The organism is Niveispirillum sp. (assembly GCF_052437035.1).
Taxonomy (GTDB): Bacteria; Pseudomonadota; Alphaproteobacteria; order Azospirillales; family Azospirillaceae; genus Niveispirillum.
Genome location: NZ_JBQVOH010000008.1, coordinates 1 through 115,343 on the forward strand (window position 1 = coordinate 1; position 115,343 = coordinate 115,343).

Sequence of the window (115,343 nt, forward strand, 5' to 3'; positions counted from 1 at the left end):
TCCACGAACCGGATGTCATGGCCCTGGCCCAGAAAGGCGGCCAGACCCTGCACCATGTAGTTATTGGTGGGGAAGTTGCTGCCTTCCATGACAATCACGCGGCGGTGGGGACGTAGGGCACAGGCGGCGGCCACGGCCTTGAACTGGTTCAGGCCCGTGGCATCGGTCACCACCATTTCCCCGGCATCAGCGCCCAGCAATTGGGCCAGCCGGTCACCCAGCTTATAGGGCGCGGCGAACCAGCCGGCGGTATTCCAGGAGCGGATCAGGCCGATGCCCCATTCCTGGGTCGCTGCCTCCGCTGCGCGCATTGCGGCCTGCGTCGGCATGGGACCCAGGGAATTGCCGTTCAGATAGATCACACCCGGTGGCAGGGTAAATTCGGCGCGGAACCCGGCCAGCGGGTCGTTACGGTCCAGGGCCTTGATCTCGGCGCGCGTCGGCATGGTCGTTCCCCCCCTCAAAGCCCCAGCTTGCGCAGCAGCCCGGCCTCTGCATCGCCATCCAGCGACATCAGCGGGGCGCGCAGACGCGACCATTCCGGATCATTATGCAGATGCGCCAGCACGGCCTTGACCGCTGGCACCAAAGGGACGCCAGTAAAGGCATTACGGAATTCCGCCACGCGGTCCAGCCGATCCTGCTGCGCAGGGGTACCGATGGCATCGACCAGGGCGCGGATGGAGCGGGCATGCAGGTTGGCGGTGGCGCTGATGCAGCCGGCCCCGCCGCGTGTGATCAGATCGACCATCCGCGCCTCGGTCCCGGCGAAAATCTCCAGGCCTGGCAGGACTTCCAGCACAGCTTGGGTGTTGGTCCAGTCGCCGGAACTGTCCTTATAGCCCCGGATGGTGGAACCATGCGCCCGCACCAGATCCTGGGCCAGCGTCGGGGTGATGGGCACGCCCGATGTCTGCGGGAAATGGTAGAGGTAGATCGCCAGGCGCGGATCATTCACGCCCTCAATCAGGTCGCGAAAATAGCGGCGGACGCCGGCATCCGGTACGCCTTTGAAGAAGAAGGGCGGTACCACCAGTACACCGGCGCAGCCGCTGTCGGTGGCATGCGACGACAGCAGCACCGTGTCAGCCAGCGCGCAGCAGCCGGTGCCGACCAGCAGACGGGCCGGCTCGATACCCTGGCCGATCAGGCTGTCCACCACCATCATGCGCTCGGCATTGGTCAGGGACGCGGACTCGCCCGTGGAGCCGAATAGCAGCAGCCCGTCCGCGCCTTCGGCCAGAAGCCAGCGGCAATGGGCCGCCATCCGGCCCAGATCGATCTTGCCGTCAGCGAAAAAGGGGGTGGCGACCGCCGGCACGATGCGGGCGAACGGTTGGGTGGCCATGATATGGCTCCGGAATATGGATTGTAGGGGGAAAGTGGCAGGGCGTCAGCCCGCTTTGGGCTTGTAGCTGGAGGTACCCACCCAGCCGCGTTCGGAAATGTCGATCATGACGCTGGCGGGGCCAGTCATCTTGTATTCGGCATTGTCCTTGTCCGGATTCTTGCCCAGGCCCTGCGCGATGTTGATGTCGTGGCGCGGGGGGAAGCCCTGGTCTTCCATATATTCTGCCGTCGCTTCCACATCCTCGCACTGGAAGCCCAGATGATGCAGGCCGTTATAGCCCTCGGGGAATTCCAGGCCGGCGGCGGGCCGGTTCTTGAAGCGCAGCAGGGCGATATTGATGGTGCCGTCGGTCACGTAATAGCCCTGGGCATTGCGGCTGTCGACGCGGCCGGCAACGGTCCAGCCCATGACATTGGCGAAGAAATCGCGCGATGCCTCCGGGTCCTGGGTGGAAATGGCGACATGCTTCAAGGGGATGACCATGATGGTTTTCCTCAAGGATTGGGGGTCAGGAGCCGACGCGGAAGGCCGAGGTCAGGCCCCGCACGGCAGCGACAAGGGAAAGGGCCGTGATGCGGCCCGTGCCGGGGTTTTCCACCGTCGGCACATTTTCAATCTCAAGCGTCAGGCGGGCGCTGTCGGCGTCCACCACGATGCGGTGGCAATTGCGGGTCACGGACGGGTCGGCCCAAATCTGCAACTGCGTGCGATCCGGCCCGATGCCGGCCAGGCCCAGGGCGGCAGCGACATTGACATTGGCCGGGAACCGGGCCGCACCCTCCCGCGCCGATCCCTCGAACAGTTGCAAGGGTTCGGTCAGGGACAGCAGGTCCAGCCCGCGTTCCACCACTTCCTTGGCCTTGGTCAGCGATGTCGGGGGCTTGCGCGTCACCATGGTGACGGAATGGATGGTCCCTTCCGCTGCCGCCCGTACCGCGTCAAAGCCCAACAGGGCACCGGTGGCCAGGATGATGCGCCCGCCATGGGCACCCGCCGCATCGATAATGTCCGGGCGTTGCAGCAGGGCGGCCCCGCTGACCGTCACCAAGGTCCGACCACGCGCCAGGGCCGGCAGGGCGATGTCGGCAAAGGCCGCCGTGGGCGCGCATTCAACGATGACGTCGCACAGTTCGGCCAGGGTCCCGGCATCGACAACGGGCACCTGGGCCTTCAGGCCTGCCATCCGGGTCCGCGCCTTGGCGGCATCGCCGCTGGTGACCGCCGTCAGGGTCAGCCCCTCCATCCCGACATCCAGCGCCCGGCCCACAGCCGCCCCGATGGTGCCGTATCCGGCGATCCCGACCCGCAAAACCATGATGCGCTTTCCCGCTTGGCTGAATTGATCCCAGGCTAGACCCGTCCGCTATGCCAGGAAAATACCGATTTCACCGCGTGATATGGGGGAAGCGATATAGCGGGGCGGGGTTCCCTCACCCTCTCAAGCCTCCCGGCTTGGGCCCCTCCCTCTCCCGCAAGCGGGCGAGGGGCGAAAACTTCTTCCCTCGCCCACGAAGGTGGGAGAGGGAGGGGCCCGTTGGCGTCAGCCAATGGGAGGGTGAGGGAACCACAGCCCGATATGCCAAAACCGCCATATCATTCAGCCGCCTTGGTCTTTGATCGTCATAGCGGGATTGCCGATGGTGGGGAAAATCCCCCTGCCTGATGGAGCCACCATGCCCCCCTGGATCGAAATCGCCGAACTTTCCGCCCTGATGCTGCTGACCGGGTTGGCTGGCGGGGTGCTGGCGGGGCTGCTGGGGGTGGGTGGCGGCATTATCATTGTGCCGGTGCTGGATATCGTGCTGGGGCTGGTTGGCGTCGATCCGGCGGTGCGGTTACATGTGGCGGTGGCGACGTCGCTGGCCACCATCATCCCGACGGCCATTTCATCCAGCCGCAGCCATCACCGCAAGGGAGCGGTCGACCTGGACCTGACCCGGTCCTGGGGGCCGGCGGTGTTTATCGGGGCCGCCATCGGCACCGCCATCGCCGGATATGCCAAAGGCGGAGTTCTGGCCGCCATCTTCGGCACCATCGCCCTGGTGGTGGCGTTGAAGATGCTGCTGCCTGCCGGTGCTTTCACCCTGAACCGTCCGCTGCCCAAGGGGCCGGCGGCGCAGGCCATGCCGGCGGCCATCGGCGCCTTTTCCAGCATGATGGGCATTGGCGGCGGCACCCTTACGGTGCCTGTGCTGACCCTGTTCAACTATCCGATCCACCGCGCGGTGGGCACGGCCAGCCTGTTCGGGCTGGTCATCGGCATTCCGGGCACCATCGGCTATGTCCTGACCGGTTGGGGCCGGGCGGATCTGCCGGCGGGCAGCCTTGGCTATGTCAACCTGATCGGCCTGGCCCTGATCGCGCCCGCCACCATGCTGGCCGCCCCCTGGGGGGCGAAGCTGGCGCACAGCCTGAGCAAGCGGCAATTGTCCGTCGCGTTTGGCTGTTTCCTGCTGATCGTGGGCGCGCGGATGCTTTACCGTGCCGCCACGGTTTTGTTTTAACCCCAAGGAACCGGAACTGAACTCCATGTCCTACGCCATCACCCCGCCCGCCCTCGTGACCCTGCCCGTTGCGGGCAGCGATGCCTTGTTCCCCGTGGGCCGCCTTTTCTGCGTCGGGCGCAATTATGCCGCGCATGCACGCGAGATGGGCGCCAGCGACCGCGAGCCGCCGTTTTTCTTCATGAAGCCGGCCAGCGCCGTGCTGCCCGGTGGCGGTACAATGCCCTATCCGCCGCAGACCAGCGATCTTCATCATGAGATTGAGCTGGTGGTGGCCCTGGGTGACGGCGGGTCCGTGTACGGCTATGGCGTCGGGCTGGACCTGACGCGCCGTGACCTGCAGGGGGAGGCCAAGAAGGCCGGCAAGCCCTGGGACATGGGCAAGGTCTTCGACCATGCCGCCCCCGTCTCCGCCCTGGTGCCCGCCGCTGCGGTGCCCAGTGTGGATGCGGGCCGCATCGCCCTGTCGGTGAATGGGGAACTGCGGCAGGAAGGCGACCTAGCGGAGATGATCTGGACCGTGCCGGAGATCATTGCTGAACTGTCGCGCTTCATCACGCTGCTGCCGGGCGATCTGATCTTCACCGGCACGCCCGCCGGCGTGGGGCCGATCCAGCGCGGTGACCGGCTGGATGGCGTGGTGGCGGGGATTGGCACCCTGTCGGTGACGGTGGCCTGATCACACGGTCCTGACCGCCCGCCAGCAGAACAGCAGCGCCAGTGTCAGGACCGCCAACCACAGAGCGGCGCCTGACGGCTGTGCTAGGACCCAGCCACCGGCCAAGGCGCTGACCACGGCGCCGCCACGTCCCAGCGTGGCGGCCCAGCCGATGCCGGCGGCCCGACAGCTTGTCGGGTATCGCGCGGCGGCCAGACCATACAGTCCCACCTGCACCCCCAGAATGGCGCCACCGGACAGTAGGACCGGCACCATGGCGGCCATCGCGCCAGTAACAGGACCGAGCGCCAGGATGGCGGCGGCAAGGGCCAGGATGCCGGCTCCCATCAGGCACAAGGCGGAGAGGCAACGCGCGGCCCCAAACCGCCCGCCGGCCCAGGCGCCCATCACCGCGCCGGCCACGCCGCCCAGATTGAACCACATCGACCCGCGCACCGCCTGATCCATGGGCAGTCCCAGACCGGACAGCAGCACCGGCAACCAGTTCAGGCAGCCATAAAGCGCCAGCATGGCGGCAAAGAAGCCGGCCCAGAGATGCCAGGTGGTGACGCGCAGCGGAGCGGATAGCAGCTCTGCCACCCCACCTTTTCCAGCGGCGGGGACGGATGTACGGAATATCATTCCATTGTCAAAACGATTGCCTCGGGCCAGCCTGTTCATCAGCTGCCGAAGATGGTCTGCGCGACCATCGCGTGAGGCGAAAAACTGGGGTGATTCCGGTAGCGTTATGATCATGATCAGGCCTAGCAGCGCCGGGGCGGCCCCACCCAGGATGAAGCAGGCGCGCCAGCCAAAGACCGGGATCATCCAGGCGCAAAGGGCGGCCCCCAGCATCCCGCCGATGGGCACCGCCACGATCACCAGCATGACGGCATAGGACCGCCAGCGTCTTGGCATCCATTCCGCCACCAGCGCGGTGGCATTGGGGACTGCGGCGCCTAAGCCCAAACCGGTTGCCAGCCGCAGCAACCCGAGGGTTACAGGACCATTGGCCAAGGCGGATAGAGCGGTCATGGTCGCGAAGAACAGCACCGCGCCGATCAAGGCAGGCCGGCGGCCCACCCTGTCGCCGATGCTGCCGCCCAGTGCCGTTCCTGCCGCCATGCCGGCCAGCGATGCCGCCAGCACCGGCCCGAACGCTGCCCGGTCCAGACCCCATTCGGCCAACATGGCCGGCGCTGCCAGGGCAGCCAGTTGGATATCGAATCCGTCCAGGACGATGATGGATGTGACCAGCACCAGAACCAGCGTCCGCAAACGGCCAAAGGGCAGCGTCTCCAGCGCCTCATCGAGATCGCGGATCATGGGGGCTCTTTTAAATCGGGGGTGGTTCCCTCACCCTCCCAAGACCTGGCGGTCTGGGGTCCATCGCGTCAAGCGATGGGAGGGTGAGGGCACAAGGGCTGAGAGATCAATCCCGCGGCGGCCAGGGCGTGGCCGGCACGCCGGATTTCACCGGCCCCAGCAGCGGGCTGGAGAGGGCATAGAAGCCGTGATTGGTGAACATCCAGATGATGTTGCGGTCATATTCGATATAGGTACCGAAGGCCAGATTGCCCTTCACGCTTTCAAAGATCTCATCATCCTTTGGGAATCGGGGCACGTAATAGCCGGCGATGGCAGGCTTGGCCGGGTCCTTCACGTCGAAAATCTGAATGCCGGCATTATAGAAGGCGTAGATGGCCAGCCCCTCGCGCCCCTGGCCCGGCTGGGTATGGTAACCCGGACGCTTGGGTCCGAAACTGCCGCGACGCTGACAGAAGTCAGTAAAGGCCGCCTCCTTGGGCGGGGTCGGGCGCGGGAAGGTAGAGATGATTCTGGGGTGTTTCAGGTCGCGGACATCAATGGCGTAAATGTCCTTGTACGGCTCAAAACACTCATCATTCATGGGATAGCCGTTGAGGAAGATGACGCCCGTCTTTTCATACTGGCTGAGGTTGACATTGTCGGCTTCCGTCCCGGCAAAGCTGGGCGGTAGATCCAGATGGCCGATAATCTTCATATTGGCCGGGTCGGAGATGTCCAGTGTGTAAAGGCCCAGCCCCGCCATGGCGGCAAAGGCGACTTTGCCACCCTTTTCCACCGGCTTGGGGATGAACAGCGGCATGCGCGCGCCCATCCAGGAGGTGCGGTTGCCGGCGCGCGGGTTCTTCAGATAGGCCGCCTCATGCGCGGCATCGCCGATGATCTGACCTGGGGCGGCGAAGTTGGACAGCCATTTCGGATTGGCCGGGTTCGACATGTCCCAGGCCTGATAACCGGGGCTGTAGAGATAATCCTTATATTCGGCAAGGGCATAGGTATCGTCGGGTGCCGTCGCCAGGAACATGTATTTGCCACCATACCAGGCCGGCACATCCAGCGATCCTGATCCTTGCTGCTGCCCGATGGGAGCGGCGGGGTGGGCGACATCGGTGGTGCGGGTGGCGATCAGTTCCCACTGATCGGGCAGCGGGCCGTTCATGGCATAGACCTTGAACCCTTTCAGATGGTTGGCATGCCGGATGGCATTCACCTTATCGGGCTGGCTGCGCTTATCCTCCAGGATGCCAATGCGCGACACCTCGAACGACTGCACCATCACATATTTGTTAAGGGCGGCGTTCCACTGGATCGATGCGGCACCGATGCCGTCACCGGCGGGGAACGGGTCCTTTTCAGGTGTCGGCCCGTCCTTGCCCCAGTCCGACCCCTTGGTGGCCAGCAGTTTGGCATCACGCGGATCGGTGATGTCGAACACCTTCAGATGCCGGCGGTTATAGACATACATGATCCGGCGGTCGCCGAAATCGACGATATTCTGCCACTCATGATAGGGGGAGGCGGAGAGCGGGTAGAACGCCTCCACCTTCATGTTCAGCGCGTAATCTTTCTGGTCCCAGTACTTCAACTGCCCGTCAAAGCTGGGCGCGCCATGCACGGCCTCCGTCGCCTTGGGATGCACAAACTTACCCGTTGCCTTGTCCATGCCCCAGGTGCCGGGGGCCGGCATGGGCGGCATCTTGTCGGGCGTGATGTCGTACCAGCGCTGAATGATCGGATCGCGGATATCGATCTTGGCCGGTTCATCACTGGCCAGCGCCGCACCAGTCATCAGGGCCAGGGCCGCGCACAGGGTGGACAGGCGGAAGGCGGATTTCATGACGCACTCTCCTTGTCGGTCTCCATCCGGCGGCGCGCGGCCACCACGAAGAACCAGGGCATGATGATCATCAGAAGACCATAGGCCAGTGGCAGCCGCGCCACCGTGGGGTCTCCCAACAGGGTGAAGGCAGCCAGAAGGGCCACCGCAATGTTGTGCACGCCGACCTCGATCGTGATGGTCAGCCGCTGTTGAACCCCCAACCGCCAGAACCGGGCATAGAGTGCCGCCCCCACCATGGCGGTCAGCATCAGGGCCGCCGCCGCCCCCACATTCTCCATCACCACGGTCAGGTCGGTGAAGTGATGCAGGTTGTAGAATGTCGTTGTCAGGCACATGAACAGGATCAGGCCCACCGCCACCATGCGGAACCGGGCCAGCACGGCCAGGGCCAGGGCGGGCCAGAAGCGCCGCACCGCCATGCCGATCATCACCGGCAGGACGGTGGCCAGCGCCAGGGACAGGCCGGCCTCCAGCGGAGACAGACGCATGCGCCCGTCGCGCGCCAGGAACAGGTCCAGCGCCAGACCCGACCAGAATGGCAGGGTGATGCAGACCAGCAGGCTGGACAGGGCCGTCAGGGCCACGGCCAGCGCCACATCGGCGCGCGCCGCCAGCGTGATGGCGTTCGATGTCACCCCACCGGGTGCCGCCGCCATCAGCACCAACCCCGCCTTTACCAGCGGATCGACGGGCAGCAGGCTGGCCAGCGCCAGGGCCAACAGAGGCAGCAGGATCAACTGCGCCGACAGACCCACCAGCACCGCCCTGGGCGCACGGCCCAGCAGGCGGAAATCCGCCCCCGTCAGGGCCAGCCCCATCCCCACCATGATGATGAACACCGTGGCCGGAAAGGCGATGCCCGTAAAGAAGCCGAACGGGATCATCACACGAACTCCATCGCCTGTTTGGGGCGCAGGGCCAGTTCGACGGACCGGCAGAGGGAGGCGAACATCTCGCTGCCCGAAACGCCCGCCACCGGCTGCTGCCGTTCGATGAACAGGCGCGACCCGTCACTGCCGATGGCTTCCAGTTGCAGCATCAGCTGCGTGGCCGCCGGGTCGGAGATCATGCGCCCACGGCAGCGGTCCAGGCCCACGGTGGCCAGGGCGCAGGTGACCATAGCGTTGACATTGCGGGGAAAGCGTCGGGCAATCTCCCGCACCGGCCCGTCGAACAGGATCTGCTCCCCGCCCGCCGCCACCGCACCCGCCACAGGTTCGATGCTGGCCGGCGGCTTGCGGAAGGTGATGGTGACATCGCGCCATTGCCGGCGCCATTCGAACAGGCTGTCGACACCGACCATGGCCCCATGCGGGATCAGCAGCCGGTGACCATAGGCCGAGGCAACGGCCAGCAGCCTTGCCCGCAACTCATCATCGGCCAGGGCCGACACCGACAGGGGCATGTAATCCGACCGCGACAGAAGGCCGGCGCCGAACTGGGCTGTGATGGCGGGATGTGCCGCCTCCACCACCAGATCGGCGGGCGGGGCGGCGGACAGGTCCGTCAGCCGCAGTTCCGCGGGCACATCGCCCAGCCTGTCCGGGTCGCGGGCATGGACGAAGGCCACCTGATACCGGTCGGGCTGTCCGGTCAGCCAGCGGTAAAGCCCGCCACCTACATATCCGAACCCGATGATCCCGACCCGTGCCATGTGGCCTCCGTTGGCTTAGAACTTCACTTTCAACGTAACGCCATAGGTGCGCGGCGGGGCGTAGGAGGCCAGAACGGAGCCGATCACGTCGGTCTTGCCCGCCGTGTACAGCTTGTCCGTCAGGTTCTTGCCCCACAGCATCAGTTCCCACGTCCCATCATCGGCCACGACGCCGACACCGGCATCGATCAGGCCATAGGAGGGGTTCCAGGTGCGGTCGCTGTTCTCGTTCTCGAAGTAGTAACCGTCGGTCCAGCTGTAATCCGCGCGGATCAGGCCATTGACCTTTTCATTCACCGGGAACTCATACTGCGCACCCGCCGACAGGGAATGTTTGGGCGTGCGGCGCAGCTTGTTACCCTTCAGGTTGGTGGGCACCGGCTTGGAGCAGAAGCAGGACGGATCATAGCGCAGCGCCGTGCTGATCAGATCGCCGGTGATCTTGCCATCCATCAGGGCATAGGAACCCGACAGGGTCAGCCCCTCCACCGGGACCGCCAACAATTCCAGTTCCAGACCCTTCACCCGTGCCTTGCCGGCATTAGCGATGACATTGTCGGGCGGCAGGGAGCTGCTGAAGATCACATATTGCTGCGTCTGCAGGTCCTTATAATCGGCGATAAAGCCGGTCACGTTCAGCCGCAGCCGGTTATCCAACCATTGCGACTTGATGCCCGTTTCATAGTTCCAGGCGAATTCGGGATCATAGGGAACGGCGGCTTCGGTCGGGTTATTGGCATTTTCGCCGTTCCAACCGCCGCTCTTGAAGCCCTTGGCAACGGTGGCATAGAGCATGACATCGTCGCTGGTCTTCCATTGCAGGGTGGCGCTGGGTGTCCAGGCCGACCAAGTGTGCTCGTCGCCCGCCGTGAAGGCACGGGTGGGCCGACCTTGCGCATCCTCGAAATCCTGACCCAGGAAATCGCCGAAGGCGGCGCGAGCCACCGTGAACTTCTTGATATCCTTGGTATAACGCACGCCACCGATGGCGGTGACACTGTCGGTTACGTCCCAGGTGCCTTCGACGAAGGCTGACCAGGTGTCGCCCTTGGCGGTGGTGCGGGCCGTCTCGCGCCCTTGGGCGAAGTAATCGACGAAGATGTAATCGGCATCTTCATTACGGTCGATATCCTCGCCCATATAGAAGACACCGGCCATGACATTGAACGGACCGTCAAAATCAGAGCTGTAGCGGAACTCCTGGCTGAAGGTCTTCACATCCTCGGTCTTGGCGTTCACATAGAAATCATCATTGAACTTCGACCGGTCGATCTGCCCGAACTGGATGCGGCCATTGGCGTCGCGCAGCAGCTTGTCCATGTCCAGGTAGGAGCCGGCATCGTTGTTCTTGTCCTCGAACGCCGCGTCGCGATAGCCGGTCAGCGAGGTCACGGAGCCTTTTTCCAGGCTCCAGACCGCCTTGACGCTGGCGCCACCCACGTCGGAATGCTGACGCCCGTCTGTATTGTTGGGGCCTTTGCGCGGATCGGGGTTCTTGAAGGGCACATTGTGAGCCGACGGGATCACCATGTCGATCCAGCGCCCATCGCTGCGCCGGCGGGAGAAATCGGCCGATGCCGTCACTTCCAGCTTTTCCGACGCAACCAGACGCAGCGCGCCCTTTACGCCCATGGAGGACAGGTCCTCCACATCGTTCTTGGTGAAGGTATTGTAGGCAAAGCCGTCGCGGCCCCGCGCGGAGAAGGCGATGCGGCCATAGAGATTGTCGGCGAGCGCACCGCCGGTGGCGCCCCGGAACTGCAGGAAGCTGTAATTGCCGACGGAAACCTCGGCGACCGTATCCTGATCCTCGGTCGGCTGCGTGGTGATGAAGTTGACGGCGCCGCCCACGACATTCTTGCCATAGAGCGTGCCCTGCGGCCCGCGCACCACCTCGATCCGTTCGAAATCGAACAGTTCCAGATTGGTGCCCTGGGCGCGGGACAGATACACATCGTCCAGGAAGAAGCCGACGGCGGGGCTGCTGGCGGCACTTTCGATATCGGTGCCGATACCGCGCATGAAGATGTTCGGTTCGGTCGCGTTGTCGGCATTCATGGTGAAGCCAGGCACGCGGTTCACCACCTCCAATACATCGCCGATGCCGGCGCGCTGCAGCCCTTCGGCGGTGAAGGCGCTGACGGAGACGGCGGCATCCTGCAGGCTTTCCGCCCGCTTGCGCGCCGTCACCACGATCTCTTCCAGCATCAGTTCTTGCGACAGCGCCGGCATGGCGGTGGCAAGGGCGGCACCGGCCAGCAGCACGGCGCGCAGCGTCAGTTGAGACTTGGTCATGTTCGAGACCCCCTGTTCCATTCGGTTTTTATCCGCATGGAGGGCCGGCCCGGTGGGACCGAAGGACCGCGTACCCCGCCTCACCCGTTGGGCGGGGATCAGGTGCAGGTAAGATCGGTCCGGCCCGAGGGACAGTCCCTGGAGGCGGTCTCGAATGTTGTGCATCATGCCGTTCCCGGCGGGCAGTGTTCTCAACTGCGCACCATGGTGTGCTTGCTGTCGGTAAACCTTACGGTACCGGCCCTTCCGCCCAGGGATCGACGAATTTTCTTCACGTCGCGGTCTGCTCCTCCATGTGCGCCCATCATAGGAAGGGGGAGCATAACAGTAATATACTGAAGGGGCCGCGCGTTATGCCGGGATTGTTATAACAGAAGGAGACTGCATCGCGAGCGGCACCGTCCGCTGCTAAGGTCGCCGACTTCTATCCCCCCTCCATCGCTTTGATCCTGCCTTCGTCGGGATTTGATACCGGTGGGGTCAGGGGGGACACACTTCAGGGTGTGTTGAGATTAAGCGGGGTTGGGAGGTCCGCCTCCCCAGTGGGGCCGGGGAGGTGGATGGAGGGGTTCTGAAAAGTCGACAGCCCCTAGAGGGCGATATAGTGGGCGGGGAAGTAGCCGAGCTGCGTGTCCAGGTTGGGGACCAGGAACTGGGTCGAGGTCGGGCCGGACAGGCGGGAGAGACGGTCGCCGGTGGGGTAATACCAAGTGCTGCCGATCAAAACGGCGTTGGTGGGGGTGGCGCCGACCGAACCCGATGCGGTGGTCGGGGCCAGGGTTTCAACCACGGCCAGGGTCGTGAGATTGACGCGTGCGGTGGCGCGCGACAGTCCAGGCAGATTGCTATCGACACGCACATGCAGGAAATCACCGACCTGAATAGCGTTGTACCAAGTTTGCGGGCCGGTGATACCAGAGCTTGCAATCCACAAGGTCGTTGCCGTCATCGTGCCGAGATCGAGGACACGATAGTAGGATTGGCCATAAGAAAGACGCACAAACACGCGGTTGCCCAGCACGTAGAGCAGTTCCGAACTTGTGGCGTTCTGATTTTCCGTAAATTGAGGGGCGGCGGTGAAGCCGGTCGGGGTTACGGCGGTGCTGATATAGACCTGCGACGAACCGTTGGGCAGGAGAAGCCATTTTCCTGCGATGTAGGTAAGGATGCCCGCATAGGAACCAGGCTGAACCGCATTGGACCAAGTGCCGGATGGTGTTGCCTCTGCAATCCAGTAGATGCGGCTGTTGTTGCTGTTCGCTGTGACGGCGTGGATATGGAAATAGCCATTGTCGCAGCCCAGCGTGCCCTGGGTCACCTCGTAGGTGCCGGTGTTGCCCAGGAGGGAGCGTGTCCAAGTGCTGCCGCCATTGGTGGATGACCAGATCACGGTTTGAGTGTCGTACACACCGGAGGTGCCCCAGGTCGTGCCGACCAGCATGATTTTCTGCCCGTCAGCGGAGACCGCACCCCGGCTGGAGTAGGAACTGTCAATATACCCAATGGGCGCGCGCAGCAGTGTCCAGGTCTCGCCATTATCGCTGGACACTCGCACCGTCCAGCCTGACTGGAACAGGTATAGTTTGCCGGCGGCGCGGACAATGTTGGTTGTGCCGCCATAGCCGACAAAGGCCGGCGTAGCCGCATAGGATGCGTCCAGCGACGAGATCATGTTGGCGGTGTAATCCAGCCGCAAACCATTGACGATAAGCAACCGGCCGCGCTGATACCCGTAACTGTTGGCCGGGCGGGTCACGACAGTCATGGCCGTGCTGATGGGGAAGCTGGCGGACCAGCAGATCTTGGTATCGTCATTGCCGGCGACAAAGGCGAACCGGCCCGACAGGCTGTCCCACAGGATGGCGTTATAGGGGGCAAGGTTGTTGTTGCTGCTGGTGGCCAGGTTCGTGACGCTGCGCGAGCCGGTGAATTGATTGGCGACGGAGATGATGCCTGAGGAACTGCCCATGACCCAGCTATTGCCGGATGCATCATCGCCCTTGGCCGCCACGCTGCTGACGGCGTAAGGCAGGTCGGAATGGGATGTCCAGTTTTCCCCACCATCGGCGGAGACCAGATAGGTGGCGCTGTTCTGCACCATCACCATGCGCCCGGCATGCCACACAACCTGTTCACAATAGTTGTAGTTGGACGGTACCGACATAAAGGTCCAGGTACGGCCATCGGCACTTCTGCCCCATCCGGCGGCAGCAATGTTGCCAAAGGCATAGAAGCGCGACTGCGTGGGTGACCAGACGATACGGTGCATTGTGCCGGAACTGGCCCAGGCAAAGGGGCTGGTGGTGGTTTCGGTCAGGACGCCATTGTCGAGGCAGGCCACCTGATTGTTGCCCAGGATCATGACAAACAGGCCGGCGCCATTATGAGCGACGTCCTGCATCTGCTGTGTCACCCGCGCAAAGGGGGCCAGGGTGGACAGGCTTGTGCCGCGCCAGATGACTGATTGGGCAAAGAGATAATAGAAGCCCCCCTGGAAGAAGACGGGACCGCCATTGGGCAGGGCGGTAATGGTGTTGCCCAGAAACGGGCCAACGGCCACCGGCGACAAGGTACCCGCATACCGGTCCCCGATCAGGTCATAAAGCGCCGGGGCGTCGGTCTTTTCCACAGCACGGCCATCGGCGCGGACATGGGTGCCGTCGGCGGACAGGTCGGCCAGGGAGCGGTTGACATGGCCGGTGCTGAACGGGCTGGGGGCCACGCAGCGCACCGACCATTGCGTGACGGTACCGGTGCCCCAGCTGCGCTTCACGGTCAGGCTGGCCGCACCCGTGGTGGGGTTATAGGCGGTCAGCGTGCCCTGGATACGCTGGCCGGACAGCGGGGCGCTGCCGGGCAGCAATTCGACCTGATGGCCGGGAACCCAGGCCTTGCCCGTGGACAGGCCCGTCAGCGACAGGACCGCGCCCGCCGTCAGCGGCAAGGTCAGGGATTGCGACAGGCTGCCGGCGATGCTTGTGCCGACCAGGCTGGTGGCGCGGTCGGCCTGCATGCGGGCGCGGTCGGCCTCGGCGGCGGCAAGGCCCACCTGCGCCTGCGCATCGATGGTCGCCGCCGCCGCCTCGTCCAGCACGGCGACCAGGTCGTTGACCATCACCGGATAGGCCCCGGTTTGCGGCGGTTTGGGGGGGATCAGGGCGTAGCGGTGGCCGTCGCCGCCCATGCCGCCCGGATTGGTGGTGGCGTTCCAGTCGGCGGTGTTGTAATGGCCGCCGCGCAGGCGGCCCATGGCGGGTGTGTCAGCCATCAGAAAGTCTCCCTGAACAGACGCGCGCCGGCGGCGCGCCAGAATTCGCTGAAAGTCACGCCCTCGGGCTGTACCTGACGGCACAGCATGGCGCGGTCATAGGTGGTCATGGCCCCCTGCCCCAGCGGGTCGATATCCAGCCACAGTTCCCCCGTCTCGCCTGCTTCACGCTGGATGCGGTTCATGCGGACGCCGTCGGCTTCGGGCAGGTTGGTGAAGGACAGGCGGGTTTCGCGCACGGGCGCGCCTTCCACGCCCAGTTCCACATCGCCTTCCGTCACCTCCAGCTCCGACACGGTGCGCGGGCTGATGGCGATGGGCCAGTCGGGCGCCACCGACGGCTGCCAGACCTGCAAGACGCCGATAAAGCCGATGGACAGAAGATCGGCATTGGTCTGATCGTCGAATTCCACCTCGATCCGGTCGGCACCGATGGTGGCGGGCAGATATTCGAAGACCTGGCTGGGATAGCGGGCATAGAATTCGTCGCCCGGCTTGCCCGTGAACAGGCCATATTCGTACCAGGACAGGTCCGCCGTGCTGGCCACCGGCGATTTCAGGTCGCGCCAGGCGCCGGCATGGCGCAGGGTCGATCCTTCAAAGGCGGACCAGCGCATCATGCCGTTGCGGCTGCCATTATGGCCGGCCACCACCAGCATCTGCATCGGCTGCGGCCGGGTCCATGTCAGGGTCAGTTTGGTACTGGACAGGGTGTTGGACGTGGCGATCAGGCGCGTGCCGGTGGGCCGCGTCTTCACCAGATCGCGGCTGCCGGTCCAGCTTCCGCCCGTGATCGTGGCGGACGGCACCCGGTTGGAATGGCCGATCAGAATAAGCGGCGTGATGGTCATGGCGACACCCACAGGCGGTAATCGGCCGCGCCGCCGCGCGGTCGGGGCACGACCGACAGGACACGGGCCAGTTTCGGGCTGCGCAGGCCGGGATAATCCAGCGTGACGCGGACGATGGACCCGCGCGGCACGACATCGCCCAGCGCGCGCAGATCGACGAACAGGATGGGGCCGAAGGCGGCCCGGCGCGCGGCCTCGGTGGCCGCGGGACCGGCGGCGCGCAGCGGCGTTTCCATCAGCAGCGGCTGTGCCGCCGGCCGCGCGCCCACCGGAAAGGACAGGGAGGCCGGGGTCTGGCGCCATTCCTGGCCGGCATAGGCGCGGCGGGTGGCATCGGCGCCCCCCTGCACCTCCTGCGCGCTGTGCACGCGCGGGCAGCGACCCCAGGCCAGATCGATGCGCGACGGGGCCAGCCCGCCCTGGCTGGGCCAGCCGCTGGACAGGCGGGCCGACCCGCGCACGATGGTCTGCCGGTCAAAGGTCGTCACGGCAACGGCCCCCGCCGGCACCGACAGCGAGCCCATATCGACCTGCCCCGCCGCATCCTCCAGCCACCAGACCAGGGCGCGGGTGGTGATGTCGGTCAGGGCCTGACGGATGGTCACGTCGCCCGACCAGCACCAGCCGATATCGGCGGGCAGCAAGGCCGCCAGGGCCGCCACCGACCCGGACCGGATCACGGTATCGGGGGCACGCTGCACCAGTTTCTGAATGGCGTGCGCGATGGTGCGCGACCCCGCCGCGTCATAATCCACGTCCCAGCTATAGGGGAAACCGGCCAGGGCCGCCCCGCCCACCTGCACCAGACCGGTGGCATTATCCACCTTGAACTGGCCCGTGGCGGGCGTGCCGGTGACCTTGGTCAGGGCCGATCCGCCCACCCAGCCGGCGCGCACATCGGACAGGGACGGGGCCAGACGCCAGCTGTGCAGCCCGCCCACCAGCCCCAGATAATCCCCCTCCACCCCATCCACGGTCCCCACGCCGAACGGCAGGGGCCGACCCGCGCGGTCGGATGGGCCTTCCGCCCCGCCCGTGCCGGCATAGGCGGGGGACAAGGGCCGGTCATACCGGGCCTCGCGCCCGCTGATCCGCGCCACCAGCCGGGTTTTCAGGGGCTGCACCTCGTTGCACAGGCCATTGACGACAATGGCCATGGCGGCGGGCGCGGTGCCCGACAGGCCGCGCCGCACCAGGACGGGATGGCCTTCGAAACTGTAATCATCGGGGAAGCGGGCATTGCCGCCGCCACGCGGCAGGCTGCCGGTCAGCACCGACAGGTCGCCCAGTTCCAATGTGGCGGGGCTGCCGATCGTATCCCCGCACAGATGCTGGCCCAGGATGGGACCGGCCACCAGATTGGGCAGCCATTGCGTGGCCCCCTGCCGGTACCCGTCGCGCGCCTCTGTAAACCGCCAGATCTCGATGGCGGCGGTCAGGTTGTTCCAGACGGTCCAATCGACCAGATGGATGATGCTCATCGTGCAACCCTCCGGCGGTCGGCGGCCTGATCCTGGCCCTGGGACAGCAGGCCTTCCAGGCGGTTGACCAGCGCCTCATAGCCACGGGCATTCAGGTCGGCCATGCTCCGGCCCGTGCTGGCGGTCTGGGTCAGCAGGTCTTGCAGCAGCCTTTCCAGGCGGCTGGTATCGGCCACACCGGACAGGATGGGCGGCGGACGCCCGCTATCATTGATGGCGCGCAGGAAAGGCAGGGTTTCCGCCGTGACGGCGGCGGCGCGGGTGACGAACTCACCCCCGGCCAGACCGATCAGGCCGCCATCCTGATAACGGGCCAGGACGCTGTCGACGCCCCGGAGGCCATTGCCCACGACGCCACCCTGCTGATACCCGGCCAGACCCAGTTGCCGTGCCATTTCCGCCAGATATTCCACGGGCCTGGTTTGCAGGTCGCTGGCCAGCAGGCTGATGCTGTTGCCATTGGGGCCGGTGAAACGGGCGATGGCCGTGCCGTCCAGATCATGGGTGCTGAAGGGCGTGGACAGAAGATCGCCGCGCACCCGGTCCAGCGTCAGGGCCGGCTGGTTGCTGTTGGCCGGCACGCCCGCCGGAGAGGCCGGGGACGGGGCCACAGTCTGGGCCGCCGCGCGGGCCGCCGCCACCTGGGCCTGGGCCGCCTGATAATCGGCCAGCGCCTGGGCCACGGTCAGCACCGACTGATTGACCACGCCCAGCGCCGTCAACTGCTGCTGCGCCAGATCCACCTGTTGCTGGGCGATATCCACCTCACGGCTTGCCGACAGGGCCACACCGTCCAGAAGCTGTGCCGACAGGTCCAGCGCCTGACCCCAGCGTTCGGTGCCCTCATAAAGCGGGCGCACGGCGTCCAGGAAGGCGCGGCGGGCCGCCGGCAGGGCCTGGGCCGCCGCCAGCCGTTCGTCGGCAGGCAGGCTGCTGTCCCCGGCACGCGCCGCCAGATCGCGCAGTTCCCGTTCGGCCAACGACGCGCGCTGATCGGCATTCAGGTTGGTGTACGGGTCCGACAGGCTGTCGGCCTTCAGGGCCGCGCGGATGCCGTCACCCGCCTCCCGCCAGGAACTGGCCAGCGCGCGGGCGGCATCGGCCTCCCGCTCATAGGCCTGGACCAGCCGGTCGCGCGCCGCATCGGCGGCGGCCTGGGCCGTTTCGATGGCCTTGTCGTTGAAATCCCGGATGATGCGGGCGCGTTCGGCCCCCAGCGCCTGTTCCAGCAGCGCCAGATCGGCGCCGGAGGTGCGGGCCGCGTCCAGCCGTTCACGCGCTGCCTGCCGGTCGAACGCCGCCAGCGCACCCGACAGGGTGTCGGCATCGTTGGTGGCGGCAAATAACCGGTCGGCAAAGCCGCGGTTCAGGGCCGCCGCCTGTTCGGCGAACTGCCGCTGAATGGAAAGCCGTTCCGCCGCAATGGCCTTGTCAAAGCTGACCAGATCGGCGCCGGCGGTCTTCACGATTTCCGCCCGTTCCTGCGCCGTCTTGCGGTCAAAGGCCGCCAGCGCGCCCGACAGGGTGGCGGTATCGTTGGTCGCGGCGAACAGCCGGTCCTGGATGGACCGGTTGGTGGCGGCCAGACGCTCGGCAAAATCCTTCTCGATCCGCAGTCGTTCCGCAGCAATGGCCAGGTCGAAACTGACCAGATCGGCCCCGGCGGTCTTCGCGATCTCCGCCCGTTCCTGCGCCGTCTTGCGGTCAAACGCGGCCAGGGCGCCCGACAGGGTGGCGGTATCGTTGCTGGCCGCGAACAGCCGGTCCTGGATGGACAGGTTGGTGGCGTTGGTCCGGTCGGCGAAATCCTGCTGGATGCGCAGCCGTTCGATGGCGACGGCCCGGTCAAAGCCGACCAGATCGGCCCCGGCCACCCTGGCCAGATCCGCCCGTTCCTTGGCGGTCTGCCGGTCAAACGCAGCCAGGGCACCCGTCTGGGTGGCCGTATCATTGGTGGCCGCGAACAGGCGGTCGGCGATGGTCTGGTTGGCGGCGTTGGTCCGCTCGGCAAAATCCTGCTGGATGCGCAGGCGTTCGGCGGCCACCGCCGCATCGAACGCAACCATGTCGGCCCCGGCCACCCTGGCCAGTTCCACCCGTTCCTTGGCGGTCTGCCGGTCAAACGCCGCCAGGGCGCCCGTCTGGGTGGCCGTATCGTTGGTGGCCGCGAACAGACGGTCCTGGATGGTCTGGTTGGCGGCGTTGGTCCGCTCTGCGAAATCCTGCTGGATACGCAGCCGTTCGGCGGCCACCGCCGCATCGAACGCGACCAGATCGGCCCCCGCCAGCTTTTCCAGCTCCAGCCGCTCCTGCGCCGCCTTGCGGTTCAGCGTGGCCAGGGCGCCGGCCTGGGTGGCCGTGTCGGTGGTGGCCGCGAACAGCCGGTCCTGGATGGACAGGTTGGTGGCGGCCAGACGGTCGTTGAAATCCTTCTCGATCCGCAGCCGCTCGGCGGCCACGGCCCGGTCATAGGCGGCCAGATCGGCACCGGCCTTGCGGGCGATCTCCAGCCGTTCCGCCGCCGCCTGCCGGTCAAACGCCGCCAGGGCGCCCGCCTTTGTGCCAGTGTCGGTGGTGGCCGTGAATTGCCGGTCGGCAAAGCCCTGGTTCAGGCGGGCAATCTCGCCGCTGCGGTCGATCAGGCCCTGCATGGCCTGCTGTGCCACGGCGGCGGCTTCGGGGAAATCGGTCCCGAACTGGCTGATCACACCCTGAAGCTGGCTGACATCCAGATTGCCATTGCCCAGCAGCGCCTCAAGCTGTGCCGTCACCGACTGGCGCACCAGGCCGGCATCGCCGCCGACCGCCGCCGCATCGCGCAGACCGCTATCCAGCCCCTTCTTCAGGTCATCCACCTGATTGAGGTAGCCCTGGCCCGTCGCCTCGCGCAGGGTGCGGGTCTGGGTGCCGTTGAACTCGTCCTTCAGCTTGTCCTTGGCCTTTTGCAGGCCGTTGGCGATGGCCGCCTGTGCCTGTTCTGCGGTATAGCCCACCTCCTCCAGAAGCGGCTTATAGGCCTCGAACCGGGCCTGAAGCGCCATCAGGGCCGTCTCGACCTGGCTCATGGGTTCGGCGGCGTCGGTGATGCCGACCAATTCCTCGACATAGGCGCGCATGGCCGTGGCCGCGCGATCGACATCGTCGGGGAACAGGCGGGCGGTCTTTTCCTTGAAATCCTTCAGGGACCGGATCTGTTCATCGACCTCGGCCTTGGCCTCGCGGGTCACCTGATTGACCACGCCCATCCCCTCGCCCAGCGCGGTGATGCTGTCCTCGAAACTGCGGATGAATTCCAGGTCACCCAGGGCCTTTTCCATTTCCTTGAAATCGACCCGGCCCAGGGCGGCGGACATGGCGGGCGACAGCTGATCGCGGATGGCGGTCACGAACTGGCCTGTGACATAGGCCAGAAGCTGTTCGGCCCCCGCCTTGTCATCCTTGAAACTGGTGCGCGCGCTGCTGTTCAGGGCGGTGGCGAACAGGCCGTCACGGTCGCCCGCGCCGACGGCCAGGGTGCCCGTGATCCGCGCGCCGAAACCCTTTTCCAGCGCGTCCTTGATCTTCAGCACCTCGCCCGCGATGCCCGATGCCTGATCGCGGTTTTCCTGGCTGAATTTCTTGCCCGTGAAGCCGCCGACGGCGACATTGCCGCTGTTCAGGTCGATGGTGGCGCTGCCTTCCTTGTTGGACGGCTTGCCCCCGAACAGCGACCCGATGGCCCCGCCCAGCAGGCTGCCCACGGTGGTGCCCAGGGGGCCGAAAATGCTGCCCGCCGCGCCACCAATGGCGCCGCCGATGGCCCCGCCCTTGGTATTGCCCTTGCCAAGCCCCAAGGCCCCCAGCAGGCCGGCAGCGGTGGCGCCCAGGCCGGCGCCCGCAAAGGCACCGGAGACGCCATTGGCCAGACCCGTGGACCCGAAAAGCTGCCCGCCCGACCCGAACAGGCCGCTGGTGCCGGCGGCCCCATTGGCGCCCGCCGCCCCGAACAGCTTTGCCCCCAGGTCGGTGATGCCCTTTTCAAACCCGTCCAGGATGCCGGAAAGGCCCGACAGGATGCCGCCACCGGGGGCGGGTGCAGCCCCCGGCGTGGCCGGGGCCGCTGCGGCACCCAGCAGTCCGCCGCCCAACGCACCCATGGCCCCGCCCATCACGCCCGTGACGATGGGCAGGGCGATCTTGTTCTTCAGGGCGTCGGTGGCGATCTGCTTGAACAGGCCCTTGAACCAGTTCTTGATGCTGCCGCCCTTGCCCGTGATCTGGTTGAACATGGCCTCGGCCCAGCCGCCGGCGATCTGGTCGGCGGCCTTGTTCACCTCCTCGGCCTGGGCCTTGGCGGCTGCGGCTGCGGCGTCCGTCTTGGCCTTGGCGGCCTTGTCCAATTCCGCCTGACCGATCAGGCTTTTCTGGAAATCGGCCTGAAGCTGTGTGTCGAAATCCGCCATGGAGGCGGCCATGGATCGGGTAGAGGTTGCCAGTGCATCCGCCATCAGGGCGGCCCCCTGCGCCTGCAATCCGGCTGCCGCCATGCCCTCTCTTGCCGCCTCTGCCGCCGCCCGCGTCTGCTGTGCCAGCTCCTGCTGGCAGGAGGCCAGGGTGACAGAGGCCTCACCGGCATCGCGCAGGGCCGCAGCCTGACCGTTCTGCGGTGACACGGCTGCAACCACCTCGCCGCGCACGACGCGCATCTGCTGGCCCAGAAGGTCCAGCTTCTCGCGGGTTTCGACGCTGGCGCTGGCAAGGGCCAGCAATGAACGCGGCCCGTCATCGGTCTCCACGACCGTGGCGAACAGTTCCCTGGCCTTGCCGCCGGCCTCTGACAGCCGGGCTGTCAGTTCCTCCAGATCGCCCGATTTCAGGAATTCGCGATAGGCGGCCAGACCGGCATCATCCACCAGCTTTTCCCCGCGCGACCCACGGCCACGCACGGCGGCGACACCGTAAACCTCTTCAAACAGCTCCTTGACCGTGTCGGCCTGCTGTTTCAGCTCCGCCTGCCCGGCCTTCATGCTTTCGACCAGGCCGAGTTCCATCAGCTTGCGCCGCGAGGCCGACGCCTTGTCGACACGGGCTGCGAAATCGTCCAGACCCTGGCCAGCCGTGCCCAGGATGGGGGATAGCGCGCGCAAGGCGCTGTCCATATCCTTGAAGGCTACAGCGCTGTCGCTGCTGTTTTTCCACAGCTCGTACAGCCCCACGCCAAGCGTGGCCACCGCGCCCGCAACGGCGAGCAGCGGCAGGGAATTCATGACGACGCGCAGCCCATTCGTGGCCGCCGTAGCGGTCGTCGCAGCGGCAGCCTGCCCCACGAACGGGGCGGCAAGGCCGGACAGCGAGTTCGTCAGATCGCCCAGCAGCGAATTCGCATCGGCCAGAACGGGGATCGTGGCCGAAAGCTGGCCCAGCATCGTCTGGAACGGGCTTTCGGCCTGCGAAATCGCCTGGAACTGTCCGGCTGCTGCGCGGGCGGCTTCGCCAAGCTGGTTGATCGCCTCTGCCGTGCCCGCAATGGCCGTCAGGGCGCCGCTATTATCCACCTGGATGGTAATCGTGTCGGGACCGCTCATCGGTTCAGCTCCTCCTTGGCCGCCGCCTCCATGACGCGCAGGCCCCACCAGAGATCAGGCGTGGCGGGGATTTCCATCCCCGCCAGCCCAGCGGCCACGCCCGCGTAATCCAGGCCCAGCCACACGACACCGCCCCCCATTCCACCCAGGGCGGCGACGCGCCATTGTGTGGCGACCACGCGCCACGCCATGACGATGTCCCAGCAATCGGGGCGGACCGGGCAGGTGTCCGCGCCTGTGCCTTGGGCCGCCCGGATGTCGGAGGCGAACTGTTCTGCCGCTTGCTTCGGCATGCCCGACCGTTCAAGGTCGGCCAGCAGTTCCGCATCCGCCTGGGGTGCGGCGACGCCGTGGCGCCGCCGGCCCCAGAACCGGGCAGCCTCTCTCAGTTTTTTTCGCGGCGCGCCTGTACCGCAACGCCGTCCAGCCCGCGCTGATAAGCGACCAGAAGGGCATTGGTGATGGCCGGATCATCCAGCGCCACCTTGCGCGCCTGATCCCACGGCACGGGCTTGCCGTCGGGCGTCTGGAACCCCTGCACATCCAGGGTGGCGTCGCCCGCCAGATCGCGGCTGGACACCGATGCCGACAGGCCCAGCTCCTTGAACGTGCCCATCAGGCGATGGGTGACGGTGCGGCCCGGACGGGCCGGATCGGGCAGCTCCACCTCGATCGGGAACTTGAAACTATTCGACTGATCAAGGACATAGCCTTCCTTGACGGATGCCGGCTTACCCGGCTCCACACCCGCGACCGACGCCATATAGGCCTTGTCCAGGGCTGCCACCAGACGGGCATCGTCCAGCACCTGTTCCATCACGTCGTCATCAAGGGCGATCTCCTCGCCATCGCGGTCGGTCAGGCCGGCAAGACCCTTCAGGGTCAGGCGCAGCCGCTCGCGCCGCTGGTCGCGCTGCCGGCCCGCACGGGCCAGACCCGTCAGCAGCTCCTCCTCCTCCGAATTGGGCAGCGGCTGGAACCGCGCCACCAGACGGCGGGTTTCGAACTGTCCGGGAATGCCGGGATTGGGAACCGGCACATGCACCGGCCATTCGTAATGACGGGGGGCAAGGATCAGGCCCATGGGAAAACCTCTCGGAATGGAATGGATGGGTGGGTGGGTGTGCTTTGGGGGGCTTGGTCCCCTCACCCTCCCAAACGCTTGCGCGTTCGGGCCCCTCCCTCTCCCGCAAGGCGGGCGAGGGACAAAATTTCATCCCTCGCCCACGAAGGTGGGAGAGGGAGGGGCCCAGGCCTTCGAAGGCCTGGGAGGGTGAGGGAACAAGGCCGGGCCGTAAGACCGCCCGGCGTCTGAGGGAAAACGATTACGTCGGCGCCGTACCCGACCACAGCTTGAAGGCATTGCCGCCGGCGGCGGGGCGGGTGAAGCGGACGGGGACGGAGAAGCCGACATTGCCGTTCAGGTCGACGGTGCTGACGCGGCCGATCTGCACGCCGTCGGCGGTGAAGCCCACCTGGGTACCGGCGGCCGTGTAATGGACCAGCTGCAGGCTGGTCTTGGTGTCCAGCATGGCCTCGATATTCAAGGTGCCCAGGGGCGGGGCCATGAAGACCAGGGTGCCGGTGGGGTTGAAGCTGTTGACCTCGGCCCCGGAATAGTTGGGGCGGTTCACGAACACCGCATCATTGCCCAGATTGATCTCCAGGCTTTCCAGGGCGATATCGATCCCGCCCAGCTTTACCGTCGGCGTGTTCTCGTCCGACAGGACGGCGGGCTGGCGGTAGGTGGCATAGGTCGGGGCCACGGGCGGGGCGCTGGCCGCCGACGGGGCGGCATAGATGCCCTTGGCCTGGCTGGTCAGGATCGGCACCTGGCCATTGGTCAGGCGGATGGACCCGCCGCCCATCAGACCGGCCAGCACGCGCAGCTCCCCATCGCGATAGAAGCGGCAGGTGAAGCTCTCCTGGCCCGTGATGACCGGGGCATATTCCACGCGGGTCGTGGCGACGATGGTTTCCTTCAGGCTCAGCAGGCGCGCAGCCGGGCCCCAGTGCGGGGCGGTGGCGGCGGCCGTGGGCGGGCACAGCGGCACCTCGAACGACACGCTCTGATGCAGGTTGGTCGTATAGGCCTCACGCGCGGCGGCCTGCCGGCCATCCAGCGCCAGCTCGACCTCGCCACCATCCATCGGCGTGATCGCGCCGTTCATGGTGATCAGCGCATCGCCGGCGGCGACGGCGACGGGTGTGCCCTTGGTAACCTCGGGCGTCAGGAACACGACCTTGGTGTCCCATTTGAACGGAGCGGGCATGGATCAACTCTCCTTGGACGCGCCGGCGGGGCCGGTATCCGGTCCTGTTGATGTTCGGGGTGGGCGCCGGCCTTGTCGTCCGGTGCCGCCAAACCTGCCAGGACCCGCCCCCAACCGCCCCCCGGACGGGCGCGGGCGGATAATAGGCATTAATTCCTTCCGGCGAGGGATCAAAGCGGTGGGGGATTGGGTCGACTCTGACGCGCATATCCAGTAAAAGTATCATCCTATTGGTTTAGCCTTTGCCCCTGCGCGTCACGTTCGCACGCTGAATGCCGGAAACCACATGCGGCCTGTCCAGATGGCAATATCCTGCTCAGTTCACGACCAAGCAGCTCTGGCAGGCACCGGCAGCACAGCGCGGAGGCGTTGACTTTAATGGCAACGCCCGCCATGTTAGCAAAGCAAGGGGTGCTGCACCGGTACGAGCCGGCGCTGGAACCCGGCCATATGCCGGAACGGATGCTGTACTGTACCAACGGTTTTCTGGACTGGTTTTCAACGGTGCTGCCAACCCTGAAAAAGGACAAAGGCTCCCTGACGCCGGAGGAACAGGTTGATCGGGTTTTGTGGGAATTCGTGACCGGCAAACCCCTGGTCTACAACCAGGGTGCCAAGAACCTGGACCCGATGATCGACGGTGTATGGGAGCTGAAGACCACGGATGTGCGGATTTTCGGATGGTTCGCGGCCAGAAACACCTTCATCGCGACCAACGGTGCCCTGCGATCCGCATTGGTCCCCTGGGCGAAATATGCGCCGTATATCGAGGAGGCGAAGCATGTCAGGAACAGCCTGCACCTTGATGAACCCAAGTTCCTCCCCGGTGGAGCCCTGAAAGATGTCCTTTAAGTCCCGTATCGACAAACGTCGCCAGACCTATATCCGGCTGTTGAGCGAGATCGCACACGCCCTCAATCAGGCACTGGATGAGGAACATGTGCGCCGTGGCCTGACCCAGGCCGACATCGCCCGCACCTTGGGCAAGGAAAAATCCTTCGTCTCCCGCAAACTATCCGGCGACACCAACATGACGTTGGAGACATTGGCCGACCTGGCCTATGCCCTGGACCGTCCCGTGCATGTCTCGCTGCCGTCGCGCGAGCCTGTGGCTGGAACGAACTATTTTCAGCGTTACCGCATCGGCGGGGAGGAAAGTAAGGCGGTGTCGGCGGAGCCTGTCCGGCCATTGGCAGCGGACGCCACGGAAACAGCTTTTAGCTACAGAACCATCTGGACTGGCCGTCAAACAAAGGTTCCCGAACATGCATGACGGGGTCTCCGTTCACGCGGTCTTCTGCGATGACGTGCGTACCGAATTAGATGGAAAAATCACGCTGGTAGGAATGCATATGCGGGGCGTGACGGTGAACGGCACCGCCCCAGCGGCCTTACCGCAGCTTTGGCTGGCACTTTGGGTCACTTACTCTGCATCGTTGATCCCAGATACCATCCGGATCGTGGCAAAGGGAGATTGCCTGGACAGCCAGCCATTTGACGCCACACTTAACCCGCGATCAGACGCCGAAACAGAGATCGCCTCTGCAGACCTTAACGAGTATACGGTAACCGAGTTCATCGTGCACCGTTGGTCACCGATCTTCTTCAAGGATGATGGCTCTTTGACAGTGGATGTCATTGCGAATGGTGTTGAAATATTTGCCGGCAGTTTTCCGGTAACCATCGCCCTTGCGCCCAATTCGCAAATACCCCCTGCTCTTCACCTCCCCCCTACCCGCCCCAGCTGAACAGCGGCAGCGGCGCCGGTTTCCCCGCCTTCCCTCGCCGCTGCACACCGGCGCCCCTTACCCCCACCGCCCGCACCCCCTTCACATAGCGTTCGATGGTCTTGGGGTCGCGGTAAAGCCGCCGCGCGATGTCGCGCACGGTCCAGCCCTTCTGGCGCAGGGCGCGGGCATCGACCAGGGCCAGGTAATCGGACGCCGCCGGCCAATGCAGGTCCAGCGCGCCATACTCGGCCCGCATCGCAGCCACCACGCGCCGTCCCAGCAGGCGGACCATGGGATGGTCGGGGCCGGGGCGGGCGGGAAAGCGCGCCTCGCCCCCGCCATAATGCCGGATGAAGGCCAGGGTGCTGCGCAGGCCCGCGGCGCGCAGCAACGGCTCGTAACTGTCGGGCAGGACCGGCAGGCTGTCGCGGCGGCGCAGCCGGTCCTGCTCGCGCGCGCTCAAACCCTCCACCATCCCTCACCGCCCCGGCCGCGCGGCGCGGCCCCCGGTCAGGGGCACGGCGCGCGCCATGGCGGCGGTGACCAGCGGATCGCCCCCCTGCCGGCGGCCGATGGCCTCGATGGTGGCGATGGCGTCCAGGATCTCGCGCAGGTGCCCGCCCGTCTGGGCCAGCACTACCTCCGCCACCCCGTCCTCCACCGCCACCTCGCACAGGTCGGACAGGATCGCGGCCACGAAATCGCGCCCCTGCGCTTTGGTCCGCACCACCTGGCTGATGCGGCTATAGACCTGGGGAAAGCGTTTCAGGCGGCGTTCGGCCTCCTCCATCCCGACAATCACGATGCTGGCACCCGTCACATCCGACAGGTCGCGCAGGCATTCCAGCGTCTGGCGACGGTCCAGCACATGGTCGACCTCATCCACCACCAGGGGGCGGGGACGGGCGGTCAGGGCGCGGGCGGCCAGGTCGAAATTGGCGGCATTGCGCCCCTCCGGCACCTGGCCCAGCCCCGCCGCCAGCTCGGCCAGAAAGGCGGCCTGCGTCCAATGCGCCTTGGCGCGCAGGTAAAGCCCGCCCTCCTCGCCGGCATAATGCCGGGCCAGCGCCGTCTTGCCATGCCCCGCCGCCCCACAGAGCAGCAGCCACGACGCCTCCCGCGCGCCCCGCCCGGCCAGCGCGCACACGGCCTCGTCAAAGGCGATGGAATTGGATGTGGTGGCAAAAACACGCTTCATGCTGTTTGCTCCTGATCGGATTTGAAATCGACATGTCGCCGGCCCGGCGCCCGGTACGGCGCGATGCGCCCTCACCCTCCCAAGCCCTGACGGTCTTGGGCCCCTCCCTCTCCCACCTCCGTGGGCGAGGGGCAAAACAAGGGAAGCCCTGATTTCCGTCCCTCGCCCGCTTTGCGGGAGAGGGAGGGGCCCGCCGCGCAGCGGTGGGAGGGTGAGGGAGCGACGCCCCCCCCCTCAGCCCGCCTGAAGCCGCCCCGACAGGCCGGTGCCATGGCGCCGGTCATGGTCGGCAACGGCGCGGGCCAGCCTTGGGTCGGCCATGGCGGCGGCCAGATAGGCGCGGTCATGCGCCGTCACCGCCGCCTCGTTTGCCGCGCACCAGCCATACATGGCCAGATCGCTGGCAAAGAAGGCCGGACGCTCCCCGTCTGTCGGCCCGGCCAAGGCCACCGACACCGGCACCGCCTCCCCCTCGATCACCGGCGGCCCATCCGCCCCGTCCAGCTCGGCCAGGATTTCCGCCCGTTTCGCCTCCACGGGCCGCAGGCGACGGCGGGCGCGCTGTACCCGCACCGTGTCGAAATAGGGCCGGCTGTTGCCCCCGGCCTCGGCCACGGCGATCAGGGCGCCCGACAGGGACCGCACCCAGACGCGGGTGGGGTCGTGGATATCGAACCCGACCTGCACCGCCTCGCCATGATGCGGCTCCAGGTCGGGGTGGAAATAGGCATTGTTGAACAGGGCCACCTCGGCCCGGCGCACGCGGCGGATCAAATGCGGGCGGAACAGGTCTTCCGCCTCGGCATCGGACAGGCGGACAGGCGCCCAGCCGCGCGCCATATGCGCCTGCCAGGCCTCATCCGGGCTCATATGCCGGCGCTTGCCCGTCGCGGCCTCGGTCATGCGGGGCAGGCCCGAATGCGGGGCGGCATTATAGGCGGCCACGCAATCGGCGGCCCAGCGCAGGAATTCCGCCCAGCTTTGCAGAAGGTCGGACCGCCCCTGTTCGCTGATGTCGCGCTCCACCTGCTTCACGATGCGCCGCCGCGCCTCGGGGTCCATGCCGGTACCGCGAAAGGCTGGCAGCGCCTTGGCGGGGCGGATGAACAACCGGTCCCAGCCCTTTTCGATCTGGCCGCGCGCCTGGGGATTGCCGGGCCGGCCCAGCGCGTGGGTGGCCCCCAGCCGCCCCTGCAACCCCGCCAGATCGCCGGTATTCAGCTTTGACCGGAAACCGGCGCCATTGTCGGTATAGGCGATGGCCCACAGCCCGGCCTTGCGCGCCGCATCGGCATAGGCATCCATGACGGTCCAGGTGCTCTCCGACAGACCCGCCGACCAGCCGATGACCCGCCGCGTGGCCACACAGCGCACGACGGTCAGTTCCGGGGCAAAGGGCCGGCCATGGATGGGGTGGGCCACATCCTGCTTGGCCGTGAACCCGTCGGCGATGACCACGTCCAGCGGCTCCAGATCGCTGGTGTCGCGCCGCACGAAGGGCCGGATGGCCTTCAGCGCCGCCGGCCCCATGCGGCCCTTGTTGCGCTCCACCGCCGACAGGCTGGACAGGAACCGCCGCGCCTGCCCCTCGCTGGGCCGCACCGCCCCGTCCATGCGGGCAATGGCATCGGGCACCGACGGTTTGGACGGCAGGCGATAGGCCGCCAGGAAGGCGGGCGCCCAGACGGGCAGGGACGGCCCCGCCCGCACATCGGCGGGCGCCAGGACCAGCGCGTCACACCCCGCCCGCTGCCAGATACCCCACCAGCGTTTCAGGGTCGGCACCGACAGGCTGCGCGCCCCGCTGTTGCCGGCCCGCGCATTGGCCACGGGCACCAGTTGGGCCAGGGCCGACGGCAACGTGCCCGCCCGCGCCTGCCCCGCCACCACGCGCAATGCGGCGTTCAGCCCGCCATCGGCGGCCAGCGCCCGGATATGCACCAGAAGTGCGGCCCGCGCCTCCATACAGCGCCGCTGCCACCCGTCCAGCGTGCCCGGCACGGGCGGCACCGCCCGCCCCGGACACGCGCCCTTCCCTCCGTTCCCCCCCTTCTCCCCTGCCACCGCCACCGCCCTGGCCGGCGGGGCAGCCGTCCCGGCGGCGGGAGCAGCGGGAGCGGTGGATGCAGCGGGCGGAATGGACAGGAAATGCGCCAGAACCGCCTCGCGGATGGCAATGGGCAGACGCGACAGGGGAAAGACCTTGGCCCGCCCGCCGCGCACGGGACGGGTGGTGCTGGGCCATCTGCCGCTGGCCGCGCGCAACCGCACGGCCCGCTCCGTCACGCCCAGCACCTGGGCCAGCAGCCTTGTATCCACCAGATGCACCGGCTTATCCGGCGCGGCGGGTACAACGGGCAAGGCATCATCCACCGCCCTCATGGCACACCCGCCTTGCCGCGCACGGCATGCAGCCTGGTGCCGTCGGCATGATAGCGCTCCTGGAACAGGATGCGCGCCTCCAGGTTCAGATGGCGGGCAATGGCCTGTTCGACACGATGATTGGGCGCATACATGGCCTGCCCCACGGCGCGGCTGGAAATACCCAGCTCACGGGCGATGGCCGCAAAACTGCTGGCCCGCAGCCGCAACCGCCCCTGCACCCAGATAGACCGCGCCCGCACATCCCCCGGCACCCCCAGATCAAAACTTCGCATAGGAACTCACCCCCGACTGCCGATAGGAATATAAATCCCATCTCACCCCATCGTAGTCAAGGATGAAAAACCTATTCCGACTTTATTCCCATAGCTAGAATCCCCTCACACCCCCCAACCCCTCGGGCCTCCTGAGCATTCCTTCACCCTCCGGAATCCCCCACCCCACCTCCCCCACCCTTCCCCCTTCCCCCTCAATGAGCCAGAATTCCTAACCCCCCTCCCCTCCCCCCACCGCCCAACACCACCCGCACCCCATTGTCCAAACGGGTCAAATGAGGTGGGGGGGTATAGTCATGCCCCGGGCCGACCGCTACCCTGTCGCGGCGGCCGAGGCGACGCGGGCGCTGCTGATGATCCGTCTGGGCCTGCACCTGGGCGTGAGGCAGAAGAACCTGCGCCAGCTGCTCTGGAAGCCCAGGGGTGCCATGCCCTCGACGGTGCGGCACCTCAGCGACCTCCGCCGCGGCGAGCTGCGCTGGAACAGCCGCGACGGCGGCTGGGAGGTCTACATCCCGGTCGAGGCCTTCAAGAACGCCGGATCGTCCTATTTCCGCGGCCAGGCCTTCCACCTGCGGCTGCCCGACCTGCATGGGCTGTACGACCTGATCTCCGGCTACCTGGACCGGCACCGACCGCTGCTGTTGGGCACTGCCGCCGATCCGGGAACGTTCTTCTTGAAGACGGCGAAGCGGACGTCGACCGACGCCGAATACGGCCAGACGACCTTCTATGAAGCCTGGCGCCTGATCATCCAGCGATACGGAATCTACAATCCCTTCACCAAGCGCGGTGCCATCCAAGGCCTGCTGCCCCACGGGCCGCACAACGTCCGCGACGTGCTGGCCACCCACATCCTGAAGAAGACGGGCTCGTATGAGCAGGCCAGCTACGCCATCCAGGATTCGCCAGAGACGGTCCAGGAGCATTACGGGCGCTTCCTACCCGGGGACAAGGCAGCACTGGCGGCCAAGGTGCTGAACGAGGTTTGGGAGGCGGCATAGGGGGTGTCGACGTCAGCGCTTGCGGCGAATAGGGCGATATTCGCCGCAAATGATGCGACGAATGAGAGGCCCTATCCAAAGGAAGCCGACACGTCAGAGAGCGGCGACGATGTCGCTGACAAACACCTGTGGGACGGCCGCGTCACACATGTTCCGGTCAAGAAGTGCGCTTTTCCAAAGGTATTTGTCGAACATCGAGCGGAATGGCGATGGGTTTCCAGCCAGGCCCAGGCGCTGAAAAAGCTATACAGATTCGTTTTATGGTTTGCAGTCGGCTATCATATGATTCACTGAGTGCGCTAATTGGTTGCCGTCACAGCGCAATGAAATCAAATTGGTGCCTGCTACCGGACTCGAACCGGTACGCCCCGGAGGACAACAGATTTTAAGTCTGTGGCGTCTACCATTCCGCCAAGCAGGCCCTTATAGGGATGGGGAACCTAGCCGAAGGTGGGGCGGGATGGCAAGCGTGTGGTTGTCCGTCAGATGACGATCACACGCTATTCCAGGTATGCCCCACCCCCGAACCCGTCATGGCGGCAGAAACCGCCCCTTGTTGAAGGACGCACCGCATGCAGATCCGCGACGCCGTTGATGCCGATGCCCCGGCTATCGCTGCCATCTATAATGACGCGGTGGTCAACACAACGGCCATCTGGAACGAAGTGCAGGTGGATGTGGCCAACCGGGTGGGCTGGATGGCGGACCGGCGGCGGCTGGGTTATCCCGTGCTGGTGGCGGTGGATGGTGACGGCACTGTCCTGGGTTACGCATCGTTCGGGGACTGGCGGGCGTTCGATGGCTACCGGCACACGGTGGAACATTCCGTCTATGTCCGGACGGACCGGCGCGGCGGCGGGATCGGCAAGGCGCTGATGCAGGCCCTGATCACGCGTGCACGAGATATCGGCAAACATGTGATGGTGGCCGCCATTGAGGCGGGAAACCGGGGCTCCATCGCGCTGCATGAAGCCTTGGGCTTCCAGCGTACCGGCCTGATGCCGCAGGTGGGGATGAAGTTCGGGCGCTGGCTGGATCTGGCATTCCTGCAACTGATCCTGGACGACCGCCCCACCCCCGATGCCTGATCAGGCCGCCGCCTTCGCGGCGCTGGTGCTGCCCTGCCCCAGGTCGGGTTGACCGGGAGCATTGCCGCCGCTGCTTTCGCGATGGTCGCGATCTTTCTTTTCGGCGGCTTCGGCATCCTCGGCGGCAGCGACGACACCCGTGCGGCGGGTGCGGTCGGTCAGGCGCATCATTTCGCGCCACATCTTTTCCTCGTCCGACACCTGCGTCGGTTCCGGTGGCATCAGTTCCTTGCCCATGCCGGCGCATTCAAGGGACAGTTTGCCATCGGCATCCAGCGTGAAACCCGTGGCCCCACTGATCTTCTGGCCTGCCGCCACCAGACGCTTGGATGCGGCCTCCGCGTCGGCACCGGCATTGACCTGGCTGTAATAGCCATCCACAGCGTCGGCATGTTCCATCATCTGCGCGTCACCGACCAGCTTGCGCAAGCGGTTCTGCAGCTCCGGTTCCCGCGACAGGACCTTGTTCACCTCTGCTGCGCGTGGGTCGTCGCCATCGACCTTTACAGTGCCGGATGTATCAACGCGGAAGGCCAGTGGCGGCTCGCTCTTGATGCCGGCCACAGCCAGCACCATGCGCAGCTCGTCCCCCACCTTCTGCGTATCCGCGGCTACACTTTCACGGCTGGGCAGCTCCAGCGCGGGCAGCCCCTCCACCATGGAATGGTTGGTGGCCGTCAGGCCGCCCACCTGCATGGTCTCACCCGTGGGTGCGCCGTGGAAGCCCACCTTCTCCCCGGCATCGACCGATCCGGCCTTGCTGCCCGACACGCCGGACGTGCCCGCTGCACCGGCGGCTGGTTGCCAGCGGACACGGTTGCTACTGCTTGATCCCTGGATATCCATGGAACGATCCTTCCCATCACCAGGCAAAATTTGCCCATGCCCCTGGGCAGGCTTTGCCGGCACCCAGGCAGCGGAAAGAAGCGGTTACCCTTGGCGTCCGGCGGTTTTTCCCGCATGCCTTTGTCCCGGACACCCCGCCCGCGCGGGGAAGGGTACGTGTTAAAAAGCAAGCGACGTGCCAGCCCTTGCGGCGGCGATGGGCGCGGCCCATATCGACAGAATGACAGAGAACCAGATCCTGGCCCTTATCTCCTCCGTCCTGGTATTGATCCTGCTGCTGCGCGGCGTGCGCTTGCCGCGCCAGGGCTTGTTGCCCCAGATCGTGGTCTGGCTGCTGATTTTTGCCCTGGTCGGGCTGTCCTACAAATTCTTCGGGCCAGTGTAGGCTGGGTTTTGTCGCATGCAGGCTTCGCCCTTATGCGACCTACGATGGTGCACTGTTTCGTAGGTCGCATACGCGGAGCACATGCGACAAAACACTATCCCTTATACCGGCGGTGGCAGGCCCGGCTTCACCGGACGGCGCTTATGCTTGCGCCAGCGTGACAGCAACTCGTCAAACGGCTTCAGCAGCCGTTCCTGCAGGCCCGGATCGCCTTCCAGCTTGCCATAGACGAAGGCACCCGCTTCCAGCGTGGAGACGCTTTCCTTGCGCGGTTCCTTGCGGACATTGCCATAGGCGGAGCGGAAATCGGGGTGGATGACGATGCGACGCAGCTTCAGCATCCAGGCATTGCGCCACCACAGGGTCTTGGCCTGTGCCCAGGTACCGTCGATCAGGACGATGCCTTCCAGGTCGGACAGGATCAGGTCGCTGTCAGGCGCCACGTCCTTGCGCCCGAACACGGCGATTCCACCGCGCGGTACCTTGGCCACTTCCTCTTTGCTGCCCATGAACAGCACGCCCCAGCGCTTGGCATCCACCTGCCGGCCCAATGCCTTGGACAGGGACGGCCAGGACAGACCGATCTTCAGCACGCTGTTTTCAATCTGCCCGGTCAGGAGGCGGGCGGTGCCCAGCTCCACATCCTGTTCCTGCGGATGCATCAGCACCAGCAATTGCAGGCGCGTGCGTTCCGGCACCAGCGCGGCGCACAGGCACAAATCTTCGGGCTTGCCGCAGGTGGCGCAAGGGGGCGGGGGTGCCGGCGGCGGCGGAAGGATCAGATCGTCTTCATTCATGGTGGAAGCGACCATAGCGCATCACGCGCCAACATGGCAGGGGGCGGGTACGCAATGCCGCCATGGCAAGGCGTGAAGCGCCCCCGATCCATGCTTGATGCAGGTCCCAGGCATTGGGACGCCGGATTTGCGGCCTGGGCACCGGTTCGTGTAAGGTGCCCGGCTGAACCGTGAATTCCGTATCCTGAAAGTACCGATACCGATGACCCAGGCCGAACTCGCCGACGAATACGAAGACAAGCGCTCCATCAAGCTGCACAAGCCCGAGGATTTCGAAGGTATGCGCAAGGCTGGCCGTCTGGCCGCCGCCACGCTTGATTACATCACGCCCTTCGTCGTTCCCGGTGCCGTTACGGAAGAACTGGACGACAAAATCCTGGCCTTTGTGGAGGCCAATGGCGGCACCTCGGCTACCGTCGGCTACAAGGGCTATACCAAGGCGTCCTGCATCTCCATCAACCATGTCGTCTGCCACGGTATTCCGGGGCCAAAGCGTCTGGTCAATGGCGATATCGCCAATATCGACGTCACTGTCATCGTCGATGGTTGGTTCGGCGATACATCGCGTATGTATATGGTGGGCGATGTCGGCGTGAAGGCGAAGCGTCTGGTCGATGTAACCTATGAGGCGCTGATGCGCGGCATTTCGGTGGTTAAGCCGGGGGCGACCCTGGGCGATATCGGCCACGCCATCCAGTCCTATGCCGAAAGCTTCCGTTTCTCGGTGGTCCGCGATTTCTGCGGCCATGGCCTGGGCCGCGTGTTCCATGATGCGCCGTCGGTGCTGCATTACGGCCAGAAGGGCCGGGGTGCCGTGCTGGAGGAAGGCATGTTCTTTACCATTGAGCCGATGATCAATGCCGGTCGGTATGAGGTGAAGGTCCTGTCCGATGGCTGGACCGCTGTGACGCGGGACAAGAGCCTGTCGGCACAGTTCGAACACTCGATCGGCGTCACCAAGGACGGGTTCGAGATTTTCACCCTGTCGCCTGCCGGTTATACCAAGCCGCCCTACGCGTAATTCCCCACCCTCTTCCCGTCTGGCATCCCATCATCACCGCTGTTACACTTGTAGGAAAGTGAGCGGTGATGGTCTTACACATCATGGGTGTGGTGGGATGGCGGTGAAGCGGACGGCGAAGGCGACACGGATGGATGAGGCGGCGGTAAAATCGCCGCCACCCGACGATGACCTGCTGGCCGCCTTGCTGGCCGGGAAACCCGCCCCTGTGAAGCCAGCTGCGGTGGCCAAACCGGAACCGGTGGAAGAAACGCCGCATTATCATGGCCACCGCGACCGTCTGCGTCAGCGTTTCATCGCATCGGGCCCCGACGCGCTGCAGGATTACGAACTGCTGGAACTGCTGCTGTTCCAGGCCATTCCCAGGCGGGATGTGAAGCCGCTGGCCAAGGAACTGATGACGGCATTCGGCAGCTTGTGGGCCGTCACCCAGGCATCGGCGGAGGCACTGCGCAACCGGTTCAACTTCTCCGACGCCACCATCGCCCATATCCGCGTAGTCGGCGCCATCGGCCTGCGTATGGCGCGCCAGCAGGTGATGGGGCAGCCCATCCTGTCATCCTGGCAGAAGCTGCTGGATTACTGCGCCGGGGCCATGGCGCATGAACCGGTGGAACAGTTCCGCCTGCTGTTCCTGGACCGCAAGAACACCCTGATCGCGGACGAGGTGCAGCAGCGTGGCACCATCGACCATACGCCGGTCTATCCGCGTGAGGTGGTGCGCCGCGCCCTGGAACTGGGTGCCAGTGCCGTCATCCTGGTCCATAACCATCCCAGCGGCGACCCAACGCCCAGCCGGGCCGATATCGACATGACCAAACAGATCGTCACCGCCGCAACGGCGCTGGGCGTGGTGATCCATGACCATGTCATCATCGGCAAGGGTGGGCGCTATGTCAGCTTCAAGAGTGCGGGGTTAATGTAGCCACCAATCATCTCAATAATCATATTATATGATGATCCTACCCTTAAATTCGGGTAGGATGCGCCCCCGTTGGAAAAATCAGAAACATGCGGGGGAGGAAATACGCATGAAGGGTTTGCATCGCAGCCTGGCCCTGTGTCTGGGCCTGCTGACCGCCGTTCCGGCCTTTGGCCAGGATGCCAAAGTCACCGTCAATGGCGCACAGCCCGGCCCCGTCCTGGCGCCGGAAATCCAGGGTCAGTTCGCCGAACATCTGGGCCGGCTGATCTATGAAGGCATCTGGGTCGGAGAAAAATCATCCATTCCCAACGTCCGGGGTTATCGCAAGGATGTGCTGGAGGCTTTGAAGGCCATCCGCGTGCCGCTGATCCGCTGGCCCGGCGGCTGTTTTGCCGATGAATATCACTGGCGCGACGGTATCGGCCCCCGCGCCAAACGGCCCGTGGGCGTCAACACCAACTGGGGTGGTGTCGCCGAAACCAATGAGTTCGGCACCCATGAATTCATGGATTTCTCCGAACTGGTCGGGGCCAAGACCTATGTGAATGGCAATATCGGCACCGGGTCGGCGCGCGAAATGGCGGACTGGGTCGAATATATGACCAACCCGTCCAAATCCACCCTGGCCCAGACGCGCCGGGCCAATGGCCGTGACAAGCCCTGGACACTGGACTGGTTCGCCATCGGGAACGAGACCTGGGGCTGCGGCGGCAATATGCGGCCGGAATTCTATACCGACCAGTTGCGCCAGATCCGCACCTTCATCAAGCCCGCCCCCGGACAGCCGACCAAGATCATCGCCAGCGGCGGCAATTCAGACGATTTGAAATGGACAGATGTGGTGATGGCCGGGTCGGCCAACATGATCGACGCCATCAGCCTGCATCACTACGCCCTGCCCTCCTTCGGTCGGCCCACACGCGGCACCTGGAAGGAAAAGGGATCGGCCACGGAATTCGGGGAAAGCGACTGGTTTGCGCTGATGGTGACGGCCACGCAGATGGATGATCTGCTGACCAAGCACAGCGCGGTCATGGACAAGTATGACCCAAAGAAGAAAGTGGCCCTCGTCGTCGATGAATGGGGCAACTGGTTCGACCCCACGCCCGGCACCAATCCTGGCTTCCTGGAGCAGCAGAACACGCTGCGCGATGCCGTGACGGCGGCGATCAACCTGAACATCTTCCACAAGCATGGCGAACGTGTGCGCATGGCCAACATCGCGCAGATGGTCAATGTGCTGCAGGCCCTGATCCTGACCGACGGGCCGAAGATGCTCCTGACCCCCACCTATCATGTCTTTGACATGTATAAGGATTTCCAGGGTGCAACGCAGTTCCCGGTGACCGTGGCGGGACCCAAATACAGCTACGCTGAACGCAGCCTGCCCTCGATCAGCGCCTCTGCCGCCCGTGCCAAGGATGGCAGCGTGCTGGTGGCCCTGACCAACATCAACCCGAATGAGGCGGTGCCGGTCACGGTCAGCCTGGATGGCGTGACGGCGGCGGGCGTATCAGGCCGCATCCTGACGGCCCCGGCCATGAACGCCCATAACAGCTTTGCCCAGCCGGACGCCGTGAAGCCGGCTTCGTTCAACGGGGCAACGCTGACCGGATCTACCCTGTCGGTGACACTGCCGGCCAAGTCGGTCGTGGTGCTGGTGGTGAAGTAACCACATGGCCGTCGCATGCGGCCCTTCGGACCTTATGCGACCTACGACGATATGCCGTTTCGTAGGTCGCATAAGGGCAGTGGCCCGCATGCGACGCGCCACCCTCACAACCCCTTCACCACCACCGGCACCTCTGTCGCCTGGGCCAGACGGTTGCGCAGCGGCAGGCCGAAGGGGGCGGCCTCCACCTCGAACACATCGCCGGGCTGGGTGGTGAAACCGTCGCTGAAGGACAGGGTGGCGGTACCGAAATAATGCACATGCGCGTCGCCGGGCCGGCGGAACCCATCATATTTGAAATGATGATATTCCAGGTTCGACAGGCTGTGGGACATGTTGGCCTCCCCGGACAAGAACGGCTTTTCCCAAACGGTCTTGCCGTCGCGCACGATGCGCGTCGTGCCACGGATATCGGCGGGCAAATCACCCAGTAGCAGTTCCGGGCCGATAGCGCAGACGCGCAGCTTGGAATGCGCCAGATAGAGATAGTTCTGACGTTCCGTCACATGGTCCGAAAACTCGTTGCCCAGGGCGTAGCCCAGGCAGAAGACGCTGCCATCCGGCCCCACGATATAAAGGCCTGCAATCTCCGGCTCCTCCCCGCCATCCAGGGCGAAGAACGGGGAGAGAAGGTCGCCATCGGGACGCGCCAGGATGGAGCCATCGCCCTTGTAGAACCATTCCGGCTGCACGCCGACCTGTCCGGGTGCCGGCTTGCCACCATCCAGGCCCATGCGGAACATGCGCATGCTGTCGGTCTGCTTGGCAGGATCGGCCAGATCGCGATGCATCTTGTCCCGCCCCTCGGCGGAACCCAGATGCGTCAGGCCCGTCCCGGCCACCAGCAGGTGGGCCGCATCCGGGTGGTCCAGCGGCGGTAGAACCCGGCCATCGGCCAGGGCGGCGGCCAGATCAACTGGGTCCCCCGTCGCCTGGGCCTGGGCCAGCGACAGCAGGGAAAGACCCGCCGCGATGGCCTGCTGCGCCAGTTCATAGGTGGTGGCGGCACCGGTCAGGCGACGGGCCGGCGCATCATCCTGGCGCAGGGCCACGGCCCGCTTGCCCTGCTTGTCCACAAACTGCGTCAGACGCCACGCCATCGCGCTCACTCCTTGGGATTTGGTATATTCTGTCTCAGGTCATGCACCACGCCGCCAGGATATGGCATTTGGCGCTGGACTAAATGATATAATAATACTAATCATTTTTTCCTAGCATGAAATGGCAGGGCAGCCCCGGCAAGAAGGCGGTGCCCGGTCCGGGGATGGAAACGACAGAGGGTTGCGATGAAGGCTTTCGCGAAATATGGGGCCGTGGCGTTGATGCTGGCCGCCATGACGGGCTGCGGCGACAAGGGCGGGGCGGACAAGGCGGCGGATGCCGGCAAGGCCGGCGGCGCCCTGACCATCGGCTTCTCGCAGATCGGGTCGGAATCCGGCTGGCGTGCCGCAGAAACCAAGCTGGCCAAGTTGGAAGCGGAAAAACGCGGCATCACCCTGAAAGTGTCCGACGCGCAGCAGCAGCAGGCCAACCAGATCAAGGCCATCCGGTCCTTCATCGCCCAGGGCGTAGATGCCATCCTGCTGGCCCCCGTCATCTCGTCCGGCTGGGATGAGGTGCTGGGCGAGGCCAAGGCTGCCAATATCCCTGTCGTGTTGCTGGACCGGCAGATCGACACCGCAGATGCCAGCCTGTACTTGTCCGCTGTCACCTCTGACACGGTGGAGGAAGGGCGTGTGGCGGGCCGCTGGTTGGTTTCGACGTTGGCGGGTCGGGACTGCCGCGTCGTGGAAATCCAGGGCACCATCGGTGCATCGCTGGTCGCCAACCGCAAGAAGGGGTTCGAGGAAGGCATCTCCACCGCCGCCAATGTGCAGATCGTCCGCACCCAGTCCGGCGAATTCACCCGCGCCAAAGGCAAGGAGGTGATGGAAGGCTTCATCAAGGCCGAAGCGCCGGGCAGCATCTGCGCCGTCTATGCCCATAATGACGATATGATGATCGGCGCCATCCAGGCCATGAAGGAAGCGGGTCTGAAGCCGGGCAGCGACATCCTGGCCGTGTCCATCGACGCCGTGCCCGACATCTTCAAGGCCATGGCCGATGGCGATGCCAACGCCACCGTCGAACTGACGCCTGACATGGCCAGCCGCGCCTATGACCTGCTGGCCGCGTACAAGAAGGACGGGACGCAGCCGCCGAAATGGGTGCAGACGCCGTCCACCCTGTACCTGCCCGACACGGCAGCAGCGGAGTATGAGCGCCGCAAGGACCTGTACTGATGACCGAAACGGCGGCGACGCTGCTGTCGGCACGTGGGCTGACGCGCACCTATCCGGGTGTGCGGGCCTTGGACGGGGTGGATCTGACCCTGCGCGCCGGGGAAATCCATGCGCTACTGGGTGAAAACGGGGCCGGCAAATCCACCCTGATCAACCTGCTGACGGGCGCGCAACCTATCGAAGCCGGGTCCATCCATCTGGATGGGCGGGAGGTGCGACCCAGAAGCCCCGCCGATGCGGCTGCCAGTGGCATAGTCGCCGTCTATCAGGAGATCACCCTGCTGCCCAACCTATCGGTGGCGGAGAATATCTATCTGGGGCGGGAGCCGACGCGGTTCGGTCTGGTGGACCGGGCGCGGATGCGACGCGAGGCGGCGATATTGCTATCCCGCTTTGGTCTGTCGATCGATCCAGCACAGCCGCTGTCGGCCTTTTCCACCGCGGTCCAGCAATTGATTGCCATTGCGCGTGCCGTCGATATGTCGGCGCGGGTCCTGATCCTGGATGAACCGACGGCCAGCCTGGACAGCGCGGAAGTGGCAGTTTTATTCCGCCTGATGCGTGAACTGGCGGCGTCGGGCATGGCGGTGCTGTTCGTCACCCATTTCCTGGATCAGGTCTATGAAGTCACCCACCGCATCACCGTTCTGCGCGGCGGAAAGCTGGTGGGCGAACGGAAGACGGCGGCGCTGCCGCGTCTGGACCTTGTCGCCATGATGCTGGGCAAGTTGCCCAGCGGCGACAACCATCTGCAGCGCCATGCCGCCCGCGAACCGGGTGCGCCGTTTGTGACCGTAAAGGACCTGGGCAAACGGCATCTGGTGGCGCCGTTCAGCGCGGAGATACGGCGGGGCGAGGTGCTGGGCGTGGCCGGCCTGCTGGGGTCTGGCCGGACGGAGACGGCGCTGTTGCTGTTCGGGGCAGAACGGGCCGATGCGGGCGAGATCATTGTGGATGGGGCGGCGGTCACGCTGCGCGGCCCGCGCGATGCCATCCGCTTAGGGTTCGGCTTCTGCCCAGAGGATCGAAAGCTGGACGGTATCGTGCCCGACCTGTCGATCCGGGAAAACATCGTGCTGGCCCTGCAGGCCCGCCTGGGTTGGGTCCGGCGGCTGCCCCTGGCGTGGCAGCGGGAACTGGCCGACACCTATATCAAGCTGCTGAATATCCGCACGCCGGACGCGGAGAAACCCATCCAGCTTCTGTCGGGCGGCAATCAGCAAAAGGCGCTTCTGGCCCGCTGGCTGGCGACCAAGCCGCGTCTGCTGATTCTGGACGAACCGACGCGCGGCATCGATGTCGGCGCGCATGCGGAGATCATCCTGTTGCTTGAAAAACTGCGGGATGAGGGCATGGCGCTTTACGTCATCTCCTCAGAGGTGGAAGAGGTCGCCGCCTATGCCGACCGGGTCATGGTGATGCGTGAACGCCGTCAGGCCGGCATGCTGACCGGGGAGGAGGTCACGCCATCAGCGATCATCGACGCCATCGTGACGCCGGTGGATGTCCCGACCCCGGAGCAAGCGGCATGAGCGGATGGTTCATGGAAGCCCGGTCGCGGCTCGCCCTTCTGGCACTGGTCCTGCTGGCCAATGTCCTGGTAGCGCCGGGCTTTCTGGAATTGCGGCTGGTTGATGGGCGGCTGTTCGGCGGGATCATAGATATCCTGAACCGGGGTGCGCCTGTCATGCTGCTGGCCGTCGGCATGGCGCCCGTCATTGCCACGCGCGGCATCGACCTGTCGGTGGGGGCCGTGATGGCCATCGCAGGGGCCGTCGCCGCCGCAACGGTGAATGCAGGCCATGCCTGGCCCGTCGCGGTAATGGCGGCCCTGGGAACCGGTTTGGCCTGCGGCCTGTGGAATGGCGTCCTGGTCACGATTTTCCGCATGCAGCCCATTGTCGCCACCCTGATCCTGATGGTGGCGGGGCGTGGCATCGCACAGATGATTACAGAAGGCCGCGTCCTGACCTTCACCGATGACGGTCTGGCGGGTGTCAGTTCGGCCAGCCTGCTGGGCCTGCCCCTGCCGGTCCTGATCGCGCTGGCCGCCGCCATCATCACGGGCCTGCTGGTGCGTGCAACGGCCCTGGGATTGTTCATTGAGGCGGTGGGGACCAGTCCGCGTGCGTCGCGGCTGGCTGGTGTGCCGGCGCCTGGTATCCTGATCGGCGTCTATGTCTGGTCGGGGCTGATGGCGGCCCTGGCGGGGCTGATCGCCACCGCCGATATCCGGGGTGCGGATGCCAATAATGCCGGCCTGTGGCTGGAACTCGATGCTATCCTGGCCGTCGTCATCGGCGGGACCAGCCTTTATGGCGGGCGGTTCAGCATCGGTCTGTCGGTGCTGGGCGCCATCATTCTGCAGGGCATGCGGACATGCATCCTGCGTTCCGGCCTGCCCCCGGAACTGAACCTGCTGCTGATGGCGCTGGTGATCGCCCTGGTCCTGGTGGTGCAGTCGCCCGCGTGCCAGCCGGCCATCGCAAGCCTGACAGCCCGTCTAACACGAAAGGGAACGGCATGATGCGCATCAATGCCCGCACCCTTCCCTTCCTAGCCACGCTGGGCGTCTTCATTCTGCTCTATGCCGCCTGCGCCATCCAGTATCCGTCGATGCTAAGCACCCGTGTCATCGGCAATCTGTTGACCGACAATGCCTTTCTGGGCGTGCTGGCGGTTGGCATGACGTTCGTCATCCTGTCGGGCGGCATCGACCTGTCGGTGGGGGCCGTGATGGGCTTCACGACCGTGGCGCTGGCGGTGATGATCGAGGGGGCGGGCCTGCACCCGCTGGCCTCCTTCACCATCGTGCTGGTGGGGGGTGCTGCGTTCGGGTGCGGCGTGGGGGCGGCCATCCACTGGCTGAAGGCCCCACCTTTCATCGTTACCCTGACGGCCATGTTCCTGGCGCGCGGGGCGGCGCTGTTGCTGTCCACCGACAGCATTCCCGTGCGCCATGAGTTCTATCAGACCTTGTCGGGCCTCTCCCTTTCCCTGCCCGGTGGCGGGCGGCTGGGGCTGATCGCCATGCTGATGCTGCTGGCCTTTGTGGTGGGCGGGGTGCTGCTGCATTTCACACGGGCGGGGCTGCGTGTCTATGCGCTGGGTGGCAATGCCCGCTTTGCCGGCCTGATGGGCATTGATACCGCGCGGACCACCATCCTGGTCTATGGCGTATCCAGCACCATGGCTGCCCTGGCTGGCATTATCTTCTCCCTCTACACCCGTTCCGGCTATGCCCTGACCGGGGTCGGGGTGGAGCTGGATGCCATCGCGGCGGTCGTGATCGGCGGGACCCTGCTGTCGGGTGGGGTGGGCGGCATGGCGGGATCGCTGATCGGCGTGCTGATCCAGGGGTTGATCCTGACCTGGATTACTTTCGATGGCAGCCTGTCATCCTGGTGGACGAAGATTGCCATCGGCATGCTTTTGTTCATATTCATCGGGCTGCAACGCCTGATACTACAATTCTCCGCTCCCACCGGGCGTACGGGGTAGAACATGTCCATTGCCCGCTGGGCCGCCGACCGTCCGCTGTCCAACCATGAACAGATTGTCCGTACCCTGGGCCTGGAGATTCTGACCGGGGTGCATGCGCCCGGCGCGAACCTGCCGCCGGAACCGGTGTTGCTGTCAAGGTTCGGCATCTCCCGTACGGCCCTGCGCGAAGTTTTGAAGACCTTGTCGGCCAAGGGGCTGCTGATTTCCAAGACGCGGGTGGGCACCAAGGTGCAGGACCCGATCCATTGGAACTATTTCGATGCTGATGTTCTGGCCTGGCTGGTCAGCCAGGGCCTGGACGAGACATTGCGCAAGCATCTGCTGGAGGTTCGGACGGCGCTGGAACCACAGGCGGCTGCGTTGGCCGCAAAACGGCGGACAGCGGATGATCTTGGCGAATTGCGCCGCTGTATCACCGCGATGGCCGACCCTCACCATGACCAGCACAGCTTTGCCCAGGCCGACCTGGATTTCCATGTGGCGGTGGGCAGCGCGTCAGGTAACCCGATGATGCGGTCCTTCGCAGCGGTGATTGAGGTGGCGCTGCTCGCCTCCTTCTCCCTCACCTCCCCCGTTGATCGTCCGGATTTGCATACAGAGGTTGTGGCCGCCCATGCCGCCATCGTCGACGCCATCGAGGCGAGCGACGCGGCGGCAGCGGCAGCGGCGATGCGTGCGGTCATCCAGTCGGGATTTGACCGGGTGTAACGACTACCATACATCGAAAGCGATGCATGGTAGTGCTCGTTCCCTCAAGTGCCGGGGCGCCGCCGTGCCAACGGTCAAAAGCTGACCGTTGGCTTACTCCACAAAATCCTCCACCCGCACCCAACGGCCCGTCATATAGGCGTCAGCCACGATGCGCAGCGGAGCCAGATCGGCATCGATGCGGCGTTCGGCCACCAGACGCGCGAACAGGGCGTAGAGATTGGCGTATTCCTGTTCCTTCTGCTCAATCTGGGCCACGCCATCGATGCTCATCACCGCGCCGCCGCGCGACAGGGTCAGGGTGCCCTGGTCGGTTTCGATGATGATGTCCCAGGTCTGCGGTCCCGTCTGACGCCAGTCAAACTCCGCCGTCACGGGCAGGCCCTGATGGTCGTGCATTTCCAGCGTGGCAGCGATCGGCGCCTGCCGGTTGGCCGGAACCTCCAGCGTCGCCTTGTCCACGATCAAGGCATTGGGAAGCAGATGGGTGATGATCGACAGGGCATTGATGCCCGGATCAAAAACGCCCAGCCCCCCTGGTGCCCAGATCCATTCCTGTCCCGGATGCCAGTGGCGCACATCCTCCTTCCACGAAACATGCACGCGCAGCAGCTTCTTGCCCGCCAGCCAAGCCTTGGCTGGTTCTACTGCCGGGGCATAGCGCGAATGCCAGGTGGCCAGCAGGGCCAGTCCCTTTTCACGGGCCAGATCGATCAGGTCATACACTTCCGTCAGGGTGGCACCCGGAGGCTTTTCCAGCATCACATGCTTACCCGCCAGCAGCGCCTGACGGGCTAGGGCGTGACGGGCCTGCGGCGGGGTGCATAGACTGATGGCGTCAACATCGCCGGCGCCGTTCAGCAGGGCGGTCAGATCAGGGAAGTTGGGAACATCCTCCACACGCCCATGCCGGCTGGCCACCGCCGCCAATGCATAATCCGGATTGGCAGCGATGACGGGCAGGTGCTGATCACGGGCGATTTTGCCGATGCCAACCAGACCGATCCGGATAGGGGACATGGACGCTTCCTTGAGTAAGGCCGAAACAGGTGCATCTGGATACATCATTTTATATGATAATTCCAGCAAAGAGCACCGGCTTCAGCTTGAATAGTCGTACTATTCAGCCTAGAAAGACGGCGGTAACGTCGCGAAGGTTCCGCCATGCCCACCCCAGAGAACGTCCCCACCCTTCCCGGTCGTGGCCTGTTCGGCACCATGCCGGATGGCACCCCGGTGGAATGGGTGACACTGGTCAACCGCCATGGCTGGGCCGCGCGGATCATCGGGCTGGGGGCCAGTTTGCAGGCGCTCTGGGTGCCGGATCGCCATGGCGTGCTGGACGACATCGTGCTGGGGCATGATGATCTGCAATCCTATCTGGACAACCGCACCTTCCTTGGCGCCATCGCCGGACGCTATGCCAACCGCATCGCGGGTGGGCGCTTCACGCTGGACGGGCAGGAGTTTCAGGTCGCGCTCAATGACGGACCAAACTGTCTGCATGGTGGGAAGCAGGGTGTGGATCTGCTGCCCTGGACCCTGGCGGAACATGGACCGACGCACGCCGTCTTTACCCTGCACAGCCCGGATGGGGCGGAGGGGTTCCCCGGCGCCGTCGATATCCGCGCTGAATATACGCTGACCGATGACAGTCTGCTGATCGTGCTGACGGCCACGACGGACGCGGTCACCATCATCAACCTGACCAACCATGCCTATTTCAACCTGGGCGGGGCCATGTCAGGCGGCGATATATTGGGTCATGAACTGACGCTGGCCGCCGATCATTACACGCCTGTCGATGCCAACCTGATCCCCACCGGGGACTTGCGGCCCGTGGCCGGTAGCGTTTTTGATTTCAGCAGCCCGCACACCATCGGCACCCGCCTGCGCGATGGTACGGAGGCGCAACTGGCGTTGGCTCGTGGCTATGACCATAATTTCGTGCTGCGGTCGGGCGGCGGGGCGGAACCGTCCTTCGCCGCGCGCCTGTCCGATCCGGTGACAGGCCGGGTGATGGAATTGTCCACGACGGAACCGGGCCTGCAATTCTATTCCGGCAATTTCCTGCCCGGCAGTCTGATCGGCAAGGGCGGGCGGCTCTACCGCCAATCCGACGCCCTGTGCCTGGAACCGCAGAAATTCCCAGACAGCCCCAATAGACCGTCCTTCCCCAGCGCACGGCTGGAACCCGGACAGACCTACCGGCATGTGTCGCGGTATTGGTTTAAAGGAACGGCTTAACGCCGCCCCGTCCCGCCGCTCCAGCCCATACCCTTGCTGATGGCGCGGGCAGTGTCCTTCACTGTGGCGATCAGTTCCTGCATGCGCTCATCATTCATATATTGAGCGGCGCTGGACAGGCTGATGGCGGCAATGATCTTGCCGCTGGCACCGCGGATGGGGGCCGCGACGCAACGGATGCGGTCCTCATTCTCTTCCAGGTCGAAGGCATAGCCGCCATTGGCATAATTGCGCATGCGCTGATGCCAGACGGGCCAGTCGGTCTCACTGAAATGCTTGTCGTGGAAGCTGCGCCAGCGCGCCTCGCTCTCATCCAGGATCAAGGCTTTACCCAGACCGGTGGAGGCGATGGGATGGCGTTCACCGACGCGCGAACCGATCTCGATACGGCGGCGGCCCGGTATCTTGTCCAGATAGAGCGCTTCGTCCCCATCCAGCACACCCAGATGCACCGTATCCTCGGTGGCGGCGGCCAGATCCTCGATATGCGGGCGGGCGACGCGGGGGATGTCCATCTGCTGCTGCGCCAGATAGCCCAGTTCCAGCAGCTTCGGTCCCAGCTGATACCCTTCGCGCGGGGTCAGGATCAGGAAGTCGCGTTCCACCAGGGCAGCGGCCAGCCGATGCGTCGTGCTGCGCGTCAGATCCAGGCGCTGCGCCAGTTTCGCAAGGCTGATCGGACCATCGGCCACAGCCTCCAGCACATCCAGCCCGCGCAGCAGCGTCTGGCTGCCGCTGGGGGGGGCCTTGGGGGCATCTTCATCATGCTCGGCGGTGGCGCTGCTCATCTGCTCGTATCACTCTCTCAATTTGCGGAACAGCATCCCATAATCACACCAAAACAGCAAGGTCGGGGACGGGGTGCGCATGGGTGAAAATTGTGGAAAACCAAGGGGCTGCGCCCGTCAGGGCTTTGCCACCTCTACCGCATAGACATGCACGTCACCATGCATGTTGGCGCGGAAGATGATCCATTTCCCATCTGGCGTGAAGGTGATGTTGGGTTCCAGCCGGTAATCATGATCCTTCATGTTAACCAGTTTCTCTGCCCGCAGCACGCCGGGGCGGATCAGGTCATCGGCATTGGGGGCGTGGATACCGGCGACATCGGGAATGCCTTCGGGCCGGAACAGGTAAATCCATTTGCCATCCTTGGCCTTGGCCACCATCTCCGCATCGCCGCCATCGCCCGCGAACAGGGTGCCATCGCGCGAGACGTTGAAATGTACCGACCATTCATCGCGGGTCAGGTGGTACCAGGTGCGCTTACCCGTGGCGATTTCATATCCGGCCAGCCAGAAATCCTCCCCGCGCGGGGTTTGCAGGTCGTACCAGATGGTCTTGCCATCGGCGCTGAAGAACTCATGCCCGGCGATTTCCATATTCATGGTGCGGGTATGGATCTTGGTCAGGCCGGTGCCATCGGTACGGATGGTCCAGATACGGTCCACCCGGTGCCACGGCCCCTCATGACAGAACATGATCAGCGTGGGATCGATGGGGGAGAATTGCAGATGGTTCAGCCAGTCCGTGGCCTTGTGGACCGTGCGCTGCGCACCCGTCTTCAGGTCGATGGTGAATATCTCCATCGGCACCCGCGCCTCCAGCCGCTGGTAAAGCCGCACCTCCTTGGCATCGGCATAGACCATGGGCTTGCCGTCCGGCCCGACATATTCATAGTGATTGTCGAAGCGGGTATTCTTCGGGTCGGGCGCACCGGGCTGCAGCTCGAACTTGCGCTCGGCCAGCACACCCAGCAGCAGGGTTTCATCGGCATTGATGGACCCGATCTGCCCCTTTTTCACATGCGCGACCTTCGCCACCTTGCCCGTCGCGGGGTCGGCGGCGAAGACCTCCACCCCCTCCCCCTCAGCCAGTTGCGGTTTGCGGGTGAAGAAGACACGGCCGGTTTTCGGCCCCGTGAACAGCAGGTTCAGGTCGGCACCGGCCACCAGCCGCTTCTGCACGCGGGTCGCGAGGTTGATCGTGTCGATGCCGCCCGGATTGGTGACGATCAGGGTCTTGCCGTCGGGCGTGTAGCCATTCTGATGGAAATACAGGCTGCGGGTCCCCGGCTCCGTCGACAGGCGGATGACACGGTGGCCCGTATCCTTGTCCACCCATTCACGCGGCACCTCATCCGCCGATACCGACAGGCCGGCCAGCAGGGCCAGGGCCGCCAAACCCAAGCGCTTTAACATCATGGCATCATCTCCCCCGTCAGGCCGCGCACATCCCGGCAGACCAGGGGCGGGGTCGCAACGTCGTTATTCAGATTGACCTGTTCAAAATGCACAGCTTCCACATCGTCGAGCCATAGGGCCGGGCGGCCATCGGGCTGGGTCGTGGAAAGGCTGGCGCCCTGTACCCGCACGTCCGCCGCGTGACGGACGAAAAGGCCCCAGGCCGGCAGCGGGCCGAACATGCTGGGTTCGGGATAGGCGTCGGGCTTTTCCGGCACGGGCGCGTCCAGGGCGGACAGGCCACCACGATAGGTGATGTCGATATCCGATAGCACCACATCGCGCACCGGATTTCCCGCCTGCCCCGCGATGATGCTGGCAAAGCGCGGATCGACATCGGTTGCCCGCACCCGTTCGATCCGGACACCCCGGATGCCACCGGGCGGCGTGCCCTCCGGTGCGCGCATCCGCGCCCCGGCATAGATGAACAGGGCCGCCGTCGTGATCTCCCGCATGGTGATGTCGCTGACCCGCACATCGGTCAGCATGCCCCCATCCACCGTTTCCAGCGCCAACCCGCGTGAGCGTTCAAAGGTGCAGCGGCTGATTTCGATATCGTGAAAGCCGCCATTGCTTTCGGTGCCCAGCTTGATACGCCCCGTCATCCCATCCTGATCGGGGGCCTTGTCTTGGGTACGGCGGAAGGTGCCGTCCAGCATGGAACCGGGATCAAAGCCGCTGACGTGGCAATCATGGATGCGCACATGCGCCGTGGGTCGTACTATCCCCAGCGCAAGGGAGGATTTCAGGACGATGGCATCATCATTGGGCGTGTTGATGCGGCAATGGCTGACGGTGCAGTGGCGCACACAATCCAGGTCAAGCCCGTCACGGTCGGTATCGATGCGCAGGCGGCTGATGGTCAGGTGATCGACACCTGTGGCCAGCACCGCGAAATGTCCGCCCTTGGCGATGGTGAAATCGCTGAGCATGACACGGGTGCAATGTTTAAGGGCGATGGCCTTGTTGCCCTGGCCCTGCATCGCCGCCTCTTCCGGGTCCTCGGCGGCAAGTTCGGCGGCACTCATCCCCGCCATGCTTTCGGGGAAATACCCTTTACGCTTGGCCCATTTCGCCCCCGGCCCCTTGGAGGTGAGGCCGTGCCCGTCGATCAGGCCGGGGCCGGTGATGGCGATATCGGTCAGCCCCTGGCCCCAGATCAGGCTGTTGTGCCAATGGGAATGGCCGAAATCCTGATAGAGGTCGTGCGGATTGGCTTCCGGCAGGTCATAGGTACCCAAAACGCCTGGCACCGCGGCGCAGATCACCGCCCCTGCGTCCAGATGAAGCCGGACATGCGCCGCCAACCGGATGGAGAAGCACAGCCACACACCCGCCGGCACGCGCACCGCCCCGCCCCCTGCGGCGGCAGCGGCCTGGATGGCGCGGTTGATGGCGGGGCTGTCGATGGCCACTCCATCGCCCACGGCGCCATGGTCACGGATATCAATCCATTTTGTCATGGCGGCAGCAGCCTTACATCTACCGGTGCTTCGCGGTCGGCGGTCAACCAGCCATCCTGGAAGCGCAGTTCGGCGACCTGGATCACCGACCGGCGCTGCCATGTCGGGTCATTGGCCGCCTCCGGCTCTCCACCCTGCTGCACGAAATAGAACAGGAAGGCGCGGCCTCCACTGACCACCATATCGGGATGCCCGCCCTTGGCCCGATCAGTCAGGGCGCTGCCCGGCTGTTTCAGCAAATTATCGGGCTGATGTTGCCAGTTGGTCAGGTCCTTGGAGCGATAGACGCCCAGCCCATCCCAGGCATCCATGATCAGCCAGTACCAGCCCTGCCATTCAATGATCTGCGGCCCCTCCCCGCGCGTCTTCACGGCGACGCCGCCATGGGTCCAGGTCTTCAAATCTTTGCTGTCGGCATAATGGGTGGCGGACCCATCGCGCTCATCCTTGTACCAGAGGCGCCAGCCGCCGCCCGGCAGCGGGTGCACGGCCGCGTCGATCACCCGGTCCGACCCCAGATCGACCTTGCCGGCAAAATCCCAGACCTTCAGATCGCGGCTGATCAGATGCACGATCTCCCGGCTGGCATTCCAATCCTTGAACACGCCCGGCACGATGGTCAGGAACATGTGCCATTGCCCGCCGATATATTCGACATTGGGCGCCCAATAGGTGATGTCCTCACCGCTGCCATAACGGATGTCGGCGGTGCCGTCATAGGTCCAGCTATTGCCGCCGTCCTTGGACACGGCCCGCCCGATACGCGTGCCATGCACCCATTCCACTCCCTGCGCCCCCGCCAGTGTGGCGCGGCGGTTGGTGTAGAACATCACCCATTGCCGCCCGCCAGGGTCATAGACCAGCGACGCATCCGCCGCCCCGTCAAACACGGGATCGCGGAACAGGGGTTTGGGCGCGTCGGCAAAGCTGGGGGTGGTGAGGGTGGCCAGCAGAAATGCCGGGGCCAACAACTTACGCAAAGCCATGCGTCCGGCTCCAATCCAGGAACAGTTGCGGCCAAGCGGCCACCGGGGCGGCCTTTTCCGCACGCAGACCGAACCCATGCCCACCCGCCTCAAACAGATGCATGGCGACCTTGGCCTTCTGCGCCCGCAGGGCCGCATACATCAGAAGCGCGTTTTCCACCGGCACCGCGCCATCATCGGCGGCATGGGTGATGAAGGTGGGGGGCGCGTCTGCGGGCACGCCCTTGTCAGCGGAAAATTCCTTTATCTTCGCGGCACTGGGGTTGTCGCCCAACATCTGCTTGGCCGACCCGCCATGGGTGATACCGGGCAGCATGGAAATGACGGGATAGCCCAGCGCCGCGATATCGGGCCGGGCAGACAGCGCATCCGCCGCATCCACGGGCGCATAGGTCTGCTTCCCATAACGTGTGGCCGCCATGGCCGCCAGATGCCCGCCGGCGGAAAAGCCCATGACACCGATGCGGTTGGGATCGAACCCATAGGTCCCGGCCTGTGACCGCATCACACGAATGGCCCGTTGTGCATCCTGCAACGGCGCGTCCGGACCTGCGGTCCAGCCATCGGCGGGCAGACGGTAGAGCAGGACATAGACGGTGATCCCCGCCCCGACCAGCCATTGCGCGATATCATACCCTTCCTTGCCCACCACCACCCGCTGATACCCGCCGCCGGGAATGATCAGCATGGCGGCCCCGTTGGGCTTGGCCGGACGGAACAGGGTCAGGTTGGGCTGCGTGACATTCAGGATGGCCACATCCTTGAACCGCGGGTCGTCCGACCGCGCAATCTCTGACTGCGTGACCGTGACCTTCTCCCCGCCCGGCGGCTTACCAGGCCATAGCGGCAACACCGTTCCCGGCGCGTCGGCAGCATTGGCGGTTGCGGCCACCCCCGTCACCAGGGCGGTCGCGGCAGCGGCGGAAAGAAGCTGGCGGCGGTTCATGGTCACATCCTTCGCAAGGCTCAGGCGATCAATTGCCCCGTGGCGTCAAATCCGACCGGATCGGGCTTTCCGGCAGGATCAGCGTGTCAGGTCCCGGCGGGTGCCTGGGGTCGAATGGCGGCAGGTCGGGGCGGATATGGGATTTCAGGGGCAGGTCGCTGGCCGCGATCCCCGCCACCACGGCACGGGCCAGCAGCCAGGCGCCGTAATTATTGTGGTGCGTGAGGTCCTTGCCGCCATTGCTGAAGGCACGCGGGGCGATGTCCGGCCCCAATGCCTCATAGATTTCCTTGGACATCGCGTTCAGGTCGATCACGGCCACGCCTTCTTCCCGACCCACCCGGCGCACGGCGTCGGGATAATCGCCATGGCTGTTGGTGATGCGGCCCGCAGCATCAAAAGTGCGGCGATGGGGAGAGGTGACCAGCACCGGCACCGCCCCCCGCCGCCTCGCCTCCGCGATGAAGACGCGCAAATAGGCGGGATATGTCGAGGCAGCATCGACATAGGTCTGCGGCCATGCGGCCTTGCTGTCATTATGCCCGAACTGGATGAGCAACGTGTCGCCAGACTTGATACTGGACAATATCTTGTCCAGGCGCAGACCAGTGATAAAGCTCTTCATCGTTTCGCCGGACTCGGCATGGTTGGCGACCGCGATGTCGGGCGTCAGCATGCTGGTCAGCATCTGGCCCCAACTGGCGCCCGGTTCGGCGGGCTGATCCGTCACGGTGCTGTCGCCGGCCAGGTAAACAGTTGGAACGTCAACCTTCTCCACCCGCACGGCGGCGACACGCGGCGCCGTGTCGGCAAATTCAAGGGTCAGTTTGTCATCCCAATGCAGCTTCCCCACCTCCCGCTCATTGATGCGCACGGCGGTACCACCGGGGGCGTTCTGCGGCGGGGGCGGCAGTGAGGTGGTACGGACATTGACGATGAAGGAGCGGGTATCGAACCGGCCCTTGCCCGTCTCCACCCCCCACAGCATCAGACGGCGGCTTTCCGCCTTCACGCTGGTTCGCGCCTTGGCCCTGGCGTTGCCAAGAGTCACCGTGACCCGGTAATTGCCCTCTGGCACCTTGACGGAGAACAGGAACGGCTTGTCCCTATCGGGCGCAAAGCCAGGTTCAAACCCATAACCCTTGGCAGGGTCATAGGTTTCTGCCGCCGACACGGGCGTGCCATCGCCCTTGCCGGTGAAGCGGAATTCCCAGCGGTCGGGTTCGGCGAGGGCGGGCATGGCGATCCCGAGGCTTAGAAAGACCAGACAAGTCCTAACCGCCTTCCCAACTTTCTCCGAGATGACGATGGGAGAGGTCCCATGCATCACCTGCCCCCATATTTCCGCGACAGGCCGCGATAGAGGGTCAGGAACTGGTTCGCGTCATACCGGCCACCCTCACCATGGCGCGGCGGACCGGCGGGGGGTGGCGGGGGCGGGGTTGTGCCGGGCTGAACGGCCCCTGGCGCCTCGGCGGCGTTGATACCTTGTGACAGAAGGTTGGGCTTGGCCCCGCCGCCGGCATTGCGGCCCTCCTTGTCGAAGACGGCTTCCTGATGCCGGGTCGGCTCCCAGATGAAGCTGCCCCAGCCGCGCTTGCCGGGCGCATTGAAGACCAGATCGTTCAGGTATTCCTTGCGGCCGGAATATTCCACCGCACAGAAACCCAGTTTGGAGTAGCGCTTCACGAACTCCGTAAAGGTCCGTTCCCAATCGCCCTCTGCCAACTGCTGGTAACAGGAGAATCCGACCAGATCGAAATCCACCCCGCGCGACAGCAGCGCGTCGGTCCATTCCCGCACGATCACCCAATGCCGGCCCAGATGGTTGTGCAGCATGATGCTGGCCTGGGGTGCGACCTCCCGTGTCGCCTTGATCCCAGCCTTCAGCAGGGTGGCGAACTGATCATAGCCGCCAATGCCTTCGGGCTTCAGATGCACTGCATCGGTGGCGGGGTTGCCGGTCGGCACCGGCAGGGCTACGCGCCCCTCCGGCCACAGCATGCCGAACGTCACCTCGTTCCCGACATGCACCATATCGGGCAGCACACCCGCCGCCTTCATGGCGGTCAGGCTGTCGCGCGTATGCGCCTCTACCGCCTTCACCAGATCGGGGAAGGACAGGTTCGCCCAAGCCGCTGGTTTGTTCTGATGCTGCGGGTCGGCCCAGGTATCGGAATAATGGAAGGTCAGGGCGATCTTCATCCCCGCCGCCTTCACCCGCCGGGCCAGTTTGATCGTCTGCTCCAGCCCGCACCAGGGACTGTCCTTCTTGCCCGCCGAATAGCCATTTTCCGGGTTCACGAACAAACGCAACCGGACCCAGTTGAACCCGGCCCCCGTCAGGATGGTGAAGATATCCTGGCGCTGGCCGTCCAGGTAATATTCAGCCCCCGCCGCCTCATCCTCCGGTATCCAGGAGATGTCGGCACCCAGGATATAGTCACCCTGCCGTTCCGGCCCCACCGCTGCCCCCGCCGGCAGGGCGAACAGGGCACCGGTGGCCAGCGCCGACAGGCCCAGCTCGCGCCGTGTCAGCCCCCTCACAGCGTCACCGCCAGACGATAGAGGCGGGCGGCATTGCCGGCGAACATTGCGCGGCGTTCGGCATCAGTGAAATCCGCCGTGATGGCGTCATAGGCGGCATAATGCGCGCCGAACCCGCCATACAGCTTGTCGACGGGGAAGTTGCTGGCAAACATCGCACGATCGGTCCCAAAAGCATCGATGGCGTGCAGCACAAAGGGGCGCAGGCTGTCCACCGTCCATTGCCGGTCGATCATGGCCAGACCGGATATCTTGATCGCCACATTGGGCTGTGCCGCCAGCAGGGCCAGACCCTTACGCCACAGCGCCAACCCGTCCGCATCCTGATCGGTGGGCATGCCCGCATGGTTCAGGATGACGGGAATGTCCGGGTGCCGTGCCGCCAGTTCCGCTGCCACCGCCATCTGGGACGGGTAGATTTGCAGGTCGAAGGACAGGACGTACTTGGCCAGCAGCGCGTAACCACGCTGCCAGTCTGCATCGCCGATCACGTCGCGCGTGGAATAGGTCCTGGCCGGATCACTGTGCCAGTTGATGATATGGCGGATACCGCGCACCGCCCCATGCTCGGCATGTGCGGCCAGCAGCTTCTCCACATCGGGATCGTTCAGCGCGGCAAAGGCTACCAGCGCCATGGGCAACCGCCCCTCATCCGCCACGCCCTGCAGCCACTGCGTCTCCGCCAGCGAATGGGCGGTGCTGGCGCCTGCCTCCACATGCACCAGGCCGCGCACGTCAAAACCTGCCGTATCGGCCAGATATTCGGAAAGACCATAGGGCTTGGCGATGGGTTCCACATTGCCGGCGGCGTTGGACGGCAATGGCCTGTCCATCAGCCAGGAATAATGCTGACGCGTGAAATCCCACAGATGCATGTGGGGATCGACGATGGGCAGGCTGGTCATGGACGTCTCCCGTACTGCTGTTCTTTGGATTACCCGACCTTCCCCTCAATTCGTCATCCCGGCGAAAGCCGAGACCCAGGGGTCACGGTGAAAACATCTATGCTGCTTCACACTAGGCTGCGGACAGGTCGGGCGTTTGGCCCCTGGGTCCCGGCTTCCGCCGGGATGACGGGAAATTAGCCCCTCACCGCCCCCACAGCCGCTCATACTTCCACCCGGTCAGGTCTTCCAGGATGGCGCGGCGGTCGGGTGTGGTATCCATGCGGCCTTCCTTGAAGCGGGCGATTTCTTCCATCAGGATCACATGGCGCGGCCCGTCCAGGCGGAAGCGGCGGGACACCGCGAAGCCGGCCAGCAGCACGCCGATGGTGCCGATACCCATCACGGCCAAGATGGTGGTGATGGCCTGATCGCTCTGCACGGGCGCCTTGGGCATAAAGCCACCGGCCTCCAGGATCAGGCCCACGCCCATCACGGCACCGGCTTGCGTCGCCTTGCGGATGAAGGTCATGACGCCAGCGAAAATCCCCTCGCGCCGCTTGGCCGTCACAACCTCATCCACATCGGCCATGTAGTTATAGGTGTTCCAGGGGATGTAGTTCAGACCACCCCGGCCCAGGCCCGACAGGATGATGGGCACGAACAGCCACAGATGCAGGTTCTCCGGTCGGAAGAAATGGATCGACAGGAAGCCGATCACGCCCAGGATATAGAAACAGACCGCCAGCCGGTAGGAGGGGGCGGGATGGAAGCGCAGGCAAAGCTGGATGAACATCGCCACCGCGAAAAGCTGCGCGATATACATGCTGCCCAGCAGGTTCGACGCCTCCGACACTGACCCCGCGAGTACGAACACGATGAAATAGGTGAAGACGGCGTTGAACACGTCCTGGCTGATATAGCCGCCCAGATACATGCCCAGATGCAAGCGGAAGGCCCGGATTTTCAGGGTGGAGAACAGGTCGCTGTACAGCTTCTTGAAGCTGTCGCCCAGGGTCAGGACCGGCTCACCGGCCTTCATCTGCTCCACCTCTTCCACCGACCGCTCATAGGTGAAGGCCCAGGTGAAGGCCAGCACGATGGCAAAGGCCACCGCGAAGATGATGCCCATGATCAGGAACGTATCGGCGCTGTCCTTGCCACCGACCCAGCCGACAATGGCGGCAGGCAGGAAGCCGGCGGCGATGGCGGAGCTTTGCGCAAACAGGATGCGGATGCCGGCCAGCTTCGCCTTGATCTTGTAATCCTTGGTCATCTCGGCGGCCAAGGTTTCGTAGGGGATCAGGACGATGGCATAGACCGTCTCGAACAGCACATAGGTTGCCAGACAGTACCAGAACCCCTGCCCGCTGACCCACATCAGGGCGAATGATGGCACCAGCGGGATGCAGATCATCAGGAAGAAACGCCGCCGCCCGAACCGGCGACCCAGGCGCGTGCGATAGAAATTATCGGACAAGTGCCCGACGATGGGGCTGACAATGGCGTCCAGCAGACGCGCGATGGCGAAAATCGCCGCCGCCTGCGTCGCCGACAGCCCGCAGAAGGTCGTGTAGAAAAACAGGATCCAGCCGCTGATCACGGCCATCGACCCCGCCCCCAGGATATCGTTGGCACCATAGGCCAGATAATTGATGGGCTTCACACTACGCTGGCTCATCGGTGTTTCCTCTGGGGTTTTATTTTTATTGAAATTTCCTCATTGCCTTCCCGGCGAAGGCCGGGAAGGCGAAAAGAAAGGCGCGTCAAATGAAGCGGCGCAGCATTTCCGTCAGGCAGACGATGGCCAGCGACTGGCCATAGGGCATGGAGGTCAGCTTGACGTCGCGGTAGTACTGCAGGTCGCTGCCGAGCGCGGTGCCGAACGACACTTCCTGCAGCTCCCCATCCGGGGCGATCTTGTTCAGGACGGCATGCACCGCCTTGATGGCCATCGGCTCATACTCGGCACTGATATAGCGCTTGCGCACGGCCTTCATGATGCCATAGGCGAAACCGGCGGCAGCCGAGCTTTCCAGATACGAAGTCGGGTCGTTGATCAGCGTGTGCCAGCGGCCATCCTCGGTCTGGTACTTGGCCAGCGCCTTGACCTGATTTTCCAGCGTGTCGATCAGGAAGGTGCGCAGCGGGTCGCCGGCCTTCAGGTCCAGCAGCTCAATGAATTCCGGGATGGCGATGGTGACCCAGCAATTGCCGCGCGCCCACAGGGCATCGGCGAAGTTGTGGCGACCATCAAAGGTCCAGCCGTGGAACCACAGGCCCGTCTTGGTGTCGAACAGATACTTGATATGGATAAGGAACTGGCGCTTGGCCTCTTCCACATATTCCGGGCGGCCCAGCAGCAGGCCGATCTTGGCCAGCGGCAGGACCGACATCATCAGCGTGTCGTCCCACAGCTGCTGCGGGTTTTCGCTGTTGAACACGATATGCTGGAACCCGCCCTCTTCCGTCTTGGGCAGGCCATGCATGACCCATTCGGCCCAGGTGTCCAGGTACGGGATATAGGTCTGGTTGCCCGTCTTTTCATAAAGATAGGCCAGCGTCAGGAACGGGCTGACGGTGTTGATGTTCTTGGTCGGTGTGCCGGCGGCGAAACGGTCGCGGAACCAGTCCAGCATGATCTGAAAGGCACGCTCGCTGCCCGTCATCTCATAATATTTCCACATCCCGTACAGGCCTATGCCGTGGGTCCATTCCCAGTCGTTCCAGCCCTTGGTATCGATGACGCGGCCATCATCCAGCCGCAGCAGGAATTCCCCGGTCTCATCCTTGATATCGACCAGATTGCTGATCAGCAGGTCGATGGTTCGGGTGACATCTGCGGCCTGCAGGCCATGGGCGAGGTTAGGCATGGGATGGTCTTTCTTAGATACGTAATCTTGGGTTGGTCGATCCGCCTCTCCCCATCATCCCGGCGAAAGCCGGGACCCAGGGGCCAAGCGTGCTACGATAGGGTTTGGGTCGCTGGGCGTAGGCTGAAAGGTTGGGCATGCGGTCCCTGGGTCCCGGCTTTCGCCGGGATGACGGGGAGAGAAGGGATAGGGTGTCCTTTCACTTCACCACCTCCTTATATCCCGGCGCCGGGACCGTGCCGACCGTCAGGGAAGACCGTGCATTGCGCAAGCTGACCAGCTTCACAGCCTCCAGAGTGTCGCCCGGCTTGCCGTCGGACGTGACCGCCAGAGCCAGTGTATTTTTGCCATTGGGGTTCAGGATACCCGTGGGCAGCACAAAGGTGCGCTGCGGCCCGACATCGGCGATGAACTGCCCCATGTTCCAGCCATTCAGGAAAATCAGAACGCGATAGGAACCGACCGAGCGCGGGACCGTGGCATCGCCGAAGGACAGGCCGACGGCGCTGTCCTGACCCTTGGGCAGGTCAAGCGTGAACTCCGTACGGTACCAGACCGTCCCCGGCTTGGCGGCATTTGCCGGAACCGAAGCTGTCGTCCAGCCCTTGTCGTCAAAGCCCGGCAGGTGCCAGCCGTTGCGCTCCCCATACTGGCCGCCATTGTTGAACACGCCGCGTACGGGATCGGCAATATCCTCGCCACCCAGATTGCCCTGAATCTTCCATGCGATGGGCACCGCAAAGCTCTTGCCCGTCGGCGTGGACAGCGAGGCGGAGATCAGGCCGCGCGCTTCCTTGTGCAGATCATCAACATCCAGGTCCCAATGATGGGAATTGTTGCGGACCATGACGGACAGTACGCGCTCGCCCGGTGTCTGCAAATCTTCCGGAATGGTGAAGGTCGCCAGCCCCTGGCCCGGCGGGCGCGGCAGGCCGGTCGGCAGCACATGCTGACCGATATAGCGCCCATCCAGCCAGACCTGAACCATGCCGGCACCCCCGGCCCCGTAATGCAGCTCCAGCTTTGAGGCACCCGCCTGTGCGGTATAGCGGCCCCGGTACCAGACATCGCCGTGATGGAAGTTGTAATCATCCATGTTCAGCAGCGGCTGACCACCCGGCGGCTTAACAAAGCTGGCGGTTCGGCCGGGCTTGGCCACGGCCCAGGCGCCGTCATCGAAATCCTTGGCGGCCTCCGGCGATCCGGCCTGGAACCGCCATGAAGCCTTGGTCAGATCGGGCAGGTTGACCGCCACGGGACCGGACAGGTCCTTCTTAGCCATCAGGCTGCCGCCCACCACCTTCTCCACCGGGACCGACGCGCCGTTCCAGCGCACGGACGTCACGGCGGCAGGTCCCCAAACCTCCAGCGGGCTGTCACTTTCAGTATCGCCCGTCAGGTCAAGGGTCTTGCCCTTCACCGCGGCGGTACGGACCAGGGTGGGGCCGCGTTGCAGCAGTACGCCATCCTTCGTCCCCTGCCGCCAGAAGGTCTCGGCGGTGGGAAGATCGGCGAGCAGCAGGGTCAGGTCGGGCCGTCCCCCGCCGCTGATCCGCACGCGGGCCAGACCCTGATGGAGATAATTCAGGCGCAGGTCACCCTTGGCCGCGTCAAAAACGCTCTCAACCTTGCCGTCCAGTACCGTCACGGTGGGGGCGCTGCTGTAGCGCAGCACCATCTCCCCATCCTCCCCCTGCCGTCCATAGAACAGGGCAAGGTCGCCCGCGCCAAAGCGCAGATGGGTGAACAGCTCCGACGTGGAATAGACCAGACGCTGGCGTTCCATATCATAGCCGGCCAGCCACAGCTTGGCGTCATGCCCCTTCAGCCGCAGGGATCCTGCCTGCGGGATAGTGTATTCGCCATCGGGCAGCGGGGCCTTGAAGCTGAAAACATCATCCGTCTGGGCATTGTTGGGCGCATGCGTGGCGACCAGCAGGCGCGTGCCCGTCTCAGGGTTCACATTGTGATAGAGGCGGACATTCGGGCTGCTGGGGACCAGACCGGTGGCCCGGTCCATCTGCGTCAGGTCCTTCACCGTTTGCAGGAAATGACCCATCAGCTTGATGCCACGCGCCTTTTCCCGCAGGCCTCGCGCCTCGTCGATGGCGGAGCCGTAATCATAGGAAGTGTAGACTACGGGTGCCGGCATCCAGCCCCAGCTGGTGCCGCCATAGGTCATGTAGAAGCTTTGGATGGTCAGGCCGTTGGCGATGTTGGTGCCATAGAAGACCCGCTGGTACCCGCTGCCCAGTCGCTGCGCGTTGCAGCCATAGGCGCCATTGCTGCCCCAGTAATCGAACCAGCCACCGCCATATTCCGCCGCAAAGCCCGGTGTGTTGGGCGACGCGCTGGCGCCGCCAGAGGCACCGCCAGGACCGTACATCCCCCAATCGGGGGCGAGGTTCGGCTTGCCCACCGTCGCGTCAACATCACACGACCCGCCGGGATAGCCGTCAAAGGCGTAAAGGTCGTTCGGCCCCTCCACCGTGCCCGGCACATTGCTGCCCTTGGGCACCCAATTGCCGTTGCGGCCCTTGTCGTTGTGGAAGATGGGAACCGTGATCCCGTCGGCCCGCGCCTTGTCATACAGGTGCTGCATATAGCGCGCCTGCGTCGGCTGTGTGACGTCCAATTCATTTTCGATCTGATAGGCGATGACCGTGCCGCCGCCATCGGTGATCTGATGCTTCTTCAGGATGGCGTTGATGGCTGTCAGCCATTCATCGGATGCTGCCAGATATTCGGGATGATCGGTGCGGGCCTTGGCCTGCTGCTTGACCAGCCAGCTGGGGAAGCCGCCACGCGTAACCTCCGCGTTCATGTAGGGGCCGGGGCGGACGATAACGTAAAGCCCAGCCTCCTTGGCCATGGTCAGCACGCGATCCATGTCGCGCACGCCCGTGAAATCATACACGCCGGGCTTGGGAGAGTGATAGCCCCAGCCGAAATAGATGGCGACGGTATTGTACCCGGACGCCTTCATCTTCTGGAACACATCGCGCCACAGGTCGGGGCTGGGCAGGCGGAACGGGTGCATTTCCCCGCCCCAGCTGAAAATCCGTTCCCCCCCGACCTTCAGGGAATAGCGGTCCCAGGTGACGGGTGTGGTCAGCGGGGCGGCAACCGGCTTCTTGGCTGGCGGCTCATCCTTCAGAACCGTGAAATGCCGGACCTTGCCGGACAGGCCACCGGGCAGTTCCACCTTCGGCGCCCATTGGCCGGTGAAGCCGGGACCGATGCTGTCGCTGTACCAGTAGCGTTTCTCGACATACTGGTCGAAATAGATACGCCAGCCGCCATCGGGCCGCTTCACGACCGCCGGCCCCTCCACCAGCGTGCCCCACCCGGCCCAGTCGCCGGTACGCGTGAACACCCAAGGACCATCAAGCTTCGGCGCCGTCGCCAGCTCAATGAACTTGGTCGTCTCGTTCTTGATGAAGGCGTAGTAGCGGCCCGCCTCTTGGATGATCTTCGCATCGATATGGTTGGGGCCCAGACCGTGAAGCACCGAGGGCGCTGTCCAGTTGGACAGGCTGTCATCGGTGGCGGTCAGGCGATAGGTCTTGAACTGTCCATTCGGGCCGTTGGTGGATACGGCCAGGATGATATGGACCGACCCATCCGCATCCACGAACCATTCCGGCGCCCAGGAATTGGTCGTGCCGGGAATGGAAATCTTGTGATTGCCCAGGAAGGTCCATTCCTTCAGGTCCTTCGACCGGGCAAAACCGATCAGGTCATTGTTCCAATCGGTCGTGTAGGTAACATAGTACCAGCCATCCTTGTGCCGGATGATGCTGGGGTCACGCAGCAGGCCCTGCGGCGGCTTGAACGCCTCGGCCTTCTCCAATGTGAAATTCACCGCGTCCGTGGAGCGGTAGACCGACATCGATTTGGCATCGCCATTGATGAAGGATGTCAGGATATAGGACGGTGCGTCCGCCGCCATTGCCACCGGTGACAGGAGCGGGGCCAGCATCAGCGCCAGACGGCGCGCATTGCGGGAAATCTGCGTCATGGGTCGGGGCGCCTCGATCACGGGAAATAGAACATGCTGGGCAACGGCACCTGAACGGGGCTGTTGTCCGGGTTCACATCCATGATGTCGGCCATAAAATCCCACCAGCGGCGCATGACGGGCAGTTTGGGCAGATCGTCAGCCTTGTTGTCTTGCGTCAACCGCAGGACCGCGAACAGGGAAAGGCTCTCCTCATCGAGGAAAATGGAGTAATCATAGATACCGGCATCGCGCAGCGCGTCGGCCAGATCCGGCCAGAGCACGTCATGGCGGCGCTTATACTCGGCCACATGTCCGGGCTTCAGTTTCATGCGGAACGCAATGGGCGTCATTGATTCACTCCCTTGCCAATGGTGCGGCCCCTTCTGCGGGGCTCTCGTCAAATGTCATACAATTTAGTCATACAATGTGGATTAACATCACACAATATGAGATTTTTTCAACGGCCACATTTTGGCGTCGGCCAGGATGATCGCCACCCTATTGCCGCCCACAAAAATCATCAATAGCGCACAATCCCATTATGTGGCCAATCATTCTGCATTGTGAAAAATTCTCTTGCTTCCAGGCCCACCATCACGCATGGTCAGGGCGAAAGCTGACGCCGTCCGGTTCCTGAAATCAGGCGGGGCCCTTTCAATAGATTACGCCTTTCCAAGCTCATGAGCACCCTCGCCGTGCCAGGGCCGAGAAAGACGTCACAAGACCGGACGGCGCCCCCCGCCGCCCGGTATCCAGCGCCCGTCCGACCTGACGGGCGCCTTGGATACGCAGGTGATCATTCACCTTGCTTCCCTCCTATAGCTACCCGGTCGGGTCCGTCCCGACCGGGGCTTTTTCTCAATATCTGAAACAGTTTGACAAAAATTTGGGAGCGAATTTCACAATGCGCTTTCATATGTCATGATTTGGTATTATATTATTTTTGGGACAACGTTCCATATGTTGGAATCGCGCCGACCAATGGCGCAAGACGCAACAAAAACACCCTGGCCGCCCCATCAGATTGGCGGCCCGCCTTGTGGGGAGGAGTTGAGAGATGAAGTATGTGAAGAGCCGCACGGCGCGGTCGGGGAAACTGCTGGCCAGCGCCGGTTTCGGCTTGTTGATGACAGCGGTTTCCATGCCCACCCTGGCGCAGACCGCCCCGGCTGAGACGGTTGAACTGGAAGAGATCATCGTTGTCGGTACCCGTGCCTCTTTGCAGTCGGCCATCGACCGCAAGAAGAAAGCCAGCACGGTCGTCGACAGCCTGGTGGCCGAAGATGTGGCCCAGTTCCCGGACAAGAATGTCGGCGAAGCCCTGCAGCGTATCACCGGCGTGCAGCTTTCCCGCTCCTTCGGCGAGGGTGAGTCGGTCTCCATCCGTGGTGTCGAGCCGGACCTGAACCGCGTTGAAATCAATGGCGTTTCCGTTCTGGGCAGCGCCGGTACAGGCTCGCGCGGGTCCGATCTGCGCGACATGGCGTCGGAACTGATCAAGTCCATCGACGTATTCAAGGGCTATACCGCCGACATGACCGAAGGCGGCGTCGGCGGCACCGTGTCGGTACAGACGCGCCGGCCCTTGGAGCTGAAGAAGACGCTGTTCGCCGTCACGGCGGCGGGTCAGTATCTGGACTTGGAAAAGAATGTCACCCCGCGCGGGAACCTGACCTTCGGTGACAAGTTCCTGGACGACCGCTTCGGCGTGCTGGTCAATGTCACCTATGACGATGTCGAAACCCGCGGCGACTTCCTGCGCAACACCGAATGGGTGGCGCTGGCTGATTACGACAATTCGCCCAACAAGACCCGCAATGTGGCCGGTTTTGAGAGTGTGGCCACCAAGGCCGCCTGCGCCAGCCAGAGCACGGCCGCCAACCGCACCAGCTGTGAATCGCAATGGTACGATATGTCGCCGCGCATTCCGCGTTACGGCATCTGGCAGCGCGAGGACAAGCGCGTCACGGCGATGACCACGCTGCAGTATCAGGTCACGGACGAACTGGATGTCTATACCGACATCAACTGGAACCAGCGTGACCAGTTCCTGACCGACTATAACTACACGGTCGACCTGACGGCGGCGTCGCGCATCAATCCGGTCGGCGTGTCGGTAGATGAGAACCACAATGTCATCGGTCTGACCACCGCCGCAACGGCGCCGACGGTCACCACCGGTGCCGGCCGCATCTTCGGGTCGCAGATGCGCGGCTTCGACTACAAGCTGAAGTCCCACTATTACACGGGCGGCTTCAACTGGAACCATGATGCGCTGCGGATGAACGGGTTCTATACCACGTCCGAATCCACGATGCGCAGCAACACCAATTCCGCCGCGATCAGCGCAACGGTGCCGGGCATCCGTGTCGATATCGCCGACAATGGTATCCCGTCCTTCACCTTCCCGACGGGTTTCGACCCCAGCAACCCGGAAACCTACCGCAACGGCGGCGCCGAGGTTCAGTACCGTCCCGAAGAAGTCGACATTACCGAGGATTCGGCCAAGTTCGACATTGATTACGACGTGGATCGCTGGTTCCTGACCACGCTCGAGACCGGTGTCCAGTGGCGTGAGACGGGGTCGCTCCGCTATGCCGGTGGCGGTTACACCGCGCCGGGCGGCGTCGCCATCCCGACCGCCAATGTCACCAGCACCGTGTCGCTGGGTACGGCCACCAACGGCCTGATCTGGACGCCGCAGCGTCTGGTCGATTTCGTCCGGGCCACCGCCAGCCTGACGCCGCAGAACTTCTTCAGCGGCTTCGGCGGCAATACCGGCAATATCCCCAAGGGCTGGATGGCGCCGAACGTTGCCGCCATCGGCGACTGGTTCGATATCTCCAACTTCAACCATGACCGCGTGCGCAGCGCCAACGGCATTGATCAGATCCCGGCCCATGACCTGACCGAGACCATCAAGGCCGGTTATGTGAAGGCAAACTATGCCTTTGACGTCGGCGACATGCCGGTGGAAGGCAATTTCGGCGTACGCGTGGTGGAGACGCAGGTCGATGCCATCGGCGCCCTGGCCAAGACCCGCCGCTTCACCAACAGCGCCGGGGTGATCACGACGGAAACCATCGGTTCCACCGCCGTGGCCGTGAAGGAAAAGTACACCGATACGCTGCCGGCCTTTAACGTCTCGTTCGGGCTGGTACCGGATGAAGTGATTGCGCGCCTGGGCTATGCCAAGGTGATGGCCCGTCCGAAGCCGACCGACCTGATCGCATCGTCGGGCAATCCGAACTGCGTGATCGATGAGACCAACGACACGCAGGCCGATGTATGCACCTTCGGCAACCCGAACCTGGACCCGTACCGCGCCGACCAGTACGACGCCAATCTGGCCTGGTACGTGAACCCGGATACGCTGCTCAGCGCCGCCTATTTCTATAAGGACGTCAAGAGCTTCATCCTGGCCCGCACCCTGGTGCGCGGCGTGGATGTGTTCAAGGATGGCACGCTGTACGACGTGAACATGCCGATCAATGGCCGTGGCGCCAAGATCAACGGCCTGGAACTGTCGGCACAGACGGCCTTCACTTTCCTGCCCTCGCCCTTTGACGGGCTGGGCGCCAGCGTGAACTACACCTATTCCAAGGCCAAGAATGTCGGCCTGTTCAACTCGCTGACCGGTGAGGAACTGCCCTTCCCCGGCCTGTCGACGCACAGCTACAACCTGATCGCCTATTACGATAAGGACGGCATCAATGTCCGCGTCGCCTATAATGGCCGGACGAAGTGGCTGCAGGCCGCTTCCGAACGCTCGGGCAATCCGGTATTCCGCGATGGCACCGGCTATCTGGATGCCAAGGCCACCTACCGCCTGGGCGACACGGGCGTGTCCTTCTTCATCGAAGGCAAGAACCTGACGGGCGAGGCCGAACGCACCACGTCGGGCGACGATATCCGCCTGGGCGAACTGGCCTATTCCGGCAGGCGCTACTACACGGGCGTAAGCTACAAGTACTGATCAGGCGCCCAGGACAGGAAAAGCCCCGCCACCGGCATGGTGGCGGGGCTTTTTTTGGTAGGGGTAGGGTGTGCAAGCCACCCTACAGGATATCCTGGCGATCGCTACCCATCACCAAGCCCGCATCTTTAGCATGGACGAATTTGGCGTTACCGCATCTTCATACCGGTGCCCAGGAAGTAGCTGGTATGCGGCGGCTGGTTATACGCAACGTTCTGCCACGCCACACCCAGGCGGTAAACCGGGTCCTGCATCAGGGTCACCAGACGATAGTCCGTGGGAAACGGCGTGGTGTAGATGCGCAGGGACTTGTTATCCTTGGCCCGCCAGATCACCTCTTCCCGCCAGTCACCGATGATATCGGCGGACAGGGCCGGGGTCGCCTTTGTGCCATTGTTGGAAGAGACGTCAGGCGGGGACAGAAGCGGCACCGCCTCCCCTTTCTGCCAGTCCCATTTCAGGACCTGCTCCTTATCCAACAGTTCGCGCGACAGGTCGCCGTCCCACCACAGGCCGAAATTCACCTGTTTGGGGTGATTAGCGGCGATGACCGCCCCTTGCGCGCTGTAGAGATAGGGCGAATTGCTGGCCCAGGCCTCTGCCCCCGGTGAACGCGGGTCGATATCGATGGCGATACCCCGGCCCGTATCCTTGTCGGTGGGCGTGGACCACAGGACCTTACCCGTCGCGGCGTCCAGCATGGCGGCGCCGATGCCGCCATTGCGTGACGGCACCTCATGCACACCGAACTTTTCCAGGCCGGGGCGCAGCGGGTCCAGGTCCGACACATGCATCGTGTCGCCATGCAGCAGGCCAGACGACCATAGTCCATTGCCGTCATCATCCAGGGCCATTGAGCCATAGATGATCTCATCCTTGCTATCACCATCGACATCGGCCACGGACAGCTGATGATTGCCCTGTCCGCCAAAGGCCTCTTTCCCTGGCGTGGCGCTATCGAATTGCCAGCGCGGGGTCAGTTTGCCATCGCGCCAGTCCCAGGCCGCCAGGGTGGTGCGGGTATAGTAACCACGCGCCATCACGATGCTGGGCAGGCTGCCGTCCAGATAGGCAACCCCCGCCAGGAACCGGTCGGAGCGGTTGGCATAACCGTCACCCCAGACGGCCTGCAGCTGATCGGGCGTCGGATCATTGGTTTGGGGATGGCGGGCGGGCCAATAGGGGGCGCTGGCCAGCGCCTTGCCGGTAATCCCTTCAAAGACCGTCAGATATTCCGGCCCCTTCATGATGCGGCCCTGCACGCGTGCCACCTTACGTCCGTCAGGCGTGGTGGTGGCGCCGGTGCGGTCGGCCTGCGGCACTTCCCCGTCATGGAATCGCCAGTCGGCATTGGCATCGCCCAGCACGGCACCGGTGCCATCCACCGTCCCATCACTGGTCCGCACCGCCAGTTCCGCCTTACCATCGCCGTCGAAATCCATCACCAGGAACTGGGTATAATGCGCGCCGGCCCGGATGTTGGGCCCCAAATCGATGCGCCACAGCCGCGTACCGTCCAACCTGTACGCATCCAGGATCACGGGGCCGGTATAGCCGCCAAAGGCATTATCCTTGGAATTGCTGGGGTCCCATTTTAGGATGATCTCATACTGCCCATCGCCATCCAGGTCGCCGACGCTGGCGTCATTGGCGTTGTAGCTATAGGCCTCTCCCGCCGGGGTGACGCCATCGGCGGGCGGTTGCAACGGGATCGACAGGTAACCATCGCGCCAGACCTGGGCCTTGGCCCCCGTGGCTGCCCCCGCCGTCCTCACCTCATAACGGGCCGTGCCATCGGCGCCTTTATCCAGGAAACTGGTGGCCTGGGTCAGCGGTTTGGTGTTCAGCTTCCTGCCATCCCGGTACAGGTCAAAGCCGATGCCGGCGGGGTCGGTATCCAGCAGGCGCCAGCCGACCAGCACGCCACCATCGGCGGCAACCGCCACCAGACCACGGTCCAGCTTCTCCATCTGCCGTGCCGTTGCGGGCATTGCGGCAATACCGCACATCAGGGCCGAGATCAGCCATTTCCGGGTTGCCATGTTTCCTCCCTGAACCGGTTTGGTCTTACCTTACCCGTATTCATATGATATTTGAATTCCAATATTAAGGATGCTGTATCACATTGTGGTAAAAGTTAGGATCGGGAAGGAAACGACGATGGACATGCCTGGCTTCAACCGGCGGCAATTCATGCAGGCAACGGCGCTGACGGCCCTTGCCAGCGGTGGGACCGGCATTGCGGCGCAGGCCAAACCATCGGCGCCCGAAACGCCCGTCGGCTGGATCGACGGTGCGGCCCCTGCCCGCCACCCGGGCCAGACCTGGGGCGTTCCCTGGCCGCAGGGTCTGTATAAGCCGGCACAGCGTTTCCGCCTGACCGATGGATCGGGGGCGGCGGTGCCGGTGCAATCCTGGCCGCTGGCCACCTGGCCCGACGGATCACTGAAATGGTCGGCGCACAGTATCGGGGCGGGGGCCGGTCCCACTGGCCTGACCCTGTCCACCGGCAAGGCCGCGGAACCGGCGCAGCCCGTGAAGGTCAGCGAAGGGGCCGAAGCCATCACCGTCAGCACCGGCCCCCGGCAATGGCGCATTCCCCTGCGTGGCGATCGTCTGATCGACATCGCCACCGTCGATGGCCGCACGGTTCTGCGCGACTTGCGCCTTGTCTGCCTGTCACAGGATCAACCCGACCTGACAGAGGCCGAAACCGTCAGCCAGCGTCGCGCCATCGGCACCGTCACAGCCGTGACGGTGGAACAGCGGGGGCCAGTGCGGGCCGTGGTGAAGCTGGAAGGTTCCCACCGTGATGGCGAGCGTTCCTGGCTGCCCTTCACCATCCGGCTTTACTTCCATGCCGGTGCAGAATCCGTGCGCATCCTGCATTCCTTCATCTTTGACGGGGATGAGAACAAGGACTTCATCCGGGGGCTGGGCGTTACCGCGTCGGTCCCCATGTCCGATGCCCCGCACGACCGGCATGTGCGTTTCACAGGCGAAAGTGATGGTCTGTGGGCAGAGGCCATCCGGCCCTTGACAGGCCTGCGCCGCGACCCCGGCAAGGATTACCGTCAGGCACAGATCGATGGCCGCGCCATCCCGGCCCTGTCCGGTATGGCGGAAACAGTGTCAAAGCGTCTGGACCTGATCCCGACCTGGGGCGATTTCACCCTGTCACAGGCCAATGCTGATGGCTTTGCCATCCGTAAACGCACCAAGCCCGGCCATGGCTGGATCGACGCACAGGCGGGCCGCCGCGCGGGTGGCCTGACCTATATCGGCGGGGCGGCGGGTGGTGCCGCCCTGGCCATGGCGGATTTCTGGAAGCGCCATCCGGCCCGCCTGGATGTGCGCAACGCGGCCACCGACATGGCGGAGCTGACCGCCTGGCTCTGGTCGCCCGACGCCCCTGCCATGGATCTGCGCTTCTATCATGACGGGCTGGGCATCAAGACCCACAGCCAAGAACGCGAAGCCCTGGAAATCACTTACGAGGATTATGAGGAAGGCTGGGGCCGGCCCTATGGCATTGCCCGCACCACCGAACTGCATCTCTGGTCCCTGCCGGCCACCCCGGCCCGCGACTGGTTCACGGAAGTGGCAAGCCTGCTGACTGCGCCGCCGCGCCTGATGGTGTCGCCGGCCCGCCTGCGCGCCGTACCCATCTTTGGCGACTGGGATCTGGTCAGCCGCAGCAATCCTGCGCGCTCCCGGATTGAGGATCAGGCCGATTTCCTGCTGAACCTCTATCGGGATCAGGTGGAACAGCGGCGCTGGTACGGGTTCTGGAACTATGGCGATGTCATGCATTCCTATGACAGCGACCGTCATGAATGGCGCTATGACATTGGCGGCTATGCCTGGGCCAATTCCGAACTCTCCCCCGATCTCTGGCTCTGGTACAGCTTCTTGCGCACGGGCCGGGCGGACGTGTTCCGTCTGGCCGAGGCCATGACGCGGCATACCGGGGAGGTTGATGTCTGCCATATCGGCCCCTACAAAGGCTTTGGCACCCGCCACGGGGTGCAGCATTGGGCCGACAGTTCCAAACAGCCGCGCGTCTCCAACGCCGCCTATCGCCGCATCTATTACTACCTGACGGCGGACGAACGGGTGGGCGACCTGATGCGCGATCTGGTGGACAGCGACCGCACGCTGGCCAATGTCGATATCAGCCGCAAACTGCCCGACCCCGCCCCGCCCGGCGTGATCGAGGCAGGATTTGGCACAACCTGGTCCTCCTTGGCCGCCGCTTGGCTGACGGAATGGGAACGCACAGGCGATAAGCGCTGGCGCGACCGCATCACCAACGGCATGCGCACCATCGCCGCCCTGAAATATCGCTGGATGGCGGGCGGCGCGCCCTATGACCCGAACACCGGTAAATTCTCCGGCCCCGGCGACAAGATCGGTGTTTCTCACCTGTCTGCGGTGTTTGGCGCGGTGGAGGTGCATGCCGAGCTGTTGGCCCTGCTGGATGTGCCGGAATACCGCGCCGCCTGGCTGGAATATTGCACCTTCTACAACGCCCCAACGGCAGAGTTCCGGGCAAAGTTCGGCCAGGATGTGAAGGGACGCGGCTTGCGTCTGGCTCATTCCCGCCTGACCGCCTATGCCGCGCATCATCTGAAGGACCCGAAACTGGCCGCCCGCGCCTGGACGGAGTTTACCGACAAGGGTGAACAGATTGCCGGCACCCGCACCCATATTGCCGGCAACGCCGTCCTGAACCCCGTGGATGAGGTGGCGGGCATGTCCACCAATGGCGTCTCGCAATGGGGGCTGGCCGCCTATCAGAACCTGGCCCTGATCGCAGATGCGCTGCCGGCGGAATGATCAGCAATTAAGCGCCCAAAAATCATGCGGCACTGCACCATAAATGGGCGCAACTTTATGACGGTTTAAGGAAAACGGCGCTTCGCACCTGCGGCACGAAACTTGCGTTAACTATCTGGCGGGGACCAACGGCGGTTCCCCTTCATAGGGCCGGTCCGCCGGTCCCGCCGGACAATGGCGTCTGAACATCTGGGTCACCCCCGGATCGTTTAGGCGCCTTTTTTATTTTGGAGCCTCAGATGACGCTGCAGAAAAATGCGCGCGCCCTGTCCCTGATCCTGGCCCTTCCCCTGTTGGCGCAGCCGGTGCTGGCCGGCGATGCCGCCAGCCTGCTGAAGGAGGGCAAGTTCATCCTGGATTTCCGCTACCGCCTGGAAGATGTCGATCAGGCGGGTCTGGCACAGGATGCCCATGCCCAGACGGCCCGCGCCCGTACCGGCTTTCAAACCGGCAAGATCAACGGATTCTCCCTGCTGGCAGAGGCGGAAACCATCGCCCATATCAGCAGCGCCTTCAATGACGGCCTGAATGGCAAAACCCGCCGTCCCCTGGTCGCCGACCCGGAAGGCATGGAGCTAAACCGCCTGCAGGTGGACTATACGGGTATCGCCAAGACCGCCGTCACGCTGGGCCGCCAGCGTCTGAACCTCGATAACCAGCGTTTCATCGGCGCTGTCGGCTTTCGTCAGAATGAACAGACGCTGGATGCCCTGAAAATCACCACCCAAGCCATCGACAAGTTGGATCTGACCTATGTCTATGTGGCGCAGGTCAACCGTGTCTTCGGCCATAAAAGCCCGCAGGGCGAGTTCGAGGGCGACAGCCACCTGTTCAATGCCGGCCTGACCCTGTCGCCCGCCGCCAAGGTGACCGGCTACGCCTATCTCCTGGACCTGGAGGAACAGCCGATTCTGTCAACGGCCACCTATGGCGGGCGCGTCGCGGACAAGTATACGTTGGACAAGATCACCCTGGCCTATGCCGCCGAATACGCCCACCAGACCGACTATCAGTCCAACCCCCGCGACATCTCGCTGGATTATGCCGGACTGGAACTGACTGCCACCTATGGCGGCCTGTCATTCGGTGGCGGCTATGAAAGCCTGGAAGGCGACGGGGGGCGAGGCTTTGCGACGCCATTGGCCACCTTGCACAAGTTTCAGGGCTATGCCGATGTGTTCCTGACCACACCGGCCAACGGCATCAACGATGCCTATGGCCGTATCGGTTACGAAACGAAGCTGGCAACAGGCCCCATCACCGGCCTTTCCGCCGCCCTCTGGTATCATGATTTCGAAGCCGAAAGGATCGACCGTTCCTATGGCAGCGAGATCGATGTGGAGGCGGCGGTGAAGCTGGGCCCCAAGGTCACGGTCAGCGCAAAATATGCCGATTATGACGGCGACGGCGCTTTCCCCGACCGCCGGAAATTCTGGCTGGCCTTTGAATATTCCTACTGAGCCTGCCTGACGGGGGCGGTCCTGGCCGCCCCCGCTCGGCCATCAACCGTTTCGAAGGATCATGTCATGACGATCCCGACCTTTCCCCGTCTGAAGGCCCTGCGGTTCCTGCTGTCGGCGCGTGCGCGGCGCCTTGACCGGTTGAAGCGTCTGGCCCGGCTCTGTGCCCTGGTCACGGGTCTCAGCGGGCTGGTGCATGCGCTGCAACGGGAACGGGGTACCAGTTCGCTGCATCTGGGGGCCGATGGCGGCATGCTGCCCGACCTGTCGGCACGCCGCGCGGAAACCGATCTGGCCATGGACCGGGTGCGGGCGGAACTGGGTGCTGTCGATCCCCTGGGCTGGGAGGGGTCCCTGACCAGCTGCATCGCCTTCGCCCACCGTGCCCTGGCCGATCTGCCGGATCTGCGGGTACGGGTGGGGGCCGGCACGATCGATCTGCGTTCTGCGACACTGGCCTATTCCGCCTTGATTGAGGCATTGATGGCGATCGTCACCGCCGTGGCTGGCCTCAGCGCCGATAACGCCCTGTCCCGCGCACTGACGGCCCTGTTGAACTTCATGCGCGCCAAGGAGTTTTCGGGGCAGGAACGGGCCGTGGGGGCAGCCGCCCTGACCGCCGGTCATTTCGACGCCACGCGTTTTCGCCGCATGGCGCAGTTGGAGGCGGCACAATCACAGGCACTTGATCTGTTCACCGCCCATGCCAACGAAAGCCAGCGCGCGCTTCTGTCAGCCACCCTGCAAGGTCAGGATTGTGAGCAAGTGCTGCAATTACGGGCGCAGTTGCGCGAAGTGGGTCCAAACCGTCCATTGCCCGGTGCCAGCGCGCAAAGCTGGTTCGCCGCCGCCACGGGCCGCATCAACCGCCTGAAACAGATGGAAGACCGTCTGATTGCCGATCTGGAGGCCTTGTGCGCCGACCGGATCAACGGTGCGCAGCACGAACTGGCGGCACCACTGTCAGGCGCCCCCTGGCATCTGCGCCTGTTCGCCTGGGGCCTGCGTCGCCACCTGCGCCGGGCGGGCGACTGGTCTGAACAGGTGGCAGACGCCATGTTCACGCTGAACACAGATCGCCTGCCGCCCTGGCTATCGCAAGCGTTGGCCCAGGTTACGGACGGCATCGACCCCGACCTGTCGCCCGCTGCCCAGCAGCAGCGTGAACGCCAATGGGCGGAGGCCAGCCGCGAGGCGCTGGAGGCAGTCATCGACAGGTTCAGCCAGCAGCATGAACAGGCGCTGGCCATCATGGCCGCCCATGCTGGCGGCATTCATGGCGACGCTGTGTCCATGGCCGATCTGGCCGGTCGCAACGCCCGCCACTCCCTGACAATGGCCAGCGCCAGTTCACAGACGCGCGGCGGGGTGGAGGCGGTGGCGCAGGCCGCCGGCTCCTTGTCACTCTCCATCCGCGACATCAATGATCAGGCGTCCCAGGCCCTGACCGTGTCCGCCGATGCCGTAGCGGAAGCGCGGCAAACCCACCGCACCGTAGAAGGCCTGACCGATGCCGCCAGCAATATCGGGCGGATTGTCGAGATCATTGGCGAAATCTCTGGTCAGACCAACCTGCTTGCCCTCAACGCCACAATCGAGGCGGCCCGCGCCGGGGAGGCGGGCAAGGGCTTTGCCGTGGTGGCGGGTGAGGTCAAGAGCCTCGCCACCCAGACCGGCCGTGCCACCGACGAAATCGGTCATCGGATTGAAGAGATGCAAGCCGCAACCGGGGCCGCCGTCACCGCCATCGGCGCGACAGCGGCCAAGATCGAGGCCATCGCCGCCCTGGTCGCCGGGATTGAGGCGGCCCTGATGCGCCAGCGCCAAGATACGGAGCGGATTGAGGAAAATATGCGCAGCGTCGCGGAAAGCGCCACCGACATCGACAATGTGGTGGAGGATGTGGCGCAAGGGGCCGACCATATCGGGCGCATGACGGGCAACGCACTCTCGGCGACGGATGAGCTGTCACGTCTTGTGGAAAGCCTGCGCGAGGGGCTGGACGGGTTTGTGACCCGCGTACGCGCGGCGTAAAGGCAGGGCTTTCCGCAGCAGAAAGGGGCGGTCCGGTCGGATCGCCCTTTTTCTTTTGGCTACCTACGCCCAAAGAATCGCCAATTCCTGCATCTGCACAAATCCGCGCCATTGCCGCCTGCAACTTGGGCGTTTTTCTTGCACAAGGTGCGGGCAATCAAGGTCGCCCGAACAAAGTTCGTCAGCCATAGTCTTGATAAACAACAATTAACCTTTTGCCTTTCGCCGCACCGGTACTTGGCATGCTTCTCGCAAATGTCATTTCGCACACGCGGCATGAAGGCGACGATGCCTTTTCTCCGAGCCGGTAACGGTCCGGGGCCGCGGTGCCGAAATTGCGGTTCCGACGCTGGGATCGCCTGGAGCAACGGCGCTCCGATGACAGACATGGGCCATGCGGCCCCTGCTGATCGTCGGAGCGCCTTTTTTTATTTTCAGCCCGGCCCAGAGGCCGGAACAGGGGAGCCCGCGTATCATGAGCCAGACCGACACGCCTTCCGCCGGCCTGACCCGCCGTTCGCTCTTGACCCGTACGGCACAGGCCGCCGGTGCCGCAGCCATTCTGACCGCCGCCCGCACCGCCTTGCCCGGCGGTGCCGCCTGGGCTGCCGCCGCACCGGAAGTGACCGGTGCCACGCTGGGCTTCATCGCCCTGACCGACAGCGCGCCACTGATCGTCGCCAAGGTGAAGGGGCTGTTTGCTAAATATGGCATGCCCGACGTCAATGTCGTGAAGCAGGCCAGCTGGGGCACGACGCGCGACAATCTGGAACTGGGCGGCGGGGCCGGCGGCATTGACGGCGCCCATATCCTGACGCCCATGCCCTATCTGATGTCCACGGGCAAGGTGACGAAGAACAACCAGCCGCTGCCCATGGCCATCCTGGCGCGGCTGAACACCAACGGCCAATGCATCTCCGTCGCCAACCGGTACAAGGAGATGGGCATCACCACCAAGGCCAAGGGCCTGAAGGAGGCCTTCGCCAAGCAGAAGGCAGAGGGCAAGGAGGTGAAATGCGCCGTCACCTTCCCCGGCGGCACCCATGATTTATGGATGCGCTACTGGCTGGCGTCCAACGGCATCGACCCGGACAAGGATGTCTCCACCATCGTCGTCCCGCCGCCGCAGATGGTGGCCAATATGAAGGTCGACACGATGGAGGCCTTCTGCGTGGGCGAACCCTGGAACGCGCAGCTGGTGAACCAGGGTATCGGCTTCACGGCCCTGACCACCGGCGAACTGTGGCACGACCACCCGGAGAAAAGCTTCGCCATGCGTGCCGACTGGGTGGAAAAGAACCCGAACGCCGCCAAGGCCCTGCTGACCGCCATCATCGAGGCACAGATCTGGTGCGACAAGGCGGAGAACAAGGAAGAGATGTGCCAGATCGTTTCTGGCCGTGAATGGTTCAAGGTGCCAGTGGAGGACATTCTGGGCCGCGCCACGGGTACCATTGATTATGGCGACGGGCGCATCGTGAAGAACAGCCCGGAGATCATGAAATACTGGTCGAACCACGCCTCCTACCCGTTTCAGAGCCATGATCTCTGGTTCCTGACGGAGGATCAGCGCTGGGGCTATCTGCCGGGCGATCTGGACACTAAGGCCCTGATCGCCAAGGTCAACCGCCAGGACCTGTGGCGCGATGCCGCCAAGGTCGCGGGCGCTACCGACCTGCCCGCCGGCACTTCTCGCGGTATCGAGAAATTCTTCGATGGCCGCAGCTTCGATCCCGCCAACCCGGCGGCCTATCTCGCATCGCACGACATCAAGCGTATCGCCTGAGTTGGGGGAGGAAAAAAACCATGTCGACGATCAGCGAGAATGGCCCCGTGGCGCGGGTGCAGGGTGGCGGCGGGCTTTCCGCCCTGGCCGCCACCCTGCAAACCGTCCTGACGCGGGCGTTGCAGAAACTGTTGGACCTGTTGCCGCTGCTGCTGGCGCTGGTCACCTTGATCGGTATCTGGGAGGTGGCTTGCCACGGGGCGGGGTCATCCCTGCCACCGCCGTCGCGAGTTGTCAGCGACACCTGGCAACTGATCATTGATCCGTTCTTTGACAATGGCGGCGTGGACAAGGGCCTGTTCTGGCATCTGGCCGCCAGTTTGAAGCGGGTGGCCGTCGGCTTTGCCCTGTCATCGATCACCGGCATCGCGCTGGGCGTGCTGATCGGGCAATCTAGCCTTGCCTATCGGGGGCTGGACCCGATCTTTCAGGTGCTGCGGACCGTGCCGCCGCTGGCCTGGCTGCCTATTTCCCTGGCCGCCTTCCGGCAGGCCGACCCGTCGGCCATCTTCGTGATCTTCATCACCTCCATCTGGCCGATCATCCTGAACACCGCCGTGGGCGTGCGGCAGATCCCGCAGGATTACCGCAACGTCGCCCGCGTCCTGCGCCTGTCGCCGCTGGAATTTTTCTTCCGCATCATGCTGCCCTCCTCCGTCCCGTTCATCTTCACCGGGTTGAAGATCGGCATCGGCCTGTCGTGGCTCGCCATCGTGGCGGCGGAAATGCTGATCGGCGGGGTCGGCATCGGCTTCTTCATCTGGGATGCCTGGAACAGCTCACTGATGAGCGAGATCATCCTGGCGCTGGTCTATGTCGGGCTGGTCGGCTTCATCCTGGACCGCGTCATCACCGTGATCGGCAACCGCATCGCTGGCCGCAAGGTTAGCTGACACCCTCGTCATCCCGGCGAAAGCCGGGACCCAGGGGCCATGCGCCAGCCGATCCGCTCTTCTACACGTGCAGCGTCAACGTTTGTCCTGTTGCCCCTGGGTCCCGGCTTTCGCCGGGATGACGAAAAAAGGGGTCAGCGGTCGGAAACAAGGACCATCTCCCATGACCCATTCCTACCTGTCACTTGAAAATGTCGGCATGGATTTCACGGTCGCTGGCCGCAGCTTCCATGCCGTTACCGATGTTAACCTGTCCATTGCGCGCGGCCAGTATGTCTCCATCATCGGCCATTCCGGCTGTGGCAAATCTACCTTGCTGAACATCGTTGCGGGCCTGACACGGGCCAGCAAGGGCGGCGTCATCCTGGATGGGCAAGAGGTGAACAGCCCCGGCCCCGACCGGGCCGTGGTGTTCCAGAACCATTCCCTGCTGCCCTGGCTAACGGCGTATCAGAATGTGCGGCTGGCCGTGGACAAGGTGTTCGGGTCTGCCAAGTCGACGGCGGAACGCCATGACTGGACCCTGCACAACTTGCGTCTGGTCCATATGGACCATGCCGTGGACAAGCGCCCGGATGAACTGTCGGGTGGCATGAAGCAGCGGGTGGGCATTGCACGCGCGCTGGCCATGGAACCCAAGGTCCTGCTGATGGATGAACCGTTCGGGGCACTGGACGCCCTGACCCGCGCGCACCTGCAGGACACGGTCATGGAAATCCAGACGCGCCTGAACAGCACCATCATCATGATCACCCATGATGTGGATGAGGCGGTGCTGCTGTCCGACCGCATTGTGATGATGACCAACGGCCCGTCCGCCACAATCGGGGAGGTGCTGGAGGTTGACCTGCCCCGCCCCCGCCGCCGCCTGGACCTGTCGGACGATGCCCGCTATGTCGGCTACCGGGCATCGGTCCTGCGCTTCCTTTACGAACGGCACGCCAAGCCGGAAGCCGCCTGATCAAACCACCCGCTCAAACCGCATGTACCAATTCACCTCCCAGGTCTCTCCCCCATCGGGGGAGAAGGCTTGTTCCCAGCGGGCGCTGGTGGGGGTGATGTGGGACCAGATGAAGCGCACCTTGATGGGCCTGCCGGCCAGCGTATCATCGGCCAGGAAGGTACCCACCCCGTCCTGAAAGCGGCCTTCCATGGGCACGCCAACCTCATCATGGCGTTCATCGAACCACCAGATGTTCCACAGCCCCGTCCGGGGGCTGATCCGGCGGAAGGTGGCGGCGCGGTAGGTGCCGCTGGGATCATGCAGGATATTGTCGTCGCAATTGCCCAGGCCTGCCATCACCTCCCGCGCCTCACAGGTGCCGGTGAATTCCTGCCAGTCGTGAGACCTGACCAGCCGTCCGTTCAGCTTGCGGTGCCACACATTCCATTTGCCATTCAGAAAGGCGAAGTCGCCCTGTCCGGTTCCTGTGGCGATGACTGTATCGGTCATGATCGGGTTCCTTTGTTGAATTGCTCCCCATTGTACAGGCCGATACCTGACAGGCTATGTCAGGTATTTTGGGTGCCTTCCGAAAAACATGGCCCCTGGGTTGCGTGCCCGCCCCCTTGCCGTGCTGCGGGGGCCGGTCCTAACTGACGGGTAAGATTGGCCTTTCAAGGACCCTGCCCCATGCGCTTTGACCTGCGCACCCTGCCGCCATCGGCGCGGTACAAGATCATGACCGCTACCATCACCCCGCGCCCCATCGCCTGGGTGACGTCCGTGTCCGCCGATGGCGTGCGCAATGCCGCCCCGTTCAGCTTTTTCAACATGGTGGGCGATGATCCGCCCCTGCTGGCGCTGGGTCTGATGCACCGGCCCGACGGACGATTGAAGGATACGGCGGCCAATATCCTGGCCACCGCCGAATTCACGGTGAATCTGGTGTCCGAGGATGATGCGGAGCGCATGAACCGCTGTTCCGCCGACGCCCCGCCGGAGGTGGATGAACTGGCCCATGCCGGAATTGAGACCGTTCCCGCCAGCGTGATCGCCACCCCATTGATCGCCAGCGCACCCGCCAGTTTTGAATGCCGCCGCCACAGCATCATCGAAACCGGCCCGCGCCAGACCCTGATCCTGGGTGAGGTGCTGGTGGCGCATGTGGCCGACCGGTTCGTTCTGGATGCCGACAGCCAGCATCTGGACACGCCCGCCATGAAGCTGATCGGGCGCACCCATGGCCGCGGCTGGTATGTGCGCAATGGCGACACGATGCAGATGGACCGCCCCGCCTATGATCCCAACTGGCGGCCATAGCGTGTGAATAGCACTGGTCGCAGGCGCGGACAGGCGCATAGGATGCGGCCCCTTTCCCGCCCCCGATGATTGATTGCGTTTGCCATGGCCAGCCCCCTTGCCCCCGCCCTTGCCGAAATCCGCGCCCTGCTGCTGAACGGGGACCGGCTGGTGCGCGGCGTGGCCAGCGGGCGTATGCGCAACATGACCCCGCCCTGGCGGCGGGTGGAGCTGCGGCCCGTGGCGTTGAAGGCCGGCGCGCATTTGCAGACCATCGCCTATGATGACCGGCAGGCCCATACCAGCAACGCCGCCTTTGGCCCTGCCGCCGAACAGGCCGTGGACGCGCTGCTGGCCCTGGGTCTTGGCAATTGGCATGTAGAGACGCTGGACACCACGGTGCAGCTGCGCATCACCAAGAAGGGGGAGGCGATGATCAGCCGTACGGCAGCGGCAGCACCCAAAGAGCGCGCGCTGGACCATGACCGGGCCAAGCCGCGCCTTCTGGACCCCGCCGATCCCTTCTGGCGCGCGGTGGGCATTGCCGATGCCGAGGGCCGGATCAAGCCGACACGGCAGGACAAGTACCGGCAGGTAGAGGAATTCATCCGCGCCCTGGATGCCGTGCTGAAAGGGGCGGACCTGCCCGAAGACCGCCCCCTGCGCGTGGTCGATCTGGGTTGCGGCAACGCCTATCTGACCTTTGCCGCCTATCGCTTCTTGTCGCATGTGCGGGGTTTGGCCGTGGAATTCACGGGCGTTGATACCAAGCGTCAGGCGCGCGAGCGCAATACCGAACTGGCTCAGAGCCTGGGCTGGGACGGGTTGCGCTTCATGGAAGGAACGATTGCCGAAGCGCCGGTGGACGGGGCCGATATTGTGCTGGCCCTGCATGCCTGCGACACGGCCACTGACGATGCCCTGGCCCGTGCCGTTGCATGGGGCGCCAAGTATGTGCTGGCAGCACCCTGCTGCCACCATGACCTGCAAAAGCAGTTGCGCGCCGGCGAGCCGCCTGCCGCCTATGGTCTGCTGACCCGCCACGGCATCCTGCGCGAACGCTTCGCCGATGTGATGACCGACGCGCTCCGCGCCAGCCTGATGCGGCAGGCGGGCTATAGGACGGAGATTATCGAGTTCGTCCCCTCCGAACACACACCCCGCAACACCCTGTTGCGCGCCGTCCATACGGGCGCGAAAGCAGACGCAAAGGTGATCGAGGAATACCGAACCTTGGTGGCCGAATGGGGCGTGACGCCGAAACTGTCGGTGCTGCTGGGAACGGATGTGGGGTTCTGATATCCCCATCCCCATTGCACAGCGCCAGTCACAGGCGCATGATTAGCACCTCAGCCAAAAAAGAAAGCCGGCTGCGAGACGCAGCCGGCCAGAGATGAAGGGAGCCTCATAAGGAGGTAAAGTCCCTGACCGTTGCCCTTATGCAACGGTCAAGTCACTTTCTTATAGCCCTTCATGAGCCGTTTGAAAAGCAAAAAACGTGTCCGAAAGGCTACACTCAGCAAATTTCATATTCCGACCCCTTGCGTGAGGCGGGATGCTGCCCATCAATCGCCGCGCACCTCTTCCACCATTTCCTCCAGCCGCTCAAAGTCCGGAACGACCAGACTGTTGCCCTGGCGGATGACGATATTGTCGCGTGACAGGTCGCTCATCACGCGCGCCACCGTTTCACGCGTGGTCGAAACGCGCGAGGCGATGTCGGAATGTATGGGCACGGGCGTGATCTCCGCCTTGCCGTCCGGGCGCAGGCCAGCCTTGGCCAGGCGCAACAATTCAGCGTGCACGCGATTATTGGCGCCCAGGGTGGACAGATCCATGATGCGGCCCGTGGAGGCGCGCACGATCTGGGTCAGGCGGTGCATGACCTTGGCGGCCACGCCCGGATGGTTGGTCGCCGTCTCCAGGAACAGGCGCGGCGACATGAAGGCGACCTGCGTTTCGGTCAGCGCCACGATGCTGGCCGACCGGGGGCCGCCATCGATGGCCGACAATTCGCCCAGATAACCACCGGCATCGATATCATCGAAGGTGATCTCGCGCCCCGACAGGGAGTAGTTCACGACGCGAACCCGCCCTTCCACGATCAGACAGACATCACGGCTGTCGGACGACCGGTCCACGATCTGTTCATGGGGATGGAAGTGTCGCCAGCTGCATTGGCGTGCGATGGCGGCACGCGCCTCCGCCGTCAGGCTTTGCAGCAGTTCGATCCGATCGAGATTGGCGTTATGGGCGTCGCTCACGTCGTCTATCCGGGCTTGGGATACGGTCATTGGAATGTATATCTAGGCCGTTCGCCTGCAAACCGCTACGGTTACATCCTTGTTTTTGTAGCAACGGCGGATGGAGACCAGCATGAACGGAACCGATGGCGGGGAAGAGCGGCGGGGCCGGGCACGGTTCGCGGGCTTGCACCTGACGCTGGCGGCCCGGCTGAAGGCCTATCTGTTCACGGGTATTCTGGTCACCGCCCCCATTTCCATCACGCTGTATCTGGCCTGGCTGGTGGTAGATGGGGTCGATAACATGGTCGATAGCCTGCTGCCCGCCCCCTATCACCCCGACCAGTTGCTGCCCTTTACCTTGCCGGGGCTGGGCCTGCTGCTGCTGCTGATCTTCCTGATCCTGGTGGGTATGGTCTCGGCGGGGGTCGTCGGCAATCTGCTGGTGCGACTCGGCGAGGCGCTGGTGGGCCGGATGCCAGTGCTTCGCGGCATCTATTCAGCAGTGAAGCAGGTTTTTGAAACCGTATTGGCCCAGAAATCGGACGCGTTCCGCGAAGTGGTGCTGGTGGAATTTCCCCGTCCCGGCGCCTGGGCCATCGCGTTTGTTACGGGCGGTACCAAGGGTGATATACAACAGGTTCTGGGCGGCGGTGACTGGGTCAATGTCTTCGTGCCCACCACCCCCAACCCCACCTCCGGCTATTTGATGTTCGTGCCGCGCGATCAGGTGAAGCCGTTGGCCATGAGTGTGGAGGATGGGTTGAAGATGGTGGTGTCCGGCGGGCTGGTCGGACCGGAGGAGGCCACGATAAAAGCACCCTGATGCGCGCATAAACATCTACCTCATTCTTGCTTTGATTGAGATTGCCCTACGCCGGACACCTAAGTCATATTACCACCCTTACCCAAGCGAGAGGAGGGGGCAGATGGGACAGGACCGGAACATGTGGCGCGGGGGTGCGGCCTTCGTTGGCGCAGGCCTGTTGCTGACGGCCTGCGGCAGCGTGTCGGCGGAACCGCCGCGCCTGTTGAAGGCACCGTCGGTGTTGAAGTCGGACGAACAGAAGCCGCGCGATCAGGAAAAGCCCCAGGGCTATAACCTACTGTCGCTGGGCGCCCTGAACGCCGCCATTCAGCAGGGCCGTGAAATCCACTATGTCCTGCCCATCAAGTACACGGACGGCACCATCTACAACCCGTCGACGGGCAAGAATGACAAGGTGCGGCTGCGTTCCTACGGCGATCAGTTCCTGGCCCCAATGATCCTGATGGAACCGGGGCAGACGGTGCGCATCAGCCTGCTGAACCAGCTGCCGGCAGAACCGAACTGCAAGATCGATCCGAAGACCGGCAAGCCCTATGCCACCAACGCGCCGCACTGTTTCAACAACACCAACCTGCACAGCCATGGCCTGTGGGTTTCGCCGACCGGCAACAGCGACAATGTCCTGCTGAATATCGAGCCGGGGGTGAATTTCCAGTACGAGTACAATGTGCCGGAGGATCACCCCGCCGGCACCTTCTGGTACCACCCGCACAAGCACGGCTCCACCTCCATCCAGGTGGGCAGCGGCATGGCTGGCGCCCTGGTAATCAAAGGCAGCCGGGTGCCGACGGAATTGTCGAATGGCGACCTGGACACGCTTTTGCAGCCCGTGACGGCCAATGCCGACTTTGCGGCCCAGGTGATGCTGATCCAGCAGCTGCCCTATGCCTGCTTTGACGCGCAGGGAAATATCGAAAAGGACGCCAAGGGTCAGTGGATCTGCAAGGATGACCAGATCGGCAAGGTGGAGAATTTCGACGCGCAGTTCGACCCCAAGGCTTGGTCACAGAGTGGCCGCTTCACAATGTTCAACGGCGTTGTCCGCCCCCAGATGGAAGCCAAGACCGGCCAGATGTATCGCTGGCGCCTGATCCATGCCGGGGTGGAAGAGACGATCAATCTGCGCATCCGCAAGATGGGACCAAAAGCGCCTGCTACCGGTCTGGTGAAAACCGTGAAGGCCGCGTCGGACGAGGTGGCGAAGGCCTGCACCGGTGCCGATGTCACCCAGTATGAGGTGGCGACTGACGGCCTGACCCGCCCGCAGGTGTTCAACAAGACGGTGAACAATCTCCAGCCCGGTTACCGCAGCGACATCCTGTTCGTGCTACCGGAGGCCGGGCGCTACTGCGTCTATGATGATAGCAGCGGCACCGATCAGGTGGCCGGCGAGGACAGCCCCAAGATCATCGGCTTCATTGAGGCCACGGGCGACAAGGTGGCCAACACCGGTGCCGTAGTGAAGGCCAAGCTACTGGAAGGCGCATCGCGCCTGCAAGGTCCAGTGCGCGAGACGGTCGCCAGCGACATTAATGATGCTCTGAAGCTGACCAAGTACGTGCCGCACCCGACCATCACGGATGCGGAGATTGCCAAATGGGGCCAGCCGGACATCCCCATCACCTTCAACATCGATATCCAGCCCAATCAACCGACGCGGTTCACGGTCAATGACAAGGAATATGACCCGGCGGTGGTGAACCAGACTCTGGTTCTGGGTACGGCCCAGCAATGGATCCTGATGTCGAAATTCGTGAACCACCCGTTCCACATCCATGTGAACCCGTTCCAGGTCGTGTCAATCCGGAAGAAGAATCCCGACGGGACGCCGGGACCGGAATGGACGGACGGTATCTATGCGGGCATGCAGGGAACGTGGAAGGACACGCTGATCACCGATCCCAACGCCATCATCACGGTCCGCACCCGCTATAACCGTTATATCGGGGAGTTCGTCCTGCACTGCCACATCCTCGATCATGAGGATAAGGGCATGATGCAGAATGTGCAGATCGTGCTGCCCGGTACCGACGGCAAGGCGGCGGCGATGGGGCATCATTGAAGGGTCGGGGGGCGTGCTGTCGGCCACGGCAGACAGCACGCCCCCGTCCTCAATCCACCTCCTTGGGCGCCAGCAGCAGGTACATGGCCGGCGTCACCAGACGTGACAGGACGGTGGAGGAGACCAGACCACCGATAATGACAGCGGCCAGCGGGGAGTAGAGGCCCGACCCGCCCAGCGCCAGGGGCATGAGCCCGCCAATGGCCGTGACGGAGGTCAGAAGGACAGGCAGAAAACGCACCTCCCCCGCCTCTTCAATCGCGGCCTTCAGCGGGGTACCGGCCCGGCGCAGTTGGGTCGTGAAATCGACCAGCAGGATCGAGTTCTTGATCTCGATCCCGATCAGCGCGATGAAACCGATAACGGCGGTGAAGGACAGGGTGTAGCCCGTCACGAACAGCGCCACCATGCCGCCGATGATGCCCAGCGGAATGACACCGGCCACGACGGCGGTGGTAGCGAAGCTGCGGAATTCCAGGATCAGCACCGCCATGATGCCGAACATGGCCACCAGGATGGCACCCGACAGACCGGCAAAGCTTTTCGACCGCGTCTCCGCCTCCCCACCCGTCATCAGCCGGTAGCCCGGCGGCAGGCCCAGGGCCGACAGCTGTTCCCCGATGGCACGGGCAACACGGTCGGTATTGTGGCCAGTGGCCGTGAAGGCGGTGATGGTCACGGCGCGTTCGCGGTTGAACCGGTCGATGCGGGCCGGGCTGGTGATGAAATGCGGGTCGCTGATGGCCGACAGGGGCACCGCGCCTGCTGCACCTGGTACACGGATATCACCCAGCACCGACAGTTCATGCCGCCCCTCCATGGGCAGGCGCAGGGTGATGGGGTAATCGTCGCCGTCGCTTTCCCGGTATGTCGCCACCGCCTCCCCCGACAGGGACAGGCGCACGGCGCGGTCTACGGCCCCCGCCGGCACGCCCAGAACACCGGCCTTGTCCAGATCGATCCCCAGATCCAGGTCGGTGCGGTCCAGGCGCAGCGGATTGACCACGTCGCGCGAACCGGGCGTGCCCTCGATGATCGACGTCACCTTGGCCGCCAGTTCCTTCAGGACCGGCAATTCGGGACCCAGGATGCGCACCGCGATGGGTGCCTCGATGGGCGGACCGTTTTCAAACACCCGCACGATGATCTGCGCACCGGGATATGCTGCCAGCCGGGCGCGCAGCTTGTCCAGTTCCGCTGTGCTCTGCCGACCCTTCCATTCCGTCAGGCCGACAAAGATGGCGCCATGCGTGGGATCATCCTCCCGCGGGGTGATGTTGTAATAGATGCGGGGGTTGCCATGCCCGGCATTGGCCATGACAAAGCGCACGTCCGGCATCTGCCTCACCTGTTCTTCCACGAACTTCACGGCCTTGTCCGTCTCCGCCAGGGGCGCGCCGTCGGGCAGGTCGATCTCGATCAGGAATTGCGGAATGTCAGCGGGCGGAAACAGGCTGAACCCGATGCGCGGTACCAGGGCTACAGACCCGGCGAACAGGATTGTCGCGATCAGGACCGTGATACCGGGCCGTTCCAGCGCCCGGTGCAGGACGGGACGATAGACGGCGTGGATGGCGCCCATCACCCATTGCAGAGCCTTGTTCCCTTCCGGGTCCTCATGCCGTGACAGGATGCGCGCCGCCAGGAACGGGATCATGGTCAGCGCCACGAACAGGGAGGCCGCAACCGTCGCCAGGACAGAGACGGGCAGCGATTTGATGAACTTGCCGGACCCTTCGGGCAAAAACATCAGAGGCAGGAACGCCAGCAGCAAGGTGGCCGTACAGCCCAGGACCGCCACCGCGATCTGCCGCGTGCCCTCAATCGCCGCCTCTTCCCGACTTTTGCCCATACGCAGATGCCGGGCAATATTCTCCGTCACCACGATACTGTCATCGACCAGCAGGCCCAGCGACAGGACGAAGCCGGCAATGGACAGTTGGTTCAGGGTGAAGCCCGCGAATTGCAGCACCGTCACACCGATAGCCAGCGACAGCGGAATGGCCAGCATCACCACCAGCGAGGCGCGCAAGCCCAGCGGGATCAGGGTGATCAGCACCAGCCCCAGCGCGATGGCGAAATCGCGAAACAGGGCCGACAGACGCTTGGCGACGTTTTCTGACTGATCGAAGCCGCGTTCCAACTTGATATTTTCCGGCAGCGACCGCTCAAACTCATCCAGCGCCGCATAGGCATTCTTCTTCAGCTCGAAGATGTTCTGCCCCGGCTTCTGGTTGGCGGTAACGAACACCGCCCGCTTGCCGTTGAAGCGCGCGATATGGTTGGCCTCATCCGCCGCCCAGGTGACGTCTGCGACATCGCGCACCCGAACCACCCGGCCATCGGACGCACGGACAACGGTATTGGCAATATCGTCGAGCGTGTCGAAGTCACCCTCAGTTTTCACCGTGAAGCGGCGTTCACCGGCATGCAGGGCACCCAGGGGCACGGCGGCTCCTTCGGCCTTCAAGGCGTCGGCCACCGCCGTCACCGGCAGGCGCAGTTCGGCCAGCCGCCCGGCATCGACGGCGACGCGCACCTCCGTCCGCTCCTCCCCCCAGATCTCGCTTTCCCAGACGCCGGGGACCCGGTCGATAATGTCGCGCAGATCATCGGCCCGCTTGCGCAGTTCCAGCGCAGAGGCACCGTCACCGATCAGCGCCACCTGCATGAAGTTGGTCAGGGCGGTGTTGAACTTCTTCACCTCCAGCCGGACAAGGCCGGCGGGCAGTGTCGGGCGGATGGCATTGACCTCCCGCACCACCTGATCATACTTGCGCTCGGCGTCGCTGGACCAGTCGAACTCCACCGTGATCACGGCAACCCCGTCGCGAGTGCGCGACGTGATCTTGTTGATGTCGTCCAGACTGTCGATGGCATCTTCCAGAGGGTCGGTGACCTGCTTTTCCAGGTCGATCGTATCGGCACCCGGCAGCACGGCCACCACCAGGATGGTGGGGATGGGAAAGCTGGGGTCTTCTGCACGCGGAATGGACAGAAGCGAGCTGACGCCCATGGCGGCCAGCATGGCAAACAACACCAGGGTGAATTGCCACTGGCGCACGGAGAAGGCGGCGATATTGCCCATGGTTCACTTCCCCGCCGGCGCGATGGTGATGGCGCTGTCGGGCCGCAGATAGGCACCGCCAGCCGAGACGACGCGTTCACCCTGCGTCAGGCCGCCGGCCACCAGAAGATCGGACCCGCGCAGGCCCGCCACCTTCACCTGCCGCCGCTCCACGCCCTTGCCATCGGCCTTCACAACATAAAGCGTAGCCAGATCACCAAACCCTTCGATGATGGCAGATGCTGGCACCGCCAGCGGCGGGGCAGCGCCACCGGGTCGGGGAGCAATGTACAAGGTGACAATGCGCCCGCTGGACAAGAAGGAAGGCGCGTCGGGCAAGGTCACCTCCACATCGAAGACGCCGGTGCCCGTCGCACTCTTGGCCGCGATGCGGGTGACATGGCCCGTTAGCCTGCCTTCTGGTAGGTCCAGTTCAACGGCATTGCCGGTCCCGATGCGAGCCACGTCGCGGTCGGACAGGCCGGCGCGCACGATCACCCCGCTTTCACGATCCCCGATGACCAGGGCCGTGGTGCCCGCCGGCACGATCTGCCCCGGCTCCAGCGGCCGTGCCAGCACCACGCCGTCGGCGGGAGCTGCAATCTCCGACAGGCCCCGGTTAAAGGCGATGGCATCGCGGTCGGCCTGCGCGGTGTCCAAGGCCGACTTGGCGGCATCGACCCGGGCGTTTTCGACAAAACCCTTTGCGACCAGCGGCAATAACCGGTCCAGATCCTGCCGTGCCTTGGTAACCCGGGCATCCGCCGCGCGCAGCTGTGCATCCACCTCCGTCACCTGAATGCGCGCCAGCCGCTGACCGCGTGTCACCGGGTCGGCGATATCGACCTGAAACCCCTCCACCTTACCCGCCACCTTGAAGGAAAGCGGGATTTCCCGCTTGAAGGCGACGCTGCCGGTGGCCTTCACCATCTGCGCCTCCGGTGCCGGGCGGGCGACACTGACCGACACTGGCACAGGTGGGGCAGCGGGTGCCGCCTGTGCCGTATCGGGATCGGCCTTGCCACAGGCAGATAGGGCAAAGACCAGGATCAGCGGGATGGACGCGCGCAGCATGGCACACCTAACCTAACAGCGATAAGTTTACGGTGTTAGGTTTAGTCCGAACGCGCTATAGGTCAATAGGGATTCTGAAGGTTGATGGCATGGTTAACGAAAAAGTCGGGCGTGCAGCAAATCCGGGCAAGCGGACACGGCTTCCCGCCGCCGAACGGCGCGCGCAGATCCTGGCCGTGGCCCGCGACCTGTTCGTGACGCAGGGGTTTGAACAGGCCAGCATGCGCCGCATCGCCGACGCCGCCGGCATCACACCGACCGCGATTTACGACCATTTCGCCGACAAGGAAGCGCTGCTGACCGCCATCGCGGCGGATTTCTTCGATGGTCTGGTGGCGGCCATGACGGTGCCGCCGGACGCGGCGACAGACCCGCTGGGCCTGCTGCGACAGCTAATGATCAATTATGTGCGCTATGGCCTGGCGCATCCCAACGAATATCGGCTGGTCTTTATGACCAGCCTGTCACGCTTCGTGCCCACTTTGGGCCATCGCGGCCTGCCCTGCTCCGGCGTGGTGCCGGAGGAGGTGGCGCAGAAAACCGTCAAGGCCATGCAGTCCTTCGGCATTCTGCAAACCGGCATCGAGCGGCTGGTCGCCGCCGGCCTGCTGCGCGCCGACGACCCGGAAGGCTTCGCCGACAGCGTCTGGGCCATGGGCCACGGCATCGTCTCCCTGGTCATCACTAAGGGCGACAGCAACTTCACCCCCATCGACCGCTGGATCGATACCTCCATCGGGATTTTGATGGACGGGATGCGACCACGTTAGCCGACGCCGCCCCCAACCTCATCCAGATAGACCTTCGCCATTTCCGCATAATGCGGGGCGATGGACATCTGCATCCTGATGTCATCCTCGGTCAGGGGGCGCAGGAATTTGGCAGGGCTGCCGCCCCACAATTCGCCGGACTTCACGCGCTTGCCCGGTGTGACCAGGGCACCGGCAGCGACCATGGCGCCCGCCTCGACCACGGCGCCATCCATGACGCAGGCCTTCATGCCGATAAAGGCCCCATCCTCCACCACACAGCCGTGCAGCAGGGCCAGATGGCCAACGGTGACATTGTCGCCGATCGTCGTGCTGAACCGGTTGCGGGTGCAGTGGACGACGCTGCCATCCTGGATGTTGCTGTTGCGGCCAATGCGGATGGCATTGACGTCACCACGAATGGTGACGCCAAACCACAGGTTAGTCCCGGCCCCGATCTCCACATCGCCGATGACCGTGGCATTGGCCAGGAATACCGACGGGTCGATGACGGGCAGCTTGCCCTTGAAGGGCAGGATGGTGGGGATGGGGCGCGTATGGATCACGGGAACACCGGAACGACGTCCAGGCCCAAGGTTTCATCAAACCCGTTCATGATGTTGAAGTTCTGCACGGCCTGACCCGACGCGCCCTTCATCAGATTGTCGATGACGGAGACCAGGATGGCGCGGCCTGGAATACGGTCGGCAAAGACGTTGATCAGAGCCAGGTTGGACCCGGCCACATGCCGCGTCTGCGGACCGACACCGGGCGCCAGCACCTTCACAAAGGCCTCTCCCGCATAGGCCCTTTCCAGGCTGGCGCGCAGGGAAGCGACATCCACCCCGTCCTTCAGGCGGACATAGGTGGTGGCCATCATGCCCCGGTTCATGGGGATCAGGTGCGGGGTGAAGGCGATGCGGATATCGGTGCTGCCGGCGGCCCAGCCCAGGCTCTGTTCAATCTCCGGCGCGTGGCGGTGGGAGGCGATGCCATAGGCATGCATGCCTTCCGCCACTTCGCAATAAAGACTGCCCTGCTTGGCATCGCGGCCAGCACCCGACACGCCCGACTTGGCATCAATGATGATGTCATCGGCGGAAATCAGACCATCCTTCAGCAGCGGCAGCAGCGGCAGCAGGGACGCCGTGGGATAACAGCCGGGATTGGCGACCAGCCGAGCCGTGGCCACCTGTTCGCGCGCCACCTCCGACAGGCCGTAAATAGCGGTTTCTTGCAGGTCGACGGCCTTATGGGCATGGCCATACCATTCGGCATAGGTATCGACATTGAACAGCCGGAAATCCGCCGACAGGTCGCAGACGCGGACATGGGCGGGAAGGCCGGCGATCACCTCCTGCGTGGTGCCATGCGGCAGACCACAGAAGACGAAATCCACCTCGTCCCAGTTCACATCGGCGATCTTGGTCAGGGCCGGCAGGTCATAGGGGGCCAGATGCGGGAACACGTCGGCCACCGGCTTGCCGGCGGCGCGTTCCCCCGTCAGGGCCGTAATACGCACACGCGGATGGCGCAGCAGCAATCGCATCAACTCCGCTCCCGTATAGCCGGAAGCGCCCAGAATGGCGACGCGTACGGGGGGGACGGCGGAAGCGGTGCTCATTTACTGCGATCTCCTGGTCAAAGATGGGTGCCCCACACTGGCACCCGTCCGTTACAAATACAGCTTCATGCCTTCATGCGAAGCATCAAAGCCAAGGCGCTGGTAGAACCTGTGCGCATCGGTCCGCCGCTTATCGGTGGTCAGTTGCACCATGCCGCAACCACGGGCGCGGGCCATATCCAGGCAATTTTCGATCAGAACGGCACCCAGCCCCTTGGAACGCAGGTTGGAGGCCACCCGCACCGCCTCGATGGTGCAGCGACGCATACCCTTGCGGCCCAGGCCGCGCGCATAGTTCAGCTGCGCCATGCCCACCACGCGGCCATCCAGGTCCAGAATCAGGATCTCGGCATTGGGGTCCAGGATGATCTCGTCCCAGGCCTCGTAATAGGGCTCCAGGTCGGAGGCCCCTTCACGCCCCTGCCCCAGCATGTCATCGATCAGCAGCGCCACCATCTCCGGCACGTCGCGGCGCTGCGCCACGCGGACCACGACATCATCCTTGATCGACATACATTCCCCCTGAAAGCCAGGGGACCATCATAGAGCGCGAGGGGGCGGGACCGAACCAATTTCGCATATCGCATGCGGTTGAAAAAGAAAGGCGCCACACCTGACTACAGTTGACTGCAATCAGACATGACGCCTTCTCATTCTTTCGTGGCTGAAGGGGACAGATGGGCCGTCCCCGCCACGGAGGAGGTAGGATGCTGACACATCCGAAAACCATCCGCCTGCATCTCCGGTTTCTCGGTGTTACCCTGAAGCTGGAGATTTGCTGGTAGGAAGGAATGTCCTGGCGGTGTTCGCGCACCGTCAGGACGCCTCCATATATACGCGAAATCCCACCGTCTTTCAACGCCGCCACCGGGCGCGGCCCAGCGTTGCAGGAAGCGCCCTTAACGGATCACAAGGCCGGGGCGCATAGTTTCCATCTGTCGCCCGTTACCTGCCCGGTCCCATGTCCGATGCCTCCCCGGTCGATCAGCCGACCAGCCCCTTCGCCTATACCCCCTATCGGCTTTTCTGGTTTGCCCGTATCTGCGCCATCCTGGCCCTTCAGATGCAGATCGTTGCCACCGGCTGGCGCGTATATGACGTGTCGGGCAGCGCCATGGCGCTGGGCTTCATCGGGCTGGCGGAGTTTCTGCCCTCCATCCTTCTGGTACTGGTCACGGGCCATGTTGCCGACCGGTTCGACCGCCGCCGCGTGATCAATGTCTGCCAGGGGCTGGAAATCGTCGCCATGCTGGTGCTGTGGATGGCGCTTTGGGATGACAATACCAAGGCGCTGTGGCCGGCCTTCCTGTCAGTCACCATCCTGGGCACCGCCCGTGCGTTTGAGATGCCGGCGGCGGCATCGCTGGTGCCCAACCTGATCCCGCCCGCCATCTTTCCCCGCGCGGTGGCGTTGAATTCATCGGCGTGGCAGGGGGCGTCCATTGTCGGGCCGGCGCTGGGCGGGTTGCTTTACGGCTTTATCGGCCATTGGGTCTTCGCGCTGTGCGCCCTGCTGTTCATGGTCGCCTTCATTCTGGTCCGGTTCATCAAGCTACCGCCAAAGACCAATCCTGCGGCGGTGAAGAAGGTCAGCCTGGAAACCCTGTTCGCGGGTTTCCGCTTCATCTGGGGCAAGCCCATCGTGCTGGGCGCCATCTCACTGGACCTGTTCGCGGTGCTACTGGGCGGGGCGACGGCGCTGCTGCCGGTTCTGGCCAAGGATCAGTTCCATGCAGGTCCCGTCATGGCCGGCATCCTGCGCGCCGCCCCTTCGGTCGGTGCGCTGGCGACGGGGCTGGTGCTGGCCTTCTGGCCCGTGCGGCGGCGGGTGGGCCGGGTGCTGTTCATCTGCGTCGCCGCCTTCGGCGTCGGTACCATCATCTTCGGGTCCACCAGTTCGGCCATCGTGGCGGGTATTGCCCTGATCGTCATGGGCGCGGTGGATATGGTCAGCGTCTTCATCCGCCAGTCGCTGGTGCAGCTGGAAACACCCGATGACATGCGCGGCCGCGTCAGCGCCGTAAGCAGCTTGTTCATCGGCGCGTCCAACCAGTTGGGTGAGTTTGAAAGCGGCCTGACGGCCCATTGGTGGGGTGCCGGTCCCGCCGTGATCGTCGGCGGGGTCGGCACGCTGGTGATCGTGGCGCTGTGGTGCGTTCTGTTTCCCGCCTTGCGCAAGGTGGACCGGTTCCCCGGCGCCCTGGACAAGGGCTGACAGGGGTCAATAGCCGCGCGTACGGTCCACAACATTGTGCAGCGGCTCGCCCCGCCGATGCCGGTCGATATTGGCCGCCACGATGCGCGACGCGGTACCCGGATGGGTCAATGCCGCCGCGTGCGGGACCAGGGTGATCTTCGGATGGGTCCAGAACGGATGGGCGGCGGGCAGCGGTTCCACGGCAAACACATCCAGGGTCGCCCCCGCCAGATGCCCCTGATCCAGCAGCGGGATCAGGTCATCTTCCACCAGATGGCCGCCACGCGCCGCATTGATCAGGAAGGAACCCTGCGGCAGCATCGACAGGTTGCGATGGTTCAGGATGCCCCGCGTCTGATCGGTCAGGGGCAACAGGCAGACCAGGATATCCGTCTGGGCCAGAAACCCCTCCAGCTGTTCTGCCCCGACAAATCCGCGCACGCCGGGAACATCTTTGGCCGTCCGGCTCCACCCCCCCACGTCAAACCCGAACCCGGTCAGCGCCTTGGCGCAGGCCGCCCCCAGTTCGCCCATGCCCAGGATGCCGATACGGCGTTCGGACGGTAGCAGCTGCGGCAACTGCTTCCAGATGCCCGCCTTCTGCTGCGCCTCATAATCCGGCATGGACCGGTGATAATGCAGCACCCGCATCACCACGAATTCCACCATGCCGGTGACCAGGGTGGGATCGACCATGCGCACCAGCGGAATATCGCCCGGCAGCGTCGTATCGGTCAGCACATGTTCGACACCGGCGCCAAGCGAGAAGATCACCTTCAGGTTCGGCAGATCTGACAGGATGCCCGCCGGCTGCTTCCAGACAAAGGCATAGTCGATCTCCTTCTTGTCGCCGGTTTCCGGCCACAGGCGGATGTCGATGCCGGGCCAGGCCGCGTTCAGGGCCTTGACCCAGGCTTCCTGATCCACCGTGGGGCAGGCGTAGAGCAGCACGGGCGGCTTCATGGCGATGACCTCTTTCACGCGACGACCGGCTTGTACCCGGCACTGTTGGAATGGACGGACTTGCGACGCCCCTTGAAGCCCGCCATTTGCAGCAGGCTCAACAGGCTGTCATTGAACTCCACCGGACGTTCATAGAACACGGAATGGCCCGTGTCCTGCACTTCCACCAGAAAGCTGCCCGGCACCTGCGCCTGTACGGCCCGGATGGCATCAACCGGAAAGACAGGGTCCAGATGCCCGGCGATGAACAGGATGGGAAAGCCAAGGCTGCCCAGAAGGGCGGGCGGCACGCTGCGCGGCCATTCACCCTTCAGCCCCTTGCGGTCGGTGGCGTTGAAGCCCGACAGGGCGGCGTAAAGCCAGGACAGATCCGGCTCCCGCGCCTTGAACGGTGCTCCCAGCACGCGGTCAAGTTGGGGCAAGTCATTGCTGGATGCCCGTGCCGCCGCCATCAGGTCGGCCACATCGCCCTCCTCCGCAATGGCATGCAGGGAGGACGCGATGCACAGGGCCGCGACCCGGCCCGGATGGCGCAGGGCAAAATTGATACAGGTCCCCGCCCCCATCGACTGCCCCACCAGGGCCACACGGTCGAGACCCAGATGGTCCAACAAGGCGGTCAAGTCATCGGCAAAGGCACTGCGCCCCAGGCCGGCCCGGTCGGTGGACTTGCCAAAGCCGCGATGGTCGAACAGCACCACCTGATAGGCCTTGGTCAGAACCGGCACCTGCCGGAACCAGACGGCATGATTGCCACCCACCCCATGGGCCAGAACAATGGCCGGCCCCTCGCCATGCGTTTCATAGTAAAGCTGATCGTCGCCAACAGACAGATAGGGCATTGGATTTCCCCGATTTCAAGAAAAGATGCGGTGCGGCGTCAACCCACGCCCATCAACCGGCTCAACTCCACGACATATTCCCCGAACGCCGCACTCTCGCGCGTCCGGCTTGGGTCACGCGGGCGGGGAAGGTCGATGGTGACGTCGCGGATCACCCGGCCGGGCCGTTCCGACATCACCAGCACCCGGTCGGACAGCAGCACCGCCTCCGCGATGGAGTGGGTGATCAGGACGACGGTCTTGGCATCGCGCTGCCATATACGCAGCAGTTCCATGTTCAGCCGGTCACGGGTCAATGCGTCCAGGGCCCCGAACGGTTCATCCATCAGCAGCACACGCGGATCGCACAGCAGCGTCTGGCCGATGGCCACCCGGTGTCGCATGCCGCCCGACAGCTGATGCGGGAAATGCTTTTCAAACCCTTTCAGGCCCAGCGTTTCGACCATCGGTCCGATATCGGCAGCCCGGGCCACAGCCTTGCCGCGCCGGATTTCCAGGCCCAGGCGCAAATTCGCCTCGATATTCAGCCAGGGCAGCAGGTTGGAGGTCTGGAACACCACGCCGACATCATCGCGGGGGCCGCTGACCCGCCCGCCGAAAATGTCGATCCCTCCTTCCTCGCACCCGACCAACCCGGCCAGGATACGCAGCAAGGTGCTCTTGCCACAGCCGCTGGGCCCCAGGATGGAGACGAATTCCCGGTCGTTTATGTCCGCCGTCACATTCTCCAGCGCCGTCAGGCCGCCGAAGCGTTTGGTCACGCCATCAATGGCAATGGCCACTGGGGCCAAGTCCGCCACGGGTTTCAACCCTGCCGCCACCATACCAGCCTCCCCAATGCCTCAATCAGATAGAACAGGGCCAGCGACAGGCCGGTGACGACCAACAGGGCCGAAAAGGAAAGGGCCGTCTGCGATGACCCGGTGGCGATCAGGATCAGATTGCCCAGGCCATCATTGGACCCGACAAACTCCCCCACGATGGCACCGATAACGGCCAGCGGCATGGCGACCTTGGCCCCGTCGACAAAACTGGGAAGGGCCGATGGCACGCGCAGCCGCCAGAATGAGGCCCAGGGTCTGGCCCCCAGCGCCCGGAAATGTTCCTCCAGGTGTGCCGGCGTGCTGGCCAGCCCGCCCAGGGTGGTGATGACGATGGGGAAGAAGGCGAACAGGAAGGCCATGGTGACCTTCGATGCCAGCCCATAGCCGCACCAGACCACGATGATGGGCGCCAGCCCGATCTTCGGGATGGATTGCAGCGCCACCACGAACGGGTAAAGCGTACGCTTGGCCAGTGGCACGAAGAAGATCAGGGCCGCCAGCGCCACACCCAGGACGGTAGCGAAGGCGAAACCCAGCGCCACCTCCCCCAGCGTGACCAGCGAATGCTGCCAGAGCTGGGCCCTTGCCCGCCACGTCTCCTCCGCGATGGCGGAGAGCGAGGGTAGCAGATAGGGCTTCACTTCAAACAGCCGCACCCCGCCTTCCCACAGGATGATCAGGGCGACGCAGAACAGCAGTGCCTCAGCCGCCCGCCGGATCGTGCCGGTCATTTCACCCCTCCCTTTTTCAGCTGTTCGATGCGGGCCGGCGGCGGAACCACAAACTTCTCCAGGTCCCAGCGGTCGAACGTGTGCATCTGTTTGCCGGGCCAGATGGCGGGCGTATGGGGATGGGCTTCATCCACCTGGATCATGTCGGAATAGAATTCGACATTGTTACCGTCCGGGTCCTTGAACACGATGAAGGTGTTGCCGCCCGGCCCATGCCGCCCGTACCCCCGGTCGATGGGCACGCCGCGCTCCATAAGGAACTCGGTGATCTTCTCCATCTCCGCCATATCGGCGACCTGATAGCTGAAATGCTCCACGGGGGACATGGCCGGGTCGTGCCTGGCCGCCTGATCCGGCGGCATCTGCAACAGGGCCAGATCGTGATGATCCGTGCCCGCCCGCAGAAAGACCATGTGCCCGTCGATCCAGTCGGACACTTCCAGCCCGACAATGTCGCGGTAAAAGGCCAGCGATGCCTGGATATCCCGCACCTTAAGCACCAGATGGCCGAGCTTCAGTGGCTTGGGTCGAAACATGGGTCGGCTCCTTATGGCTGCGGCAAGTAATCGGTGGTGAATACGTCGCCAACCTTCACATCCGCTTTCAGCCCGTAGGCGCCGCGCAGGAAGTCGAGCGTGCCTGCCACCCGGTCCGCCTCCATCCAACCGGCACGGGCCTGATGCTTCAGCAACGCGCCGGTTTCCAGCAGCTGCTGCTTGGTGATGGCCGGATCCAGCATGGGATAATGTTTCAGCATCACGGCCACCGCCGCATCGGGATCGGCCAGGGCGGCGGCGTAGCCGCGATATGTGGCCTTCAGGAAGGCACGCACCTGTTCGGGGCGTTCCTTGATCACCTTGTCGCTGCTGATCAGACCGTTGCCATAGATGTCGAGGTTGAAGTCGGCATAGGCGAGCCAGCCAAGGCTAAGCCCCGCCTCTTCCGCCCGGCGGCGAAACAGGGGCAGCGAATTGCCCAGCCAGCATTCACCCGCATCGATCTTGCCCTCCACCAAGGAGGCAACGACGACGGCAGGGTCCAACTGCATCAGCGTAACCTTGCCCTTGTCCACGCCGTTCTTTTCCAGCCAGGCCGGTACCAGCACTTGCATGGGGGAGTTCTGGCCACCGCCAACCACCATGCCAGCCAGATCAGCAGGGCTTTCCACCTTGTGCCGTTCCTTGATGAAGCAGAGGCCGGCGGGCCAGCGGTCGCTGATAGCGCCGATCATGCGGGCCGTGCCGCCATTGGCACGGTTCAGGATGACGGCCAGCGGATCGGCATAGCCGAACTGGAACATGCCCTGGTCCAGCTCATTGGCCGTGCGGATGCCGCCGAAGCCGCGCACGGCCTCCACCACCAGCCCTTCCTCGGCATAGAAGCCCTTGTCGATGGCCAGGATGACACCGGCCATGCTGCCCTGGGGCAGCCAGGACATGTTGAAGGTGACCTTCTCCGCCTCGCGGCTGTCCTCCCCGCATCCGCCCATCAGCAGACCGGCGGTGAGAAGGGTGGCGGCGGTCACTATGCGGGCGAGCGCGCGCATCTCAACCCTCCGCGATCACGGGATTGGCGATCTCGCCCACATGCTCGATACCGGCCACCATGCGGTCACCCGGCTTCAGGAAGATGCCGCGCGCCATGCCCACGCCGGCGGGCGTGCCGGTCGCCAGCAGGTCGGTGGGACGCAGTTCCAACAGACGCGACAGATAGGCGATCTGTTCGAATGTGTTGAAGATCATGTCGCCGCTGGTCCCGTCCTGCATCATCTCCCCGTTCACCGACAGGGTCAGGCGCAGGCGGTGCAGGTCGGGCACGCAGGATTTCGGCACGAACCAGGGGCCGACGGGCGTGAAACTGTCAAAGCTCTTGCCCCGGAACCAGTCATGGCTGAACGGGAAGTCGGTGCGCCGCGTCAGGTCGCGGGCCGAGATATCGTTGACCACGACATATCCCGCGACATGGTCCAGGGCGCGTGCTTCCGGGATGCGTCGTCCGGCCTTGCCGATGACCACACCCAGTTCCACCTCCCAATCCACCTTCTGGCTTTCGGGCGGCAGAACCACGGGTTCATCGGGGCCGATGATGCTGGACTGGGACTTCATGAAGACGAACGGCGTGCTGTCCACCTTGGCAGCCAGTTTCGTCTCCATCTCCGCCGCATGCTCGATATAGTTCGATGCAGCACCGAAAATACGGAATGGCTGAAACGGTACCGCGGTGCGCGAAGCCTTTGTCAGCGTCACATTCCCCCGCCGCGCGCCATTGTCGGCGGCCACGGCCAGACGGTCGATGCGCGCCTCCAGATCGGTCCAGCGCCGGATAATGTCCGTTACCGACAGGCTGCCCACCTCACCCGCATAGGGAAGGGCCGAGAGCAGAACGGCCCCTTCAGGCAGGACAAGTGCGGCCGGACCATCAGCATGTTCAAGCGTGGCAAGGGCATACCAGGACATGACTTCCCCCTTGGCCGCCCGGCCCTGCCGGCGGCGTGATTGGATCAAATGGGTGAGGTTGCGTGGGGGAAGTGTCGCGCCGTCACCCCAACGGAACAAGCATAGGGATGCTATTGCGGAAGGTGATTTTGTTATAACGGGCCGAAGCGCATGCCACCGCGCGCAGAAATGCAAAAGGCCGGACAGCCATCGCCGTCCGGCCTTTCAGCAAAGGATCTGGAAGGATCGTCGGGATCAAATCCCGCGCAACCCGCCCTTGGCCCCCTCTTCCAGGAACCATTGATAGGTGAGGCGCAGCCCCTCAGCCAGACTGGTCCTGGCGGTCCAGCCCAGCTTGGCCAACTTGGAATTGTCCATCAGCTTGCGCGGGCTGCCGTCCGGCTTGGTCGCATCAAACACGAACCGGCCCTGCCAGCCGACAGTAGCGGCCACCTGTTCGGCCAGCGTACGGATCGACACTTCCTGGCCGGTGCCGATATTCACATGGTCATAGCCACTGTAATTCTTCAGCAGAAAGACCAGACCGTCGGCCAAGTCATCGACATAGAGGAACTCACGCAGCGGCTTACCCGTGCCCCAGATCGTGACCTCCGGCAGCCTGTCACGCTTGGCGTCATGCAGGCGGGCCATCAGGGCCGGCAGGACATGGCTGCCCTGGGGATGGAAATTGTCACCAATGCCGTAAAGGTTGGTCGGCATGGCGGAGATATAGTCGCAGCCATGCTGCTTGCGATAGGCCTGGCACAGCTTGATGCCCGCGATCTTGGCGATCGCGTACCATTCATTGGTCGGCTCCAGCGGGCCGGTCAGCAGCGCATCTTCTGTCATCGGCTGCGGCGCCAGCTTCGGATAGATGCAGGACGAACCCAGGAACAGCAGCTTTTCGACATTGTTGCGGAACGACGCCTGGATGATGTTCGTCTCGATCATCAGGTTGTCGTAGAGGAAATCCGCCGGATAGCTGTTATTGGCAAGGATGCCGCCAACCTTGGCCGCCGCCACCACAACGGCATGCGGCTTGTTGGCGGCGACCCATTCCTCCACGGCGGCCTGTCGCGTCAGATCCAGGACATCGCGACCTGCCATCAGGACGGTGCAGCCTTCAGATTGCAGGCGGCGCACAACGGCACCGCCCACCATGCCGCGATGGCCGGATACCCAGACGCGCTTGCCCGTCAGGTCATAGGGCTTCAGATCGCTCATTATCCGTTCCTTTGGGGCACCAGTCAGGCCAACAGCTTCACGTCGGACAGAACCATATCCTTCACCAGATCGGTAAAGGAGGTGGTGTGGGTCCAGCCCAGCTTTTCCTTGGCCTTGGCCGGATCGCCCAGCAGCAGGTCAACCTCGGTCGGGCGGAAATAGCGCGGGTCGATCCGGACCAGGACGGCGCCGCTGGCGGCGTCGCGGCCGATCTCGTCCACGCCCTCACCGCTCCATTCGATATTCTTGCCGACATGGCCGAAGGCGCGTTCCACGAATTCACGCACCGTGTGCGTTTCGCCGGTCGCCAGCACGTAATCCTCGGCCTTTTCCTGCTGCAGGATGCGCCACATGCCCTCAACATAGTCGCGGGCGTGGCCCCAGTCGCGCTTGGCGTCCAGGTTGCCCAGATACAGGCAATCCTGCTTGCCATGATGGATGGCGGCCACGGCGCGCGTGATCTTGCGGGTCACGAAGGTTTCGCCGCGGATCGGGCTTTCATGGTTGAACAGGATGCCGTTGCTGGCATGCATGCCATAGGCTTCGCGGTAATTCACCGTGATCCAGTAGGCGTAAAGCTTGGCAGCGGCATAGGGGCTGCGCGGATAGAACGGCGTCGTCTCCCGCTGCGGCACTTCCTGCACCAGACCGTAGAGTTCCGACGTGGAGGCCTGATAGAAGCGGGTCTTTTCTTCCAGCTTCAGGATGCGGATTGCCTCCAGCAGGCGTAGCGTGCCGATACCATCGGCATTGGCGGTATATTCCGGGGTCTCGAAGCTGACCTGGACGTGGCTTTGTGCGGCCAGATTGTAGATCTCGTCCGGCTGGGTTTCCTGCACGATGCGGATCAGGTTGGTGCTGTCGGTCAGGTCGCCATAATGCAGCTGGAACCGCACATCCTTTTCGTGGATATCCTGATAAAGGTGGTCGATGCGGGCCGTATTCAGCGAGGAGGAGCGGCGCTTCAGACCATGGACGATATAGCCCTTGGACAGCAGCAGTTCCGACAGATAGGCACCATCCTGGCCGGTGACGCCGGTGATCAAGGCAACCTTACGCGACATGCTTCTACTCTCCGGGGCGGTGGTTGGCCCACCGCCGTTAAAGGAACCGCCTGACCGCCCCGCCAGCGGCGAACAAACCGTGCTTCTACCGCGTCGCGGCAGAATTGTGAACCCGCGCCGAACGCGAACCCGTTACGCCCCCAGCGTCTCCAGCGCCCGGAATACCGCGTCGGTATCGCCGACATCCGTGCGGATATAGCGCTGGTCCTCGCGCTGACCCTCGCGGCAGATCAGGTCGACATCCGATTCAGGCGAGCCGATATAGAGAACATCCCTGCCCGACGCGATGCAGCCATAGGTCTTGGACGGAATGACATAGGCCACGAACCCGTCGCGCAGCGTGATCAGATGCGCATCGGGCGTGACCAGCAGGCGGCCCAGGTCACCGAACGGCACGGGACGACCGCGCGCCACGGGCAGACCCTCATCCTTCAACCTTTGTTCCACCACATCGGCCCCGGCCCCGATGGCGTTCAGCCACAGGCCGACGGTGCCGCTGCCGGAACGATGGTGGCGGATATAGGCGTCGATGAAGGTATCGGTCTCGTGCGCCACGCCCCAATTGCCCGAATAAAGCAGGATTTTCTTGCCCGTCAGTTCCGCCGGGACGGCCAGCGGCACCTCATCGCCCGTCAGTTCGACGGGTGGCGGGTCACGCTTCAGCACGATGTTATCGGCAGGAATGCCATAGCGGCGCAGCAGGCGGACCTGATCCTCTCCCGACGCCTCAAACATCTGCACCCGGCGGCGCAGCCAGATGGTCAAGGCCAGGGCCGCGTCCAGAACCTTGGAAGGTGTCGTACGCGAGGCGATCAGGCATTCGGGATGGAAGTCCGCGATCCGATAGATCAGCTTCTTGCGCAGCACGACATTCAGCGGCACCAGGAAATGCAGCAGGAAGGGCGGCGACCCGGTGAACAGGATCTCATCCGCTGCCGACAGGTATTTCCAGGCCCGGCTGATCAGCATGGCATTGGTGCGCACGGTCCAGGCCAGACGCCGGCCCAGGCTGGCGCGGTCCAGCGGCGGGGCTGGCAGGCGCAGGGTACGGACGGTGCCGGGACCGACCGCTTCTTCGGTCAGGCTGGCCTCGTTGCGCGAGGTCAGGCCCACCAGGGTGACGTCATAGCCCAGTGCCGCGCGGTCACGGCAATGCATCACGGCATATTGGCCGACGGCGCCGAAATCGGGCGGCAGCCAGTCGCACAGGTAAACAAGCTTGGTCATCATCAACCGGATCGGGATCGGTACAAGCGCGGCATTGACCGCGAAAGCGGCGGCGCTGTCAATCCGCCCCGCTCGCCGGGCTGCCCCCCGCGCTGGTGCCGGAACCTTCGGACAGAAGATGCGTTGCCTCTGCCTTGGCCCGAGCAATATCGGCGGCGAAGATCACCGGCCCCTTGCGGTGGCGCAGGCCCAGTCCGCGCAGCACGCCCAGCGGTTGGCGCTGCACCCCCGCCATCACCACATGCGCCCCGCGCTTGGCCGCGCGTGCCACCAGGGTGGACAGGGCGTCGGCACCCGTGGCGTCCAGCATGGGCACGGCATTCATATCCAGGATCAGAACACGCGGCGCGCCGCCGGTGCGGTCCAGCACGTCCAGCAGCTTGCGCGCCGCCCCGAAAAACATCGGCCCGTCGATCCGGTAAAGGGCGGCCCCTGTTGGCAGACCCTTGGCAAGACCCGGCTGCTCCCCGCTGTCGGATACGGCAACGGTTTCCGACATGCGGTGCATGAACAACACAGCCGCCAGCAGCACCCCGACCTCGATCGCCACCGTCAGGTCGATGGCGATGGTCAGGGTGAAGGTGGTCAGCAGCAGCACCCGATCACTGACGGGAGCTGTGCGCAAAGCATGCAGGAACCGTCCCGCATCGCTCATGTTCCACGCCACCACCACCAGCACGGCAGCCAGCACCGCCAGCGGTACAAAGGCGGCCAGCCCGCTGAAGACCAGCATGAACAGCAGCAGGAAGGCCGCATGCAGCATGCCGGAGACAGGCGAGCGGGCACCCGACCGGATATTGGTGACGGTACGCGCAATGGCCCCCGTGGCCGGCAGCCCACCCACCAGGGCCGACGCCGTATTGGCCACCCCCTGGGCCAGCAATTCGGCATTGGGCCGATGCCGCCGCCCTGTCATTCCATCCGCCACGACCGCCGATAGCAGCGACTCGACCCCTGCCAGAAAGGCGATGGTCAATGCTGCGGGCAGCAGGGTACGCAGCTTCCCCCAGGTAACATCCGGCATTACCGGCATCGGCAGATGGTCGGGGATACCGCCGAATTTTGAACCGATGGTTTCCACCGGCAGGCCCAGGACGAAGGCCGCGACGGAGCCCAGCACCACCGCCACCAGAAACCCGGGTATCCGGGGTGCCCAGCGACGCAGGCACAAGATCAAGGCCAATGCCCCCAGCCCCACCAGGGCCGCCACCCCCACCGTGTCGCGGGCAGCCCAGAAGGCGGGCCATTTATCAATGAACTCCGCCGGGACCGCCCCCATCGACAGGCCCAGCAGGTCCTTGATCTGACTGGAGAAAATGATGACAGCGATCCCGGCGGTGAAGCCGGTCACCACAGGTTCGGGGATATACTTGATCCACTGCCCCAGGCGCAGCAGCGCGGCGGCCACCAGGATAACGCCGGCCATCAAGGTCGCCAGCACCAAGCCGTCATAGCCATGCTGATTGATCACCCCGACCACGACGACGACAAACGCCCCCGTCGGCCCCCCGATCTGTACCCGGCTTCCGCCCAACGCCGAAATCAGGAACCCCGCCACCACCGCCGTGACCAGCCCCTTGTCCGGCGTCGTGCCCGAGGCGATGGCCAGCGCCATGGCCAGCGGCAGGGCCACGATGGCCACCGTCAGCCCGGCAATGGCATCGGTACGCAGTGCCGCAAGGCCGTAACCTTCACGCAGGGTGGTGACCAGCTTTGGGAGGAGTTCGCGGGTCAGAGGAACCGGGGTGGCGCTCATGGGCGGCCTCACAGAACAACATCAGGATTTATGTAGTTCTGTGAGGTTCCGCCTTTTGGATGGTGTTAGTCAAGATCGCTATACGTGAAGCGGCAGGTGGCGCCACGCCGCCATTGCCCTCCGTCCCCCGCCAGCGTATTCCAGAAGCATTCACCCCCGCGCATGTCCGAAAGCCGCCCCCCGCCCATGTCCCAGCCGTCTGATCCATCCCCCGCCATCCCCGCCGCCGTGGGGGCCAGCCTGTCGGGGACGAACCTGGAGCGGGCGGGGGATCATAATCAGCGGGTGACTTTGCAGTCGATCCGGGTGGGCGGGCCGATCACGCGGGCCGATCTGGCGGAGATTACGGGGCTGACGGCGCCGGCCATCGCCAACATCACCAAGCGCCTGCTTTCCGAAGGGTTGATCCTGGAGGCCGGAAGGCTGCTGGGGCAGCGGGGGCAGCCGGCCATGAAGCTGGCCATCAATCCCGACGGCTGTTTTTCCATCGGCGTCAATATCGACCGCGACCACATCACCCTGGTCGTGCTGGACCTGCTGGGTCAGGTGCGGGCGCGGGCCACGCGGGAGGTGGATTTCGCCCTGCCGGACGAGGTGGCGGAGTTTGCGCGTACCGAACTGTCGGCCATCTTGGCCAAGGGTAATATCAAGGCCAAGCGCCTGATCGGGCTGGGTGTGGCCCTGCCGGACGATCTGGGCCGGGTGCATCTGCCGCATCAGCCGGATGAATATGAGGTCTGGAACCAGACCGATATCCCGTCGCTGTTCACGGGCCTGCCGGCCCTGCCCATCTTTGTGGAGAATGACGCGACGGCGGCGGCATTGGGCGAGGCGCAGTTCGGCCTGGGCCTGCGCCATCCCAGCTTTTTCTATCTGCTGATCAGCCGGGGGCTGGGTGGCGGGCTGGTCCTGGATGGGCAATATTTCCGGGGTGCCGATGGCCGGGCCGGAGAGATCGGCTTCCTGCCGGTCCATCATCCCGCAACCAAGGCGGCGGCATTGCAAGATGCCGTGTCGCTGTCGGCCCTGTTCGATCACATGGCGGCACATGGCCACCGCCTGACACAGCCCGACGACCTTCTGTCACTGAACGAGGCGGGCAAGGCGGCCCTGGCGGACTGGATCACGCTGTCGGCGGATCTGCTGACCGGACCGATGCTGGCCATTTCCTGCCTGATCAACCCGCAGGCCTTGTTCATCGGCGGGCGGTTGCCGGCACCGCTGGTGGATGAACTGGCGGTGGCGGTGAATGCCCGCATGCAGGCGGGCCGGGGACAGGTACCGATCCTGGCCCCCCTTCGCCGCGCCGCCATGGCCGCCGATGCGCCCGCAGTAGGGGCCGCCATCCTGCCCTTCAACCACCGCCTGCTGCCGGGTCGTTCGGTTTTGATGAAAACCGCCGAAGAATAGGCAACAATGGGGCCGACGGATCGTTGTTGGCGGTAGCCTGTCACCCGACCGGAAGCCCCGAGGATCAAGCCCATGTTCGCATCACCCCTCTACGAGGCGGCCCGCCGTCGCGACGCCCTGGTGACCTGGGCCGTTGAGCATGCCTTCCCCCTATGGTGGGATGCCGGATACGACCATGCGCGCGATGGTTTTCATGAGAAACTGGACAAGACGGGGCAGCCGGTGGACCTACCCCGGCGGGCGCGGGTGCAGCCACGACAGATCTATGCCTATGCCACGGCCCATACGCTGGGCTGGGAAGGACCGGCGGGCAGCATCGTGCATCGGGCCCTGGATGCCTATCTGGCGCGTCACCGCCGCGCGGACGGCCTGTTCCGCACGCTGGTGGCGGCGGATGGCGGGGTGCTGGATGACAGCTCCGACCTGTATGATCAGGCCTTCGCCCTGTTCGCGCTGGCCCATGCGTCCCGTGCGCTGAACAAGCGGGCGGAACTGGAGCCGGTGGCCACGGCGCTGCGGGATCTGCTGATCGGGCGCTGTGGCCGCCAGGGCGGGTTCGCGCTGCTGGACCCCGATGCCCTGCCCCTGCAATCCAACCCCAACATGCATCTGCTGGAGGCATCGCTGGCCTGGGAAGAGGCGGGCGGGGACATGCGCTGGACCACCATGGCCGACGGTATCGCCGAACTGGCCCTTTCGCGCTTGATCGACCCGGTCACGGGCGCGCTGCGGGAGTTCTTCGACGCGTCCTGGCATCCGGCGCCCGGTGAGGCGGGGCGGATCGTGGAGCCAGGGCACCAGTTCGAATGGGCCTGGCTGCTGCTGCGCTGGGGCCGGGCACGCGGGCGGGCCGATGGCACGCGGGCCGGTTTGCGCCTGCTGGAAATCGCGGAAACATACGGGGTCGATCCCATACGCGGTGTGGCCTTCAACAGCCTGCTGGATGATTTCAGCATCCATGATCATACCGCCCGTCTGTGGCCACAGACGGAGCGGTTGAAAGCCGCCTTGCTGGCCGCCGAAATCACGGGCGAGGAACAATACTGGACCCAGGCCGCAAAGGCGGCGGATGGGCTGTCGCTCTATCTCAACACACCCGTGAAGGGTCTGTGGTGGGACCGGCTGTCGCCCGACAGTACCTTCGTGGACGAGCCGGCCCCGGCCAGCAGTTTTTATCACATCATATGCGCCATCGTGGAGTTCGACCGAGTGGTGACAGAGGCGGGCATAAAGAGGCCCGCTTAAGCCGCCACCGGCCCCACATAGCGGGAGGCGGGACGCATCAGGCGGCCCGTCGCCTCCTGCTCCATGACATGCGCGCTCCACCCGGCAACGCGACCCATGGCGAAGATGGGCGTAAACAGGTCGCGGTGCAGGCCGACGGCGTCCAGCAGCAGGGCTGTGTAGAACTCCACATTGGTTTCCAGCGGACGGTCGGGCCGGTGGGCGGCAAGGGCCGAGAGGGCCGCATGCTCCACCTGTTCGGCCAGATCGATGCGCGGGCTGCGCAGGGGGCGGACGGCGACCTTCAGCACCTCCGCCCGCGGGTCGCGCACCCGGTAGATGCGGTGGCCGAAGCCCATCAGGCGGCGGCCCGCCGTCAGTTCACCGGCGATCCAGGCGGGGGCGGCATCCGCACTGCCAATGGCGTCCAGCATGTCCAGCACGGGTCCCGGCGCGCCGCCATGCAGCGGCCCCTTAAGGGCGCAGAGGCCGGCCACCACGCTGCTGACCATGCCGGCGCGGGTTGAGGCGACGATGCGTGCGGCGAAGGTGGAGGCATTCAGGCCATGGTCACTGACCGTCACCAGATAGGTGTCAAGCGCGCGGGCCAGCGCCGGATCGGCAGCATGCCCCGTCATCATGCGCAGGAAATCCGCCGCATGGCCGGCGCCGGCATCAGGCGCGATGGGGGCCAGCCCCTGGACATGACGCACCCGTGCCGCGATGAAGACGGGAACGGCGGCCACCACACGCACTGCATCCGCCGCCGCGTCACCATCGGGCAAGGATGACAGCATCAGGCGCAGCGCCTCCACATCGCTCAACCCCGCCGTGGCGGGCAGCAAGGCGGGCAGATGCGCCGCAACGGCCACCCGCGCCCGGCCAATGGCATCACGCAGGGCATCGGGGCGCCCGCCCAGCGGGTGGAACCCTTGCCACAGCAGGGCCGTGATCCCTTCGAAATCCAGGGTCTGCGCCGCACGTTCCACGGGCAGGCCACGCAGGACGAGTTCGCCTGCCGCCCCATCCACATGGCTCAACACGGTTTCGGCGGCGATGATCCCATCCAGTCCGGTCGTCATTTCCGGCTCCTTCCAGCTTGTTGCATCCTGGACAGGGTTGGACGGGACGGATATACAGTCAATATTGATTCAATAAATCAATATATCATCATGACCGCACCCCTGACCCTGTCCGCCAAGGAAGCCGCTGCCGAGCTGGGCGTCAGCCTGCCCACGCTTTATGCCTATGTCAGCCGGGGCCTGATCCGGTCCGACGCCCCGGCAGGCGGGCGCACGCGGCTGTACCGCGCCGAGGATGTCCGCGCCCTGGTGACCCGGCGTGACCGGCCCGTGGAAGCGGCCAGCGACCGGGCGTTGGATTGGGGCGCACCGGTGCTGGAATCGGCCATCACCCTGATCACCGGTGACGGGCTGTATTATCGCGGGCGGGATGCCGGCGATCTGGCGGCGGGCGCGACGCTGGAGGCGGTGGCCAGCCTGCTGTGGGACAGCACGGAGGATGCGTTCGCGGAGGAACCGCCCGCCCTGCCCGCCTTTGCCAGCCTGCCGCCGGGCCTGGACCCGCTGGACCGGCTTTTGTCACTGCTGCCACTGGCGGCGGCGAGCGACCTGCGGTCCGTGAACCGCACACAGGCGGGGCTGGCACGGACGGGGGCGCGCATCCTGCGTCTGACGGCGGCCATCCTGGCAGGCACCAACCCCTCTGCCCTGCCCCTGCATCAGCAACTGTGCAGCGCCTGGGGCGTGGCAGGGCCAGGGACGGACCTGATTCGCGCGGCCCTGGTCCTGTGTGCGGATCATGAGCTGAACGCATCGGCCTTTACCGTCCGCTGCGTCGCCTCCACCGGGGCCAGCCCCTATGCCGCCCTGTCGGCGGGGATCGGTGCGTTGCGGGGACCGCGCCATGGCGGGATGACGGCGCGGGTGGCGGCCATCCTGCCGGGGCTGCTGGATGCGCCCGACCCGGCCCAGGCCCTGGCCGCCCATCTGGCGCGTGGGGATGAGCTGCCGGGATTCGGCCATCCGCTTTACGCCAAGGGCGATGTGCGGGCCGCCTGGCTGTTGAAGCGGATGGCGGCGACTTGGGGGGCCGATACCCGCATGCGCCGCGCCATAGCGCTGGCCCGCACCGCGACGGAGATGGCGGGGACACCGCCGACCATCGATTTTGCCCTGGTCCTGCTGGCCGACCGGCTGGGTCTGCCGCCGCATGCGCCCATTACCATCTTCACCCTGGGGCGCAGTGCCGGATGGGTGGCGCATCTTCTGGAACAGGTGCGGTCGGGCGTCCTGATCCGGCCGCGCGCCCGCTATACGGGAGTGCGGCCCGCCTGACCCCTTGCCCCGACGCGGTATCTTCGCCATATCCAGGGCATGAGCGAGCCTGGCGATAAATATAGTGAAGAGGCCCTGCGCATCGATCCGATCAAGATGCGTAGCGATGCCGACCTTGTCCGCCGCCGCTTCTGGGACAAGCTGCGTGGCAGTTTGGCCCGCATTCCCTTTGCCGACCGCATCATCGCCGCCCGCTATGCCGCCACCGATCCGGCCACGCCGCTGCGGGACAAGGCGGTGCTGCTGGGCGCGCTGGCCTATTTCATCATGCCGGTGGATGCGGTGCCGGACTTCGTCACCCTGTTGGGCTTCACCGATGATCTGGCCGTCCTGACACTCGCCCTGCGCACAGCCTCCGGCTCCATCCGCGACGAACACCGCCAGCAGGCCCGCGCCTGGCTGGATGGACACTCGGTCAGCAAGGCCAAGGCAGAGGATGTGGCCAAGGGACCGATCATTGATCATGACGGGCGGGCATGAAAAAACCCCGGCCTGTCGCCAGACCGGGGTTCATCAAGGATATGCGTAACGTTTAGCCGTGGGCCAGGATGGCCAGCAGCAGCAGCGCCACGATATTGGTGATCTTGATCATCGGGTTCACGGCGGGGCCTGCCGTGTCCTTATACGGGTCACCCACGGTGTCACCGGTCACGGCTGCCTTGTGCGCGTCTGAGCCCTTGCCGCCATGGTGGCCCTCTTCGATATATTTCTTGGCATTGTCCCAGGCGCCGCCGCCCGACGTCATGGAGATGGCGACGAACAGGCCCGTGACGATGACGCCCAACAGCATGGCGCCGACGGCGCTGAACGCCGCGCCCTTGCCCGCGATGGCCGCGATCAGGAAATACAGAACCACCGGCGCCAGCACCGGCAGCAGCGACGGGATGATCATCTCCTTGATGGCGGCCTTGGTCAGCATGTCGACCGCGCGGCCATAGTCCGGCTTGGACGTGCCGGCCATGATGCCCTTATCCTCGCGGAACTGACGCCGCACCTCTTCCACCACGGAACCGGCGGCGCGGCCCACGGCGGTCATGCCCATCGCGCCGAACAGATAGGGCAGCAGGCCGCCCAGGATCAGACCGACGACGACATAGGGGTTGGCGAGGCTGAAATCGACCGTCACTCCGTCGAAATAGGGGTAGGTGCCGGCATTGGCGATGAAGAACTTCAGATCCTCATTATAGGCCGCGAACAGTACCAGCGCACCCAGACCGGCAGAGCCAATGGCATAGCCCTTGGTCACGGCCTTGGTGGTGTTGCCCACGGCGTCCAGTGCATCGGTGGTGACGCGCACATCCTTGGGCAGGTCAGCCATTTCGGCGATGCCGCCGCCATTGTCGGTGACGGGGCCATAGGCATCCAGCGCCACGACCATACCGGCGACCGCCAGCATGCTGGTGACCGCAATGGCAATGCCGAACAATCCTGCCAGCAGGAAGCAGGCAATGATGGCGACACAGATCACCAGGGCCGGCAATGCGGTCGATTCCATCGACACGGCCAGACCCTGGATGACATTGGTGCCATGGCCCGTGGTGGAGGATTGGGCCACCGACTTCACGGGGCGGTAATTGGTGCCCGTGTAATATTCGGTGATCCAGACGATCAGGCCGGTAACGGCCAGACCGATCAGGCCGCAATAGAACAGGTGCCGGCCCGTGAAGGTGACCCCGTCACCCGTGGTGAACACGGTCTGGAACCCTTCGGGCAGCACATACTGCGTCACGCCGGCGATGGCGACCAGCGACAGCAGACCGCAGGCGATGAAGCCCTTGTAGAGCGCGCCCATGATGTTGTTGGACGGACCCAGCTTCACAAAATAGGTGCCGATGATGGAGGTGATGATGCACGCCCCGCCAATGGCCAGCGGATAGACCAGGGCCGAGGCCAGGACACCCTGACCCGCAAAGAAGATGGAGGCCAGCACCATGGTGGCGACCACGGTCACGGCATAGGTCTCGAACAGGTCGGCGGCCATGCCGGCGCAGTCGCCGACATTGTCACCGACATTATCGGCGATCACGGCAGGGTTGCGGGGATCATCTTCGGGAATGCCGGCTTCGACCTTGCCCACCAGATCTGCGCCCACGTCGGCGCCCTTGGTGAAGATGCCGCCGCCCAGGCGCGCGAAGATGGAGATCAGCGAGGCGCCGAAGCCGAGCGCCACCAGCGCGTCGATCAGTTCGCGGCCAGTGACGCCCATGGAGGTCAGCACGAAATAGTAGCCGGCAACACCCAGCAGGGCGAGGCCCGCCACCAGCATGCCCGTCACTGCACCGGCGCGGAACGCCAGCGACAGGCCCTGCGCCAGCCCCTGACGCGAGGCCTCTGCCGTGCGGACATTGGCGCGCACGGAGATGTTCATGCCGATATAGCCAGCGGCGGCGGACAGGACCGCGCCGATGATGAAGCCGATGGTCACCTTGACGCCCAGCAGCACACCCACCAGCACCGCGATCACGACTCCGACAATGCCGATGGTCGTATATTGACGGTTTAGATAGGCACCCGCACCGATCTGAATGGCGTGGGCGATTTCCTGCATGCGGGCATTGCCCGGACTGGCGGAGAGCACGGCACGGGCCGTTACCAGCCCATAAAGAATGGCCAGCACCCCACATGCCAGCACGAAGTACAGCACTTGCGTGGTCATGTCGTTTCCTTACCCTGTTGAAGATGCCGCTTCTGTTTTTCTGACCGGACGGCCGGCGGCATTAGGCGGACGCAAGCATGCCATGCGCTTTTGAATGCGGCAATACGCCACCATTAACCAGACTTGCACTTTGCACTGCGGCATTGCAGTGCGGGATGATTCGGACGCGGGTGCGGCAGTATCCGTGCAACGATGTGAAACAAAAAATAAAGGTGTGTTTCAGGAGCGCGCACCCTTCCCGCTCCGAAAGCCATTGGCTCCGGATGGGTGCAGACGCAACTGTGGTGTTGATAAGGGTATTATAGCAGGAAGGCGGCCAGAGGTCAGCAGTGCCGACGCGGCGCGTATCGGTTCATCAAACATATTCCGTTAACCGGAACTACTTCTTCCTTCGTCATCCCGGCGCAAGCTGGGATGACGAAAGGGGGGCGCTGTTACAGACAATCCCTAATAAACCGGCCGCTGGCTGACCGACTGGATCAGCACGTCATGCACGATGCCGGGGCCGAGGACCTTGTCCGTGGTTTCCATCAGCTTGGTCTTCAGGGCGGGAATGTTCAGGACCTGGCCGTCGATCACCTGCCCCTTGTCGATGCCGCCATAAAGGGCCTGGACATAGGCATCGATCAGACGCGGGCTTTGCACGCGGACCTGTTCGCGGATCGTGTCGTCATCCACTTCCAGGCTGACGGTGACCATGATGTTCTGTTCCACGGTCTTGGCACCCATGACGGGAACAATCATCGGTCCCACCTGCACGAAGACGGGGGGACCCGTGCGCTCCTTCTTCTTGGGCGCTTCTTCCGCATGCTCGCCTTCCTTGTGCGGCTTCGGCCCGAACATGACATAGCCGCCGACACCGGCGCCGATCAGCACCAGCAAAGCCAGGACAAGCAGGATGATTTTCTTCATGGAACAGACGCCTCTTCAACAGACAGACGCATTATAGCACCCCAGTGCCCGCGCCCAAGAGCGCCAATTCCGGGAAGGTGCTGCGCCCCGCTGAATTGAACGTTGTTCATTCAATGTTTGAAGTCAAGCGAAGGTTGGGAGCAACGCCCGCCCCCCAACCTTCGTGACCGGTTCAGCGCGGCTGTGCCTGGACGGTCCGCACCTTGATCTGACCGCCTGGCGCGAAGGTGACGGTGGAAGACTGGCCCAAGGCGATGTCATGGATACCCGTCACGGCCCCGGTGGTGATCAGGGTGCCTGCCGGCAGGGCGATGCCGCGTGCCCGGCAATGGGCCAGGAGGAAGGCGACGGCCTGGACCGGCGTGCCTGGGATGCTGGCAAAGCTGCCCGTGCCGACCACTTCGCCTTCGATCCGGGTTTCCACGGTCAGGCTTTCAGGTGCCGCATCGGCCCAGCCCTTCAGTTCGGGACCCACGATCAGGCCGGCATTATTGCCGAAATCACTGACCACGACGGTGGGGCCCAGCTTGTTGATGGTGGCCAGCGGGCTGCCGGCCAGTTCGATACCGGCATGGATGGAACCGATCAGGGACTTCGCCTCCGCCTCATCCGACGGGCCGCTGGCCGGCATGTCGGCGCCCAGCTTCACCACGAACTCCCCCTCAACCGCAGCGAAGCCGCCGGGAATGACGGGAAGGTCGATCACCTGACCCTCGTTGTAATCCCAGACATTGCCGTCAAACACGGGACCGGCCAGACGCATGGCCCCCAGTTTCTCCCGGAAGGCCGGCGGCACCATGCCGATCTTCCAACCGCGCACCGGCGTGGGCCAGAGCGACCGCGCCACATCTTGAATGTCATAGGACTGGGTCAGGTGATCGGGGATTGTGCCGGGATAATCCGGCAGGGCGGTCGCGGCGCGACGGGCAGCGACGAAACGCTGGGCGATTTCCTGGGCGGTGGACACCGTCATAACTCCTGAAATATGGGATATATCAGGCGCCATCCTATGATGACACCGGTTTCCATGCAAGGCGACAGGAGCCGTGGGATGAACCCACGGCCCGAACCATCAGGCCTTGGGCGGCGCGCTGCTTTCGCGGACCACCAGATGCGGCTGGAAAATCGTCTCGCGCAGCTTGGCGTCGGGCTGTGCGATACGCTGGATCAGCTTTTCCGCCGCCACGCGCCCCATGTCGCGGACGGGGGAGCGCACTGTCGACAGGGCGGGGCACATGCGCAGGGCCAGCTGGCTGTCGTCAAAGCCGACAACGGTCAGGTCCTGGGGGATGGCGATGCCCTTCTGATAGGCGATGCGATAGACGCCGGCGGCCATTTCATCGTTACAGGCGAAAATCGCCGTGGGCGGATTCGCCATCGACAGCAGCTTTTCAGCGCATTCCTGGCCGCTTTCAAACGTGTAGGCACCCTGTGCTGACAGTTCGGGGTCCAGCGACAGACCGTGGCGGGCCAAACCGTCAGCGAAACCACGGCGGCGTTCCTGCGCGGATTTATATTGCGGCGTGCCGGCGATATAGCCGATGCGACGATGGCCCAGTTCGACCAGAT

93 protein-coding genes, 1 tRNA gene and 1 pseudogene (1 of these 95 running past the window's edge) are annotated in these 115,343 nt (G+C 64.3%); 34 read left to right on the forward strand and 61 right to left on the reverse strand.

Going from position 1 to position 115,343, the window contains the following annotated elements:
• The 4 genes and pseudogenes from ACT6Q8_RS18580 to ACT6Q8_RS18595 form a co-directional block, all read right to left on the reverse strand.
• Positions 1-446 (reverse strand): annotated as a pseudogene (locus ACT6Q8_RS18580) (kynureninase); the annotation flags it as partial.
• A gap of 14 nt (positions 447-460) precedes the next feature.
• Positions 461-1,348 (reverse strand): dihydrodipicolinate synthase family protein, encoded by an 888-nt coding sequence (locus tag ACT6Q8_RS18585; protein ID WP_444733736.1) that lies wholly within the window; start codon positions 1,346-1,348, stop codon positions 461-463.
• Positions 1,349-1,393: 45 nt separating this feature from the next.
• Complete coding sequence (locus ACT6Q8_RS18590) at positions 1,394-1,834, reverse strand: VOC family protein (RefSeq protein ID WP_054169326.1); 441 nt, start codon at positions 1,832-1,834, stop codon at positions 1,394-1,396.
• Positions 1,835-1,859: 25 nt separating this feature from the next.
• Complete coding sequence (locus ACT6Q8_RS18595) at positions 1,860-2,666, reverse strand: aspartate dehydrogenase (protein WP_054169327.1); 807 nt, start codon at positions 2,664-2,666, stop codon at positions 1,860-1,862.
• 358 nt (positions 2,667-3,024) lie between these two features.
• On the opposite strand from ACT6Q8_RS18595, the gene ACT6Q8_RS18600 reads away from it, so the two are divergent.
• Together ACT6Q8_RS18600 and ACT6Q8_RS18605 are read left to right on the forward strand one after the other, a co-directional pair.
• Positions 3,025-3,855, forward strand: a complete 831-nt coding sequence (locus ACT6Q8_RS18600) for a sulfite exporter TauE/SafE family protein (protein ID WP_054169348.1) — start codon at positions 3,025-3,027, stop codon at positions 3,853-3,855.
• A gap of 25 nt (positions 3,856-3,880) precedes the next feature.
• Complete coding sequence (locus ACT6Q8_RS18605; RefSeq protein ID WP_444733735.1) at positions 3,881-4,534, forward strand: fumarylacetoacetate hydrolase family protein; 654 nt, start codon at positions 3,881-3,883, stop codon at positions 4,532-4,534.
• Here ACT6Q8_RS18605 and ACT6Q8_RS18610 read toward each other — a convergent pair whose 3' ends face one another.
• From ACT6Q8_RS18610 to ACT6Q8_RS18665, 12 genes are all read right to left on the reverse strand, one after another.
• Positions 4,535-5,839, reverse strand: coding sequence for an MFS transporter (locus ACT6Q8_RS18610; RefSeq protein ID WP_444733734.1), 1,305 nt, complete (start codon positions 5,837-5,839; stop codon positions 4,535-4,537).
• Positions 5,840-5,945: 106 nt separating this feature from the next.
• Positions 5,946-7,676: a hypothetical protein gene (locus ACT6Q8_RS18615; RefSeq protein ID WP_054169330.1), complete on the reverse strand. Its 1,731-nt coding sequence runs from the start codon at positions 7,674-7,676 to the stop codon at positions 5,946-5,948.
• A complete protein-coding gene (locus ACT6Q8_RS18620; RefSeq protein ID WP_054169331.1) occupies positions 7,673-8,563 on the reverse strand; it encodes a bile acid:sodium symporter family protein in 891 nt (296 codons plus the stop codon). The genes ACT6Q8_RS18615 and ACT6Q8_RS18620 overlap by 4 nt, the downstream gene beginning before the upstream one ends.
• The gene (locus tag ACT6Q8_RS18625; RefSeq protein ID WP_444733733.1) at positions 8,563-9,333 is read right to left on the reverse strand and encodes an aspartate dehydrogenase domain-containing protein; all 771 of its coding nucleotides are present in this window, start codon (positions 9,331-9,333) and stop codon (positions 8,563-8,565) included. The genes ACT6Q8_RS18620 and ACT6Q8_RS18625 overlap by 1 nt, the downstream gene beginning before the upstream one ends.
• Before the next feature lie 15 nt (positions 9,334-9,348).
• Positions 9,349-11,628: a TonB-dependent receptor gene (locus ACT6Q8_RS18630; protein ID WP_444733732.1), complete on the reverse strand. Its 2,280-nt coding sequence runs from the start codon at positions 11,626-11,628 to the stop codon at positions 9,349-9,351.
• 589 nt (positions 11,629-12,217) lie between these two features.
• Positions 12,218-14,896 carry a hypothetical protein gene (locus ACT6Q8_RS18635; RefSeq protein ID WP_054169334.1) on the reverse strand — a complete coding sequence of 893 codons (2,679 nt, stop codon included), beginning with the start codon at positions 14,894-14,896 and terminating at the stop codon, positions 12,218-12,220.
• Positions 14,896-15,747 carry a hypothetical protein gene (locus tag ACT6Q8_RS18640; protein ID WP_444733731.1) on the reverse strand — a complete coding sequence of 284 codons (852 nt, stop codon included), beginning with the start codon at positions 15,745-15,747 and terminating at the stop codon, positions 14,896-14,898. The genes ACT6Q8_RS18635 and ACT6Q8_RS18640 overlap by 1 nt, the downstream gene beginning before the upstream one ends.
• A complete protein-coding gene (locus ACT6Q8_RS18645) occupies positions 15,744-17,228 on the reverse strand; it encodes a hypothetical protein (protein ID WP_444733730.1) in 1,485 nt (494 codons plus the stop codon). Before ACT6Q8_RS18645 ends, ACT6Q8_RS18640 begins: the two co-directional genes overlap by 4 nt.
• Positions 17,225-22,792, reverse strand: a complete 5,568-nt coding sequence (locus tag ACT6Q8_RS18650; protein WP_444733729.1) for a hypothetical protein — start codon at positions 22,790-22,792, stop codon at positions 17,225-17,227. The genes ACT6Q8_RS18645 and ACT6Q8_RS18650 overlap by 4 nt, the downstream gene beginning before the upstream one ends.
• Complete coding sequence (locus ACT6Q8_RS18655) at positions 22,789-23,085, reverse strand: DUF1799 domain-containing protein (protein ID WP_054169338.1); 297 nt, start codon at positions 23,083-23,085, stop codon at positions 22,789-22,791. Before ACT6Q8_RS18655 ends, ACT6Q8_RS18650 begins: the two co-directional genes overlap by 4 nt.
• Before the next feature lie 92 nt (positions 23,086-23,177).
• A complete protein-coding gene (locus tag ACT6Q8_RS18660) occupies positions 23,178-23,876 on the reverse strand; it encodes a hypothetical protein (protein ID WP_444733728.1) in 699 nt (232 codons plus the stop codon).
• A 241-nt stretch (positions 23,877-24,117) separates the two neighbouring features.
• Positions 24,118-25,065 carry a hypothetical protein gene (locus tag ACT6Q8_RS18665; protein WP_444733727.1) on the reverse strand — a complete coding sequence of 316 codons (948 nt, stop codon included), beginning with the start codon at positions 25,063-25,065 and terminating at the stop codon, positions 24,118-24,120.
• A gap of 378 nt (positions 25,066-25,443) precedes the next feature.
• On the opposite strand from ACT6Q8_RS18665, the gene ACT6Q8_RS18670 reads away from it, so the two are divergent.
• From ACT6Q8_RS18670 to ACT6Q8_RS18680, 3 genes are read left to right on the forward strand one after another with little or no spacing between them, the layout of a single operon-like run.
• On the forward strand, positions 25,444-25,917 hold the full coding sequence (locus tag ACT6Q8_RS18670; RefSeq protein WP_156344747.1) for a hypothetical protein: 474 nt from the start codon (positions 25,444-25,446) through the stop codon (positions 25,915-25,917).
• Positions 25,907-26,338, forward strand: a complete 432-nt coding sequence (locus tag ACT6Q8_RS18675) for a helix-turn-helix domain-containing protein (RefSeq protein ID WP_054169342.1) — start codon at positions 25,907-25,909, stop codon at positions 26,336-26,338. Before ACT6Q8_RS18670 ends, ACT6Q8_RS18675 begins: the two co-directional genes overlap by 11 nt.
• Complete coding sequence (locus ACT6Q8_RS18680; RefSeq protein ID WP_444733726.1) at positions 26,331-26,813, forward strand: hypothetical protein; 483 nt, start codon at positions 26,331-26,333, stop codon at positions 26,811-26,813. Before ACT6Q8_RS18675 ends, ACT6Q8_RS18680 begins: the two co-directional genes overlap by 8 nt.
• Here the strand turns inward: ACT6Q8_RS18680 and ACT6Q8_RS18685 are convergent.
• From ACT6Q8_RS18685 to ACT6Q8_RS18700, 4 genes are all read right to left on the reverse strand, one after another.
• Entirely contained in the window at positions 26,797-27,270 is a 474-nt protein-coding gene (locus ACT6Q8_RS18685) for a helix-turn-helix domain-containing protein (protein ID WP_156344748.1), read from the reverse strand. The genes ACT6Q8_RS18680 and ACT6Q8_RS18685 overlap by 17 nt on opposite strands.
• A 3-nt stretch (positions 27,271-27,273) precedes the next feature.
• Positions 27,274-27,993: an AAA family ATPase gene (locus ACT6Q8_RS18690; protein WP_444733725.1), complete on the reverse strand. Its 720-nt coding sequence runs from the start codon at positions 27,991-27,993 to the stop codon at positions 27,274-27,276.
• A 234-nt stretch (positions 27,994-28,227) separates the two neighbouring features.
• On the reverse strand, positions 28,228-30,375 hold the full coding sequence (locus ACT6Q8_RS18695) for a transposase (protein WP_444733724.1): 2,148 nt from the start codon (positions 30,373-30,375) through the stop codon (positions 28,228-28,230).
• Entirely contained in the window at positions 30,372-30,650 is a 279-nt protein-coding gene (locus ACT6Q8_RS18700; RefSeq protein ID WP_444733723.1) for a helix-turn-helix domain-containing protein, read from the reverse strand. The genes ACT6Q8_RS18695 and ACT6Q8_RS18700 overlap by 4 nt, the downstream gene beginning before the upstream one ends.
• Positions 30,651-30,946: 296 nt before the next feature.
• Between ACT6Q8_RS18700 and ACT6Q8_RS18705 the strand changes: the two genes are divergently transcribed.
• The gene (locus tag ACT6Q8_RS18705; RefSeq protein WP_444733722.1) at positions 30,947-31,654 is read left to right on the forward strand and encodes a hypothetical protein; all 708 of its coding nucleotides are present in this window, start codon (positions 30,947-30,949) and stop codon (positions 31,652-31,654) included.
• A gap of 335 nt (positions 31,655-31,989) precedes the next feature.
• On the opposite strand, the gene ACT6Q8_RS18710 is transcribed toward ACT6Q8_RS18705, so the two are convergent.
• Positions 31,990-32,075, reverse strand: a tRNA-Leu gene (locus ACT6Q8_RS18710).
• A 151-nt stretch (positions 32,076-32,226) separates the two neighbouring features.
• On the opposite strand from ACT6Q8_RS18710, the gene ACT6Q8_RS18715 reads away from it, so the two are divergent.
• Complete coding sequence (locus tag ACT6Q8_RS18715) at positions 32,227-32,742, forward strand: GNAT family N-acetyltransferase (protein ID WP_054167745.1); 516 nt, start codon at positions 32,227-32,229, stop codon at positions 32,740-32,742.
• Here the strand turns inward: ACT6Q8_RS18715 and ACT6Q8_RS18720 are convergent, their stop codons facing one another.
• Complete coding sequence (locus tag ACT6Q8_RS18720; RefSeq protein WP_054167744.1) at positions 32,743-33,588, reverse strand: hypothetical protein; 846 nt, start codon at positions 33,586-33,588, stop codon at positions 32,743-32,745. It lies immediately after the preceding gene.
• 175 nt (positions 33,589-33,763) lie between these two features.
• On the opposite strand from ACT6Q8_RS18720, the gene ACT6Q8_RS18725 reads away from it, so the two are divergent.
• The gene (locus ACT6Q8_RS18725; protein WP_156344555.1) at positions 33,764-33,973 is read left to right on the forward strand and encodes a hypothetical protein; all 210 of its coding nucleotides are present in this window, start codon (positions 33,764-33,766) and stop codon (positions 33,971-33,973) included.
• 101 nt (positions 33,974-34,074) lie between these two features.
• Here ACT6Q8_RS18725 and ACT6Q8_RS18730 read toward each other — a convergent pair whose 3' ends face one another.
• A complete protein-coding gene (locus ACT6Q8_RS18730; RefSeq protein WP_054167771.1) occupies positions 34,075-34,770 on the reverse strand; it encodes a tRNA-uridine aminocarboxypropyltransferase in 696 nt (231 codons plus the stop codon).
• A gap of 202 nt (positions 34,771-34,972) precedes the next feature.
• Between ACT6Q8_RS18730 and map the strand changes: the two genes are divergently transcribed.
• From map to ACT6Q8_RS18745, 3 genes are all read left to right on the forward strand, one after another.
• Positions 34,973-35,791 carry a type I methionyl aminopeptidase gene (gene map / locus ACT6Q8_RS18735; RefSeq protein WP_444733721.1) on the forward strand — a complete coding sequence of 273 codons (819 nt, stop codon included), beginning with the start codon at positions 34,973-34,975 and terminating at the stop codon, positions 35,789-35,791.
• A gap of 97 nt (positions 35,792-35,888) precedes the next feature.
• Entirely contained in the window at positions 35,889-36,716 is an 828-nt protein-coding gene (radC, locus tag ACT6Q8_RS18740; protein WP_444733720.1) for a RadC family protein, read from the forward strand.
• 106 nt (positions 36,717-36,822) lie between these two features.
• Positions 36,823-38,388 carry an alpha-N-arabinofuranosidase gene (locus tag ACT6Q8_RS18745; protein ID WP_444733719.1) on the forward strand — a complete coding sequence of 522 codons (1,566 nt, stop codon included), beginning with the start codon at positions 36,823-36,825 and terminating at the stop codon, positions 38,386-38,388.
• A gap of 104 nt (positions 38,389-38,492) precedes the next feature.
• On the opposite strand, the gene araD1 is transcribed toward ACT6Q8_RS18745, so the two are convergent.
• Entirely contained in the window at positions 38,493-39,488 is a 996-nt protein-coding gene (gene araD1, locus ACT6Q8_RS18750; protein WP_444733718.1) for an AraD1 family protein, read from the reverse strand.
• A 186-nt stretch (positions 39,489-39,674) separates the two neighbouring features.
• On the opposite strand from araD1, the gene ytfQ reads away from it, so the two are divergent.
• From ytfQ to ACT6Q8_RS18775, 5 genes are read left to right on the forward strand one after another with little or no spacing between them, the layout of a single operon-like run.
• Positions 39,675-40,670, forward strand: coding sequence for a galactofuranose ABC transporter, galactofuranose-binding protein YtfQ (gene ytfQ, locus ACT6Q8_RS18755; RefSeq protein WP_444733717.1), 996 nt, complete (start codon positions 39,675-39,677; stop codon positions 40,668-40,670).
• Positions 40,670-42,202: a sugar ABC transporter ATP-binding protein gene (locus tag ACT6Q8_RS18760; RefSeq protein WP_444733716.1), complete on the forward strand. Its 1,533-nt coding sequence runs from the start codon at positions 40,670-40,672 to the stop codon at positions 42,200-42,202. The genes ytfQ and ACT6Q8_RS18760 overlap by 1 nt, the downstream gene beginning before the upstream one ends.
• Positions 42,199-43,197: an ABC transporter permease gene (locus tag ACT6Q8_RS18765; RefSeq protein ID WP_444733715.1), complete on the forward strand. Its 999-nt coding sequence runs from the start codon at positions 42,199-42,201 to the stop codon at positions 43,195-43,197. The genes ACT6Q8_RS18760 and ACT6Q8_RS18765 overlap by 4 nt, the downstream gene beginning before the upstream one ends.
• Positions 43,194-44,171 carry a galactofuranose ABC transporter, permease protein YjfF gene (yjfF, locus tag ACT6Q8_RS18770; protein WP_444733714.1) on the forward strand — a complete coding sequence of 326 codons (978 nt, stop codon included), beginning with the start codon at positions 43,194-43,196 and terminating at the stop codon, positions 44,169-44,171. Before ACT6Q8_RS18765 ends, yjfF begins: the two co-directional genes overlap by 4 nt.
• A 3-nt stretch (positions 44,172-44,174) precedes the next feature.
• A complete protein-coding gene (locus ACT6Q8_RS18775; protein ID WP_444733713.1) occupies positions 44,175-44,882 on the forward strand; it encodes a FadR/GntR family transcriptional regulator in 708 nt (235 codons plus the stop codon).
• A gap of 93 nt (positions 44,883-44,975) precedes the next feature.
• On the opposite strand, the gene ACT6Q8_RS18780 is transcribed toward ACT6Q8_RS18775, so the two are convergent.
• Positions 44,976-45,902, reverse strand: coding sequence for a Gfo/Idh/MocA family protein (locus ACT6Q8_RS18780; RefSeq protein WP_444733712.1), 927 nt, complete (start codon positions 45,900-45,902; stop codon positions 44,976-44,978).
• 144 nt (positions 45,903-46,046) lie between these two features.
• On the opposite strand from ACT6Q8_RS18780, the gene ACT6Q8_RS18785 reads away from it, so the two are divergent.
• Positions 46,047-47,129 (forward strand): aldose epimerase family protein, encoded by a 1,083-nt coding sequence (locus ACT6Q8_RS18785; RefSeq protein WP_054167735.1) that lies wholly within the window; start codon positions 46,047-46,049, stop codon positions 47,127-47,129.
• Here ACT6Q8_RS18785 and ACT6Q8_RS18790 read toward each other — a convergent pair.
• From ACT6Q8_RS18790 to rhaM, 12 genes are all read right to left on the reverse strand, one after another.
• Entirely contained in the window at positions 47,126-47,917 is a 792-nt protein-coding gene (locus tag ACT6Q8_RS18790; RefSeq protein ID WP_444733711.1) for an IclR family transcriptional regulator, read from the reverse strand. The genes ACT6Q8_RS18785 and ACT6Q8_RS18790 overlap by 4 nt on opposite strands.
• 117 nt (positions 47,918-48,034) lie before the next feature.
• Positions 48,035-49,333: an oligogalacturonate lyase family protein gene (locus ACT6Q8_RS18795; RefSeq protein ID WP_444733710.1), complete on the reverse strand. Its 1,299-nt coding sequence runs from the start codon at positions 49,331-49,333 to the stop codon at positions 48,035-48,037.
• The gene (locus ACT6Q8_RS18800) at positions 49,330-50,835 is read right to left on the reverse strand and encodes a rhamnogalacturonidase (protein WP_444733709.1); all 1,506 of its coding nucleotides are present in this window, start codon (positions 50,833-50,835) and stop codon (positions 49,330-49,332) included. The genes ACT6Q8_RS18795 and ACT6Q8_RS18800 overlap by 4 nt, the downstream gene beginning before the upstream one ends.
• Entirely contained in the window at positions 50,832-51,821 is a 990-nt protein-coding gene (locus ACT6Q8_RS18805) for a hypothetical protein (RefSeq protein WP_444733708.1), read from the reverse strand. Before ACT6Q8_RS18805 ends, ACT6Q8_RS18800 begins: the two co-directional genes overlap by 4 nt.
• Positions 51,808-52,767: an alpha/beta hydrolase gene (locus ACT6Q8_RS18810; protein ID WP_444733707.1), complete on the reverse strand. Its 960-nt coding sequence runs from the start codon at positions 52,765-52,767 to the stop codon at positions 51,808-51,810. Before ACT6Q8_RS18810 ends, ACT6Q8_RS18805 begins: the two co-directional genes overlap by 14 nt.
• A gap of 28 nt (positions 52,768-52,795) precedes the next feature.
• A complete protein-coding gene (locus ACT6Q8_RS18815) occupies positions 52,796-54,007 on the reverse strand; it encodes a rhamnogalacturonan acetylesterase (RefSeq protein ID WP_444733706.1) in 1,212 nt (403 codons plus the stop codon).
• Between the two features lie 86 nt (positions 54,008-54,093).
• Positions 54,094-55,314, reverse strand: a complete 1,221-nt coding sequence (locus ACT6Q8_RS18820) for a glycosyl hydrolase 53 family protein (protein WP_444733705.1) — start codon at positions 55,312-55,314, stop codon at positions 54,094-54,096.
• On the reverse strand, positions 55,311-56,219 hold the full coding sequence (locus ACT6Q8_RS18825; RefSeq protein WP_444733704.1) for an amidohydrolase family protein: 909 nt from the start codon (positions 56,217-56,219) through the stop codon (positions 55,311-55,313). Before ACT6Q8_RS18825 ends, ACT6Q8_RS18820 begins: the two co-directional genes overlap by 4 nt.
• A gap of 184 nt (positions 56,220-56,403) precedes the next feature.
• Positions 56,404-57,879 (reverse strand): MFS transporter, encoded by a 1,476-nt coding sequence (locus ACT6Q8_RS18830; RefSeq protein WP_444733703.1) that lies wholly within the window; start codon positions 57,877-57,879, stop codon positions 56,404-56,406.
• A gap of 85 nt (positions 57,880-57,964) precedes the next feature.
• Entirely contained in the window at positions 57,965-59,071 is a 1,107-nt protein-coding gene (bglB, locus tag ACT6Q8_RS18835) for a beta-galactosidase BglB (RefSeq protein ID WP_054167727.1), read from the reverse strand.
• Positions 59,072-59,270: 199 nt separating this feature from the next.
• A complete protein-coding gene (locus ACT6Q8_RS18840; protein ID WP_444733702.1) occupies positions 59,271-63,092 on the reverse strand; it encodes a beta-galactosidase in 3,822 nt (1,273 codons plus the stop codon).
• A 17-nt stretch (positions 63,093-63,109) separates the two neighbouring features.
• Positions 63,110-63,424, reverse strand: coding sequence for an L-rhamnose mutarotase (gene rhaM, locus ACT6Q8_RS18845; RefSeq protein WP_054167726.1), 315 nt, complete (start codon positions 63,422-63,424; stop codon positions 63,110-63,112).
• A 707-nt stretch (positions 63,425-64,131) separates the two neighbouring features.
• On the opposite strand from rhaM, the gene ACT6Q8_RS18850 reads away from it, so the two are divergent.
• The gene (locus ACT6Q8_RS18850) at positions 64,132-67,050 is read left to right on the forward strand and encodes a TonB-dependent receptor (protein ID WP_444733701.1); all 2,919 of its coding nucleotides are present in this window, start codon (positions 64,132-64,134) and stop codon (positions 67,048-67,050) included.
• A 149-nt stretch (positions 67,051-67,199) separates the two neighbouring features.
• On the opposite strand, the gene ACT6Q8_RS18855 is transcribed toward ACT6Q8_RS18850, so the two are convergent.
• Positions 67,200-69,092: a rhamnogalacturonan lyase gene (locus ACT6Q8_RS18855; RefSeq protein WP_444733700.1), complete on the reverse strand. Its 1,893-nt coding sequence runs from the start codon at positions 69,090-69,092 to the stop codon at positions 67,200-67,202.
• A gap of 118 nt (positions 69,093-69,210) precedes the next feature.
• On the opposite strand from ACT6Q8_RS18855, the gene ACT6Q8_RS18860 reads away from it, so the two are divergent.
• The 6 genes from ACT6Q8_RS18860 (at position 69,211) to ACT6Q8_RS18885 (ending at position 79,023) form a co-directional block, all read left to right on the forward strand.
• A complete protein-coding gene (locus tag ACT6Q8_RS18860) occupies positions 69,211-71,889 on the forward strand; it encodes an exo-rhamnogalacturonan lyase family protein (protein WP_444733699.1) in 2,679 nt (892 codons plus the stop codon).
• A 239-nt stretch (positions 71,890-72,128) separates the two neighbouring features.
• A complete protein-coding gene (locus ACT6Q8_RS18865; protein WP_444733698.1) occupies positions 72,129-73,349 on the forward strand; it encodes a hypothetical protein in 1,221 nt (406 codons plus the stop codon).
• A 66-nt stretch (positions 73,350-73,415) separates the two neighbouring features.
• Positions 73,416-75,383, forward strand: coding sequence for a methyl-accepting chemotaxis protein (locus tag ACT6Q8_RS18870; protein ID WP_444733697.1), 1,968 nt, complete (start codon positions 73,416-73,418; stop codon positions 75,381-75,383).
• Between the two features lie 475 nt (positions 75,384-75,858).
• A complete protein-coding gene (locus ACT6Q8_RS18875; RefSeq protein WP_444733696.1) occupies positions 75,859-77,169 on the forward strand; it encodes a CmpA/NrtA family ABC transporter substrate-binding protein in 1,311 nt (436 codons plus the stop codon).
• A 20-nt stretch (positions 77,170-77,189) separates the two neighbouring features.
• Positions 77,190-78,062: a nitrate ABC transporter permease gene (gene ntrB, locus ACT6Q8_RS18880; protein ID WP_082372237.1), complete on the forward strand. Its 873-nt coding sequence runs from the start codon at positions 77,190-77,192 to the stop codon at positions 78,060-78,062.
• Between the two features lie 163 nt (positions 78,063-78,225).
• Positions 78,226-79,023 carry an ABC transporter ATP-binding protein gene (locus ACT6Q8_RS18885; RefSeq protein WP_054167721.1) on the forward strand — a complete coding sequence of 266 codons (798 nt, stop codon included), beginning with the start codon at positions 78,226-78,228 and terminating at the stop codon, positions 79,021-79,023.
• Here the strand turns inward: ACT6Q8_RS18885 and ACT6Q8_RS18890 are convergent, their stop codons facing one another.
• Entirely contained in the window at positions 79,024-79,515 is a 492-nt protein-coding gene (locus ACT6Q8_RS18890; RefSeq protein ID WP_054167720.1) for a hypothetical protein, read from the reverse strand. It abuts the gene before it with no gap.
• Between the two features lie 180 nt (positions 79,516-79,695).
• On the opposite strand from ACT6Q8_RS18890, the gene ACT6Q8_RS18895 reads away from it, so the two are divergent.
• Together ACT6Q8_RS18895 and ACT6Q8_RS18900 are read left to right on the forward strand one after the other, a co-directional pair.
• Positions 79,696-80,325, forward strand: a complete 630-nt coding sequence (locus tag ACT6Q8_RS18895) for a flavin reductase family protein (protein ID WP_054167719.1) — start codon at positions 79,696-79,698, stop codon at positions 80,323-80,325.
• Between the two features lie 84 nt (positions 80,326-80,409).
• Positions 80,410-81,603 carry a class I SAM-dependent methyltransferase gene (locus ACT6Q8_RS18900; RefSeq protein ID WP_054167718.1) on the forward strand — a complete coding sequence of 398 codons (1,194 nt, stop codon included), beginning with the start codon at positions 80,410-80,412 and terminating at the stop codon, positions 81,601-81,603.
• Between the two features lie 266 nt (positions 81,604-81,869).
• Here the strand turns inward: ACT6Q8_RS18900 and ACT6Q8_RS18905 are convergent, their stop codons facing one another.
• Positions 81,870-82,568 carry a Crp/Fnr family transcriptional regulator gene (locus ACT6Q8_RS18905; protein WP_082372236.1) on the reverse strand — a complete coding sequence of 233 codons (699 nt, stop codon included), beginning with the start codon at positions 82,566-82,568 and terminating at the stop codon, positions 81,870-81,872.
• A gap of 112 nt (positions 82,569-82,680) precedes the next feature.
• Here ACT6Q8_RS18905 and ACT6Q8_RS18910 point away from each other — a divergent pair, with 112 nt between their 5' ends.
• Together ACT6Q8_RS18910 and ACT6Q8_RS18915 are read left to right on the forward strand one after the other, a co-directional pair.
• Positions 82,681-83,373, forward strand: a complete 693-nt coding sequence (locus ACT6Q8_RS18910; protein ID WP_444733695.1) for a DUF502 domain-containing protein — start codon at positions 82,681-82,683, stop codon at positions 83,371-83,373.
• A gap of 103 nt (positions 83,374-83,476) precedes the next feature.
• Positions 83,477-85,438, forward strand: a complete 1,962-nt coding sequence (locus tag ACT6Q8_RS18915; protein ID WP_444733694.1) for a multicopper oxidase family protein — start codon at positions 83,477-83,479, stop codon at positions 85,436-85,438.
• A gap of 49 nt (positions 85,439-85,487) precedes the next feature.
• Here ACT6Q8_RS18915 and ACT6Q8_RS18920 read toward each other — a convergent pair whose 3' ends face one another.
• Both ACT6Q8_RS18920 and ACT6Q8_RS18925 read right to left on the reverse strand, forming a co-directional pair.
• A complete protein-coding gene (locus tag ACT6Q8_RS18920; protein ID WP_444733693.1) occupies positions 85,488-88,526 on the reverse strand; it encodes an efflux RND transporter permease subunit in 3,039 nt (1,012 codons plus the stop codon).
• Between the two features lie 3 nt (positions 88,527-88,529).
• Entirely contained in the window at positions 88,530-89,579 is a 1,050-nt protein-coding gene (locus tag ACT6Q8_RS18925) for an efflux RND transporter periplasmic adaptor subunit (RefSeq protein WP_444733692.1), read from the reverse strand.
• A gap of 89 nt (positions 89,580-89,668) precedes the next feature.
• Here ACT6Q8_RS18925 and ACT6Q8_RS18930 point away from each other — a divergent pair, with 89 nt between their 5' ends.
• Positions 89,669-90,349, forward strand: coding sequence for a TetR/AcrR family transcriptional regulator (locus ACT6Q8_RS18930; RefSeq protein WP_444733691.1), 681 nt, complete (start codon positions 89,669-89,671; stop codon positions 90,347-90,349).
• Here ACT6Q8_RS18930 and ACT6Q8_RS18935 read toward each other — a convergent pair.
• The 3 genes from ACT6Q8_RS18935 to ACT6Q8_RS18945 are packed head-to-tail and all read right to left on the reverse strand — an operon-like array spanning position 90,346 to position 92,465.
• Positions 90,346-90,894 (reverse strand): gamma carbonic anhydrase family protein, encoded by a 549-nt coding sequence (locus ACT6Q8_RS18935; RefSeq protein WP_444733690.1) that lies wholly within the window; start codon positions 90,892-90,894, stop codon positions 90,346-90,348. The two genes, ACT6Q8_RS18930 and ACT6Q8_RS18935, sit on opposite strands and share 4 nt — an antisense overlap.
• Entirely contained in the window at positions 90,891-91,952 is a 1,062-nt protein-coding gene (gene argC, locus ACT6Q8_RS18940) for an N-acetyl-gamma-glutamyl-phosphate reductase (protein ID WP_444733689.1), read from the reverse strand. The genes ACT6Q8_RS18935 and argC overlap by 4 nt, the downstream gene beginning before the upstream one ends.
• A 51-nt stretch (positions 91,953-92,003) precedes the next feature.
• Positions 92,004-92,465 carry a GNAT family N-acetyltransferase gene (locus tag ACT6Q8_RS18945; RefSeq protein WP_444733688.1) on the reverse strand — a complete coding sequence of 154 codons (462 nt, stop codon included), beginning with the start codon at positions 92,463-92,465 and terminating at the stop codon, positions 92,004-92,006.
• Between the two features lie 448 nt (positions 92,466-92,913).
• On the opposite strand from ACT6Q8_RS18945, the gene ACT6Q8_RS18950 reads away from it, so the two are divergent.
• Positions 92,914-94,167 carry an MFS transporter gene (locus ACT6Q8_RS18950; protein WP_054167710.1) on the forward strand — a complete coding sequence of 418 codons (1,254 nt, stop codon included), beginning with the start codon at positions 92,914-92,916 and terminating at the stop codon, positions 94,165-94,167.
• A gap of 6 nt (positions 94,168-94,173) precedes the next feature.
• On the opposite strand, the gene ACT6Q8_RS18955 is transcribed toward ACT6Q8_RS18950, so the two are convergent.
• From ACT6Q8_RS18955 to ACT6Q8_RS19005, 11 genes are all read right to left on the reverse strand, one after another.
• Positions 94,174-95,112 (reverse strand): 2-hydroxyacid dehydrogenase, encoded by a 939-nt coding sequence (locus ACT6Q8_RS18955; protein ID WP_444733687.1) that lies wholly within the window; start codon positions 95,110-95,112, stop codon positions 94,174-94,176.
• Positions 95,113-95,126: 14 nt separating this feature from the next.
• Positions 95,127-95,954 (reverse strand): alpha/beta fold hydrolase, encoded by an 828-nt coding sequence (locus ACT6Q8_RS18960; RefSeq protein WP_444733686.1) that lies wholly within the window; start codon positions 95,952-95,954, stop codon positions 95,127-95,129.
• A 38-nt stretch (positions 95,955-95,992) separates the two neighbouring features.
• Positions 95,993-96,754, reverse strand: a complete 762-nt coding sequence (locus ACT6Q8_RS18965) for an ABC transporter ATP-binding protein (protein ID WP_444733685.1) — start codon at positions 96,752-96,754, stop codon at positions 95,993-95,995.
• 5 nt (positions 96,755-96,759) lie between these two features.
• Positions 96,760-97,509 (reverse strand): ABC transporter permease, encoded by a 750-nt coding sequence (locus ACT6Q8_RS18970; RefSeq protein ID WP_444733684.1) that lies wholly within the window; start codon positions 97,507-97,509, stop codon positions 96,760-96,762.
• Positions 97,506-98,045: a VOC family protein gene (locus ACT6Q8_RS18975; protein ID WP_054167706.1), complete on the reverse strand. Its 540-nt coding sequence runs from the start codon at positions 98,043-98,045 to the stop codon at positions 97,506-97,508. Before ACT6Q8_RS18975 ends, ACT6Q8_RS18970 begins: the two co-directional genes overlap by 4 nt.
• Before the next feature lie 11 nt (positions 98,046-98,056).
• Complete coding sequence (locus tag ACT6Q8_RS18980) at positions 98,057-99,055, reverse strand: ABC transporter substrate-binding protein (RefSeq protein WP_444733683.1); 999 nt, start codon at positions 99,053-99,055, stop codon at positions 98,057-98,059.
• Between the two features lies 1 nt (position 99,056).
• A complete protein-coding gene (locus ACT6Q8_RS18985; RefSeq protein ID WP_444733682.1) occupies positions 99,057-99,965 on the reverse strand; it encodes a fumarylacetoacetate hydrolase family protein in 909 nt (302 codons plus the stop codon).
• 234 nt (positions 99,966-100,199) lie between these two features.
• The gene (gene fcl / locus ACT6Q8_RS18990) at positions 100,200-101,168 is read right to left on the reverse strand and encodes a GDP-L-fucose synthase (protein ID WP_444733681.1); all 969 of its coding nucleotides are present in this window, start codon (positions 101,166-101,168) and stop codon (positions 100,200-100,202) included.
• 23 nt (positions 101,169-101,191) lie between these two features.
• The gene (gene gmd / locus ACT6Q8_RS18995; protein ID WP_444733680.1) at positions 101,192-102,232 is read right to left on the reverse strand and encodes a GDP-mannose 4,6-dehydratase; all 1,041 of its coding nucleotides are present in this window, start codon (positions 102,230-102,232) and stop codon (positions 101,192-101,194) included.
• A gap of 132 nt (positions 102,233-102,364) precedes the next feature.
• The gene (locus tag ACT6Q8_RS19000) at positions 102,365-103,462 is read right to left on the reverse strand and encodes a hypothetical protein (protein ID WP_444733679.1); all 1,098 of its coding nucleotides are present in this window, start codon (positions 103,460-103,462) and stop codon (positions 102,365-102,367) included.
• Positions 103,463-103,517: 55 nt separating this feature from the next.
• The gene (locus ACT6Q8_RS19005; protein ID WP_444733678.1) at positions 103,518-105,215 is read right to left on the reverse strand and encodes a SulP family inorganic anion transporter; all 1,698 of its coding nucleotides are present in this window, start codon (positions 105,213-105,215) and stop codon (positions 103,518-103,520) included.
• A 186-nt stretch (positions 105,216-105,401) separates the two neighbouring features.
• On the opposite strand from ACT6Q8_RS19005, the gene ACT6Q8_RS19010 reads away from it, so the two are divergent.
• Together ACT6Q8_RS19010 and ACT6Q8_RS19015 are read left to right on the forward strand one after the other, a co-directional pair.
• Positions 105,402-106,625, forward strand: a complete 1,224-nt coding sequence (locus ACT6Q8_RS19010; RefSeq protein ID WP_054167697.1) for an ROK family transcriptional regulator — start codon at positions 105,402-105,404, stop codon at positions 106,623-106,625.
• A gap of 72 nt (positions 106,626-106,697) precedes the next feature.
• Positions 106,698-107,870: an AGE family epimerase/isomerase gene (locus tag ACT6Q8_RS19015; protein WP_444733677.1), complete on the forward strand. Its 1,173-nt coding sequence runs from the start codon at positions 106,698-106,700 to the stop codon at positions 107,868-107,870.
• Here ACT6Q8_RS19015 and ACT6Q8_RS19020 read toward each other — a convergent pair.
• Complete coding sequence (locus tag ACT6Q8_RS19020) at positions 107,867-108,931, reverse strand: citrate synthase (protein WP_444733676.1); 1,065 nt, start codon at positions 108,929-108,931, stop codon at positions 107,867-107,869. The genes ACT6Q8_RS19015 and ACT6Q8_RS19020 overlap by 4 nt on opposite strands.
• A 90-nt stretch (positions 108,932-109,021) precedes the next feature.
• On the opposite strand from ACT6Q8_RS19020, the gene ACT6Q8_RS19025 reads away from it, so the two are divergent.
• Together ACT6Q8_RS19025 and ACT6Q8_RS19030 are read left to right on the forward strand one after the other, a co-directional pair.
• The gene (locus ACT6Q8_RS19025) at positions 109,022-110,206 is read left to right on the forward strand and encodes a citrate synthase family protein (RefSeq protein ID WP_444733675.1); all 1,185 of its coding nucleotides are present in this window, start codon (positions 109,022-109,024) and stop codon (positions 110,204-110,206) included.
• Between the two features lie 39 nt (positions 110,207-110,245).
• Positions 110,246-110,686: a YkvA family protein gene (locus tag ACT6Q8_RS19030; protein ID WP_444733674.1), complete on the forward strand. Its 441-nt coding sequence runs from the start codon at positions 110,246-110,248 to the stop codon at positions 110,684-110,686.
• Between the two features lie 52 nt (positions 110,687-110,738).
• On the opposite strand, the gene ACT6Q8_RS19035 is transcribed toward ACT6Q8_RS19030, so the two are convergent.
• The 4 genes from ACT6Q8_RS19035 to ACT6Q8_RS19050 all read right to left on the reverse strand — a co-directional run.
• The gene (locus ACT6Q8_RS19035; RefSeq protein ID WP_444733673.1) at positions 110,739-112,862 is read right to left on the reverse strand and encodes a sodium-translocating pyrophosphatase; all 2,124 of its coding nucleotides are present in this window, start codon (positions 112,860-112,862) and stop codon (positions 110,739-110,741) included.
• A 447-nt stretch (positions 112,863-113,309) separates the two neighbouring features.
• Positions 113,310-113,774: a flagellar basal body-associated FliL family protein gene (locus ACT6Q8_RS19040; RefSeq protein WP_054167692.1), complete on the reverse strand. Its 465-nt coding sequence runs from the start codon at positions 113,772-113,774 to the stop codon at positions 113,310-113,312.
• 172 nt (positions 113,775-113,946) lie between these two features.
• Positions 113,947-114,741: a 2-keto-4-pentenoate hydratase gene (locus ACT6Q8_RS19045; protein ID WP_444733672.1), complete on the reverse strand. Its 795-nt coding sequence runs from the start codon at positions 114,739-114,741 to the stop codon at positions 113,947-113,949.
• Between the two features lie 105 nt (positions 114,742-114,846).
• Positions 114,847-115,343, reverse strand: the 3' end of a protein-coding gene (locus tag ACT6Q8_RS19050) for a LacI family DNA-binding transcriptional regulator (protein ID WP_444733671.1). It continues 607 nt past the right edge of the window; the window shows 497 of its 1,104 coding nt (coding positions 608-1,104); its start codon lies beyond the right edge, outside the window; it ends in the stop codon at positions 114,847-114,849.

Coding starts and splice junctions, on each gene's coding strand:
- ACT6Q8_RS18805 (WP_444733708.1), bottom strand. CDS start 51,821: ATGGCTTTGCGTAAGTTGTTGGCCCCGGCATTTCTGCTGGCCACCCTC.
- ACT6Q8_RS18930 (WP_444733691.1), top strand. CDS start 89,669: ATGGTTAACGAAAAAGTCGGGCGTGCAGCAAATCCGGGCAAGCGGACA.
- fcl (WP_444733681.1), bottom strand. CDS start 101,168: ATGAGCGATCTGAAGCCCTATGACCTGACGGGCAAGCGCGTCTGGGTA.
- ACT6Q8_RS18955 (WP_444733687.1), bottom strand. CDS start 95,112: ATGAAGCCGCCCGTGCTGCTCTACGCCTGCCCCACGGTGGATCAGGAA.
- ACT6Q8_RS18865 (WP_444733698.1), top strand. CDS start 72,129: ATGACGCTGCAGAAAAATGCGCGCGCCCTGTCCCTGATCCTGGCCCTT.
- ACT6Q8_RS18635 (WP_054169334.1), bottom strand. CDS start 14,896: ATGGCTGACACACCCGCCATGGGCCGCCTGCGCGGCGGCCATTACAAC.
- ACT6Q8_RS19005 (WP_444733678.1), bottom strand. CDS start 105,215: ATGAGCGCCACCCCGGTTCCTCTGACCCGCGAACTCCTCCCAAAGCTG.
- ACT6Q8_RS18885 (WP_054167721.1), top strand. CDS start 78,226: ATGACCCATTCCTACCTGTCACTTGAAAATGTCGGCATGGATTTCACG.
- ACT6Q8_RS18870 (WP_444733697.1), top strand. CDS start 73,416: ATGACGATCCCGACCTTTCCCCGTCTGAAGGCCCTGCGGTTCCTGCTG.
- ACT6Q8_RS18720 (WP_054167744.1), bottom strand. CDS start 33,588: ATGGATATCCAGGGATCAAGCAGTAGCAACCGTGTCCGCTGGCAACCA.
- ACT6Q8_RS19030 (WP_444733674.1), top strand. CDS start 110,246: ATGAGCGAGCCTGGCGATAAATATAGTGAAGAGGCCCTGCGCATCGAT.
- ACT6Q8_RS18830 (WP_444733703.1), bottom strand. CDS start 57,879: ATGAGCCAGCGTAGTGTGAAGCCCATCAATTATCTGGCCTATGGTGCC.
- argC (WP_444733689.1), bottom strand. CDS start 91,952: ATGAGCACCGCTTCCGCCGTCCCCCCCGTACGCGTCGCCATTCTGGGC.
- ACT6Q8_RS19035 (WP_444733673.1), bottom strand. CDS start 112,862: ATGACCACGCAAGTGCTGTACTTCGTGCTGGCATGTGGGGTGCTGGCC.
- araD1 (WP_444733718.1), bottom strand. CDS start 39,488: ATGGCGTGGCGTCTGACGCAGTTTGTGGACAAGCAGGGCAAGCGGGCC.
- rhaM (WP_054167726.1), bottom strand. CDS start 63,424: ATGACGCCCATTGCGTTCCGCATGAAACTGAAGCCCGGACATGTGGCC.
- ACT6Q8_RS18900 (WP_054167718.1), top strand. CDS start 80,410: ATGGCCAGCCCCCTTGCCCCCGCCCTTGCCGAAATCCGCGCCCTGCTG.
- ACT6Q8_RS18950 (WP_054167710.1), top strand. CDS start 92,914: ATGTCCGATGCCTCCCCGGTCGATCAGCCGACCAGCCCCTTCGCCTAT.
- ntrB (WP_082372237.1), top strand. CDS start 77,190: ATGTCGACGATCAGCGAGAATGGCCCCGTGGCGCGGGTGCAGGGTGGC.
- map (WP_444733721.1), top strand. CDS start 34,973: ATGACCCAGGCCGAACTCGCCGACGAATACGAAGACAAGCGCTCCATC.
- ACT6Q8_RS18815 (WP_444733706.1), bottom strand. CDS start 54,007: ATGCCCGCCCTCGCCGAACCCGACCGCTGGGAATTCCGCTTCACCGGC.
- ACT6Q8_RS18855 (WP_444733700.1), bottom strand. CDS start 69,092: ATGGCAACCCGGAAATGGCTGATCTCGGCCCTGATGTGCGGTATTGCC.
- ACT6Q8_RS18975 (WP_054167706.1), bottom strand. CDS start 98,045: ATGTTTCGACCCAAGCCACTGAAGCTCGGCCATCTGGTGCTTAAGGTG.
- ACT6Q8_RS18730 (WP_054167771.1), bottom strand. CDS start 34,770: ATGAATGAAGACGATCTGATCCTTCCGCCGCCGCCGGCACCCCCGCCC.
- ACT6Q8_RS18745 (WP_444733719.1), top strand. CDS start 36,823: ATGAAGGGTTTGCATCGCAGCCTGGCCCTGTGTCTGGGCCTGCTGACC.
- ACT6Q8_RS18585 (WP_444733736.1), bottom strand. CDS start 1,348: ATGGCCACCCAACCGTTCGCCCGCATCGTGCCGGCGGTCGCCACCCCC.
- ACT6Q8_RS18780 (WP_444733712.1), bottom strand. CDS start 45,902: ATGTCCCCTATCCGGATCGGTCTGGTTGGCATCGGCAAAATCGCCCGT.
- ACT6Q8_RS18590 (WP_054169326.1), bottom strand. CDS start 1,834: ATGGTCATCCCCTTGAAGCATGTCGCCATTTCCACCCAGGACCCGGAG.
- ACT6Q8_RS18600 (WP_054169348.1), top strand. CDS start 3,025: ATGCCCCCCTGGATCGAAATCGCCGAACTTTCCGCCCTGATGCTGCTG.
- ACT6Q8_RS18985 (WP_444733682.1), bottom strand. CDS start 99,965: ATGTCCTGGTATGCCCTTGCCACGCTTGAACATGCTGATGGTCCGGCC.
- ACT6Q8_RS18655 (WP_054169338.1), bottom strand. CDS start 23,085: ATGCCGAAGCAAGCGGCAGAACAGTTCGCCTCCGACATCCGGGCGGCC.
- ACT6Q8_RS18945 (WP_444733688.1), bottom strand. CDS start 92,465: ATGTCGATCAAGGATGATGTCGTGGTCCGCGTGGCGCAGCGCCGCGAC.
- ACT6Q8_RS18695 (WP_444733724.1), bottom strand. CDS start 30,375: ATGAGGGCGGTGGATGATGCCTTGCCCGTTGTACCCGCCGCGCCGGAT.
- ACT6Q8_RS19020 (WP_444733676.1), bottom strand. CDS start 108,931: ATGACGACCGGACTGGATGGGATCATCGCCGCCGAAACCGTGTTGAGC.
- ACT6Q8_RS18810 (WP_444733707.1), bottom strand. CDS start 52,767: ATGAACCGCCGCCAGCTTCTTTCCGCCGCTGCCGCGACCGCCCTGGTG.
- ACT6Q8_RS18790 (WP_444733711.1), bottom strand. CDS start 47,917: ATGAGCAGCGCCACCGCCGAGCATGATGAAGATGCCCCCAAGGCCCCC.
- ACT6Q8_RS18680 (WP_444733726.1), top strand. CDS start 26,331: ATGCATGACGGGGTCTCCGTTCACGCGGTCTTCTGCGATGACGTGCGT.
- ACT6Q8_RS19000 (WP_444733679.1), bottom strand. CDS start 103,462: ATGATGACCAAGCTTGTTTACCTGTGCGACTGGCTGCCGCCCGATTTC.
- ACT6Q8_RS19010 (WP_054167697.1), top strand. CDS start 105,402: ATGTCCCAGCCGTCTGATCCATCCCCCGCCATCCCCGCCGCCGTGGGG.
- ACT6Q8_RS18685 (WP_156344748.1), bottom strand. CDS start 27,270: ATGGTGGAGGGTTTGAGCGCGCGCGAGCAGGACCGGCTGCGCCGCCGC.
- ACT6Q8_RS18595 (WP_054169327.1), bottom strand. CDS start 2,666: ATGGTTTTGCGGGTCGGGATCGCCGGATACGGCACCATCGGGGCGGCT.
- ACT6Q8_RS18890 (WP_054167720.1), bottom strand. CDS start 79,515: ATGACCGATACAGTCATCGCCACAGGAACCGGACAGGGCGACTTCGCC.
- ACT6Q8_RS19025 (WP_444733675.1), top strand. CDS start 109,022: ATGACCGCACCCCTGACCCTGTCCGCCAAGGAAGCCGCTGCCGAGCTG.
- ACT6Q8_RS18700 (WP_444733723.1), bottom strand. CDS start 30,650: ATGCGAAGTTTTGATCTGGGGGTGCCGGGGGATGTGCGGGCGCGGTCT.
- ACT6Q8_RS18860 (WP_444733699.1), top strand. CDS start 69,211: ATGGACATGCCTGGCTTCAACCGGCGGCAATTCATGCAGGCAACGGCG.
- ACT6Q8_RS18605 (WP_444733735.1), top strand. CDS start 3,881: ATGTCCTACGCCATCACCCCGCCCGCCCTCGTGACCCTGCCCGTTGCG.
- ACT6Q8_RS18690 (WP_444733725.1), bottom strand. CDS start 27,993: ATGAAGCGTGTTTTTGCCACCACATCCAATTCCATCGCCTTTGACGAG.
- ACT6Q8_RS18960 (WP_444733686.1), bottom strand. CDS start 95,954: ATGCCCTATCTGTCTGTTGGCGACGATCAGCTTTACTATGAAACGCAT.
- ACT6Q8_RS18645 (WP_444733730.1), bottom strand. CDS start 17,228: ATGAGCATCATCCATCTGGTCGATTGGACCGTCTGGAACAACCTGACC.
- ACT6Q8_RS18925 (WP_444733692.1), bottom strand. CDS start 89,579: ATGCTGCGCGCGTCCATCCCGCTGATCCTGGTCTTTGCCCTATCTGCC.
- ACT6Q8_RS18660 (WP_444733728.1), bottom strand. CDS start 23,876: ATGGGCCTGATCCTTGCCCCCCGTCATTACGAATGGCCGGTGCATGTG.
- ytfQ (WP_444733717.1), top strand. CDS start 39,675: ATGAAGGCTTTCGCGAAATATGGGGCCGTGGCGTTGATGCTGGCCGCC.
- ACT6Q8_RS19015 (WP_444733677.1), top strand. CDS start 106,698: ATGTTCGCATCACCCCTCTACGAGGCGGCCCGCCGTCGCGACGCCCTG.
- ACT6Q8_RS18675 (WP_054169342.1), top strand. CDS start 25,907: ATGTCCTTTAAGTCCCGTATCGACAAACGTCGCCAGACCTATATCCGG.
- ACT6Q8_RS18665 (WP_444733727.1), bottom strand. CDS start 25,065: ATGCCCGCTCCGTTCAAATGGGACACCAAGGTCGTGTTCCTGACGCCC.
- bglB (WP_054167727.1), bottom strand. CDS start 59,071: ATGCCTAACCTCGCCCATGGCCTGCAGGCCGCAGATGTCACCCGAACC.
- ACT6Q8_RS18715 (WP_054167745.1), top strand. CDS start 32,227: ATGCAGATCCGCGACGCCGTTGATGCCGATGCCCCGGCTATCGCTGCC.
- ACT6Q8_RS18970 (WP_444733684.1), bottom strand. CDS start 97,509: ATGACCGGCACGATCCGGCGGGCGGCTGAGGCACTGCTGTTCTGCGTC.
- ACT6Q8_RS18760 (WP_444733716.1), top strand. CDS start 40,670: ATGACCGAAACGGCGGCGACGCTGCTGTCGGCACGTGGGCTGACGCGC.
- ACT6Q8_RS18615 (WP_054169330.1), bottom strand. CDS start 7,676: ATGAAATCCGCCTTCCGCCTGTCCACCCTGTGCGCGGCCCTGGCCCTG.
- ACT6Q8_RS18785 (WP_054167735.1), top strand. CDS start 46,047: ATGCCCACCCCAGAGAACGTCCCCACCCTTCCCGGTCGTGGCCTGTTC.
- ACT6Q8_RS18850 (WP_444733701.1), top strand. CDS start 64,132: ATGAAGTATGTGAAGAGCCGCACGGCGCGGTCGGGGAAACTGCTGGCC.
- ACT6Q8_RS18765 (WP_444733715.1), top strand. CDS start 42,199: ATGAGCGGATGGTTCATGGAAGCCCGGTCGCGGCTCGCCCTTCTGGCA.
- ACT6Q8_RS18840 (WP_444733702.1), bottom strand. CDS start 63,092: ATGACGCAGATTTCCCGCAATGCGCGCCGTCTGGCGCTGATGCTGGCC.
- ACT6Q8_RS18630 (WP_444733732.1), bottom strand. CDS start 11,628: ATGACCAAGTCTCAACTGACGCTGCGCGCCGTGCTGCTGGCCGGTGCC.
- ACT6Q8_RS18980 (WP_444733683.1), bottom strand. CDS start 99,055: ATGCGCGCGCTCGCCCGCATAGTGACCGCCGCCACCCTTCTCACCGCC.
- ACT6Q8_RS18920 (WP_444733693.1), bottom strand. CDS start 88,526: ATGGGCAATATCGCCGCCTTCTCCGTGCGCCAGTGGCAATTCACCCTG.
- ACT6Q8_RS18650 (WP_444733729.1), bottom strand. CDS start 22,792: ATGAGCGGTCCCGACACGATTACCATCCAGGTGGATAATAGCGGCGCC.
- radC (WP_444733720.1), top strand. CDS start 35,889: ATGGCGGTGAAGCGGACGGCGAAGGCGACACGGATGGATGAGGCGGCG.
- ACT6Q8_RS18825 (WP_444733704.1), bottom strand. CDS start 56,219: ATGACCAGCCTGCCCATCGTCGATCCCCACATGCATCTGTGGGATTTC.
- ACT6Q8_RS18670 (WP_156344747.1), top strand. CDS start 25,444: ATGGCAACGCCCGCCATGTTAGCAAAGCAAGGGGTGCTGCACCGGTAC.
- ACT6Q8_RS18875 (WP_444733696.1), top strand. CDS start 75,859: ATGAGCCAGACCGACACGCCTTCCGCCGGCCTGACCCGCCGTTCGCTC.
- ACT6Q8_RS18640 (WP_444733731.1), bottom strand. CDS start 15,747: ATGACCATCACGCCGCTTATTCTGATCGGCCATTCCAACCGGGTGCCG.
- gmd (WP_444733680.1), bottom strand. CDS start 102,232: ATGTCGCGTAAGGTTGCCTTGATCACCGGCGTCACCGGCCAGGATGGT.
- ACT6Q8_RS18895 (WP_054167719.1), top strand. CDS start 79,696: ATGCGCTTTGACCTGCGCACCCTGCCGCCATCGGCGCGGTACAAGATC.
- ACT6Q8_RS18610 (WP_444733734.1), bottom strand. CDS start 5,839: ATGATCCGCGATCTCGATGAGGCGCTGGAGACGCTGCCCTTTGGCCGT.
- ACT6Q8_RS19040 (WP_054167692.1), bottom strand. CDS start 113,774: ATGAAGAAAATCATCCTGCTTGTCCTGGCTTTGCTGGTGCTGATCGGC.
- yjfF (WP_444733714.1), top strand. CDS start 43,194: ATGATGCGCATCAATGCCCGCACCCTTCCCTTCCTAGCCACGCTGGGC.
- ACT6Q8_RS18910 (WP_444733695.1), top strand. CDS start 82,681: ATGAACGGAACCGATGGCGGGGAAGAGCGGCGGGGCCGGGCACGGTTC.
- ACT6Q8_RS18915 (WP_444733694.1), top strand. CDS start 83,477: ATGGGACAGGACCGGAACATGTGGCGCGGGGGTGCGGCCTTCGTTGGC.
- ACT6Q8_RS18705 (WP_444733722.1), top strand. CDS start 30,947: ATGCCCCGGGCCGACCGCTACCCTGTCGCGGCGGCCGAGGCGACGCGG.
- ACT6Q8_RS18795 (WP_444733710.1), bottom strand. CDS start 49,333: ATGATGTTAAAGCGCTTGGGTTTGGCGGCCCTGGCCCTGCTGGCCGGC.
- ACT6Q8_RS18800 (WP_444733709.1), bottom strand. CDS start 50,835: ATGACAAAATGGATTGATATCCGTGACCATGGCGCCGTGGGCGATGGA.
- ACT6Q8_RS18625 (WP_444733733.1), bottom strand. CDS start 9,333: ATGGCACGGGTCGGGATCATCGGGTTCGGATATGTAGGTGGCGGGCTT.
- ACT6Q8_RS18620 (WP_054169331.1), bottom strand. CDS start 8,563: ATGATCCCGTTCGGCTTCTTTACGGGCATCGCCTTTCCGGCCACGGTG.
- ACT6Q8_RS18775 (WP_444733713.1), top strand. CDS start 44,175: ATGTCCATTGCCCGCTGGGCCGCCGACCGTCCGCTGTCCAACCATGAA.